This is a genomic window from Variovorax sp. PBS-H4, assembly GCF_901827205.1.
Taxonomy (GTDB): Bacteria; Pseudomonadota; Gammaproteobacteria; order Burkholderiales; family Burkholderiaceae_C; genus Variovorax.
Genome location: NZ_LR594675.1, coordinates 665125 through 777942 on the forward strand (window position 1 = coordinate 665125; position 112818 = coordinate 777942).

The following is a 112818-nucleotide window of genomic DNA, read 5'->3' on the forward strand; positions in this document are numbered from 1 at the left end:
CGCAGCCAGAAACCAGCCGTTTCCGCCGGCAGCAGTGCCAGCGGATCGTCACGCCGCCAGGCCCGCCGCGGGGTGCGCGCCGGCGCGCGCGTTGAACTCGCGTTGTTGATGGCCTCCAGGGCCGAGGGTCCCGTGGGTACGAAGCCGGGCAGGCGGCTTGCGCAGCCGATGCAGAACTTCGCGTTCTCCCGGTTGCTGCTCCCGCAAGCCGTACAGACGACGGGCATGGATGAATTCCTCCGTGACGTGAATACCGAACCCACCCACTGTCCACGTGAACTCGCGCCTGTCTGTCGGCCATCTCCTACGCCTTGCCCCAGCGGTCGGCGCTTGCCAAGGCGCTTGCCGTGGTCTCAGTCCGACAAAGTGAGCAGACGCACGCCGATCCGGCATTGCCTGCCGGGGCTTACCGTAAGGCGTTCGTACCGAAAGGACTTTCCATGATCAAACGCCAGCTTGAAGGCATGAAGGTCGCCATCCTTGTAACGGATGGCTTCGAGCAGTCGGAGATGACCGAGCCGCGCAAGGCGCTCGACGCCGCAGGTGCGGACACGAGCCTGGTGTCGCCAAGTCATGGCGGGGTGCGCGGCTGGAAGCATCACACGCCTGCTGACCGCTTCGATGTCGATGTGCCGCTTCAGCAGGCTGCCGCCCATGAATACGATGCCTTGGTGCTGCCGGGCGGCGTCATGAACCCCGACGCGCTGCGCATGGACGAACAGGCAGTGACTTTCGTGCGCGACTTCGTCAAGGCCGGCAAGCCGATCGCGGCGATCTGCCACGGCCCGTGGACCTTGATCGAGGCCGACGCGGTCAGGGGTCGCACGATGACCTCCTGGCCCTCCCTGCGCACGGACCTGAAGAATGCAGGGGCGAAGTGGGTCGATCTCGAGGTCGTGGCCGACGGCCCGCTGATCACGAGCCGCAAGCCTGCCGATCTGCCGGCCTTCAACCGGGTAATGCTCGAAGCCTTCGCTGGTGTGCACGCGCACGCTTGAGGACGCGGACCCGCCAGGCTGGGCTTCAGGGCGTCAGCCCACGGGATCGAATGGCCGACGCTACCGGTAGCTGCGCGCGTCCTCGATCACCTTGCCGTCGTTGGGCAGGCTGCCCGGCTCCATCAGCTCGACCTCGCCGCGCAGCTTGGTGACATCCCGCACCGCTTCGGCCACGCGCCCGGCCAGGCCCTCGGGCTCGGAGGCGCATTCGAGCCGCAGCGTCATGCGGTCCTCGCCCATTTCGCCCTCGACCACCAGCCGCGCGCGCTGCACCTCCGGGAAGCGCCGCGCGATCTCGGCGACCTGGCCCGGATGCACGAACATGCCGCGCACCTTGGTGGTCTGGTCGGCGCGGCCGAGCCAGCCCTTGATGCGGGTGTTGGTGCGCCCCGTCGGGCAGCGTCCCGGCAGCACGGCCGAAAGGTCGCCGGTGCCGAAGCGGATCAGCGGGTAGTCGGGGTTCAGCGTCGTGACGACGATCTCACCGACCTCGCCCTCGGGCACCGGGTCGCCGGTACCGGGACGCACGATCTCGACGATCACCGCTTCGTCGAGCACCAGTCCTTCGCGCGCGGCGGTCTCGTAGGCGATCAGGCCCAGGTCCGCGGTCGCGTAGCACTGCATGCCGGCCACGCCGCGCTCGGCGATCCAGTCGCGCAGGCTGAGCGGAAAGGCCTCGCCCGAGACGAGGGCCTTGGTGAGAGAGGGCAGGGTGATCGCCCGCTCGGACGCCTTTTCCAGCAGGATCTTCAGGAAGCTCGGCGTGCCGGCATAGCCCGCGGGCTTGAGCTCGGCAATCGCTTCCACCTGCTGCTCGGTCTGGCCGGTACCAGCCGCGAACACCGTGCAACCCAGGGCGCGCGCGCCGCTCTCCATGATCGCGCCGGCGGGCGTCATGTGGTAGCTGAAGGCGTTGTGCACCAGCTCGCCGCTCCGAAAGCCGGCGGCATGCAGGGCGCGGGCCGTGCGCCAATAGTCGCGCGCCTCGCCTTCGGGCTCGTAGATGGTTCCGGGGCTCGCAAACACGCGCAGCATGCGCGGCCCGAAGCGGATGGCAGAGAAGCCGCCGAAGGGATCCCGCGCGCGCTCGGCCTTCTGCCGCTCCAGCAGCTCGGACTTGCGCGTGACGGGCAGGCGCGCCAGCGCCTCGCGGCTCGCCACGTCGGCAGGCTTCACGCCGGCAAGGATCTCGGCAAACGCGGGCGCTGCAGTCTGTGCCTGGGCGATCTGCTTCGGCAACGCAGCGAGCAGGTCCTGCTCGCGCTGGGCCGGGTCGCGCACTTCGAGCGCGTCGTAGTAGTCAGTCATAGCCGTCCGGTTTCGGGCCTGGTGCAGGCCGTCAGGCCAACCACCTCTTGCGGCGCTTGTAGCTCTTCACATCGCGGAAGCTCTTGCGGTCCGCGCCGCCGACGCCCAGGTAGAACTCCTTGACGTCCTCGTTCTCCCTGAGGCTCTGCGCTTCGCCGTCCATCACGATGCGGCCGTTCTCCAGGATGTAGCCGTAGTCGGCATAGCGCAGCGCCATGTTGGTGTTCTGCTCGGCCAGCAGGAAGGTCACGCGTTCCTTCTGGTTCAGGTCCTTCACGATGCCGAAGACCTCGTCCACGATCTGCGGCGCCAGGCCCATCGAGGGCTCGTCGAGCAGCACCATGCTCGGGTTTGCCATCAGCGCGCGGCCGATGGCGCACATCTGCTGCTCGCCGCCCGAGGTGTAGGCGGCCTGCGAGTCGCGCCGCGTCTTCAGGCGCGGGAAGTAGGCATAGACCTTCTCCAGCGTTTGCGCGACCGCAGCCTTGCCGTCGGTGCGGGTGTAGGCGCCGGTCATCAGGTTGTCCTCGATGGTGAGGTGGGCGAAGCAGTGGCGGCCCTCCATGACCTGGATCAGGCCGCGCTTGACGAGCTCGGCCGGCGACAGCGCCTCGATGCGTTCGCCGCGCAGCTCGATCGTTCCCTTCGTCACCGCCCCGCGCTCGCCCGCCAGCAGGTTCGACACCGCGCGCAGCGTCGTGGTCTTGCCCGCGCCGTTGCCGCCGAGCAGCGCCACGATGCCGCCTTCCGGCACCTTGAGCGAGACGCCCTTGAGCACCAGGATCACGTGGTTGTAGATGACCTCGATGCCGTTGACGTCGAGGAGGGTGTTGGACGTACGCATGCTGCAAGAGTCGACGTTGGGAATCGAGATCGTGTCGCCAGGCCCCGGGGTTAGGCCGCGCAGTCCGACGCCTCGCGCTTGGGCAGCTTCTTTTCCGTCGCGTACTTGTCGCCCGCGGCCTTGACCATCGGCTTGATGATCTGCTCGTCGGCCTGGTACCAGTCGGACATGTTCCCCCACTTGCTGCCGTCCCAGGTGTGGACGCGCGCCCAGGTCGAGCCCATGTGGTCCTGGCAGGAGGTGCTGATCGGCCGCAGCACGCCCGAGAAGCCGAGCGCGTCGAGCTTCTTCTGGTCGAGCGCGAGGTTCTCCAGCCCCCAGCGCACCTGCTCGCCGGTCATCACCTTGCCCTTGCCGAAGCGCTCCTGCGCGCGGCGCACCGCCTCCACGCCGAGCATCTGGATGATCAGGCCGCGCGTGTAGAGCACCGAGCCGACCTCCTCGCGCGGTCCGGTGCCCTGGCCCTTGTCATGCACGACCTTCAGGATGTCCTGGATCACCTTCGGCTGCGTGCCCGAGGTGTTGAGCGCCAGCGCGTTGTAGCCCTTGGCTGCTGCGCCCACGTCCTTCACGTCCGGCTCGGCGCCGGCCCACCACACGCCGTACATCTTCTCGCGCGGATAGCCGGTGGCCACCGCTTCCTTGAGTGCGGTCGAGTTCATCACCCCCCAGCCCCACAGCAGCACGTAGTCGGGCCGCTGCTGGCGCACCTGCAGCCAGGCCGACTTCTGCTCGATTCCGGGTGCGGCCACGGGGATCAGCGTGAGCTCGAAGCCGTTCATCTTCGCGCGCTCCTGCAGCAACGGGATCGGCTCCTTGCCGAAGGGCGAGTCGTGGTAGACGAGCGTGATCTTCTTGCCCTTGAGCTTGTCGGGGCCGCCTTCCTTCTTCGCGATGTGCTGGATCAGGATGTCGGCCGCGGTCCAGTAGCTGCCCATCAGCGGAAAATTCCACTTGAACACGCTGCCGTCCTGAGAGGCCGAGAGGCCGTAGCCCAGCGTGATGAGCGGAATCTTGTCGACCGGCGCCTTGTCCGTGAGCGCGAAGGTGATGCCCGTCGCCTGCGGATCGATCAGCGTGGCGCCCTTGTCCTTGAGGCGCTCGTAGCACTCCACGCCCTTGTCGGTGGCGTAGCCGGTCTCGCATTCCTCGTAGCTGATCTTCACGCCATTGATGCCGCCGGTTGCGTTGATGAGCTTGATGTAGTCCTGCTTGCCGTTGGCCCAGGGCGTGCCGTTGGGCGCGTAGGGCCCGGTACGGTAGACCAGCAGCGGAAAGAACTGCTCCTTGGCTTGCGCAAAGGCGGGGGCCGCGCTTGCGAATGCCGTGACCGCTGCAATGGCGAGTGCGAGTGACTTCAGCTTCATGGTTTGTCTCCTTGGGAAGTTTCGTGGGTGCCGGTTGGAATCAATGGGGGAAGGGCCACAGCCGCAGCTTTTCCTTGGCCGTGGACCACAGCCGCGCGAGCCCGTGCGGCTCCACGATCAGGAAGAACACGATCAGCGCGCCGAAGATCATGAACTCGAGGTGCGACGCCAGCGCGGTCGACATCGACAGCCCGAACCAACCCGGAATCTGGTTGAGCACGATCGGCAGCAGCACGATGAAGGCCGCGCCGAAGAAGCTGCCCATGATCGAACCCAGCCCGCCGATGATCACCATGAAGAGCAGCTGGAACGAACGGTCGATGTTGAAGGCCGCCGGCTCCCACGTGCTCAGGTGCACGAAGCCCCACAGCGCACCCGCCACGCCGACGATGAAGGAGCTCACCGCGAAGGCCGTCAGCTTGGCGTACACAGGGCGGATGCCGATCACCGCCGCGGCCACATCCATGTCGCGGATGGCCATCCACTCGCGCCCGATGGCGCTGCGCACCAGGTTCTTGGCCAGCATCGCGAACAGCACCAGCAGCGTGAGGCACAGCAGGTACTTCTGCACCGCCGTCTCCACCGGCAGCCCGAACACGTTGAGCCCGGCGACGCTGACCGAGCCCGAAGCCGAGTTGTTGGTCAGCCAGTTGATGCGCAGGAAGGCCCAGTCGAGGAAGAACTGCGCCGCGAGCGTCGCGACCGCCAGGTAAAGCCCCTTGATGCGCAGGCTCGGAACGCCGAAGAGCACGCCCACGGCGGTGGCGCACAGGCCGCCCAGCAGCAGCGATGCAATGAGAGGCATGCCCTCGATGCGCACATGGAAGTTGTAGGCCGCGTAGGCGCCCACCGCCATGAAGGCGCCGGTGCCCAGCGAGATCTGCCCGCAATAGCCCACCAGGATGTTGAGGCCCAGCGCCGCCAGCGCGAGGATCAGGAAGGGGATCAGGATTGCGCGGAAGAAGTACTCCGACGCGACCAGCGGCACCACCGCGAACGCCACCGCCAGCAGCGCCAGCATGAAGACCCGGTCCTGCAGGATCGGGAAGACCTGCTGGTCGGCGCGGTAGGTCGACTTGAACTGGCCGTTTTCTCGATAAAGCATATGTCTTCAGACCCGATCGATGATCTTTTCGCCGAACAAGCCCTGCGGACGGACCAGCAGGAAGACCAGCGCCAGCACGTAGGCGAACCAGATCTCTATGCCTCCCCCCAGCATCGGGCCCAGGTAGATCTCCGACAACTTTTCTCCCACGCCGATCAGCAGGCCGCCGATGATCGCGCCCGGCACCGAGGTCAAGCCGCCGAGGATCACCACCGGCAGCGCCTTCAGCGCCACCAGCGAGAGCGAGAACTGAACGCCCAGCTTCGAGCCCCAGATGATCCCGGCCACCAGTGCCGCGAAACCGGCGACCGACCACACGATGACCCAGATGCGGTTGAGCGGGATGCCGATCGACTGCGCAGCCTGGTGGTCGTCTGCCACCGCGCGCAGGGCGCGGCCGGTGGCGGTCTTCTGGAAGAACAGCGCCAGCACGGCCACCAGCGCCGCGGCCACGCCGGCCGCGATCAGGTCTTCCTGGCTCAGCAGCAGGCCGCCCTGGAAGGTGCTCTCCAGCACCATCAGCGGCTCCTTCGGCATGCCGACATCGATCTTGTAGATGTCGTTGCCGAACAGCGTCTGGCCGAGACCGTCCAGGAAGTAGGCAATGCCCAGAGTGGCCATCAGCAGCGTGATGCCCTCCTGGTTGACCAGCCTGCTGAGCGCGAGCCGTTCGATCAGCCACGCCACCACGATCATCACCGCCATCGCGGCGACGAAGGCCAGCAGGTTCGCGAGTACCTGGCTTTCGAAGCCCAGCCAGCGCGGCAACCATTCGGCAAAGCGCGCCATCGCCAGCGCGGCGAACAGCACCATCGCACCCTGCGCGAAGTTGAAGACGCCGGAGGCCTTGTAGATCAGCACGAAGCCGATCGCGATCAGCGAATACAGCATGCCGACCATCAGGCCGCCGAACAGTGTTTCGAGGAAAAAGCCCATGCTCAATGCTCCGTCCCCAGGTAAGCCCGGATCACGTCCTCGTTGTTGCGCACGTCATCGGGCGTGCCGTCGCCGATCTTCTTGCCGTAGTCGAGCACCACCACGCGGTCCGAGATGTCCATCACCACGCCCATGTCGTGCTCGATCAGGACGATGGTGGTGCCGAACTCGTCGTTCACGTCGAGGATGAAGCGGCTCATGTCCTGCTTTTCTTCCACATTCATGCCGGCCATCGGCTCGTCCAGCAGCAGCACCTGCGGCTCCATGGCCAACGCGCGGCCGAGGTCGACGCGCTTCTGCAGCCCGTAGGGCAGGCGCCCCACCGGCGTCTTGCGGTGCAGCTGGATCTCGAGGAAGTCGATGATGCGTTCGACGAACTCGCGCTGCGCGAGCTCCTCCCGCTCGGCCGGGCCCCAGCGCAGTGCCTGCGCGAGGAGGCCGCTCTTCATCTTGAGGTTGCGCCCCGTCATGATGTTGTCGAGCACGCTCATGCCCTTGAACAGCGCCAGGTTCTGGAAGGTGCGCGCCACGCCCATCTCGGCGACCTGGCGCGAGTTCATGTGCCTGAACTGGCGGCCGCGGAAGGTGATGGAGCCCTGCTGCGGCTGGTAGACGCCGTTGATGCAGTTGAGCATGGAACTCTTGCCTGCACCGTTGGGGCCGATGATGGCGCGCACCTCGTGCTCGCGCACGTCGAAGCTGATGTCGGTCAGCGCCTTGACGCCCCCGAAGGACAGCGAGATGTTCTGCACGTCGAGGATGACTTCGCCAATCCGCCGGCCGCTGGCGGTGGCGGTGGCGGTGGCGGTGGCGGTGGCGCTCGCAAGCATGGCGGCTTCGGCGATGTTCTGCGCGTTCATGCGGCGGCCTTCAGCGGCGCGAAGCGCTTGGCTTCGACGATCTTCAGCGTGGCGTTCACCACGCCCGTGCGCCCGTCCTCGAACTTGACCTGCGTCTCGATGTACTGCTCGGCCTTGCCGCCGTAGAGCGCATCGACCAGCACGCGGTACTTGTCGGCGATGAAGCCGCGCCGCACCTTGCGGGTGCGGGTGAGCTCGTCGTCGTCGGGGTCCAGCTCCTTGTGCAGCACCAGGAAGCGCGCGATCTGCGTTTCGCCCATGCCTTCCTCGCTCGCCAGGTCGGCGTTCACCTTCTCGACGCATTCGGCGATCAGCTGCAGCACTTCGGCCTTGCCGGCGAGGTCTACGTAGCCGCCGTAGGGAAGGCCGCGGCGCTCGGCCCAGTTGCCCACCGCTTCGTAGTCGATGTTGATGGCGGCGCAGACCTCCTCGCGTCCGTTGCCGAAGCACACCGCTTCCTTGATCTGCGGAAAGAACTTGAGCTTGTTCTCGATGTAGTTGGGCGCAAAGATCGCGCCGCGCGAGAGTTTGCCCACGTCCTTGGCCCGGTCGATGATGCGCAGGTGGCCCTCGGCGTCGATCACGCCGGCATCGCCGGTGTGGAAGTAGCCGTCGGCATCGAGCACCTCGGCCGTCGCGTCGGGCCGCTTGTAGTATTCCTTGAGCACCGACACGCCGCGCACCAGCACCTCGCCGTCCGGCGCGATGCGCAGCTCGATGCCGGGCGCCGCGCTGCCCACGGTCTGCAGCTTCACCTTGCCGTCCTGCTGCAGGCACACGTAAGCGCAGGTCTCGGTCTGGCCATAGAACTGCTTGAGGTTCACGCCGATCGACCGGTAGAAGCGGAACAGGTCGGGCCCGATCGCGGCGCCCGCGGTGTAGGCGACGCGGATACGGCTCATGCCCAGCACGTTGCGCAGCGGTCCGTAGACCAGCAGGTCGCCCAGGCCATAGAGCAGCCGGTCGCCGAGGCCGACCTTCGCGCCGTTCAGGATGTCGGCGCCCACGCGTTGCGCCAGCGCCATGAACTTCGCGTAGAGCCAGCGCTTGGGCGCCGCAGCGTCCTCCATGCGGATCGACACAGCCGTCAGCAGTCCCTCGAAAGTGCGAGGCGGGCCGAAGTAGTAGCTGGGCCCGATCTCGCGCATGTCGTTCATCACCGTGGCGGAGGATTCGGGGCAGTTGAGCGTGAAGCCGCCCACCATCCACTGGGCCACCGAGAACAGGTGGTCGCCGACCCACGCCATCGGCAGGTAGCTCATGATGTTGTCGCCGGGGCCGAGCCGGTCGGTCTCGACGCCGCCGCGCCCCGCAGCGATGAAGCTCGCATGCGTCTGGCACACACCTTTGGGCCGGCCGGTCGTGCCTGAGGTGTAGAGGATCACCGCGACATCGCCGGGCTCGACGCCGTTGAGGCTCTGTTCGAAGAATGCGGGCTGCGCGCTGTCGAAGGCGCGGCCCAGCTCGCGCAGCCGCTCGTAGCCGAGCAGGCCCGGCTGCGCGTAGTGGCGCAGCCCGCGCGGGTCGTCGTAGACGATGTGCCGCAGCCCCTGCCTGCCCTGCGCTGCCATCAACTCGCGGCATTCGAGCAGCTTGTCGACCTGCTCCTGGTCCTCGGCGATCACGAAGTCGATGCTCGCGTCCTCGAGCATGAAGACCATCTCGCCCGCCACTGCGTCCTGGTACAGCGGCACCGGCACGCCGCGCAGGCTTTGCGCCGCCAGCACCGCCATGTACAGGTGCGGGCGATTGGCGCCGACGATGGCGAGGTTGTCGCCCGGCCTGAAGCCCAGGCTGGCGAGCCCGCAGGCGATCTCGCGCACTTCGCGGGCCACCGACGACCAGCTCCAGGTCTGCCAGATGCCGAGGTCCTTCTCGCGCACGGCCGGCGCGTCGGGCTGGCGCTGCGCGTGAGCCAGCAGCAGGCGGGGAAAGGTGTTGGCGGTGGTTTGCACGATGGGCGGACTGTAGAACTCAGCTTGTCGCCAGCTTGTCGTTTCAACGACAATCCTAGGGACACTACTCCCCGGAGTTTCCCGATGACCCGCGGCAGTTCGAACGGTGCCTCTTCGCTGCGCGAGCGCGTGCGGCCCGCCACGGCGGAAGAGCTGCAGAACATTCCCTGGCTTCACACCCTCACGCCTGCCGAGCGGCGCCGCGCCGAGGCCGCGGTGGTGGTGGGCGACGCCGAGTCGGGCGACCTGGTCTGCCGCATCGGGCGCCCGCCGACCTTCTGGTTCGGCGTCGTCGAAGGGCTGCTGAAGATGAGCAACGACAACGCCGACGGGACATCGATGACCTACAGCGGCCTGCCGCCGGGCGGCTGGTTCGGCGAGGGCACGGCGCTCAAGCGCGAGCCCTACCGCTACAACATCCAGGCGCTGCGCCGCAGCGTGGTGGCTGGCCTGCCGGTGGACGACTTCCACTGGCTGCTGGACCATTCGATCGGTTTCAACCGCTTCGTGATGAACCAGCTCAACGAGCGGCTCGGCCAGTTCATCGCCGCGCGGGAGGCCGACCGGCTCAACAACCCCGATGCGCGCGTCGCGCGCAACCTGGCGGCGCTGTTCAATCCGGTCCTTTTCCCCGGCGTCGGGGAACTGCTGCGCATCACGCAACAGGAGCTGGCCTACTTGATCGGGCTGTCGCGCCAGCGCGTCAACGAGGCGCTGCGGACGCTGCAGGCGAGGGGGGCGATCCGCGTCGAGTACGGAGGGGTGCGTGTGCTCGACCTCGCGGCCTTGCGTGCAGGTGAAGGGTAGTCACGAAGCCGCAGGCGCGCGCTCCGGCAGGGGAATGGCGGGGTCATTCATGATCGTGCGCCGCACCAGCTTGTCGAGCGCATAGGGCCGCAAGTAGGCGGCTGTTTCCTCCACGGGGCAATGCAGCCAGTCGTCGATCCAGGCGTCCCGCAGGAAGACCACCCGGCGCTGCGTCGCCTGCTCGACGGCCGGAAGCGTCAGCAGCGCGAAGCTCTCGACGCACTCGCCGTCGGGCGCACGCCAGCCGTTCCACAGGCCGGCCAGCGCCAGCGGCTGGCCGTCGGCCCGGGCGACGCGCACCACCGAGTCCTCGCTGTCGCCGCGGCGGTACAGCGCATCGGCCAGCACCACGCAGCGGTGACCGCGCTTCCATGGCTGGTAGAAATCGCGCTCGCTGGCGGCTGTTTCGCTGCGGGCCTCGAAGGTAAAGGGGTACTCGCGCTCCTTGGCGAACAGGGGGATCAGGCCCCAGCGGCCGGCGGCCGCCTCGAAGCGCACCGTGACTGCGCTGCCTTCGCGGTCGCCGCGCGGCCGGCGGATGAACACGCCCTGCCCGCCGGGTCGGATCACCGGCGGCTGTGCAGGGCTTGAAAGCCCAAATCCCTCGAGGAAGTGGCGCGCGCCGCGCGTAGGCTCGTATTGGATGGGCATCGGCTGACTTTAAGAAGAGGGGCCGTGCTTCGTCAATCCACCTATAGGATCGACGCCACACGGCGTCTTGCCGTCGTTGACGCATTTCACGAGATCATTCATGGATTCATCCCAACTCACGATCATCACCGGCGCATCGCGCGGCCTGGGCCGCGCGATGGCCGAACAGCTGCTGGCCGGGCCCGGCCAGCGCTTGCTGTGCATCTCCCGCGGCGCTGATGATGCGCTCGCCGCCCTCGCCAGCAAAGCCGGTGTCGAGCTCGAACAATGGCAGCAGGACCTGGCGGATCCGGTACAGGCCGCCGCCCGGCTTGCAGACTGGCTGCAGGGCCTGGACGGCCAGGCTTTCGACGGCGTCACGCTGATCAACAACGCCGGAACCGTGGGCCGCACGCGCCCGCTGTCGCAGGCGGTGGCTGCCGAGCTGTCGCAGGCGCTGCGCGTGGGCCTGGAAGCGCCACTGCTGCTGACCTCGGCCTTCCTCGCTGCCACCCGCGGCTGGCGCGGCGCGCGCAAGGTGCTCAACATCTCCTCCGGCCTGGGCCGCAACGCCATGGCCAGCCAGGCGCCCTACTGCGCGGCCAAGGCCGGCATGGACCATTTCTCGCGCGCGGTGGCGCTGGAGGAAGCGGCGCTGGGCGGCGGCGCCAGGATCGTCTCGCTCGCCCCTGGCGTGATCGACACCGACATGCAGGTGCAGCTGCGCGGCGCCGAGGCCGACATGTTCCCGGACCGCGCGCGCTTCGAGCGGCTGAAGGCGCAAGGCCAGCTCGATACGCCGGATCAGGCGGCCGCAAAGGTGCTGGCCTACCTGGCCCGCCCCGACTTCGGCAGCAACCCCGTAGCCGACGTCCGCGAAGCCTAAAGCAGCGCCCCTTCCAGGAACACCGCGGAACCGGCTTCGCCGGGCCGCTGGTGTTGCCCCCGGTAGGGGGTGGGCGGCTACACGAAGTGAGCCAACCTGGGGGCGAGCCTATTTACTCAATGACTGCGCCGGATGCTTTCACAATGTCGCGCCACTTCAGGTAGTCGGTCTTCAGCAGCGTGCCGAACTGCTCCGGTGTCATGCCCTGCGGCTCCGCGCCCTGGGCAATGATCGCGGCCTTCATCTCGGGCGTGGCCAGCAGCTTGTTCACCTCGGCGTTCAGCGTGGTGACGATCTCCCTGGGCGTGCCCGCCGGCGCGAAGAGGCCGTACCAGGTGCTCACGTCGAAGTCCTTGTAGCCCAGCTCGGCGACTGTCGGCACCTCGGGCAGCGAGCTGCTGCGCTTGGCCGAGGTCACGGCCAGCGCGCGCAGCTTGCCGGACTTGATCTGCCCCATCGCCGAGGGCAGGGACGACACCATCAGGTCCACGTTGCCGGCCAGCACGTCCATCATCGCGGGGTTGGAGCCCTTGTAGGGCACGTGGCGCATCTTGACGTTGGCCGCGCTCTTGAAGATCTCGCCGGCCAGGTGGATGGTGGTGCCGTTCCCGGGCGAGCCGTAGGTGATGGTGTCGGGCGCCGCGCGCGCGGCATCGACCACGTCCTTCAGGCTCTTGAACTTCGATTCGGTGCGCGTGACGATCACCACCGGCGTATAGGCTACGTGCGCCACGGCCGTCAGGTCTTTCGTCGGCTCGTAGCTGAGGTTCTTGTAGAGCCAGGGCGCGACGACCATGTTGTCCTTCTGGCCCATCACGATGTCGTAGCCGGTCGGCTGCGCGCGCACGGCCTCGGCGATGCCGATGGTGCCGCCTGCGCCGGCGCGGTTGTCGGGCACCACGGTCCACTTGCTGACTTCGGTGAGTTTGGTCGCCACCAGCCGTGACAGGATGTCGGTGCCGCCGCCGGGTGGGAAGGGCACGATCAGGCGTACGGGCTTGGCGGGATAGGGTTGGGCCTGCACGGCGGCGAACGCCAGTGCCAGGGCCGCGGAGGTCAGCAGCTTTCGGATCATGGGGTGTCTCTGGTTTCAAGCGCAGCCTGGATGCTGCGCGGGATGGGCGGGCAGTGTGCCGGATCGCGCATGAGGGAGGGTGCGCGATTCGAGACGGGCATCTTATCGAAGCGCGAATACCGGGTTCAGCGGCGCGGGGTGGGCGCTAGGCTCGGGGGGCTACGTGAGGCTCGGGCGGGCCGAGGGCGGCGGGTGGCCAACTCCGCTCATGTCCCCCGGCGGCCTGCGGCCGCCTCCTCCTTTACTTCGCTGCGTTGGCCACCCACCACCCTCGGCCTGGACACGCTGGGGAAGGGCGACCCGAAGACCAGCAGGCCAGCCCATGTACTCGTACCAGCACTCGCACTGGCGCCCTGCCGGCCTGATCCCGTCCCACCTGTGCCCGCCCGAGTGCCGAACCCTCTCCCGCAAAGGATCACTGCGCGATGCGCAAGCGCTTCAGTGCAGCGTCGACACGCCGCCCCGCGCATCCTGGCGCCGCTGCAGCGCCGCGATGCCGGCCATCATGGCCGCGCCGTACGTGGGCATCGGGCCCTCGGCAGCGTCGATGGGACGGCAGTCGCTGCCGTCCTGCTTCTGCAGCACCCAGTAGAAGTGGCCGGCAATCGGTTCGTCCACGATGAGTGCAATGCCTTCCGTTTCCATGTGAATCCTTGTCTTTCAGTTCCAGTGCCGGTTGTACGCAGCCCGACGGCGATCCGATAGCGAGGAATTCACAAAGCAGCGCCGGCAGCGCCACAAAAACCAGGCATGTGTGCAAATGCGCACGGCCTCCGGCCTTTACGCCTTTTTTACGGGCGGTCCCTGAGTCTGTTCCCCATCTTTACGCTTGCGTCGCGAGACTGTCCGCACGTGCTTCGCATGCAGGAGTTGACAGATGGATTTCGCATGGATCGCCGCCCTCGCGGTGTTGTGGGTCGTCATGGCGGAGGCGGTCATTGGCCTTGGCGGGCTCGACGCGCCCAAGGGAGAGGCCAAGTGATCAGCCTCGACGTGCTCTATGGATTCGCCGGCCTGCTGGCCGTCGTCCTTTTCGCCTACCTGGTGTTCGCGCTCATCTGCGCCGAGGAATTCTGATGAACCAAGCGCTCCCCCAGGCTGGCTCACTTCGTGTAGGCGCCCACCCCCTCCCCGGGGGCAACACCGGCGGCCCGGCAAAGCCGGTTCCGCGGTGTTCGCTGGCGAAGGCATTCCGCTGCGGAGGCCCGTTCCGTGAATAGCACTGCCTGGACGCTTCTGGGTCTTTACCTCGTGGTGCTGGGCCTGCTCGCCTGGCCGCTGGGCCGCTGGCTTGCGGCGCTGTGCGAAGGCCGGGTCCCCGCCTGGACGCAGCGCGCCGAAGCGCCGCTCTACAAGCTCGCCGGCGTCGACGCTGGCCACGCGATGCACTGGCGCGGCTATGCGCTGGCGCTGCTGGCCTTCAACGCCGTTGGCGCGCTGGCCCTTTATGGCCTGCAGCGCGTGCAGCACTTGCTGCCGCTGAACCCGGCCGGCATGGGCGCGGTGTCGCCAGACTCGGCGTTCAACACGGCCGTGAGCTTCGTCTCCAACACCAACTGGCAGGGCTATGCCGGGGAGTCGACGATGAGCTATCTCACGCAGATGCTGGGGCTCACGGTGCAGAACTTCTTGTCCGCCGCCACGGGCATCGCGGTCGCCTTCGCTCTGGCGCGCGGCTTCGCGGCGCGCAACACGGACGGCAAGGGCTTCGTCGGCAATTTCTGGGTCGACGTGACCCGCATCACCGCCTGGCTGCTGCTGCCGATCTCGTTCGTGATCGCCATGGTGTTCGTGGGCCAGGGCGTGATCCAGAATTTCGACACCTACAAGACGGTGACCACGCTGGAAGCCACGGCCTACCAGAACCCCAGGCTCGACGCCGCCGGGCAGCCGCTGAAGGATGCGGCCGGCAACGCGCTGACCGAGGACGCCAGCACCACCACCCAGACCCTCGCCATGGGCCCGGTCGCCTCGCAGGAGGCGATCAAGATGCTCGGCACCAACGGCGGCGGTTTCTTCAACGCCAACTCGGCGCACCCCTACGAGAACCCGACGGCGCTCGCCAACTTCGTGCAGATGATCGCGATCTTCCTGATCCCGGCCGCGCTGTGCTGCGCCTTCGGCCGCGTGGTCGGCGACCCGCGGCAGGGCTGGGCCCTCCTGGCTGCGATGACGGTGATGTTCGTGCTGGCCGTGGCCGCCGTGATCCCGGCCGAACACGCCGGCAATCCGCTGCTGGCGCCGCTGGGCGTCGACCAGGCCGCGAATGCGGTGCAGGCCGGCGGCAACATGGAAGGCAAGGACGTGCGATTCGGCATCGACGCCTCCGCGCTCTTCGCCGCCATCACCACGGCTGCATCCTGTGGCGCGGTGATCGCCATGCACGACTCCTTCACGCCGCTGGGCGGCATGGTGCCGCTGGTGCTGATGCAACTCGGCGAGGTGGTGTTCGGGGGCGTCGGTACCGGCCTGTACGGCATGCTGGTCTTCGCGGTGCTGGCGGTGTTCATCGCCGGCCTCATGATCGGCCGCACGCCCGAGTACCTGGGCAAGAAGATCGAGGTCCGCGAGATGAAGCTGACCTCGATCGCGATCCTGGTCACGCCGATCCTGGTGCTCGCCGGAACCGCCGTCGCGGTCATGGCCGATCCGGGGAAGGCGGGCATCGCTAACCCGGGCGCGCACGGCTTCTCCGAGGTGCTCTATGCCTTCACTTCGGCCGGCAACAACAACGGCAGCGCCTTTGCCGGCCTCTCGGCCAACACGCCCTTCTACAACGCGATGCTGGCAGTCGCGATGTGGTTCGGGCGCTTCGGCGTGATCGTGCCGGTGCTCGCCATCGCGGGCTCGCTGGCCGCCAAGAAGCGCCTGCCGGTCACGGCCGGCACCATGCCCACGCACGGCCCGCTGTTCGTCACGCTGCTGATCGGCACCGTGCTGCTGGTGGGCTTGCTCAATTACGTTCCGGCGCTGGCCCTGGGCCCTGTCGTCGAACACCTGATGCTGTGGAAGCCTTGACGCTCTCTCCCAGGTTGGCTCACTTCGTGTAGCCGCCCACCCCCTGGATTCGCCCGCAATCGAGATGCAAATGAAATCGTCCCTTCCTCTGTTGGATGCCTCCCTGGTGCGCCCCGCGCTGTGGGCCGCCGTCGCCAAGCTGGACCCGCGCGTCCAGTGGCGCAACCCCGTGATGTTCATCGTCTACATCGGCAGCATCCTCACGACGCTGCTGTGGGGGCATGCGCTGAGCTTTCCGGGCGACACCGGCATGGCGCCGGCCTTCGTGCTGGCGATCTCGATCTGGCTGTGGTTCACCGTGCTCTTCGCCAACTTCGCGGAGGCCCTGGCAGAAGGCCGCAGCAAGGCGCAGGCCGCCTCGCTGCGCGGCCTGCGCAAGGACACCTGGGCCAAGAAGATGGTCGAGCCGTACCACGGCGGCAAGTGGCTGCCGTTGCAGGCTCCGGAACTGCGCCGCGGTGACGTGGTGCTGGTCGAGGCGCATGACGTGATCCCGCTGGACGGCGAGGTGATCGAAGGCGTGGCCTCGGTGGACGAAAGCGCCATCACCGGCGAGTCGGCGCCGGTCGTGCGCGAATCCGGCGGCGACTTCTCGGCGGTGACCGGCGGCACGCGCGTGCTGTCCGACTGGCTGGTCGTGCGCATCACCGTCAACCCCGGCGAGTCCTTCCTCGACCGCATGATCGGCATGGTCGAGGCTGCCAAGCGCCAGAAGACGCCCAACGAGATCGCGCTGACCATCCTGCTCGTCGCGCTGACGCTGGTGTTCCTCATGGTCACGGTCACGCTGCTGCCGTACTCCATCTTCAGCGTGGGCGCGATGCACGCGGGCACGGTGGTGTCGCTGACGGCGCTGGTGGCGCTGCTGGTGTGCCTGATCCCGACCACCATCGGCGGCCTGCTGTCGGCCGTGGGCGTGGCCGGCATGAGCCGCATGATGCAGGCCAACGTGATCGCGACCTCGGGCCGCGCGGTGGAGGCGGCGGGCGACGTCGACGTGCTGCTGCTCGACAAGACCGGCACCATCACGCTCGGCAACCGCCAGGCCAGCGCCTTCCTGCCGGCGCCCGGCGTGGCGCAGCAGCGCCTGGCGCGCGCCGCGCTGCTGGCCTCGCTGGCCGATGAGACGCCCGAGGGCCGCAGCATCGTCGAGCTGGCCCGCCGCGGCGGCGTCGAGGAGCCGGCAGCCGAAGGCACGCGCTTCGTCCCCTTCACCGCGCAGACGCGCATGAGCGGCGTGGACCTGCCCGCCGCGCCCAACACCCTCGATACCGACCCCGTGCCGCTTCGCAAGGGCGCGGTCGATGCCGTGCGCCGCCACGTCGAGGCGCTCGGCGGCGCGATGCCGGCCGAACTGCTGCGCGCTGCCGACGAGGTCGCGCGCCGCGGCAGCACGCCGCTGGGAGTGGCGCAGGGCACGCAGGTGCTCGGCATCGTCGAGCTCAAGGACATCGTCAAGACCGACATCCGCGAGCGCTTCGCCGAGTTGCGCCGCATGGGTATCCGCACGGTGATGATCACCGGCGACAACAAGCTCACCGCCGCCGCCATCGCGGCCGAGGCCGGCGTGGACGACTTCCTGGCCGAGGCCACGCCCGAGGACAAGCTGGCGCTGATCCGCAAGTACCAGTCCGAAGGCCGGCTGGTCGCCATGACCGGCGACGGCACCAACGACGCGCCCGCGCTCGCCCAGGCCGACGTGGCGGTGGCCATGGGCACCGGCACGCAGGCCGCGAAGGAGGCCGGCAACATGGTGGACCTCGACTCCAACCCGACCAAGCTGCTGGAGGTGGTGGAGACCGGCAAGGCCCTGCTCATGACCCGCGGTTCGCTCACCACGTTCTCGATCGCCAACGACGTGGCGAAGTACTTCGCCATCATCCCGGCGATCTTCGTGTCGACCTACCCTCAGCTCGCGGCGCTCAATGTGATGCGGCTGGCGAGCCCTTCGTCGGCCATCCTGTCGGCGGTGATCTTCAACGCACTGATCATCGTGTTCCTGATCCCGCTCGCGCTGAAGGGCGTGCGCTTCCGGCCGGTGGGGGCCGCCGCGCTGCTGCGGCGCAACCTGGCCATCTACGGCCTGGGCGGCCTGGTCGTGCCCTTCGTCGGCATCAAGCTCATCGACTGGCTGCTGGTCGCGGTCGGCCTGGTCTGAAGAAAGCCAATCCCATGTTCAAGATCCTTCGTCCCACGCTCCTCATCTTCGTGCTGCTCAGCGCGCTGACCGGGCTGCTCTATCCGCTGGCCGTGACCGGCGCCGCCCGGGCGCTGTTCCCGGCGCAAGCCGAGGGCAGCCTGGTGCTGCGCGGCGGCAAGCCGGTGGGTTCTTCGCTGATCGGCCAGAACTTCACCGATCCGGCGCACTTCTGGGGCCGGCCCTCGGCCACCGCGCCCATGCCCTACAACGCCGGCGCATCCGGTGGCTCCAACCAGGGGCCGCTGAACCCCGCGCTCGCCGATGCGGTCAAGAGCCGGATCGACGCGTTGCGCGCGGCCGATCCCGGCAACACGCAGCCGGTGCCGGTGGACCTCGTCACCGCGTCGGCCAGCGGGCTCGACCCGCACATCAGCCCGGCCGCGGCCCGCTACCAGGCGGCACGCGTGGCGCGCTCGCGCAAGCTGCCGCTCGGCCGTGTCGAGCAACTCGTCGACGATCACATCGAAGGCCGCTGGCTCGGCCTCATCGGCGAGCCGCGCGTGAACGTGCTCGCGCTCAACCTGGCGCTGGATGGCGCGTCGCGGTGACGAGGGTGCGATAACCTGCGGCGTGCCCGCTTTCATGAATGACGCCGCCCGCCCCGACCCCGACGCGCTGCTGGCGGAGCTGCGCGCGCAGGAGGCGCTGGCCCGGCGCGGCAAGCTGCGCATCTACTTCGGCGCCAGTGCGGGTGTCGGCAAGACCTGGGCCATGCTGAGCGCCGCGCAGCGCGAGCGCGCAAGCGGCCGCGAGGTGGTGGTCGGGGTGGTGGAGACGCATGGTCGCAGCGAGACCGCGGCGCTGCTGGCCGGCCTGGAGACCTTGCCGCTGCGCGACGTGTCCTATCGCGGTCGCACCCTGGCCGAGTTCGACCTCGATTGTGCGCTGGCGCGCAAGCCCGCGGTGCTGCTGGTCGACGAACTCGCGCATTCCAACGCGCCCGGCTCGCGCCACGCCAAGCGCTGGCAGGATGTGCAGGAGCTGCAGGCCGCCGGCATCGAGGTCTGGTCGGCGCTCAACGTGCAGCACCTGGAAAGCCTCAACGGCACGGTGGGCGCGATCACCGGCGTGCGCGTGCACGAGACCGTGCCCGACACGGTGCTCGACGAGGCCGACGAGGTGGTGCTGGTTGACGTCACGCCCGACGAGCTCACGGCGCGACTCGCGGCCGGCAAGGTCTACCTGCCGCAGCAGGCCGAGCGGGCGGCGCAGAACTTCTTCCGCAAGGGCAACCTCATCGCGCTGCGCGAGATCGCGCTGCGGCGCACCGCCGAGCATGTGGAGGACGACGTGCGGGGCTGGCGCATCGAGCAGTCCGGGCGCGGGGGCGGGGCCGGGCCGCCGGCCTGGAACACCTCCGGCGCGATCCTCGCCTGCGTGGGCCCGCACGAGGGCGCGGGCCAGACGGTGCGTACCGCGGCGCGCCTGGCGGGGCAGCTCAACGTGCGATGGCATGCGGCCTACGTCGAGACGCCGCGCCTCCAGCGGCTGGATGCGCCGCGGCGCGACCGCATCCTGGCGGTGCTCCAGCTCGCGGAAGAACTGGGCGCGGAGACCGCGGTGCTGACCGGCGAGAACGTGGCCCGCGCGCTCTCCGCCCAGGCCCGGCGCCTCAACTGCGCCACGCTGGTGGTGGGGCGGCCGGAGCCGGAGCAGGGCTGGCGGCGTTGGTGGCCGCAGCGCATGCTGACGCGCGAGCTCGCACGCCACGCGCCGGGCATCGACATCGTCGAAGCGGCGCGCGCGGACAGTTCGCGCCGCCTCGCCCGGCCGCGCGCCGGCGGGCGCGGCGACCCGGGCGTGGAGGACGGCGACCGCCCGCAGGCGCGCTGGCCCGGCTATGCGTGGGCCGCGGCCAGCAGCGTCGCCGTCACCCTGCTGGCCACGCCGCTGGCGGGCGTGCTGGAGCTGGCCAACATCGTGATGCTGTTCCTGCTCGGCGTGGTCGGCGTCGCGATGCGCTTCGGCCGCGGGCCGGCCGCCTTCGCGGCGCTGCTCAACGTCGCGGCCTTCGATTTCTTCTTCGTCTCGCCGCGTCTCTCCTTCGCGGTCAGCGATGTGCAGTACCTCGTGACCTTCGCGGTCATGCTGGGCGTGGGCCTGCTGGTCGGCCAGCTGACCGCCGGCTTGCGCTTCGCGGCCGGCGTCTCGACCAGCCGCGCGCGGCGGGCGCAGTCGCTGTTCGAGCTGACGCGCGAGCTGTCGGCCGCCCTCGAGACCTCGCAGGTCGTGCAGCTGGGCGCGGCTGCGGTGCAAGGCCATTTCGGCGGCCGCGCGCTGGTGCTGGTGACCGATGCCGGCGATCGCCTGGTGATGCCTCCCGCGCTGCCGCCCGGCTTCGACCCCGGCGTCGCCGACTGGACCTTCCGCCACGGCCAGCCGGCCGGGCTCGCCACCGCCACGCTGGCGGCCCAGCCCTGGCACTACGTGCCCCTCAAGGCGCCGATGCGGGTGCGCGGCGTGCTGGCGCTGGAGCCGGCGCAGCCGCGCTGGCTGATGATCCCGGAGCAGGCGCAGCAGCTCGACACGCTGGCGCGGCAGATCGCGATCGCGCTGGAGCGGGTGCACTACGTCGACGTGGCCCAGCAGGCGGTGGTCGAGATGGAATCGGAGCGGCTGCGCAACGCCTTGCTCGGCGCGATCTCGCATGACGTGCGCACGCCGTTGACCGCGCTGATCGCGTTGGCCGAATCGCTGCAGGCACCGCCCGGCGCGGCCGGGGTCGACGGGCCCGCGGTAGCGCGGGCCATCGCCGCGCAGGCGCACCAGCTGCATGCGCTGGTCAACAACCTGTTGGACATGGCGCGGCTCGAAAGCGGCATCGCGGGCGGCGCGGTCCAGCTGCGGCGCGAATGGCAGTCGGTCGAAGAGGTGGTGGGCGCGGCCATCCGCGCCGCGCGGCCCGCGCTCGGCGAGATGGCGGTGCAGACCGATCTGCCGCCCCAGCTGCCCCTGGTCGAGGTCGATGCCGTGCTGATCGAACGCGTGCTGGTCAATCTGCTGGAGAACGCCGGCAAGTACGGCGCCGCGCCGGTGGTGATCAGCGCGCGCGCCACCGAGCGCTCGCTGGTGCTGAGCGTGCGCGACCACGGGCCGGGCCTGCCAGCGGCGCTCAAGGGGCGCGAACAGACGCTGTTCGACAAGTTCACTCGCGGCCAGACCGAGTCCGCCACGCCCGGCGTCGGGCTGGGGCTGGCCATCTGCAAGGCCGTGGTCAGCGCGCACGGCGGCGAGATCACGGCCGCCAGTGCGGTCGACGGCGGGGCAGAATTCACGGTCACCCTGCCCAGGCGCGATCCGCCCGAGCCAGCGGAACCTCTAGACGACTGAATCCCCATGTCAGCACCCACCGCCATCGTGATCGAGGACGAGCCCCAGATCCGGCGCTTCGTGCGTGGCGCGCTGGAAGCCGAGGGCTGGCAGGTGCACGAAGCAGGAACGCTGCGCGACGGCCTGGCGGCGGCCGGGACGCGGCAGCCCGACCTGGTGGTGCTGGATCTCGGCCTGCCCGACGGCGACGGCGTCGGCTTGATCCGCGACGTGCGGGGGTGGTCGGGCGTGCCGATCATCGTGCTTTCGGCGCGTACCGACGAGGCCGACAAGATCGCGGCGCTCGATGCCGGCGCCGACGACTACCTGACGAAGCCCTTCGGGACCGGCGAACTGCTGGCCCGCGTTCGTGCCAACCTGCGGCGGCCACGCACGGCCAACGGCAGCGAAGAGGCCGAGCCGGTGTTCCGGTTCGGCGAGGTCGAGGTCGACCGCACGGCACGCCTGGTGCGGCGCGCCGGTGCCGAAGTGCACCTGACGCCGACCGAGTACCGGCTGCTCTCGGTGCTGGTCGCCAATGCCGGCCGCGTGCTCACGCAGCGCCAGTTGCTGCGAGAGGTGTGGGGCCCCTCGCATGCCGGGCAGAGCCACTATCTGCGTATCTACATGGGGCATCTGAGGCAGAAGCTGGAGGCCGACCCGGCGCAGCCCCGGCACCTGCTGACCGAGACCGCCGTCGGCTATCGCCTGGTGCCTTGAGGCGCGTGGCAGTTTCCACGATGAAGGCTGTCCGTGAGACCTCGCTCGCCCTGCCGGGCGTCGGCTACCACCGAATGGCAGACAATGGCGCGCCGCGTCCAAGGCCTCCACGTTCCATGTCCGACACCCCCGATACGATCCGACTCAACAAGCGCATGGCGGAGCTCGGCCTGTGCTCGCGCCGCGAGGCCGACGACTGGATCGCGCAGGGGTGGGTCAAGGTCAACGGCCGGGTCGCGGAGATGGGCGTCAAGGTCGGGCCTGCCGACCGCATCGAGGTCGACCGCAAGGCGCAGAACCAGCAGCAACAACAGGTCACCATCCTGCTGCACAAACCCATGGGCTACGTCAGCGGCCAGGCCGAGGACGGCCACGAGCCGGCCGTGGTGCTGATCAACCCGCGCACGCATTGGCGAGAGGACCCGAGCCGCCTGCGCTTCTCGCCGCCCCAATTGCGCGGCCTGGCGCCGGCCGGCCGGCTCGACATCGATTCGGTGGGCCTGCTGGTACTGACGCAGGACGGCCGTGTGGCGCGCCAGCTGATCGGCGAAGACTCGCGCATGGAGAAGGAATACCTGGTGCGCGTGAGCTACGGCGAGGTGGCGCAGAACCCGCAGGCTGCCTTCCCGCGCGATCAGCTGCAGCGCCTGCGCCACGGCCTGAGCCTAGACGGCCAGCCGCTCAAGCCGGCGCTGGTCGACTGGCAGAACCCCGAGCAGCTGCGCTTCGTGCTGACCGAGGGGAAGAAGCGGCAGATACGGCGCATGTGCGAGCTGGTCGGGCTCAAGGTGGTGGGCCTGAAGCGAATCCGCATCGGCGGCGTGGTGCTGGGGCACTTGCCGGTGGGACAGTGGCGCTACCTCGGGGCGCAGGAACGGTTCTAAGTGCCCTCTCCCTGCCCCTCGCCCGGAGGGAGAGGGAACAAGACAGCGACAGGCAGCAGGCGCTTCACTTCGAATACGCGCTCCGACACCCCCGAAAAGCGCCTCATGACACGCTAAGAATCCCCGTGTAGCCTCCACTCCTTCGCCAAAAAGGAGGCTGAGTGCGCACGCTGCTGGTAGAAGACGACGAGATGATCGGGAGCAGCCTGCGGCATGCGCTCGAAGGCGCCGGCTGGTCGGTCGACTGGGTGCGCGATGGCGCGCTGGCGCAGAGCGCCTTCGCCGATGGCGGCTACACCTGCGTGCTGCTCGACCTCGGCTTGCCCAAACAGGACGGCACCCAGGTGCTGCGCAGGGCGCGCGAGCGGGGCGACACCACGCCGGTGCTGGTGCTCACCGCGCGCGACGGCCTGGAGGATCGCATCCAGGGCCTGGACCTCGGCGCCGACGACTACCTGCTCAAGCCCTTCGAATTCCGCGAGCTCCTGGCGCGCATGCGCGCCGTGATCCGCCGCCGCGACGGCGCCGCGCATTCGGTGATCGGCGGCAACCACCTGCAGCTGGACCTGACCACGCGCGAGGTGCTGCGCAACGGCGAGCGCGACGCCCTGACGGCGCGCGAGTTCGCGTTGCTGCATGCGCTCCTGGAGCGCCCAGGCGCCATCCTGTCGCGCGAGCAGCTCGAGAACCGTATCTACGGCTGGGGCGAGGAAGTCACCAGCAACGCGGTCGACGTGCTGATCCATGGCATGCGGCGCAAGCTCGGGCCCGACGCCATCCGCAACGTGCGAGGCCTCGGCTGGCGGGTGGCGGCGGCATGAAGAAAGAAATGCACTACCCGCGGCCGTGGTACATGCCCTGCTCACTTCGGGGCAAGCTGCTGCTGTGGCTGGTTTCCCTGCACCTGGTCGCGGCCGGCGTCGCGGCCTGGGCCTCCTACATGAGCTACGGGCGCATGGTCCACACCTTCATGGACGACCAGATGCAGCTGCTGGCCAACTCCTACGCGGCGAACGACAACGCGCCGGTCCTGCAGCCGCAGGCGGACGAAAGCGTCTTCAAGTGGGGAGCCTTCGTGGTCCAGATCTGGAGCCCCGACGGCCGCCTGCTCGCGAGCTCCTGGCCCCGGCTCGCGGTGCCGCTGCAGGCCGCGCCCGGACTGCGCAACGTGCGCACCGGCGCCGACCGCGACGACGACTGGCGTGTCTACACCGCGGAAGGCGGGGCGCGGCCCAGCCAGCCTCGCGTGCAGATCGCGCAGAGCGGCAGCTTCCTGCGCCACGAAGTCGCGCACCGGGCGCTTTTCGCGGCATTGCCCATCGCGCTGCTGCTGCCGGTTTCGCTGGCGGTGCTGTGGCTGGTGGTGTGGCTCAGCTCCTATTCACTGCACGCAGTGGCGCGCGAAGTGGCCGCCCAGGACGAGCGCAGCCTCTCGCAGCTCTCCCTGGCGCGCGTCCCCGACGAGATCGCGCCCCTGGTCAGCGCTTTCAACAGCCTGCTGGCGCGCCTGCGCGACGCCTTTGCCGCCCAGCGCCGCTTCGTGCAGGATGCGGCACACGAGTTGCGCACGCCGGTGGCTGCCATCGGCCTGCAGCTGGAAAACCTGCGCGCCCACGTGCCTGCGGGCGACGCTGCCGAGCGATTCGCGCAGCTGGAAGCCGGCGTCACCCGGGCGCAGCACCTGATCGAGCAACTGCTGCGGCTGTCGCGCCAGGAAAGCGCCGCAGGGGCTTCGAACGCGGCGCCGGTCGATGTCGACGCGCTGTTGCGCGAAAGCCTGGGTCAATTGATGGTGGTCGCGGACCGGCGCGGCATCGACGTCGGCTTCGACGGCAGCGTGAGGCCCGTGGTGAGGGCGCCGGCCGCCGAGCTGCGCAGCGTTTTCGACAACCTGATCGACAACGCGCTGCGCCACTCCCCAGAAGGCGGAGTGGTCGACGTGCGCCTGCACGAGGTGCAGGGCCGGCCGGTGGTGGACGTGGTGGACAACGGGCCCGGCATTCCGCCGGAGTTCATGCCCCGCGTGTTCGACCGCTTCTTCCGCGTGCCCGGGACCTCGGCCGGCGGCAGTGGGCTCGGCCTCGCGATCGCCCGCACGGCGGCACTGCGGCATGGGCTGCGCATCGCGCTGAGCAACCGCAGCGAGCACGAGGGAGGCAGCACCGGTTTGGTCGCGAGGGTCTATCTGCCTGCCTGAGCGATAACTGATGCAGGCGAAAGTAGTAAAAAATCGCTTGTTACTTTGTGTTTAACTAGGCACAATGTATTACATGCAAGTTAACACCAGCACCCGCACCCAGTGGTCGTCCAACGGCCTTCTTCGTCTGTTGCGCGCGACGCTTCCGCCGGCGGGTGGACGCCGGTTGCCGGCCGGATCCGAGCTCGACTCCCCACCCAAGCGTCTCAGCAGCGAGCAGCTTTCTGCGCTGGCGCAGAAGTGGCGCCGCCGCTCCGAGGACGGTGATGCAGGCGCCGAGTCCGTCGCGATGGCGCTCGAGCAGCTGGCCCAGCGTCGTGGCCGCGAAAAGACCACGAAGATGCAGGCCGTCAGCCGGCGACTGTCGGAATTGATGCAGCTCAGCTGAGCTGAAGCGTCGGCAATCCCCGCCGCGTGCGGAATTCGGCAAACTGAGACCATGAAGACCCAAACCGAAGCAATTTGCGAAGGCTACAACGTGGATCTGTCCGGCCCGGGCCGTCCGCTGGGCGCGCGCGGCCAGTACCCGCGATACGAGGTGATCCCGCTGCTCACGGACATGGAGGCCGAGCTCCTCAACACCCTCGGCCTGATCCGCAAGATGCTGACCGAAGGTACGCCCACTGTCGAGGCGCGGCAGGGCGTCGTCCATGCCATCGACGGTCTGCTGTCGGTGGCGCGCGCCTGAAGTGAGCGGCGCAGCCTGCTCGTTACAGCCCGTGCACCACATGGAGCGCTGACGGCGCCCAGGGCACTTTCAGCGCGCTTTCGCCCACCTGGTTGAAGCGATATTCCTGGCCGTTGAGCACCACGGAGCGTTGGTTGGTCCACACGCGGTACTCGAAGCCGCCCGCTGCGGGCGTCACCTTCAGGACCCGGAATACCGGCGGCACGATGACCGTGAAGCCCAGCCGGGCCGTCGCGCTGTCGGCGCCCACCCGCGTTTCCGCCACGCAGGCCAGCGGCAACAGGAGCAGGGCAATCAGGGCGCGGTTCATGCAAACCCCTTGGACAAAACGCTGGCGGACAGGGACGGCACCGAGGCGGCGAAGAAGGTGGGCGTCACAATCACGCCCGGTCTTCGCATATCGGCAGCGACACCTCCAACTTGAAGCCTCACGGCCGGCATGGCCGTGTACCTGGCCGGAGTAAATCCGACGGGAGAGTCCTGCGCAATCAGCCGAAAGTTCGCTTGCGCGGATTGGAGGCGCGCGGCCCGCCGCGTTACCGAGCGCTCAACGCTCTTTCTGCACCGGGTAGTCTGCCGTCGCGGTATCGCGCACACGCACCTCTATGCGACGCGAGGGAGCGCCGGCGCTGCTCCACGGCAGGGGCAGGTTGTCCTGAACCAGTTCGATCTCATGGGAGCCTGCCACCACTTGCGGAAAGCTGTAGAAGCCTTGTGCATCGGTGCGCGCCACGTAGCGGCGGTCCAGCACCACCGTCATGTTGGCGACGCCTCCCTCGCTGGCTTCGCGGCGGCCGTTGCCGTCCTGGTCGAAAAACACATGGCCTTCGACCCGGCCCGCGCCACTGCCCGGCGTGCCGCCGATCGGTGCACTGGCCAGCCCGCTGCGGCTCTCGTAGCGAAGCGCGACCATGAAGCTGCGGCTCGAAGGCGTGGTCAGAACCGGCGCCTGCGTCGCAGCGGAGAGCGCCGAGATCACGGCCGGATTGAGTGATTCCTGCCCATGCGCCGCGGTGTACTGGGCGATGAAAGACCACCCCAGTCCCAGTGGCCAGCTCACGCGCGCGTTGGCGCTCAGGAAGCGCGCGCTGATCTCGCCCGCGCCGTTGCTGCCGCGCAGGCTGAGGTCCAGGCGCGCACCGGCCGGCAGTGGCGTCGTGCCGAGCAGGCCCCAGTACGCCGTGCGCCGGTCGATTCCTTGTTCGCGCGAATGCTCCAGGGCCAGGGAGGTTGACAGCGACTGCGTTTCGCCCACGCTCCAGGCATGGTCGAAGCCGGTGCGCAGCACGCGCAGGTCGGTGCCGTGGGCGACATCGGTGCGCCACTGCGTGTAGCCCCAGTCGGACTTGTGCTCCCACGTGAGCTGCATCGACTGTGCGGCGAAGGTGCCGCTGCGCGCGGCCAAGGTGGCGGAGACCGCGTCGCGCGAATCGAAGCGCCAGCGGCCGAAGAGATTGCCGAAGACTGAGCTGCGCCGCTGGCCACTGACGCTGTCGCTGAACTCGACATTGCCACCCAGTTGCCATTGCCGCGTCGCGATGTCGCCGCGCCAGGAAGCGCCGCGCAGGTCGTTCGGCAGCGAGTCGCTGCCCCAGCGCAGCAAGGGCTCGAAATAGAAAACCGAGGCGCCCTGCTGCATCAGCTCGCTGCGCCAGGCCGCGTCGACCCAGGCGCCCGTGGCCGAATCCCGCGGCGCCAGCGAGCCGGCATCCGAAGGCCGGCCCTCGCTGCGCGCAAGGTTGGCCTGGATGCGCATGCCGCCCACCTTGTCGGCGATGCCGCCGAAGCCGCTGCCCAGGGCGTCGGCCCAGGGCGCCAGCCCCTGCCACGCCAAGGCGCTCCAGAGCGAACGCGTGTTCTGCGCGTAGCCGGGCACCCCGTTCTGGTTGACGTCGCGTGTCTCGACCATCTGCACCGCCGCATCGACCCGGCCGACCGCCATCGGGCCTGTGCCGTCGACCAGCGAGGTTTGCGCGCCCATTCCTGCAGCGCTGCCGCGCCCGGTGGTGAAGCCCTGGAAGTTCAGCCCGTCGAAGTACCCCAGTCGGCCGGCCGAGGCATTGAAGCTGGTGCGCCCCGGCTGCTCCAGCGTGGCGGCGGCGCCCTCGATCGGCAGGCTCGGGAGGTAGACCCGGCCGACGCCGCGCGCCAGCGGTGTGCTCCCCATGTTGATGTTGCCGACGCTGTTGTTGCCGAGCCAGCCCCCGTCGAAGGGCATGCCGCGCTGGTCGATGCGCCAGGTGCTGCCGGTGCGATAGCTGTAGGGCACGACCGTCGCAGGCGTGCCCGTGCTGCCGAAGAAGCCGAGGCCGGAGACCGGTGCGCTGTCGCGGTTCAGGTTGAAGTTGGCCGAGAGGGTGCCGTGATCGGGCGTGTCGAGGTGGCCGGAAAACAGCAGCGACTGGCTGCCCTGGTGCACCACGCCGCTCTGCCGGGTCGACTGCCCTTCCACGCTCCAGTCGCGCGGCCAGCCGGCTTCGCGGGGACTCGCCGCGTCGTCGCCGTTCACCGCCTGAGGACTGTCGTCGAGCACGCGGTCGACGTACTCGGCGGCGGCTGATGCCCCAGCCGGTGACGCCGATTGCGCCCATGCAGCCGCGCCGGCCAGGGCCGCGCCCGCCCAGCACAGTCGGAGGGCGTGGCGCGCGAGCATTCGTGTCACGGCGCGAATCGCTGCTCGATGGCCATCGAACCCTTGCGGCCCCATTCCAACTTGCCGCTGACGGCGAGCGGGTAGCGGATCGCGACGGCCGTCTCGGTGTCACCGGGCTTGGTCGCGACCAGTGTGACTTCGCGTGTCTCGCCCGCCATGACGGGTGTTGTGGCGGCCTGCAGCTCGAGCGCGGTGCCGTCGGCGTCCTTGCCGCCGAGGAAGCCCGCGAGGCGGCCGTGCGCGTTGCCGGTGTTGCGCACCTTGAGCACGGGCGTGGGGCGGCCGTCGACGGTCTTGACGGTGGTGCCTGCCAGTTCCAGCACTGGCGCCACCTCCCCTACGGCGACATACACGATGACCCCGATTCGCGCGCCCAGCGCAATCGGCATGCCTGGCGCCGCGGTGGGCTGCTGGCCTTCGATCATCACGGCGAAGCGGCACTCCATCGGCGGCGTGTCGGCCGGCGGCGTCACCTGGAAGCGGAAGCGGTAGGGCCGCCCGGGCGTGATGCTGAGCTCGCGACGTTCGATCGCAACCCAGGGGCGGCAGCTGCCGGGCAGCAGTTCGTCGCTGAAGTCGACCGAGCCATCGGGACGCAATGTCCAGTCAGCAGTCTTGAGCCTGTAGGCAGCGGCGCGCTCGTCGCGGTGCGTCAGCTCGAGCACTTCGCCTACCCGATCGCCAGGCTTGACGGACAGCTCGAAGCGCGGCGGCGAGACGGCCAGCGAAAACTGGGCCTGGGCAGGAAGGACGACCGCCACCCATGCGGCAAAGGCGGCGGCGATGCGGAAGGCGGTAAGGCGTGTCAAGGCGTGACCTCGATCTCGAAGAAGAACTGGAGCGATTGCGCGCGCTCGACCGCACGCCCGTCGGCCGTGAGGTCGAGCGCGATGCTTTCCTGCAGGAAGGGCTCGCGCACGACCCCCTCGAACACCAGGGTGCGGCCGCCGCCGCGCACGGTGCCGGGGAGCAGCCGGCCCTGCGTGCGCCAGGTGGCGGTCATCTTTTCGTCCAAGGTCGGTGCCAGGCCCATGTAGAGTCGTGCGGAGCGGTTCAACCAGGGCGAGAGGTTGAGCCGCAACGCAACCGTGACGCGCCCGTCGACCGTGTTGTCCCCGGCTCGCCCGGGCGCCAACTGGCGCCACCGCATCGGCGTCCTGGGCTGGCTCAGGTAGGTGCCGGTGTCGTCGACCCGGTAGGTGGCGGCGTGGGCTGTGGCGGGCAGCGCGGCGACCACGAGGGCGGCAAGCGGCCAGTGAAGATGGCCGAATTTCATGGTGCGCTCAGCGTGAAAGTTGCACGCCCGGTGAAGGTGCCCGCGGGCACGAGCGCGGTGTTCAGGTAACGGAAGGCCAGGCAGCTCTCGAACCACGTATTGCGCGTGACCGTGAGCAGGGTCTGCGCGCCACCCGTGAACGCGCCGCTCGGCAGGCTCGGCGTGGCGTCTCCATTGCCCGACGAGGTCCACGCGATGTTGTTGAAAGCGAGGGTGGCGCCGCTGGCGTTGATCAGGGCCGCAGGCGTGCTGACACTCAGGGTCGCGTCGCTGCCGCCGCTGCCGTTTCCCGGCCGCCGATAAAAGCCGCCGACGTACACCTGCCCGGTCGTGGCAGGCGAGGTGCAGAAGGCGCGGCCATCCCACGCACTTGCCGTGACCGTGTTGTCGGTCGTCATGTTCTGCGCGGCGCCGGAGCCGATCTGGCCGCTCGGCACTGTGACCGAGGCGGTGTTGACGGTCGTGTTGTTGCCGGGCGTGCCGCCGTTGTTGAAGTTGCCGCCCGTCATCGTTCCCGCGCCGACCTGCAGGAAGAGCGCTTGGGCGCCGGGGGTGATGTCGACCGTATAGCCGTGCGCCGCGGACAGGCCCGCAGCGCACAGTGCCGCGGCCACCCCCCGCAAGGGCAATCGTCCGGGACGTCGAAAGAAGGCTTGCGAGGTTTTCACGGTCGGCGCTGCCGCGCTGCAGTGGGCTCAGGACAATTCCGGCTCGGGGCGAAGTTGCCGCGAAGGCTCGTCGGTGCCTCCGAGGAGCCGCGCAGCGATCAGGGCATGGTGGCGGTGTAGGTCACCACGCCGTTGTTGCCGGCCGTGTTGCCGTAGGTCCCAGCCGGAAGCGTCGCGGTGTTGGCGTACGCGAAGGTCCATTTGCCTTCCTGACGCACGAGGCCACCGGTGGCCGTGAGCGTGGTGCCGGTGGTCGAAGCGCCGCCGCCTGCGGCAAGGTTGAAGGCCGGGTGGGCAATGCCCGTGTTGACGAATCCCGGGGTGGTGGACGCCAGAGCGCCAGACGCCACCGTGATGTCGCTCCAAGGCACGGTGGGATTGCCGGCGACGCCGGTGCTCAGAGGGCCGCTGACTCCGCTGACCAGCGTCACCGTGCCGTTGTTGCCCAGCACCCGCACAGTGACGGCGCCAGCCGTCAGGTCGCCGCCCGTGCCAGCCACTGCCGTGCCGTTGCCGACACCGCCGCCCGGCACTGCGAAGGAGATGTTGTCCACCGTCGCGTTGTTGGCATTGCTGGTCCCCGTGCCCACTTGCAGAAACAGCACTTTGGGAACAGTGATGCTGAAGTTCAGTTTCGCGCTGGCCGACAGGGCACCGGTGCCGTTCACGAGATTCGATTCGGCTTGGGCCGCAAGAGGTGCGACAGCACCGAGGACAGCAGCGATGACGAGGAGTTTTTTCATAGGAGTCCGAGAAAAGGTCAGGTTGTTGCGGTGACGCAATGTAGGTGAGTAATCGCCAAAAATGTGAACACTTAAGTTCTCATAAAAGTACCTTTGAGAGCTTTCGTTAAAAAGTGGCGGTGCTGCTTCGGTCCGCCGTGCAGGGTCGATCCGCAAGGGGGATGGAAGCGCATCGGGAGTCCCTGCATCAGGGCACGGTGGCGCTGTAAACCACGAGGCCGTTGTTGGCGATCGAGTCGCCGTACGTTCCGGCTGGCAGTGCTTTCGCATTGGCGTAGGTGTAGAACCAGAGACCTTCCCGGCGCACCCTGCCGCCCGTGGCCGCCACCGTGACAGGCGTGCCGGAGCCTCCGTTGCCGCTGGTGTTGAAAGCCGGGTGCGCGATGGCGGCATTGGTGAAACCGAAGGTGGCACTCGGCAAGGCGCTCGTCGTCACGAGGATGTCGCTCCACGGCACCGTCGGGTTGCCGGCGATGCCGCTGCTCAGCGCGCCGGTGGTGGCGTTGTTGAGCGAGATGTCGCCACTGTTGCCGACCAGGCGGACGGTGACGATGCTGGAGCCGAAGAGGTCGCCACCGGTGCCTGCCAACGGCGCGCCATTGCCGACGCTGCCTGCGGGTACGGCAAAGACGATGTGGTCCACCGTTGCATCGGTGGCGTAACTTGTGCCGGTCCCCACTTGCAGGAACAGAGTCTTGGGAACGGTGATGCCGAAGTTGAGCTTTGCGCTGGCCGACAAGGGATTCGCATTCGTGCCGGTCGACAAGTTCGATTCAGCCCGCGCTGCCATGGACGCGAAGGCGGCAAGCGCAGCCGCCAAAAGAAGTCTTCTCATCATGTTCCCAGGGGCAAAAGGTGGGCAATGTAGGCGACAAAATCCTGTTTTTCTTAAAACCTAAGTACTCACATGCCCCTGGGAGAGTTCTTTGGTTTGCGAGTGAAGACAGGTGTTTTCCCTAGGCAAGCACGACCACTTTTCAGGTGGCGGAGTCAAGCCTCGTCAGACCACCACCGCTTTGATTCGCGCGGGCGTGGTCTTGTAAAGTTCTCTGTTCGCCCCGAGTTCACCCACGTTTCCATTTCTCTCGAGCCAGTCATGACGCTTTCCAAGACCAAACTTCCTTTCCAGGCCGAAGTCGCCCAGCTGCTCCACCTGGTGACGCATTCGCTCTACTCGAACAAGGAAATCTTCCTGCGCGAGCTGATCTCGAATGCCTCCGATGCCTGCGACAAACTTCGCTTCGAAGCCATCGACCAGCCGGCGCTCTACGAGGACCAGCCCGCGCTGGAAGTGCGCGTGTCCTTCGACAAGGACGCCAAGACCCTCACCATCGTCGACAACGGCATCGGCCTGTCGCAGCAGGAAGCCATCGACAACCTGGGCACCATCGCCAAGAGCGGCACCAAGGAGTTCATGAGCAAGCTCTCGGGCGACCAGAAAGCCGACGCGCAACTGATCGGCCAGTTCGGCGTGGGCTTCTATTCAGGCTTCATCGTGGCCGACAAGATCACGGTGGAGTCGCGCCGCGCCGGCCTGCCCGCCGAAGAAGGCGTGCGCTGGGTCAGCGGCGGCGCCGGCGACTTCGAGGTCGACACCATCACCCGCCCGCAGCGGGGCACCAGCGTGACCTTGCACCTGCGCGACGATGCCGAGGAGTACCTGAACCTCTGGAAGCTCAAGTCCGTCATCTCCAAGTACTCCGACCACATCTCCCTGCCCATCCTGATGGAGAAGGAAGAGTGGAAGGAAGGAGAGGACAACAAGGGCGGCGAGATGGTCAAGACCGGCGAGTGGGAGCCGGTGAACCAGGCCAGCGCGCTGTGGAGCCGCCCCAAGAAGGACATCACGGACGAGCAGTACGTCGAGTTCTACAAGAACATCAGCCACGACTACGAGCCGCCGCTCGCCTGGAGCCACAACCGCGTCGAAGGCAACACCGAGTACACCCAGCTGCTCTACATCCCCTCCAAGGCGCCGATGGACCTCTGGAACCGCGAGAAGAGCGCGGGCGTCAAGCTCTACGTCAAGCGCGTCTTCATCATGGACGATGCCGAGGCGCTGCTGCCGAGCTATCTTCGCTTCGTCAAGGGTGTGATCGACTCCGCGGACCTGCCGCTCAACGTCAGCCGCGAGTTGCTGCAGGAAAGCCGTGACGTGAAGGCCATCCGCGAGGGCAGCACCAAGCGCGTGCTCGGCATGCTCGAAGACCTCGCGAAGAAGCAGCGCAAGACCACCACGAGCAGCGGCGATGACGGCAAGCTCGACATCGGCTCCGGCGAGTCGGTGCCCGCGCCCAACCCGGCCGACGGCGTGACCGATGTCGTCGACAAGAACGCCGACAACACCCTGGCCGCCGAGGCAGCGGCCGAGTACGGCGACGAATCGGGCAAGTACGCCAAGTTCTACGCCGAGTTCGGCGCCGTGCTGAAGGAAGGACTGGGCGAAGACTTCGCCAATCGGGAGCGCATTGCCAAGCTGCTTCGCTTCGCGTCCACCGGCAGCGATACGGTGAGTGTGAGCTTTGCCGACTACAAGTCACGCATGAAGGAAGGCCAGGAGGCGATCTACTACATCACGGCCGAGACGCTTGCCGCCGCCCGCAACAGCCCGCAACTCGAGATCTTCAAGAAGAAGGGCATCGAGGTGCTGCTGATGACCGACCGGGTCGATGAATGGGCGCTCAACTACCTCACCGAATTCGACGGCACGCCGTTGCAGAGCGTGGCCAAGGGTGCGGTCGATCTGGGCAAGCTGCAGGACGAGGCCGAGAAGAAGGCGGCCGAGGAAGCGGCCGAGGCCTTCAAGCCGCTGCTGCAGCGGCTCAAGGAGGCCCTCAAGGACAAGGCCGAGGACGTGCGCATCACCACCCGCCTGGTCGATTCGCCCGCCTGCCTGGTGGTGCAGGATGGCGGCATGAGCACCCAGCTCGCGCGCATGCTCAAGCAGGCCGGCCAGCCCGCGCCGGAACTCAAGCCGGTGCTGGAGGTGAATGCCGAGCATCCGCTGGTGAAGAAGCTCGAGGGCTCGACGCACTTCGAGGACTTGGCGAACATCCTGTTCGACCAGGCCTTGCTCGCCGAGGGCGGCCTGCCCGCCGACCCGGCGGCCTATGTGAGGCGAGTGAACGCGCTGCTGGTCTAGGCGGGAACCCGAGGCCGCGCCACCGCCCGGCCGAAATCCCGAAGGGGGCGATCCATGAACACCGGGCCTTGTGTCGTCGATCTCTCGGGCTTCGACCTGCGAAGTCCCGGCACGGCTTTCTACGAGAACCCCTACCCCTGGTATGCCGCCCTGCGCGACGCGACGCCCGTGCGCCGCATGCCCGACGGCTCGCTGCTGCTCACGCGCCATGCCGACTGTGTGGCGGTCTACAAGGACACGCACAGCTTCAGCTCCGACAAGCGCGCCGAATACGCGCCCAAGTACGGCGTCGGCAGCCCGCTCTACGAGCACCACACCACCAGCCTGGTGTTCAACGACCCGCCGCTGCACACGCGCGTACGCGGGCTGATCGCCGGGGCGCTCACGGCGCGCGCCATCGAGTCGATGGAGGACCGGCTCACGCACCTCGTCGCCGGCCTGCTCGATCGCATGGAAGAGCGGCAGCGCGCCGGTGGCGAGGTCGACCTGATCGAGGACTTCGCCGCTGCGATTCCCGTGGAGGTCATCGGCAACCTCCTGGGCGTGCCGCGCGAGGAGCGCGGCCCTTTGCGCCACTGGTCGCTTGCGATCCTCGGCGCGCTGGAGCCCCAGCCCAGCGCGGCCCAACTGGAAAGCGGCAACCGCGCCGTGACGGAAATGGTGGCCTACCTGCGCGGGCTGGTGCTCGACCGCCGCCGCCATCCGGGCGACTCCGCGCACGACGTGCTCACGCGCCTGATCGAGGGCGAGAAGGACGGCGGCGACCGGCTGACGGAGAACGAGCTCTACCAGAACTGCATCTTCATCCTCAACGCCGGGCACGAGACCACCACCAACCTGATCGGCAATGGCCTGGTCGCGCTGCTCGAATGGCCGCAGGAGAAGCAGCGGCTGCTCGACGACCCCTCCCTCATCAGAGGCGCGATCGAGGAGTTCCTTCGCTTCGAAAGCTCCAACCAACTCGGCAATCGCATCGCCACCGTCGCGACCAGCGTGGGCGGCGTCGAGGTGCAGCCGGGTACGCGGATCACGCTGTGCATCGGTGCGGCCAACCGCGACCCGGCGGCGTTCGCCGAGCCCGACCGGCTGGACATCATGCGTTCGCCCAATCGCCACCTGGCCTTCGGCTCCGGCACGCACCAATGCGTGGGCATGAACCTCGCGCGGCTGGAAGCGCGTGTCGCCATCTCGGCATTCCTTGCGCGCTTCCCGGATTACCAGCTTTGCGGGCCGGTGGTGCGCGGCGGGCGTGTGCGCTTTCGCGGCTACCTTCGGGCGCCGCTGAGCCTGGGGCTGCCGATCGAGTCTTAGGCGAACCGTCTATGGACGGCTGCTCATGGCGCACAGCGGCCCGGAGAACCCGTGGTGCAGAGCTTCGCCGACGCGCTCACGCGTACAGCGGCTCCTCCGCCATCGCCTCGCACTGGTCCTGCAGCATCTGGATCTGCTCCTTCCAGTAGTCGCTCGTGCCGAACCACGGAAAGTTGATCGGAAAGATCGGGTCTTGCCAGCGCCGTGCGAGCCAGGCGCTGTAGTGGATCTGGCGCAGGGTCCGCAGCGGCTCGATCAGCGCCAGCTCTCGCCGGTCGAAGGGGCGAAACTGTTCGTAGCCTTCGAGCAGGCCGCTGAGCTGGGCCGTGCGCTGGGCGCGGTCGCCCGACAGGAGCATCCACAGGTCCTGCACCGCGAAGCCGGCGCGGGCGTCGTCGAGGTCGACGAAGTGCGGGCCTCCGTCCGGGCGGTCGGTCGGGGTCCAGAGGATGTTGCCGGGGTGCACATCGCCGTGCACCCGCAGCTTCTGCAGCTCGGTGTAGGTGTCGGCACCGAGCGCGGTGAGGGCGATCATTTCGAAGGCCTCGGTGCACGCCTTCTCCCAGTCGCGCTGCACGTCCAGCGGGATCATCTCGTGCTCGAGCAGCCAGTCGCGCGAGGCCAGGCCGAAGGTCTGGAGGTCGAGCGCCGGCCGCTCGACGAAGGGCCGCGCCGCGCCCACCGTGTGGATGCGCGCGAGGAAGCGGCCCACCCATTCCAGCACCTCGAAGTCGTCCAGCTCCGGCTGGCGCCCGCCTCGGTAGGGGCTCACGCTGAAGGCAAAGCCGCCGTGGTGGTGCAGCGTGCCGCCATTGATCGCGAGGGGCGCGACCGCGGGGATCTCGGCGGCAGCCAGCTCGGCGGCGAAGCGGTGTTCCTCGGCGATCTGAGCATCGTTCCAGCGGCCCGGCCGGTAGAACTTGAGCACCACGGCGCGGCCATCTTCGAGGTGCGCCTGGTAGACGCGGTTCTCGTAGGAGTTCAGCGCCGTCAGGCGGCCGTCGCCGTAGAGGCCCAGCCCCGCGAGCGCGTCCAGCACCACCTCGGGCCTGAGCGATTCGTACGGATGGGTGCTGGCTGATTGCTGCTCTGCGGAAGTCATCCGCCCATTGTCGCTACCTGGAGAGCGACAGGATATGTCCCTTGCGCGGATCGCCGCGGCCGGACAGCACCTGGGCATAGGCGGCCTGCACCGCCTCCGCGCCTTCGTGATGCTCGGCCACCAGCCAGGGCGCCGTCGGCTGCGCCACGGTCGCGAGGAAACCCTGCCAGGCCTGCACCATGCGCTGGCCGAAGGCTTCGGGGCCCCATTCCTCGGTGCGCTTCTTGATCTGGGCCGGCGCGAAGAAGAACGCGGCGCGCGGGCCCGGCAGTTCCTTGGCGCTGCCGGCCGGCGCGAGCTGCTCCAGGTGCGTGCCGCCGATCACGCAGTCGTGGCGCAGCTGCGAGAAGCGCGTGTGGATGGCCCGCCGCAGCTCGCCGTTGCCCGAGAAATCCACGTACACGCAGGCGGCATCGGCCGCCACCTGATCGAGCTCCTCGTAGGCCAGCACGCGGTGGTAGCAGCCCAGGCTCTCGCAGAAGGCCTTGTTCGCCGCCGACGTGAGGCCGACCACCTCGATGCCCTCGCGCCCATGCATCTGCGAGGCCGTGCCGTAGGCCGTCTTGCTCGAGGCACTGGAAAGCAGGGCGATACCGGGCCGCGCGCCGAAGAAATCGTTGTCCTCGAAGAAGTCGTCGATGAGCCAGGAGGTGATGAAGAGCGGGCGCAGCAGGGCCTGCAAGTCTTCGGACTCCGAGGTATAGAGCGGATCGGCGGCGCAGCGCAAATACTGGTTGTAGACCGCCGGCAGGGCGGCCCGGTGCGGCGCACCGTCGGCGAAGCGCGCGGGAGAGAGCCGCCCGGGCGAAAGCACCAGGCTGGAGGCCATCGGCACATATCCGTAGAGCCGCTCGCCCACTGCAACGCCCGGGTGCAGCGACTGCACGACCGAACTGAATCCCCAGACCGGGATGCAGCCCCAGCCTTCCTCCCCGGTCGGAAAGAACTGCCAGTAGTTCATCGAGTCGCCAAAGGCGGCATAGGTGATGTTGTTGGATGTGAGCGCGAAGCGGTCGATGCGCAGCCGGACCTGCCCTTCGGCCAGTGCTGCGTCCTGAGACGTGTGCACGCGCGTGGAAGAAAGATCGTCCTTGCGGATCAGCAGCTGGGTGGTGGTGCTCATGAAAGGCACCATAGCGCGAAGCCGCGGCCGCTGCATGAAAAAAGCCCGGCGCCGCGTCACCTGGGTGACGTGGCGCCGGGCCGTGCCAGCGTGAGCCGCTGTCAGGCGATCGCGAGCTCGACCTCGATGTTGCCGCGCGTGGCGTTCGAGTACGGGCAGACCTGGTGGGCGGTCTCGACCAGCAGCTTCTTCTGAGCGTCGTCCAGGCCTGGCAGCGTGATCGCCAGCTTCACGGCGATGCCGTAGGCCTTGCCGCCATCCGTCGGGCCGAGCGAAACGCTGGCGTCGACGGCGACGTCTTCCGGCACCTTGACATTGACCTTGGGCGCCACCGCTTTCATCGCACCGATGAAGCACGCCGAATAGCCGATCGCGAACAGCTGCTCGGGGTTGGTGCCGGGCTTGCCGGAGCCGGGCGGATTGAGCTTGACCTCGAGCGCGTTGTCGCTGGACTGGCCGGCGCCGCCGTCACGGCCGCCGGTGGTGTGGGACTGGGCGGTGTACAGGACCTTGTCGAGCTGCTTGACCATGGTGATTCCTTCAGGTTGGTGGTGGAAAAGAATGCTTCGATGCCGAAGCGAGTGGGAAATCTACGCGGCCGCCTTCACGCGGTCGCGCAATTGCTGGAGCTGCTGCGTGAGCGCCACCAGCTCGTCGACGGAGCACTGGCTCGCGGCCATCAGGCAGGCCGGAACCGAAGCCGCGCGCGCCTTGAGCCTGCGCCCGGCCGTGGTGAGGCTGACGTGCACGCGGCGCTCGTCGGCCAGGTCGCGGATGCGTGCCACCAGACCGTTCGACTCGAGCCGCTTGAGCAGCGGCGTCAGCGTGCCCGAGTCGAGCGACAGGCGCTCGCCCAGTTCGGAGACCATGAGGCCGTCACGCTCCCACAACACCAGCATCACAAGGTACTGGGGGTAGGTGAGCTTGAGCTTGTCGAGCAGCGGCTTGTACAGCTTGGTCATCGCCAGCGAGGCGGAATAGACCGCGAAGCACAGCTGGTTGTCGAGCCGAAGCATCTCGTCGGCGGTGGGAGCTTTGGAAAGCATGGATTGAATTGTAGAGAACAATTAAATTGCGTGCAACTTAATCGCGAAAGAAGGTCCGGCATTGTCTTGCCTCCTCCTCGGCGAGGGGAGGAGGCAAGTCATCAGCGTCCGCTGAAGCGGGCCGGTCGGCGCTCGACGAAGGAGCGAACCCCTTCCGCTGCATCCTCGCTGTTGGCCAGCCGCTGCTGCACCCCGATGAAGTCTTCGACAGCCGCCAGCGGCCCCTGCTCGATGGCCTTGATGACATTGAGCCGCGTCGCCACCACCGCCAGCGGCGCTTGAGCTGCAATGCGCTGGGCGATGCGCAGCGCCTCGTCCAGCTCCTGCCCGGCCGGCACCACCTTCTGCACGAAATTCAGGCGAAACGCCTCGGCGCTGCCGAATTCATCCGCCGTGAGCAGGTGCAGCATGGCGTTGCCCAGCCCCGCGCGCTCGGCCATGCGCAGCGTGGCGCCGCCCGTGGCCATGATGCCGCGCTGCACCTCCATCTGCGAAAAGCGGCAGTTGTCCGCCGCCACCACGATGTCGGCGCCCAGCATGAGTTCGATGCCGACGGTAAAGCAGATGCCCTTGACCGCCACCACCATCGGTTTCGTGCGGCGACGATAGCCGGCGGTCCCGAAGTTGTGCGGCTCCACCAGCCCTTCGGGAATCGCCTTCTCGCCGCGCTTCATGTATTGCGCCACGGCCGGCAGGTCCAGCCCTGCCGTGAAATGATCGCCGAAGGCATGCAGCACGCCCACGCGCAGCGCCGGGTCGTCGTCCAGCCGCGTGTAGGCCTCGGCCAGCTCGCGGAACATGCGCGGCGTCCAGCCGTTGCGCTTGGCGGGGCGGTTGATGCCGATCAGCAGCACATGGTCGAGCACCTGGGTGTCGATGCAGCCTTCGAGCGGCGGTGTCGTGGGCACGGCTGTCATGGTGTCTCCGTCGTCAGTAGGTGTAGACCCCGCGCCCCGTCTTGCGCCCCAGCTGCCCCGCGGCAACCATCTCCTTGAGCAGCGGGCACGGCCGGTATTTGGAGTCGCCGAATTGCGCCAGGTACACCTCCATCACCGCCAGGCACACATCGAGCCCGATCATGTCCGCCAGTGCGAGCGGGCCGATCGGCTGGTTGCAGCCCAGCTTCATGCCGGCATCGATGTCCTCGGCCGTTGCGAGCCCTTCGGCGAGCACGAAGAAGGCCTCGTTGATCATCGGCACCAGGATGCGGTTGACCACGAAGCCCGGCGCATTCTTCACCGTGATCGGCGACTTGCCCAGGCGCACGGCCAGCGCCTTCACCGCGTCGTGCGCGGTGTCGCTGGTCAGGTAGCCGCGGATGATCTCCACCAGCGCCATCATCGGGACCGGGTTGAAGAAGTGCATGCCGATGAAGCGGTCCGGCCGCGAGGTGGCGGCGGCGAGCTGTGTGATGGAAATGGACGACGTGTTGGACGCGATGATGGCCTCGGGCGCCAGCAGCCCATCGATCTGCTTCAGGATCTTCAGCTTGAGCTCGTGGTTCTCGGTCGCAGCCTCGATCACGAGCTCGGCGGCCTTCAGGTCCTCGTAGTTCGTCGAACCCTTGATCAGCGCCAGCGCGGCGTCCTTCTGCGCGGCGCTCAACTTGTCCTTCTTGATCAGCCGGTCGAGGCTGCCGGCCACCGTGGCCAGCCCCTTGTCCACCGCGGGCTGCGCGATGTCGACCATGACGACGTTGACGCCCGCGACGGCGCAGGCCTGGGCAATGCCGTTGCCCATCGTGCCGGCGCCGATGATGCCGACGGTCTGGATAGCCATGTGAAATGCTCCTTGAACTGAAACCCGCGATTGTGGAACAGCGCGCGCCGGCTAGGTGTTGCCGCCGGTGACAGCGGCGTTGATTCAAAATGCCGCGATCTTCATTTGACCCACTCACCGCGACGGATCGCCCATGACCCCCCTTGGCACGCCCCTGACCTCCACCGCCACCCGCGTCATGCTGCTCGGCTCCGGCGAGCTCGGCAAGGAGGTGCTGATCGCGCTGCAGCGCCTCGGCGTCGAGACCATCGCGGTGGACCGCTACGAGAACGCCCCCGGCCAGCAGGTCGCCCACCATGCACGCACCATCGCGATGAGCGACCCGGCGCAGCTGAAGGCGCTGATCGAATCTGAGAAGCCGCAGCTGGTGGTGCCCGAGATCGAGGCCATCGCCACGCCCATGCTGCAGCAGCTGGAGGACGCCGGCACCGTGCAGGTGATCCCGACCGCGCGCGCCGCGCGCCTGACGATGGACCGCGAAGGCATCCGCCGCCTCGCGGCCGAGACGCTGAACCTGCCCACCAGCCCCTACGAGTTCTGCGACTCGCTGGCCGAGCTGCAGGCGGCCATCGACGCAGGCATCGGCTACCCGTGCATCGTCAAGCCCGTCATGAGCAGCTCCGGCAAGGGCCAGAGCCGCATCGACGGCCCGGCGGACGTGCAGAAGGCGTGGGACCACGCCATGGCCGGCGGGCGCGTGAGCCACGGCCGCGTGATCGTCGAGGGCTTCATCGATTTCGACTACGAGATCACGCTGCTGACCGTACGCGCACTGGCCGCTGATGGCACGGTGCACACGCAGTTCTGCGCGCCCATCGGCCATGTGCAGGTCAGCGGCGACTATGTCGAGAGCTGGCAGCCGCAGCCGATGGCACCGGCCGCGCTCGAGAAGGCCCGGCAGATCGCCCAGGCGGTCACGGCCGACCTGGGCGGGCAGGGCCTGTTCGGCGTCGAGCTCTTCGTCAAGGGCGAAGAGGTCTGGTTCAGCGAGGTCAGCCCGCGGCCGCACGACACCGGCATGGTCACCATGGCCACCCAATGGCAGAACGAGTTCGAGCTGCATGCCCGCGCCATCCTCGGCCTGCCGGTCGACACCACGCTCAAGAGCCCGGGCGCCAGCGCCGTCATCTACGGCGGCGTGGACGCGCAGGGCATCGTCTTCGAAGGCGTGGCCCATGCGCTGCAGGTGCCGGGCAGCGATGTGCGCCTGTTCGGCAAGCCAGAGAGCTTCGTCAAGCGGCGCATGGGCGTTGCGCTCGCGCATGCCGCCGACGTCGAGACGGCGCGGCGCAACGCCAAGGAAGCCGCTTCGCGCGTCAAGCCGCGCGTCGCCTGAATTTCCCCAAGCAGGAGTCTTTGCCATGCTGCATCCCCAGGCCCAGGCCTTCATCGATCTGCTCGTCGAGCGCAAGGTGCCGCCGACCCACACGCTCACGCCGGAGGACGCGCGCAAGTTCTACCGCGAGCGCCGCGCGGTGACGCAGCCCGAGCCCAGCCAGGTCGCGGAAGTGCGTGAGTTGAGTGCGCCGGGCCCGCAGGGCGCAATCCCGTTGCGGTACTACCGTCCGCTCGGCAGCGAGGCCGGGGCGGTGCTGCCGGTGCTGGTCTACTACCACGGGGGAGGCTGGACCATTGGCGACCTCGACACGCACGACACCCTTTGCCGGGAGCTCTGCAATCTCTCCGGCTGCGCGATGGTGGCGGTCGACTATCGCATGGGCCCGGAGCACCGCTTCCCTGCGGCGGTCGACGATGCGCTGGCCGCCACCTATTGGGTGCGCGAGCAGGCGGCGACGCTGGGCGTCGATGCGAGCCGTCTCGCGGTCGGCGGCGACAGCGCGGGCGGCAACCTCGCGGCCGTCGTCGCGATTGCGGCACGCGATGCCGGCGACCTGCCGATCGCCTTCCAGCTGCTGATCTATCCCGCCACCGACATGCGGCGCGTGCACCCCTCGCACACCAGCAACGGCCAGGGCTATGTGTTGACCAGCGACACCATCCGCTACTTCCACGACCACTACATCGACGACCCGCGGCACGACCTCGACTGGCGCGCCTCGCCGCTGCTGCACCCCGACCTGTCGCGGCTGCCGCCTGCCTTGGTCCTGACCGCCGGCTACGACCCGCTGCGCGACGAGGGCCTGGACTATGCGCGCGCCCTGACCGCGGCCGGCAACCGCGCGGTGCAGGTCTGCTTCGAGCGGCAGATCCACGGCTTCATCACCATGGGCCGGCTGATCGACGAGGCGAACGCGGCGGTGTCGATGTGCGCGGCCGAACTGCGGCGAGCGCTTGGAAGCAGGCCCGCGTATTGAGTATTGAATGAATGGGCGGGGTGCACGACGCCTCGCCCGCGAGCCGCATGCAGTCATTGCTGACGAGGGGCAATGGAACGATTTGCGCAACGGTGCCACCTATTAAGTTCTCGCGTGGCACGCGAAGCGCCTTTCCAAAACTACAGCCCTACAGGAACACAAATATGCGATTCTTCTCCGCCATTCAAAACATAGTCACGCGTCCGCAGCAATACACCGTGCTCAACAACGGACCGACAGAGCCCGACGACTGGAAGGCCAGGCTCGCCGCGCAATTGCCTCCTCTGCATGCCAGGTCTCCATTCGACCAACTGATCAGCGACTATCTCACCGAGGACGAGAAGCCGGACCTGAGTTCCCTGATCTGCGAATGCATGAAGCACGGGAACGTGGACGTGCTCGCCTGCGTCCTGGCGCACGAGGACATCAAGACCCTGTGCATAGAAGGTCCCATAGATGAGCGAGGATGGAAAACCTTTGCCAAGGCCATGCCGGACAGTCTCCTTGTCGAGGAACTGGAGCTGTCGGAAGTGACTCTCGACGAGTCCAAGTGCAAACTGTTGTTCAACAATGTGCTGATTCGAATGCCTGCACTGGAGAGCTTGTCCCTGACCAGAGTCATGGTCAAGCGCGATGGGTCGTTCGACAAATTAAAGTGCCCAGACTTGCCATTGCTCGCGAAACTGGAAGTCTGGGCCTATTCCAACCCGAACGTCAGCGTCTATCCGCTGTTGCGGGAAATTCTCAAGGCTTGCCAGCTTCGCCGCCTGAGCATCGACGCGTCAGAAGCGATCACCGGCCGCGAGCATTCAAAGCTGGCCAATCTTCTTCGTGACCAAAACCAGATGGCTTCCCTGAAACTGAAGATCGAGACACAGAAGGATTTCCAGTGCTATATGCCATTCCTTTGCGGCAAGACATCGCTCGTCGAACTGGACCTGCGAGGCTGCCGCATTCAGGGGCGCAACTTTAACCATCTGATCAAAGCGCTGTCTTTTAACCAGTCTGCGTTGGAGAGTCTCTTCGTTGGCAACTGCTCGCTCGATGGCGATCCGAGGGACAAGGAGATGGTCGTCATCGACCTCTTGCCGTTGGCCGAGTTGAAAGGCCTCAAGCATCTGGATCTCAGCGGCAATCATCTTCAGAGGCGCATAACGCTGCGGTTGCTCGTGGAGCTGAAGGCAGCGGCCACCCCTCTCGTGACCCTGAACCTGAGCGGAAACCTGATCGGACCGCCAGCCATTTCCGCGATAGCGGCCTTCCTGCGGGAGAGCAAGACGCTCCTTCGCCTTTCGTTCGAACCCTCCGTGACTCAAACCAATCTCAGGGACGTCGGTGTGATTCTGGACCTGGTTAAAGCCGTGAAGGACAACAAGTCCTTGCTGGAACTTCAGTTCCGTTGGGATCCGGTGCTTGATGAATTCCGCGCAAGCGTGGATGCCTATCTCCATCGCAACAGGTACGCTCCTCAGCAGGCCTTCATGGAGGCCGCCGTGCAAACCGCCGAGGCGTTCGTCATGCCCATGCTCGCCGGGGACCTGCAATACCCTCAGGACATGATTGGGCACATCATCAGCCAGGGGCTGACCGAACACGATGCCTTGACTCTCTCCTCGATCAACCACGCGACTCGCGCGTCGCACGAGGAGTTCTTGCGAAAAGCCGGCTCTTGAGCGACGCCTGCAGGACGCTCGCGCACCTGACGCGGCAATCCGCGCGCACCAGTCGTCCTGCGCGAGCGCAGCGGTGGTGCTGATCGCGTGGAACGATTGATCAAGCCGTGTCACCCACGAGGGTTTCCCACACTGCATGGGAAACGCTCATCAATTCCTCCGGAGTACAAATCGTGAATCCTGTCACCCGCACTCAGCGTGCGCAATTCATTTCCAGTACGGTCGGCATTCCAGCGACGAAGCCGGGCGGCTGGAAGGTCACGCTCAAGTCGAAGTTGCAGACGACTCTGCATGGAAGACCCCCAGCGTTCGAGCGTCTGATGGACCAATACGTCAGGAGCGAGCCCGCAGAAGGCAAGAGGTGCCTGAACCGTCTGATAGGGATGTGCATGAAACTTTCGGAGCCGGAGGTGTTGAAAGAAATCCTGGCAAATGAGACCGTGGAAAGCATGCAGCTGGAGGGACGGGTCGACGCGAAGGGATGGGAAACCTTGATTGCGGCAATGCCGGCCGGCTTCCCCGTCCAGGCGTTGACGCTCTCGATCATGCGCCTCGATGCTTCGGGGCTCGATCTGCTGCGCAAGGCGCTGCTCGGGATGCCGAATTTGAAGAAGCTTTTCCTCTATAAGGTGAGTGTCGAAGGTGCTTTCTCCTCCGAATGGTCGAACGGGGCCGCGTTCGAAGCACTCGAAACCGTGCATGTTGCCACCGGTTCCATACCCGAACTGGACGCCTGTGCGCTGCTATTGGGAGTCCTTGGTGCCAGCAAGGTCCGAAGTCTGAGCATTCGGATCTCCGGACTCATCACCTGCTGCCAGCATGCCAGCCTGGCCAAATCCCTTGCCCATCAAACCCGGTTGAATTCCCTGAAACTGGTTGTCGAGCAGCCATGCAACACGCCGAAGCAGCTCGGCTGCTATATGCCATTCCTTTGCGGTCAGGCATCACTCACGGCGTTGAATCTGGACGGTTGGGAGCTTGAAACAAGCGACTTCAACCGGCTGCTCGCAGCGCTGCGGAACAAGCCCGCCTTGACAAGTCTTTCGCTGCGCAATTTCACGTTTCTGAACGGGACGGAACCCGAGCCTGTTCAGATCTCTTCCTTGGCAGGCATGCGCAGTCTTCTGGATCTGGATCTCGGCGGAAACTCTTTTGAAGACGACGCGATGATCGAGTTGCTCCTTGCGCTCAAGGAGGAGCAGACGTGCCTCATGTTTCTGGGCCTGAACGGGAATTCGATCGGATCGGCAACCATTGCCGCGACGGCAGCGCTGCTGAATGCCAACACGACGTTCCTGGAGCTCTCGCTTCAGCCTGCGACCCAGCCGGATCGCGCAGGCTGGAGCCTCGACGCACTGGAGGCGTTGGTCAAGGCGTTCGAAGCGCACCCGTCGTTGCGGCGGTTTGGTGTCTTCTGGTCCGAGATTCCGGAGGCTTACCGCCGGCGCCTGGAGAGCTCTCTTGTGCGCAACTGGCATTCCTTTATGGTGAACGGGATGTGGGGGGCGTTGAACAGCGCGCGCCCTGGCTTCCCGAAAGATGTCGCCAGGCACATCTACAAACAGGGGGTGACTGAGCAAGACGCCTTGAGTATGTCCTCGGTCAACAAGGCCGCCTGGAACGAGCGCCGCGGAGGTCGTGGCGACGCCGGGTGAACCCGGTGGCATGGAACCGTTCACGCATCCGGCGTTACCCATTCAGGCTTTCGCGACCTACGCGAAAGCACTTCCATGACAGCAACCAACGAACCCGGGGATACGCAGCGTGAACTTTCTCGGCACTTCTCTCAATCGATTCGCACTTGCACGAGCGGTGCCCACGAACGTGGCCGATCCGGCCCGTACCTCATTGTCGAAGACCCGCGAGTTGAGGGACGCGTTCGACGAGCTAGTCCGCGATTACGACAGCAAAGGCCAACTGCCGGACCCGAGCCGCCTGGTCTGCGAATGCATGAGGCACCGCGAGCTGGGCGTGCTGCGCGACGCGCTGGCATTCTTCAAGGAGATGAGAGACCTGCACATACAGGGCCCGATGGATGATAAAGGGTGGGAGACTTTGGGTGATGCAATTCCCAATGGCTTCTCACTCGAGGTGCTGACGCTTTCGGATCTTGTTATTGACAGATTCACAGTCGAGCAGTGCTTCCATGCGCTGGGCAAGATGCCTGCGCTCGCCAACCTGAGCCTCCACAGGGTTGGAGCCGAGGCTGGAGTGATGAATGCTTCGGAGTGTCCAGCCTTGAACCAGCTCAAGGCCCTGAGCGTCATTGAAGCAGGCCTTTTTGAACCAAACTACACTCCAGAAAACAAAATCAGCGTCAGCGACTTGCTGATCAAGCTTCTAGGGAATTGCCAAGTCCAGAACCTGAGCATCGAAGGCCTGCGTTTCGAAAGTTTTGAAATGGAGGAGTGGTTGAAGGGCGGACCGGTTGTCACGTTTGACCAGCATGCAAGTCTGGGCGAGGTGCTCTGCCGGCAATCCGAATTGCAGGTATTGCGGATCAACCGGTGCTTCGCGTGGTCGAAGGACGAAAAAGACCTTGCGCAAAACGCGGCGCTTCATCTTGTCCGCAAAATTCCCGTGTACAAGATGCCCAGCCTTCGATTGCTGGATCTGAGCGGAAGCCGATTGCGTGACGGGACGTTGGCGTGGATCCTCAACGCGCTGGGACAAAGCGGAACTTGCCTGCGGCATCTGAACCTGCGCGGGAACTTCATCGGAGACAGCACTGTCGATGCGATGGCATTCCTGTTGATGAATAACAGGACTCTGCGGTCACTCTCATTTCAAGATGCCAAGGCCCCTGAATTGCATTGGAGCAGTCCTGAACACTTCATCAATCAGAAAAAACTGAAGAAGCTGACTGACGCGTTGGAGCACAACACGTCGTTGTGCCGTCTCGGATTCGAGGCTGCTCCCAATCTCGACCGCCGTGCCCTCCTTGCTTGTCTCGAGCGCAACAGAGAGGCCTTCAAGGTGTCTGCCCTGCGCGCGATGCTGACCAGTTCTGTGCATCGGCTCCCGAACGACCTGACCGATTACTTTGCCAATGAAGGGGCACGCTACCTGGCCGTGCGTGACGCCTTGACCCTGTCCTCGCTCAACCAGGGGGCATGGGACGCGAGCTGGGACGCGAGCCAGCGCTTCCTTCAAGGCGATGGCGCTTCAACGTGAAGCCAGCAAAGCGTGGCGCGCCCGAGCGAAAATCCCCGCACCGTGGGGCGAGGGGAGGCCGGCATGCGCCGCTACGATGACCTGGCGCGATACCGATCCGGCCCGCGTCCCAGCCCACCCCTGCATGCGGGACAACCCTCTGCCCCACGTGGACGGCCGGCCCTATAAACCGCCAATCCCACCGAGGCTTCGTTGCTTCAAATCCTCCAACTCCTGCTCTCAGGCATTGCGCAAGGCTGCATCTACGGCCTGATCGCGCTGGGATTCGTGCTGATCTACAAGGCCACCGAGACGGTGAGCTTCGCCCAGGGCGAGCTGATGATGCTGGGCGCCTTTTGCGCCTTTGCGGGGATGTCGCTGGTCGGGCTGCCCTTCTGGCTGGCGGCGCTGCTGGCCATCGCGGCGATGGCGGCCCTCGGCATGCTGCTCGAACTGGTGGTGATCCGACCCATCCTCGGCCAGCCGCAGTTCTCGATCGTGATGCTGACCATCGGCATCGCCTACGTGGCGCGCGGGCTGATCACGATGATCCCCGGCATCGGCACCGACACGCACGCGCTCGCGGTGCCCTACAAGGACGAGATCTGGAAGCTCGGCGCGCTGGTGGTCAACGTGGAGCAGGCGGCGATCATCGGCGCTACGGCCGTCCTGTGCGGGCTGCTCTACGCCATGTTCCGCTACAGCAAGCTGGGCATCGCGATGCAGGCGTCTTCGCAGAACCAGCTCGCGGCCTACTACATGGGCATCCCGGTCAAGCGGCTCAATGGGCTGGTGTGGGGGTTGGCGGCTGCGGTGGCAGCCATTGCGGGCATGCTGCTCGCGCCCATCACCTTCGTGCACGCGAACATGGGCTTCATCGGACTCAAGGCCTTCCCGGCGGCGGTGGTGGGCGGCTTCGGCAGCCTGCCTGGCGCGATCGTCGGCGGGCTGGTGATCGGCATCGTCGAGTCCTTTGCCGGGTTCTATCTGCCGGACGGGTTCAAGGACACGGCGCCGTACATCGTGGTGCTGGTCATGCTGATGGTGAAGCCGAACGGCTTGTTCGGCGAAAAGCTCAGGAAAAAAGTCTAGCGCCGGCCCGACATGCGCTTCATCTTCAAGACCAGCTACGCGCAGGACGTCGCCCTCGCCAGGCACGGCGGCCACGTGTTCTGGTACGGCCTGCTCGGTGCATCGTTGATCGCGGCACCCTGGGTCTTGCCCGAGTACTGGCTGGCGCAGCTGACCTTCGTGCTGATCTACGGCATCGTCGGCCTGGGCCTGATGCTGTTGGCCGGCTTCACCGGGCAGTTCTCGATCGGCCATGCGGCCTTCCTCGGTACCGGTGCCTACACGCAGGCGGTGCTGGCGAATGCGGGCGTGCCCTTCCCGCTGGCGCTGGCCGCGGCGGCGGCACTGTCTGCGGCGGTGGGCGTGGTAGTGGCGATGCCGGCACTGCGGGTCAAGGGCATCTACCTGGGCATCGCGACGCTGGCCTTCGGTTTCATCGTGGAGGAGGTGTTCGCGCGCTGGGAACGCGTGACCGGCGGCAACTCGGGGCTGCATGTGAAGTCGCCCCGGCTCTTCGGCCTGGACATCGGCTCCAGCGAGAGCTTCTACCTCGTGTGCCTGTTGATCGCGGTGCTGTGCACCTTGGCGATCTTGAACCTGCTGCGCTCCCCCACCGGGCGGGCGTTGGTGGCCATTCGCGACTCGGAGATCTCGGCCCAGAGCATGGGCATTCACCTGGCGCGCTACAAGACGATGTCCTTCGCCACCTCGGCGGCGCTGGCGGGGCTGGGCGGGGCGCTGTATGCGCACAAGCTCAGCTTCATCTCGCCGGACCAGTTCAACATCCTGCAATCCATCGACCTGCTGCTGATGGTGGTGATCGGCGGGCTGGGCTCGGTGCATGGCGCCTTCCTCGGCGCGATTTTCCTGATCGCGATGCCGCAGCTGATCGCATTGGGCAAGGACTGGCTGCCATCCGAAATCGGGCAGGCGCCGGGTCTGCAGGGACTGGTCTACGGGCTGGTCCTGATCGGCTTCGTGCTCTTCGAGCCGCTGGGGTTGTATGGGCGCTGGCTCAAGGTGCGCACCTACCTGCAGCTCTTCCCGTTCTACCGCAAGGGGTTGTTCAAGCGGCAGAAGGCCTTCACGAAGTCGGACCGCTTGAGATGATGACTGCCCCCCGGCTTGCGACTTCGTCTGCTGCGCCACCCCCCGAGGGGGAGGCCCGGCCGCCGTGGGGCGGCCCTGCGGTGGCCGGCGATGTCCTTCTCTCGGCCAAGGAACTGAGCGTGCGCTTCGGCGGCGTGCTGGCGGTCGACAAGGTGAGCTTCGAGGTGCGGCGCGGCGAGGTGTTCACGCTGATCGGGCCGAACGGCGCAGGCAAGACGACGGTGTTCAACCTCATCAGCCGCATCTACACGCCGACCGCGGGCGAGATCCTGTGGCATGGCCGGGAGGGCGCGCCGGTCGTGCTGACCTCGCATGCGCCGCACGAGATCGCTGCGCTGGGCATTGCGCGCACCTTCCAGAACATCGAGCTCTTCGAGCATGCGACCGTGCTGCAAAACCTGCTGATCGGCCGCCACACCCACCGGCGCTCGCGATTCTGGAGCGAGATCTTCTTTACCCCGGCTACGCGGCGCGCCGAGATCGAAGCGCGCGAGAAGGTGGAGCGGGTGATCGACCTGCTGGATCTGCAGCATCACCGCGATTCGATGGTGGCGGGGCTTCCCTACGGCGTGCGCAAGGTGGTGGAGCTGGCGCGCGCGCTGTGCACCGAGCCCAAGCTGCTGCTGCTCGACGAGCCGTCGTCGGGCCTCAACGTCGAAGAGACGGCCGACATGGCCTTCTGGATCCAGGACATCCAGAAAGAGCTGGGCATCTCGGTGCTGATGGTGGAGCACGACATGTCGCTGGTGTCCAAGGTGTCCGACCGGGTGCTGGCGATGAACATGGGGGAGGCGCTGGTTTCGGGGACGCCGCGCGAGGTGCAGGCGGACGCTCGGGTGATCGAAGCCTACCTGGGGGCGGTCGATGATCTGAGCAGCTTGAGGAGGGTGGCCTGATGGAGGCAGTCCCCCATGGACGCGCGCCCGGCATGTGGTGCGGGCCGAGCGACCCCACTGCGCCGAAGGCGGCCGGGCTGGCGCATGCCGCCCGCCTCCGCACCCCGAACCGGCAGCCGCAGCGACATAGGGCGGTCCCATGAGCAACGACGACACGGTCCTCCAACTCCTCAACGTCGAAAGCGCCTACGGCCCCATCAAGGCCATCCGCGGCGTCAGCCTCAAGGTGCGCCAAGGCGAAATCGCGACGGTGCTCGGCTCCAACGGCGCCGGCAAGACCACCATCCTCAAGACCATCTCCGGCATCATCGACCCGCGAAAAGGCAGCATCGAGTTCGCGGGCCGCGGCATCACCGCGCAGGACCCGGCCCGCATCGTCCAACAGGGTCTCAGCCACGTCCCCGAGGGCCGCGAAGTCTTCCCGCTGCTCTCGGTCCGCGACAACCTGCTGATGGGTGCCTACACCCGGAGCGACCGCGACGGCGTGGCGCGCGACATCGAGACCGTCTTTGGCTACTTCCCCATCCTGCGGGAGCGCGCCACGCAGCACGCCGGCCTGCTCTCCGGCGGCCAGCAGCAGATGCTCGCCATCTCGCGCGCCATCATGGCCGCGCCCAAGCTGATCCTGCTCGACGAGCCGAGCCTCGGCCTGTCGCCCAAGCTCACGCGCGAGATCTTCGAGATCGTGGTGCGCATCAACCGAGAGCGTGGCACCACCATCCTGCTGGTCGAGCAGAACGCCAACATGGCGCTCAATGCCTCCGACTACGGCTACGTGCTGGAGAACGGCCGCATCGTGATGCAAGACACTTGCGATCGCCTGCGCGAAAAGGAGGACATCAAGGAGTTCTACCTCGGCCTGAAGGACGAGGGCGTGCGCGGCGAGCGGCGCTGGAAAAAGAAGAAGACCTGGCGATGAAGGCCATGCAGGGACTCTGGGACACCGCCCGCATCCAGCCGCGCCACGACATCGTCGTGCCCGGCGAGACCCTTCCCGCCGTCTTCTGGAACGCGGTGCGCGAGCGCGGCGACCGCGTCTGGATGCGGCAGAAGCAATTCGGCATCTGGCGCAGCTGGACCTGGGGCGAGACCGCCGAGGCGGTGCGCGAGATCGCGGGAGGCCTGATGGCGCTGGGCTTCAGGCCCGGCGAGTGCGCCTCCATCCTCGCCAACACCGTGGTCGAATGGGTGCTGGCCGACCTGGCCGTGCTCAGCTGCGGCGGCGTGGCCAATGGCATCTACCCGACCGACGCCGCCTCGCAGGTGCACTATCTCTGCGAAGACTCGCGCACCAGCGTGCTCTTCGTCGAGGACGACGAGCAGCTCGACAAGGCACTGGAGGTGCGGCCCGGGTTGCCGCTGCTGCGCAAGGTCATCGTGATGGACATGACAGGGCTTCGCGATCTGCACGATCCGGGTGTCATGAGCCTGGTAAGCCTGCGCACCCTCGGCCGCGAGCACTTGCAGGCACAGCCCCAGGCGCTCGAGGAGCGCGTGGCCGCCTGCCGCCCCGAAGACCTCGCGATCCTCGTCTACACCTCGGGGACCACGGGCAAGCCCAAGGGCGCGATGCACTCCCACCGCGGCCTGGTCCACACCGTGCACGGCTACAACACCCTGGTCGCGCAGGACGAGCACGATGAGCGCATGTGCTTCCTGCCCCTGTGCCACATCGCCGAGCGCCTGGGCGGCGAGTACTTCTCGATGTACACCGGCGCCATCCTGAACTTCGTCGAGAACCCCGAGACCGTGCCCGAGAACGTGCGCGAGATCGCGCCCACCGTCTTCACCGCGGTACCGCGCGTGTGGGAGAAGTTCTATTCGGGCGTGATGATCGCGCTGCAGGAGGCGAGCCCCGTTCAGCAGGCGGCGTACCGCTGGAGCATCGGCGTGGGCAGCGCCATCGCCGAACGCGTGCTCGCGGGCCGCCCGGTGGGTGCTGCGTGGCGCTTCAAGTTCCGGCTGGCGCGATGGCTGGCGCTGGACAACGTGCGCAAGCTCATCGGCATCCACCGCGCGCGCTTCCTGGTCACCGGCGCGGCGCCGATCTCGCCGGAGCTGGTCAGGTGGTACCTGGCGCTGGGCGTGCCCATGATCGAAGTCTGGGGCATGACCGAGACCTGCGGCGCCGCGACCGGTGTGCCGGCGGGGCGCATCAAGCCCGGCTCCGTCGGTCCGGCGGCGCTCTACAACGAAGTGCGCGTCGATGCCGCCACCGGCGAGATCCTGGTGCGCGGCACCAACGTCTTCATGGGCTACCTCAATCTGCCCGAGAAGACTGCCGAGGCGATCGACGCCGATGGCTGGCTGCACACCGGCGACGTCGGCACCATCGACGAGGACGGGTATTTCCGCATTACCGATCGAATGAAGGACATCATCATCACGGCAGGCGGCAAGAACATCACGCCCAGCGAGTTGGAGAACGAGCTCAAGGTCAGCCCCTACATCACCGACGCCGTCGTGATCGGCGATGGGAGGCCCTATCTGACGGTGATCATCATGATCGACCAGGAAAACGTCGAGAAATTCGCCCAGGACCACGACGTGCCCTTCAGCAACTACCAGAGCCTCACCCGCGCGCACGAAGTGCAGGACCTGATCCAGGGCGAGCTCGACCGCGTCAACGCCAGGTTCGCCCGCGTCGAGCAGATCAAGAAGTTCTTCCTGCTCGAGACCCAGCTGAGTGCCGAGGACGAGGAGCTCACCCCCACCATGAAGCTCAAGCGCAAGCTCGTGCAGGCCAAGTACGCCGAGCGCATCGGCGCGATGTACACCTAGTTTTTTTGCAACCGAGGAAAGCACGCCATGAAGATCCAGGCTTTGATCCCGCTGGCCGCGACGGCCTGCATGGCACTGAGTTCCGGCCTGGCCGGCGCGCAGTCGCAAGGCGTCACCAAGGACGAGATCCGCATCGGCACCATCCAGGACCTGTCGGGCCCGCTGGCCGGTTTCGGCAAGCAGGCGCGCAACGGCATGCAGCTGCGGGTGGACGAGCTCAACGAGCAAGGCAACGTCAACGGCCGCAAGCTCAAGCTCTTCGTCGAGGACTCCGGCTACGACCCCAAGAAGGCGGTGCTGGCCGCGCAGAAGCTGGTCAACCAGGACAAGATCTTCATCATGGCCGGCCACATCGGCACCGCTCAGAACATGGCGGCGATGCCGGTGCAGTTCGAGAAGAACGTGGTCAATTTCATGCCCATCACGGCGGCGCGCGAAATGTACGAGCCGTACCACCGGCTCAAATATTCCTTCGCCGCCACCTACTACGACCAGATCCGGCTGGCACTCCCCAAGCTGATCAAGGACAAGGGCGCCAAGAAGGTCTGCACCATCTACCAGGACGACGAGTTCGGGCTCGAGGTGCAGCGCGGTGCCGAAGCCGGCGCCAAGGCCATGGGCATGGAGCTCGCCGAGAAGACCTCGTACAAGCGCGGCGCCACCGATTTCTCGTCGCAGGTCGCGAAGATGAAGGCCGCCAACTGCGACCTGGTGGTGCTGGGCACCATCATCCGCGAGACCATCGGCACCGTGGGCGAGGCGCGCAAGACCGGCTTCAACCCGGTTTTCCTCGGCTCCAGCGCGGCTTACACCGACCTGATCCACAAGCTGGGCGGCAAGGCCATGGACGGCCTCTACGCCACCCACACGGTGCAGCACCCCTACCTCGACGAGGCTTCGCAGCCGCTGCGTTTCTGGGCCAACAAGTACAAGACCAAGTTCAACGAGGACCCGACCGTGTTCTCGGTCTACGGCTACATGATCGTCGACTCCTTCATCAAGGCCGCGCAGAAGGCCGGGCCCAACCTCACCACCGACAGCTTCGTGAAGGCGATGGACACCATGACCTTCGAGCCTGACATGTTCGGAGCGCCGAAGAGCAGCTACACCGCCACCAAGCGATTGGGCAACGACCTGTCGCGGCTGTCGCAGATCGTGGATGGGAAGTGGAAGGTGGCGTCGGACTACGTTGCGCCTTGAGGTGGGCTGCGCCGCATCCTTGCCGAGTGCTTCGAACGGTTGGTGATGGCCTTGACGCGGCGCAGGGGGCCGGGGCTGTACCGGGTGCTCTGGTTCAGGCCGTTGGTCTCGGTGATGCGCTCGCCGTTGGCGTCGTAGCCGAAGGTGTCAGTCTGGTTGGGCCATCGGCCTTTGCGGCGAGGCGGTTGAGGTTGTTGATGGAGCGCGTAGCGGTCCAGCCGACGGCGCCGGTGCTGTCGGTGATTTGCTCGCCGACCATCGAAGTACTGCCCCGGCAAGCGCAGGTTGAACATGAACTCAGCAAAGCTCGTGACGCCAGGATTCGGGGTGACATCGAGGTTCGCAAACCTGTTGTGTGCCGTGGTCGGTTTCGTATCCCCAAAGGCACTGTACGCCCACTGCCAGACAGGCTGTCCTTGGCTGTCGGTCAGGCGCCGGGGCGTGTTGAGGTGGTCGCTGTGAACAGCGTGTAGCTGCCCATTGATGACCGCCGCAATCGGCATCGGCCCGTTCGCCGTGGGCAGGTAGATGTACTGCGTACTGCCTGCGCTGTTGGCCCCGCCCATGCCCGTCTCCGCGAGCAAGGTCCCATCCTCGTCGTACATGAATGCGTAGCCCAGCTTCTCCGCATCGCTCGTGCTCGGCCCCCACATCTTCGTGAAGAAGCCGATCAGGCTTTGCATGGAGCCCTGGTCGGTCTCGTCGCCCTCCGTCGGCGGATACAGCGGCTCTGTCTTGAACACCCGCTGCCCGAGGGCGTTGTGCGCGTAGCGGGTGGTCGGACTGGTGTCGGTCGCACCCGTCGTGACCGCACTCAACCGCCCCTCAGCGTTGTAGCTGTAGGTCCTCAGCCCATCGCTGGTCAGGTCCCCGTTCGCGTTGTACGCATAGGCCACGTTCGTGCTCGTGGTGCCGGTGGTCTGGCTGAACCCATCGAGCCGGTTGCTGCCTCCGTTGACCGTGTAGCTGCGGCTGGTGGTCTGCCCACCCAGCGTCTTCGTGCTCGCGTTCCGGTTTCCATTTGCGTCATAACCAAAGCTGGTCTGGCTCCCCGTCGCATTGAACCCGGTGATCCTCCCCACGGCGTCATAGCTCACGCTCCAGGTGGTGTTCGCGCTCGCGATGCTGCTGTGCATCGGATCGCTGTCCCCCGGCTGCAACAGGTTCTGCGTCAGGCTGGTGATGCGCCCGGCAGCGTCGTAGACGTAGCTGGCGAACTCGGTGGTGGTCATCCGCCCGGCGGTGTCGTACTTGCGGCTCGCGGCCAGCCCCGGTGCGAAGGCCCAGTTCCACGCGGTGGGCTGGCCCATCGGGTTCCAGGTGATGCCGGTGACGATCGGGCGGCCGTTCCAGCTCAGCTGAGTCAGGCGTCCGGCCGTGTCGTAGTCCAGGAGATGTTCGAGAAGCCCGCAAGCTCGCTTTAGCTATTTCGGCGCTTTGGCCGACTCCTCTGCGCCTAGTTTGAGAAAGCGCGTAACGCTGGGCATCTTCATCTGCGATACAAAGCCGAGATCCCTCACGGAGGGCAGCATGTCTACATTGGGTGGAAGGCCGTACACATCCAAAACGTCATACGGCGGATCCTGCGCAAACTCGTTGTGGTGTTGATCGAGCGAGTAGCTGATCCTCGCAAATACCTCTGTCGCACTTTCGCCCGACCTGATCGGAAACCAAGTGAGGGGCCAATTGCGGGACGAGGAGTTTTTCAGCGCTCCGCGATTAGCCTCGCTCTCGATGATCCAAAGAGGGCAAGGGTAGGGAAGAAGCTCCACCTTGCTGCCGAATCGCTGGTCAATAACCAATAGCACGCTGTTCATAATTCGCTCCTAGCTCGCCGGACAGGTTCGGTCGCGAGGCCACGGTGAAATCGGAACTGGAAAACTCCTCGGCGGCTTTTGAGACCAATCCCAATTGTGTCCGTGGGGAGTTCCTGCCGATGTACCGTCAGGGTTTGGATGGTCGTGATCCCAATCAATGTCGGCCGCCGGTTGACCATCTAGTCCATAGAGTCTCTCTTGCCCGCTGCCGGGGTTTGTGTGCCAAGAGCCCGGCTCTCCCGTGTTCGGGGTCTTGTCCTGCAGCATCGGCCCTGTCAGCCACCATCCAACCGCCGCGCCTACACCTGCACCGATGATGCCGCCAACGACAACGCCCGGAGGGCCAAGGGCAGCGCCAATTTCAGCACCACCTATCGCACCAGCAAGCGGGTTCAACCCATCCGGGTCCGTGTAATGCAGGGGATTGTTGAACGCATAGGGTCGCCTGTTCCAGCCAGCCGCAAGGCCCTTCGGATCGTTCTGCGTATAGCCAAGACCGGGCATGTAGCTGCGCCGACCGTTGTAGTGCAGCCCACTCTCCACGTCGAAGTACTGCCCCGGCAAGCGCAGGTTGAACATGAACTCAGCAAAGCTCGTGACGCCAGGATTCGGGGTGACATCGAGGTTCGCAAACCTGTTGTGTGCCGTGGTCGGTTTCGTATCCCCAAAGGCACTGTACGCCCACTGCCAGACAGGCTGTCCTTGGCTGTCGGTCAGGCGCCGGGGCGTGTTGAGGTGGTCGCTGTGAACAGCGTGTAGCTGCCCATTGATGACCGCCGCAATCGGCATCGGCCCGTTCGCCGTGGGCAGGTAGATGTACTGCGTACTGCCTGCGCTGTTGGCCCCGCCCATGCCCGTCTCCGCGAGCAAGGTCCCATCCTCGTCGTACATGAATGCGTAGCCCAGCTTCTCCGCATCGCTCGTGCTCGGCCCCCACATCTTCGTGAAGAAGCCGATCAGGCTTTGCATGAAGCCCTGGTCGGTCTCGTCGCCCTCCGTCGGCGGATACAGCGGCTCTGTCTTGAACACCCGCTGCCCGAGGGCGTTGTGCGCGTAGCGGGTGGTCGGACTGGTGTCGGTCGCACCCGTCGTGACCGCACTCAACCGCCCCTCAGCGTTGTAGCTGTAGGTCCTCAGCCCATCGCTGGTCAGGTCCCCGTTCGCGTTGTACGCATAGGCCACGTTCGTGCTCGTGGTGCCGGTGGTCTGGCTGAACCCATCGAGCCGGTTGCTGCCTCCGTTGACCGTGTAGCTGCGGCTGGTGGTCTGCCCACCCAGCGTCTTCGTGCTCGCGTTCCGGTTTCCATTTGCGTCATAACCAAAGCTGGTCTGGCTCCCCGTCGCATTGAACCCGGTGATCCTCCCCACGGCGTCATAGCTCACGCTCCAGGTGGTGTTCGCGCTCGCGATGCTGCTGTGCATCGGATCGCTGTCCCCCGGCTGCAACAGGTTCTGCGTCAGGCTGGTGATGCGCCCGGCAGCGTCGTAGACGTAGCTGGCGAACTCGGTGGTGGTCATCCGCCCGGCGGTGTCGTACTTGCGGCTCGCGGCCAGCCCCGGTGCGAAGGCCCAGTTCCACGCGGTGGGCTGGCCCATCGGGTTCCAGGCGATGCCGGTGACGATCGGGCGGCCGTTCCAGCTCAGTTGAGTGAGGCGTCCGGCCGTGTCGTAGTTCAGGAGAAGCGCGCTGCCTTCTGGGTAGTAGATGCCGGCGAGCTGGCCCGCAGCGGTGTAGCTGTACTGGATCTGCTGGCTCAGGCCACTGGCCAGGGCCTGAGTCTTGACGCGAACGCGCCCCATCAAGTCGCGGGTGTAAGTGGTCGTGCCGCTGCGGTCGGTCATCGAGCTCAGGTACCCCGTGGCGCTGAAATTTTCGTCGTAGCGCAGGGTGGTGGTCTTGCCGTCGGCGAAGGTGATGAGGGTTGGGCGGCCCAGGAGGTCGCGCTGGATCTGGGTGGCCTGGCCCAGGGCATCGGTGAGGGTGCTCGGCAGGCCCAGGGCGTCGTATCGGGTGGTGGTGCTGCCGATGTCGGCGCTGCTCTCGGCGGTGGCGTTGCCCTGGGCGTCGCGGGCGTAGGTGGTGGCCACGCCCTTGAAGTCCTTGGCCTGGGTGACGGCATCCAGGGCGTTGTAGCTCAAGGACGCCGTGGCGTTGGCGGCGTTGGTGATGGCCTTGACGCGGCGCAGCGGGTCCAGGCCGTACCGGGTGCTCTGGTTCAGGCCGTTGGTCTCGGAGACCAACTCACCGTTGGCGTCGTATGCGAAGCTGTTCGTCTGGTTGGGGCCGTCGGTCTTTGCCGAGACGCGGTTGAGGTTGTTGATGCTGCGTGCGGCCATCCAGGCAATGGCGCCGGTGCTGTCCTTGACCTGCTCGGCCGTGCGGTTGCCCATCGCATCGAGAATGAAGCTGCCCGACTCGCCGCGGTTGCTGCTCCAGCCGGTGAGGCGGTGCGCGGCGTCGTAGGTGTAATTGAAGTACTGGCCCGTGGGCAACTTGAGCCTCTCGACAAGGCCCGTGGCGGTGTAGGTCAGCGTGGTGAGCGGCTGCAGGCTCATCCCGTGCGTGATCAGGCGGTCACGGGAGTCCCAGGTGTAGGCGGTGGATTGGCCCAGGGGCGGGGTGCTTCTGATGATGCGGTTGGCGCTGTCGTAGGCGTACTGGGTGACGTGGCCCAGGGCATTGGTGGTCTTCGTCAAATTACCCCGAGCGTCGTACTCGAAAGTGGTGACGGCCCCATTGGGGGCGGTTTCGGTGGCGGCGAGGCCCTGCGCGTTCCAGCTCCAGTTCCAGGTGCGAGTGGTGCTGGGAGACGAACTGGTGTCGGTGATGGCCTGCGAAAGAACGTTGCCCTTGTCGTCGTAGGTGTAGGCGGTGGTGCGGCCGGATTCGGTGACGAGCACGGGCAGGGAGAAGGTGGGGTGCCACTGGGTGGTCACGGTCTGGGCCTCGGGAGTGCCCGCCGCTCGCGTGACCGAGAGGGGCAGGCGCCGGGCAACGTCCCACGTGGTGATCGTCGTCACGCCCTTGAAGTCGGTCTCGCTGGTGACCATGCCGTTGGCATCCTGGATGCGTTGGAGGGCGTCCCGGTTTCCCGTTCCTGACGGCAGTTGGCTCCCGGTGACTGCGAGCTTTCCGTTCGCGCTCCCATACGCATACTGGCGGGTCGTGCCCAAGGGATCGGTGACAGTGGCGGTCTTGTCGTAGGGATAACTGACTTGGTAGCGTTCCACCGATCCTGCCAGTTCCGTCGTGATGGCCCTGCCGGTGGCGTCGTAAGTAAAGGTGGCCCACCGCGAGCCGTTCTCATCCAAGATGCCCGTGAGCGCCTGCGCAAAGGCTGCGTTCTCATAAAGAAAGGTCCGGGTCTTGCCGTCGGGGTAGGCCACCGACGACAGGCGCCCGACACCGTCGTATTGATAGCGAAGCACGCGCGCATCGGGCAGGGTCACGGTGTCGAGCTGGCCGGCGCCGGTGTAGGCGAAGGTGAGCACGCGGCCGAAGGGGCTGGTCACCGCCGACAGGCGCCCCGCGCCGTCATATCGATAGGTGGCGGTCCAGCCGTTGCGCTCGTACTTGGCTTGCAGCTTGCCGGTGCTGTCGAAGACCCACGTCGTGTTGTCGTCGGCGCGCCGGTAGGTCCATGCATCGGGGCTCTGCTCCAGGCTGTCCGCATTGTCATTGGCCACCCAGAAGGAAGCGCCCGCGGGCTTGGCAAAGCTTCGGCGACTGCCGTCGGGCATGGCGATGGCGACGGCAGTCGGAGCAAGCGCCGGTGTTGCCATCAATCGAACGCCGTGGTTGTGGGCCCAGGCGGCGCCCAGGCCGATGTCGGGCTTGGCGCTGTAGCTGGCCCAGTTGCTGCGGTAGATGCGCTGCACGCTGAGTGGCGCGGGGCCGGAGTCGCTCCAGTCGGTTTCCGAGCGGTACTTCTCGGCGGTGGCGGGGAGGATGGGGTTGCCGGAGAACAGTCCGGCATCGCATTGTCGATCCGCCGGAATCTCGGGCGGGGAGTTCTCGAGGCATTGCCTGTTGGCCCATAGCCCATTCGTGTCAATGTACGCCTTGTCGTAACTCAGCTTGTAGCCGTCACCGCACGAGCACGTGGGCAGCATGCCCGATACGGGCTTGGGCCTGGCGTTCGGCATCTCGCAATCGACGATGCCCATGCTCAGGATACCCCCGCCGTCTTCGTTGTCCGGATTCGACGGACTGAAATAGTGGCATTCCCCCTCGTTGTAGGCCGTCCAGTCGTGAATTCGTGGAGTCCCCACGGTGTAGGTGAAGCTCATCCCGGACCAAGAGGAAGCCGCACAGTACTCCTCGGCGCTCTCATAGAACTTGTCGCGGTTGCTAAAGTTGTTGTTGTAGTACCAACTCTTTGCATTCGCATGGGCCGAAAAGCATGCGAACACGATGAGCACGACCTGCCATGGTCTTTGGGTGGTCAAGTTTCGGGGTCGCCCGAGGGGCGTGTTGCTGGACCGGCTTCGAGCGAGCGGGAATGAAAGTGCGGCGCGCGCGCGTGCGCGCCATTGACGGCTTGCCATGGGTTCTCCCTGGTGGATTGATCTTCTCGCTGCGTGCTCAGGCACGCAGTGGCGCGATTCAATGAAAGGGAGCGCGTGGGCAACGAGGTCCTGCCGCCGCATCCCCTTCATGGGTGGCGCGGATCATAGTGACGCAAGCGACAACACGACAGACAGGAGAAAGTTCAACCAGTGTCGGTTCGACGATGCACGAGTAGTGCTTACTGTGTCATCGAGAGACTACGAGAAAGCATCGGTCCAAGGACAAGATTGCCACCCCATTGCTCCCTCAAGTCGACCTGAACTCCTGCGCCTGCCTCACCACCGCCGCCTTGTCGAAGGCATTGACCTCGTCGATCAGCTCGTTGGTGAACACGTTGCCCAGGTCGCCCAGCTGCTGCGGCAGCTGCGGATTGGCGGTCGAGCGCGCGGTGATGGCGACGATCTGCTGCCATTCCTCCAGGCTCGACGCGCCCCAGCGCTGGTCGGGGTCGTCCGGCCGCCGGATCCAGTTGTCCTTGCGCCGTCCCAGGATGAGCTCGATTTCCTGGCGGCTTTCCGCGTCCGACTTGTTCTTCGACTTGGTCTCGGGGTAGAGCGCCCAGTGGATGTTGATCGCCTCGCCCAGGTTGGTGTGGGCGAACAGCGTCGACTTGGCGACCGCGCGGAAGAAGCCCACCACCGCTTTGCGGTCCTCCTTCAGGTCCTTGCGCCGGATGCCCATCCAGCCGGCGCCGAGGCGCGCATAGTTGGGCGGGAGGTCCAGGTAGCGCAGCGGCATGCCGACCGCCTCGATGCGCGCGGCGGCCGTGTCGTAGGTGACGATCGCATCGACATTGCCCTGCGTCAGCGCGGTGCCGGCCACGCCGGAATCGCCGACTGCAATGAAGTTGATGTCGGACGTCTTCACGCCGAGCTCGCCGTACATGGTCTGCAGCGCGAAGACGCCGCCGTCGCCCTGATTGCGGATGCCGATGCGCTTGCCGGCCAGGTCCTTGATCGTCTTGACGGGGCTGTCAGGCTTGACTACCACCACGTTGGCATTGCGCGGCAGCCAGTTGTAGACCGCGATGATGCCCAGCTGCGGCTCCTTGGCGATCGCCGGCAGGTACACGCCGGGCGCGAGGGACCCGAATTCGGCCTGCCCGCGCGCGATGCCGACCATCGCCTGGTTGGCGCTGCTCATGTTCACGAAGTCGAGCTCCACTCCCTCCTGCTCGAAATAGCGCAGCTTCGGATGGCGCCCGCAGGTGATGAAGCATTGCTGCGCGTCGACGATGCCCACGGAGTTCGCCCCGCGGAACACCTTGCGGCCCTGGGCCGAGACGCCCGCGGCCCAGACGGCCGCGAGGCCGCCGAGTCCCAGGTTGAAATGACGCCGATCGATCATGGGGTCCTCGCTTTCTGAAGAAGATGAGATTGCGGAGATTGGGAGTCAGGCACTCACGGTCTTGTGCGCGTCCTCGACCGGCATCCAGCCCAGGACGCGCCGGCGCACCAGCCGGAGCGCACCGGTCAGTGCGACGCCGATGAGGGACAGGATGACGAACACGGCGAAGCTGCCGCCGGTGTCCAGCCGCGCGTCCATCTGCAGGATCAGCACGCCCAGCCCGGCCTGTGCGCCGATGAACTCGCCCACCACCGCGCCGACCACGGAAAACGCCGCCGCCATGTCCAGGCCCGCGAAGATGTAGGGCAGCGCGCTCGGGAACTTGGCCTTGGCGAAGATCTGCCAGCGCGTCGCCGACAGCGAGCGCAGGAGGTCGATGCGGTCCAGGTCGATGGCCTTGAAGCCGGCGATGCTGGTGACCAGCACGGGAAAGAAGGTGAGCATGCTGACGATGGCCACCTTGGAGCCGATGCCGAAGCCCATCCACATCACGATGATCGGCGCCACGGCCACCTTGGGCAGGCTCTGCAGCGCGGCGATGTACGGCCGCAGAAGCACCTCGAGGAAGTCGAGTTCCGAGATCACGATGCCCAGCAGCAGCCCGATGGCGCTGCCGACGAAGAAGCCGAGCACGATCTCGACCAGCGTGATGGCCGAGTGGAACCAGAACCCATCGCGTGCCAGCGGCCCGGTGGCCAGGCCCTGGTACATCGCGACCGCCACGTCGCTGAAGGGCGGCAGCAGGAACTTCGGCACCTCGAAGAAGCGAACGCCGAACTCCCAGGCCGCCAGCAGCACGATCAGCAGCAGGAATGAGTTGAAGCCGGTCGAGCGCAGGAGCGAGGGCCGGCGTGCGTGCGTCCTCGGGGGCTGCGCTTCGCGCAGGGCAGACAGCGGGGTGATGTGGGATGACATGGTTCGTTCGCTCCTGTGCCGGGCTCAGTCCAGCGCGGCCTCGTGGTGGAAGATGCCGCGGATCTCGTGGGCGGCGGCGGTGAACGCGGGCGAGCCGGTCGCGTCGAGGTTGCGCGGCCGCGGCAGGTCCACCTGGATCACGCGCTCGAGCGAGCCCGGGCGCGGCGTCATCACGAACACCACGTCGCCCAGGAAGATCGCCTCGGGAATGGAGTGCGTGATGAGGATCACCGTCTTGCCGCTGGCGCTCCAGATGCGCTGCAGCTCGAGGTTCATCTGCTCGCGCGTCATGGCGTCGAGCGCGCCGAAGGGCTCGTCCATCAACAGGATCTTGGGGTCGTGCAGCAGGGCCCGCGCGATCGACGCGCGCTGCTGCATGCCGCCGCTGAGCTGGCGCGGCAGCTTGTCCTCGAAACCGTCGAGCCGCACCATGTGCAGCAGCTCCATGGCACGCTCCCGCGCCGCTTTCATGTCCAGGCCGAGCACCTCGGCAGGCAGCATCACGTTGTCCAGGATCGTGCGCCAGGGCAGCAGGATCGAGTTCTGGAACACGAAGCCCACGTCGCGCCGCGTGCCCTGGATCGGCTGGCCGTCCAGGCTCACGCTGCCGTCCGAGTAGTCGAGCAGGCCGGCGACGATGCGCAGCAGCGTGCTCTTGCCGCATCCGCTGGGGCCCACCACCGTGACGAAGCTGCCTTCGGTGATCGAGAAGTTGATGTCGCGCAGCGCCTGCACCGCACCGGTGCCGGGAGCGCCGAAGGTCTTGCTGAGCCGCTGGACGCGGATGAATTCGGCGGCCGGCGGGCGGTTCGCTTCGAGGACGGGCATGGTCATGACTCCTGGTTCGGCGATGCGAGGCAGAAACGGCGGATGTGGCCGGCAATCGCTTCCGGCGCCTGGATGCTTCCGGCATGTCCGACGCCGGGCAGCGACACCGCCTCGCAGCGCGGGATGGCCCTCGCCATGCCCAGGGTGACGGCGGGCGGCACCACACGATCGAGCTCGCCGGCGAGCAGCAGGGTGGGCATGGGGATCTGCTGCGGCGGCAGCGCAGGGCAGTCGGCCACTGCGGCAAAGCGGCGTTGCGAACGCGCGGACGCAGGCTGCGCGGTGCGGAAGATGTTCTTCCACTGCGGCTGCCCGGCCAGAAAGGCGGGCGTGAAGAAGAACTCGGCCAGCGCCTCGGCTGTTTCCGGCAGGCCGCTGCGGAGCTCGCCAATGCGGGCGACGGCTTGCGGGTTCAGCGCCTCCAACTGCTCGGGCAGCGGCCAGGTGCTGCCTAGCACCAGGCGCTGCACGCACTGCGGATGCCGGATCGCCAGCGCCTGCGCCACGCGGCCGCCGAAGGAGGTGCCGTAGACATGGGCGCGCTCATGGCCCAGCGCCTCCAGCAGCGCCTTGGCATCGTCCGCGAGCTGCAGCAGGGTCGCTGGCGTTTCGGGGCCCTGGGTCTCTCCGCAATCGCGCTGGTCGTAGGCCAGCACCGTGAAGTGGGCGGCCAGGTGCGGCGTGATTGCATCGAACATGTGGTGGCTGCCTTCGGCGCCGTGCATCAGCAGCAGCAGCGGGCCGGCGCCGCTGCGTGCGAACGCCGTGCGGGCGTCGCCCGTGCTGCGGGTCTCAAGCACGCTGCGCCTCCTCGCGCGTGTCGAAGGTCAGCTCTACCTTCAGGCCCTGCGGATCGTGCAGGAAGATCTGGTGCAGCGGCCAGCCTTCGACCGGTGCCTCCTGGAATTCGATGCCCTGCTGCGCGAGGAAATCGTGCGTCTGCCGGAGGCCGTGCGCCCGGAAGGAGATGTGGTCGAGCGGGCCCGTGTTCGATGCCGGCCGCTCCTCGGCGAAGGCGGCCAGGTGCACCAGCGGCTGCCCTTCGGCATAGAGCCAGTAGCCGTCGAAGGGCATGACGGGGCGCGCGCCCGGCGTCAGCTGCAGCAGCCGCGTGTAGAAGTCGAGCAGTGCAGGCAACTGCTCCTGCCGGCAGCGGATGGTGAAATGGTTGAGGCCGGAGACATGCATGGCGCTTTCCTTTCTTTCCTTGCTTGCTTTCAGAGCGAGAGGATCCGTTGCAGGCTGCCGCCCAGCTCGGCCACCGGATCGGGGGGCAGCCAGGCCATGCGCCAGGCGACATGCCCGTCGGGCCGCACCAGCACCGCGCCGCGCTGGCCCATGTGGAGGCCGTCGGCTTCGTGGGCGGTCTCCATCTGGCGGACCTGGATCGGCACGCCGGCCTTCTGGGCGACCGCGCGGGCGGCATCCATCCAGCCTTCGGCCCTGGGCCCTGCCACCAGCACGAAGTCCTTGTCGAACCAGTCGAGCGTGGAGCCCAGCCGTGCGAGGTCGGTCCACAGGTGCGGGAAGCGTCCGCCGGGCCGGTCCGAGGGCTGGTAGTAGCGCGGCTGGTGCGGCGTCTTGACGGTGCCGTCCGGCACCAGGGCGCCCGTGTCGTAGCTGAAGCCCAGGTCCTGGCCCGAGCTGTGCACGTGGTTGTCCGTGTCCTTGATCCAGAAATCCATCTGCTCGCGGTTGCGCGAGCGCAGGGCCCGGTCGGTCTGGTCGAAACGCGAGCGGTTGCCGAGGCTGAAGTCGGCGTTCGACTCGGCGACCGGCCGGCGCTCGGCGTCGTAGCTGTCGAGCAGCGCCGGCCCGGCGCGGCCGTCGAGCACCAGCCGCAGTTTCCACGCGAGGTTGTGCGCGTCCTGGATGCCGGAGTTCATGCCGAAGCCGCCGTTGGGCGGGAAGCGATGGGCCGCATCGCCGATCAGGAACACCCTGCCGCGGCTGAAGCGCGCCGCCACTTGCCGGCTCAGCCGCCACACGGAGCGGCTGATCACCTTGACCGCGAGGTCCGGAATGCCGGCGTGCGCACGCGCCAGCGCCACCACTTCCTCGTCGGTGCGCGGCAGCGGGCGCTCGTCCTTCTCGGTGCCGACCTGCACGACGCTGAGCCAACGGTCCCGGCCATTGGTGTTGAGAACGGTGCCGATCGCGCCATCGGGCGTCCCGGGCACGACGCGGTAGCCGGCCGTGGTGTCGATGCGAGGCAGATGGGAGAGATCGGCCATCCAGTAGTCGTTGGCCATCACGGCCAGCGTCGAAGGCCCGCGCATCTCGATGTCGGCCTGCCGGCGCACGCTGCTGCCGGCACCGTCTGCGCCGATCAGGTAGGCGGCCTGCCATTGCTGCGTCTCGCCCGTGGCGAGCGCGCGGGTGGTGACGACCAGCCCATCGTCCATCTGCGAGAAGCCGACGAACTCGGTCTGGTGGAGGATGCGGCCGTGCTCCGCGGATTGCAGCACACGGAACAGCTCCTCCTCGACCACGTCCTGCGAGACGATGCTCTTCCACGACGGCGACTGGCCGGTGTTCAGCTCGGGGTTGGTGCGTCCGTACTCGTGGCCGGAGAGCGAATCGACGATGGCGAACACGTCGGTGCCTGTCGGCAGGCCGCGCGCACGCACCCGGTCCTCGATGCCCCACTGGCGAAACAGCTCCATCGTGCGGGTGCTGCAGCCGCGCGCCTTGGGGTGGGTGGTAACGCCCTCGGCGCGCTCGACCAGCACGAAGTCGATGCCGAAACGCTCCAGCAGCAAGGCCATCGACAGGCCGACCGGGCCGCCGCCAACGATGAGGATGCGGGTGGTGTTCATGGGTTTCTCCTTGTTTCCAGTGCGGCGCCGCGGGCTGGCAGTCCCCTAGCGCCCGACGGCATAGCCCTGCATGCCGCGCGGGCTGGCGGCCGCGCGCAGCACCAGGCGGCCGCGCGCGTCGCGCATGCGGCTGCAGGCGGAGATGCGGCTCTCCGACCAGGGCTCGTTGATGTGCACGTCGTGGCCGAGCTCGCGCAGCTGCGCGATCGTCGCGTCCGGGAAGCGCGGCTCGATGCTCAGCCGGTTCAGGGTGAGCGAGCGGGGCCAGAAGGACGAGGGGTAGTGCTTGACGTGGAAGGCCGGCGCGTCGATCGCTTCCTGCAGGTTCATGCCGTACACCGCATGCCGCAGGAAGAAGGCGGTCGACCACTGGTCCTGCTGGTCGCCGCCCGGCGTGCCGAACACCATGCAGGGTTCGCCGTCGCGCATTGCCAGCGTGGGCGACAGCGTGGTGCAGGGCGCGACGCGCGGCGTCAGGCTGTTGGGCAGGCCTTCGTCGAGCCAGGCCATCTGCAGCCGCGTGCCGAGCGCGAAGCCGAGTGATGCAATCGTCGGGCTGGACGACAGCCAGCCGCCGGACGGCGTGGCCGCCACCATGTTGCCCTTGCCGTCGATGACGCTGATCTGGCAGGTGTCGCCCACGAAGAGCTCGCGATCCGCCCACTCGGCCACCGGCGGCAGCTTGAGGAAGGTGGGCTCGCCCAGGCCGTAACGGGTGTCGGCGGTGCGCAGGCTGCGTTCGCAAACGCCCAGGTCGGGCAGGCGAGGCGAACATCCGAGCGGGCTGCCGGGTTCGAGTGCACGCGCGGCCGCCTGCGGGTCGACGCGCGCCCAGCGTTGCCGTGCATAGACATCGTCGAGCAGCGCATGCTGGACCTTCGGGTCGGCTCCCGGTGCGCTGCCATACCAGGCCAGCCGATCGGCCAGGCCCAGCTTGGTGGCCTCCGCGATCGAATGAACGAAGCCGGCGCTCGTCGGCGCATGCTGCTCCAGCGAGCCATGGCGCAGCATCGCGAGGTTCTGCAGCATCAGCGGCCCCTGGCTCCAGAAGCCGCACTTGGCAACCTCGAAGGCGCCGAAGGCCAGGGTCAGCGGCGCCTCGGCGTCGGGGCGCCACGAAGCCATGTCGTCCAGGCGCAGCAGGCCGGCGTGGCGCTCGCCGCTGGTGTCGCGGACCTTCTGCGTGCGGCAGAAGGCATCGATCTCCTGCGCGACGAAGCCTTGCTGCCAGATGCGCATCGCGGCCTCGATCACCGCGCAGCGGCCGGGGCCGGCCTGCTGCGCTTCCTCGACCACGCGCGCCATCGTCGAAGCCCACGCGGGCAGGCACATCAGGCTGCCGGGCCGGGGTACGCGTCCCTGGTCCAGCCACACGTCGGCCGACGTGTGCCATTCCTCGAGAAACAGGGGCCGCACGCCGAGGATCGCTTCCGCCAGCCGGGTCGATACGGGGAAGCCTTCGCGGGCATAGCGGATGGCCGGCGCCAGCACCTCCTGCAGCGGACAGCTGCCCTGCTCGAGCAGCATCGTCATCCAGGTCGAGAAGGCCGCGGGGACCGTGGCCGCCAGCAGACCGATGCCCGGCACCTGTTCGAAGCCGAGGCGCCCGAAGGCCTGCGGCGTGGCCTCGCCCGGTGCGCAGCCCTGGCCCTTCAGCGAGACGGCGCGCCGCTCGCGCTCGCTCCAGTACAGGATCGGCACCTCGCCGCCGACGCCGTTGAGATGCGGCTCCACCACCTGCAGCACGAAGCCGGCGGCCACGGCCGCATCGAAGGCATTGCCGCCGCGCTCCAGCACGCCCATGGCCGTTTGCGCTGCCAGCCAGTGCGTGGAGGAGGCGACGCCGTGCGTACCGATGATTTCAGGGCGGGTGGTGAACATGCAGCAGCCGAAAAAAAGTGGAAGAACCGGGCGGCGTCTTCGAGGCTTCGCCCTAGAATTGCCGTTACCGATACGTAATGTGTCTATTACGGATCGGTAAGTCAAGCGCTTTTGAAGTCCGTGCTTTCCCTGAGGCGACCGCCGACGGCGCGGCACGAGAGAAGGAAGACATGCCGAGAAAAGCAGAAACCGAAGCGAAGCGGCCGGGCGTTGCCACGCGGGCCCGCAAACCGCCCGGGCCCGCCGTGGCGGCCAACGACGGCAAGGCCTGGCGCCGCGCCGGTGGCGACCAGACCATGATCCAGGAGCTGGGCCTGCGCATCCGTGCCGCTCGCGAGGCCAAGGCGCTGTCGCTGGCGCAGGTGAGCGAGCTGTCGGGCGTGCCCGGCGCCACGCTCTCGCGCATCGAGAACAGCAAGATGTCGCCCACCTTCAGCGTGCTGGCGCGCATCATGGTCGCGCTCGAGGTCGACTGGGTCGACCTGGTCGGACCGAAGAAGCCCGCACCGGGCGAGCCGGTCATGAGCTTCACCGAGGCCGGCGGCGGCATCGTGACGCAGGTGCGCGGCGAGCGTTGCGAAGTCCTGCACGGCGACGAGTCGGCCCAGTCGGCGCCGCTGCTGGTCGACGTGCACTCGCGCAAGCTCAGCGACACCGGCGGCCTCGTGGGCCACCAGGGCGAGGAGTTCTGCTACGTGCTCTCCGGCGCGCTCGCCCTGCACATCGAGGGCCGCGAACCCCGCATCATGCAGGTCGGCGACAGCGCGCTCTTCGACAGCACGACGCCGCATGCCTACCTGGCGGCGACCGCGGCCGGCGCGAAGATCCTGATCGTCGTGACGCGGCCCTACGGCTCGCACATGCAGCGAGACATTCCTGGCTTGACCTGATCCGAGGCCCCGCGCGCTATAGGAGAATGGGCGCCCCTCCAAATTCACTCGAGCCCCCGAGCCCACCGAGACATGACCGCCGCAAGCCTGGACGAGCTGTTTGCAGAAAGCCATTCGCTGCCCTCGGTCCCCAAGGTGGTTCGAGACCTGATCGAAGTCCTGAGCAACGACAACGCGACCTTGTCCCAGGTGGCGCGCAAGATCGATGTCGACCAGGTGCTCACCGCCAGGATGCTGCGGCTGGCGAACTCGCCCTTCTACGGCGTGCGCCGGAAGATCTCGACGATGGAGGAGGCGATCCGGATGCTCGGGCTCTCCTCGATCCGCACCCTGGTCATCAGCGCCAACCTCACGGGCACCTTCAAGAAGGTCCCCCATGTGGAACTGCCGAAATTCTGGCGCCACAGCCTGCGCGTCGCCTCCGCCGCCCGCCACCTGGCCGGTGCAAGCCGCGCCGCCGATCCGAACCTCGCCTTCACCGTGGGCAGCATGCACGCCATCGGGCACCTGATCATGTGCATCGTCATGCCCGATGAAATGGGCCCGCTCAACAAGAGCTGCCCGATCGATGCCATGGGCCGGCTGGATTCCGAGGAGCAGGCCTTCGGCTACCACTTCGGCGATGTCAGCGCAAGGCTGGCCTCGCGCTGGAATTTTTCCGACGAATTCGTCACTGCGCTGGGCGGGTTCGCGCGGCCGTTGCGCGTGCAGCCCTTCGATGCATTGGCCGGCATCGTGCACATGGCCGTGTGGCGCGTGGCGCTGGATAGCAACGGGCCGGCACTGTCCAGCGACTTCGAGGCGTGGCCATCGGAAATCGGGCGCGCGGCCGGCCTGTCGCGGGAAAGCGTCGAGGACATGCCGCCGCCCTCCGAACTTGCCGCCGACCTCGAACTCATGATCGCCTGAGCCACCGGCCCTGCTGCGAGCCCCCACCCCGCCCACGCACTAGAACTAATACCCGACGACTGAAATCACGTCGAGGCGACAAGTTGCAGCGTGAGCCGATTTTTGCGTCGTCCTTCACACCCGTCCGAGCAAGTCCGCATTTACCATGGCCGCACTCCCGAGATCGTCATCAATGGAAACCTGCCCGGACCCTGCTCGCACCGACCCCGCCCCCGCCCAGGAGGCCTGGGTGGAGCAGCTGCGCATCATCACCGCGGCCGGGCGCTTTCATGCCGGAGAGGTGTCGGTGCAGCGCGCCATCGGCGAATTGCTGGGCCTCGTGCGCGACCTGCTGAACCTCGAGGTGGTCTTCGTCAGCGAGGTCGTGAACGGGCATCGCGTCTTCCGCTACATCGAGTCGCAGGACGACGCCTCGCACATCCGGCCCGGCCATTCCGCGCCGCTCGAGCAGACCATCTGCCAGCGCATCCTCGACGGGCGCATGCCGAACCTGGTGCGCGACGTCAGCGCCGTCCGCGAAGCACAAGGCCTGCCGCGCGTCTTCGAGGGCATGGGCACGCACATCGGGGTCCCGGTCCGGATGGCGGACGGCAGGCTCTACGGCATGCTGTGCGGATTCAACATGAGCGGCGTGACCGAGCTGGACGAGCGTGACCTGCGGCGGCTCGAAGTCGCCGCCGGCGCGGCCGCCCGCCTGCTCGCGAGCGCGGACGGGCGCGAACACACGCCTTCCGACCCGGCGCTGACCTAGCGCGCCGTCCCGCAGACGCCATGGCGGCGTTGCAACGTGGGAATGGCTCCTTCTGGCGTGTTCAGGGCAGCAGGACCAATGCGCCGAGGGTGGCGCGCGATTCGAGCCGCGCGTGCGCCTGCGCAGCGGCCTCCAGTGAATGGCGCTCGATCGGCGGCAGCCGGATGCTGCCGTCGGCGAGCGCATCCCACACGCGCTGCGCACGTTCGGCCAGTTGTGCCTGGCTCGCCACGTAATCGAACACCACCGGGCGCGAGAAGCTCAGCGATTTTGCGACCAGCGCATCGGGCGGCAGCGGCGCCAGCGGGCCGCTGGCCTGGCCGAGGCTGATCCAGTGGCCGCGGCGGGCCAGCGCTGCCAGGTTCTCGTCGCGGGCCGCATCGCCCAGGCCGTCGACCAGCACGTCGGCGCCGCCGCAGGCACGCTGCACGGCATCGGCGAAGCGGTAGTCGCGCGTCACGATCGCATGCTCGCAGCCGTGCTCGCGTGCGACGCGCGCCTTCTCATCGCTGGACACCGTGCCCAGCACCGTCGCACCGAGCCGGCGCGCCCAGGCACAGACCAACAGGCCCACGCCGCCGGCCGCCGCGTGCACCAGCAGCCGCGTGCCGCGCTGCACCCGGCCCAGGTCGTGCAGCAGGTAGTCGGCGGTCAGGCCCTTGAGCAGCAGGGCGGCGGCGGCCTCGTCCTCGATCGACGCGGGCAGGCGCACCACCCAGTCCGCCGGCACGCAGCGCACGCCGCAGTAGGCGCCAGGCACCGGGCCGAGGTACGCCACGCGATCGCCCGGCAAGAACCCGCTCACCTGCGGCCCGACATCGATCACGCTGCCGGCGGCCTCCATGCCGGGCACCAGCGGCAAGGTTGACGGGATCCAACCGCGCCTCAGGTAGATGTCGATGAAGTTGACGCCGATCGCGCGCTGCCGGATGCGCACCTCGCCTGCGCGCGGCGCCGGAGCCTCGCCCTCCTGCGCGCGCAGCATCTCGGGTCCGCCATGGTGCTCGACCACCACGCGGCGCGTGGCGAGGGGCAGGGCGGCCGGCATCGCTTCCGTCGCGCCGGGCGCTCGCAGGTCGCCGCCCGCGTGCAGGTAGCGCCGCAGGTTTTCGAAGCCCGCTTCGTACACCCCCTTCGCCACCATGTCGCGCAGCTCGCGCTCCATGCCCGGCGGCGTGTCGAAGCGCGATTCCCAGTGCCAGAAGGTGCGGTTGCCGTCGGTCACGGGTTTCAGCGTGACCGTGGCCACGTAGCGTCGCAGCGGCACGGTCGCCTCGACGATGCAGTAGGTGCTCGTGTGCTCGCGGTCCGAAAGCGTCAGCAGCTGCTCGCGGATGCGGTTGCCGTCCCGCAGCGTAAAGCTGCGCACGCAGCCCACCTGGTCGCTGCGCTCGCCGCCCTCGATGCGGCTCGTCTCCACGGCCTCGTGCCACTGGTCGTGGCTGTTGAAGTCGCGCAGCACGGCCCAGACGCGCTCGATCGGCGCATCGATGAGGGTCGAGCGGACCACGCGCTGGCGCATCAGGCCGTCCGCCGGGCCGCCCCAAGGGCGGACTGCGTCCCCTTGGGGGGCAGCGAATACACGAAGTGATGAGCGTGGGGGCGCATATCTTCAGGCCGTCCGCCGGGCCGCCCCAAGGGCGGACTGCGTCCCCTTGGGGGGCAGCGAATACACGAAGTGATGAGCGTGGGGGCGCATATCTTCAGCGGCGCCCGAAATGGCGCTTCAGCGCTTCGAAGCCGGCCTGGAAGACGCCTTGCCCGATCGACTCCGCAAGTTCGCGCTCGCGGGTCTCATCGCACTCGAACTCCGCGCTCCACTCCGCGAAGCAGCGCCCGCCATCGGTCACCGGCGTGAGCTTGAGCGTGGCGATGTAGTTCGCCACCCCCATCGGGCTCTCGAGGATCTCGTAGCTGCAGCTGTATTCGTAGTCCGACAGCGCCAGCAGCCGCTCGCGAATCGCACCGCCGTCCTTCGTGTGGAAGTGCCGGATGCAGCCCACGCGGTCCGGCGGCTGCCCGTTCTCGATGCGGCTGTCCGCGATCGACGGGTGCCATTGCGGCATGCCGTTGAAGTCGCGGATGCGCGACCACACGTTGTCGGCACTGGCATCGATGACGCTCGAGACATAGACCTGCACCATCCGTCATTCCTTCTTTTTTCCGCCGCCGGAAAGCAGCGCCGCCTGCGTGCCCGCGGGGTCGCCCACCAGGCGCTGGATATCGCCGCCCTCGATGCCGATCTCGCGCAGCAGCTGGTCCACCAGCGGCGCCTGCGCGCGGAAGCGCAGCGCGGAATTCACCAGGCCATCGGCAAAGCCGCCGTTCGCATCGCCGTTGGGAACGCCCCCGTGCGAACCGCCTCCGCCCAGCCCCTCCACGTGCAGGATCTTGATGCCCTCGATACGCTCCATCGGCCGCACCGATTCGCGGATGATGGCTTCGGCCTTCTCCACCAGCTTCATCCGCAGGGCCGACATGCGGGCATCGGCCGACAGCATGTTGTGCGCCTCGTTCATCATGCGTTGCGCCTCGGCCTCGATCTCGGCACGCACGCGCATCGCCATCGACTTGATCTTGTCCGCATCGGCATCGGCCTCGGCCTGCGCGCGCAGCGCGGCGCCGCGGTCGGCGCTGGCGTCCTTCTCCGCCTGCGCGGCGGTCGTCAGGCGCAGCGCGTCGCGCTCGGCGGCCTGGGCCGCGCCGATCAGCTCGATCGCCTTCCTGCGCTCGGCCATCTCCACCTCGCGCGCGGTGAACACCTTCTCCTCGGCCGACACGGCCTGGGCGCGCGCGGATTCCGCCTCGGCCTGGGCCTCGCTCTGCGCCTTGCTCTCGCGTGCCACCGCGATCGCGCGCTGCTGCTCGGCCAGTTCCAGCGACAGCCGGCGCTCGATCTCGGCGCCCTGGATCGTGCGCTCCTTGGTGATGCGCTCCTGCTCGATGGTCTGTTCGGCCCGGATGCGGGCGGCGTCGATGCTCTGCTTGGCCGCGATCTGCGCGCCTTCCGCGTCCTGTTCGCGCCGCGCGCGCTCGGTCGCCAGCTCGGCGCGCTGGCGGGCGCGCGCGATCTCCACCTCGCGCTGTTGCGTGAGGCGCGCGTGCTCGCTCTCGCGGTCGATCTCCAGCGAGAGCTTCTCGGCCTCGAGGTTCTTGTTGCGGATCGCGATCAACGTGTCCTGCTCGACATCGTTGCGCTGCTTCTTGCGATGCTCGATCTGCTCGGTCAGGCGTGTCAGGCCCTCGGCGTCGAACGCATTGCTCGGGTTGAAGAACTCCATCCCGGTCTGGTCGAGCTGCGTCAGCGAGGCGGCCTCCAGCTCCAGCCCGTTCTTGGTCAGGTCCTCGGCCACGGATTCACGCACGCGCTTCACATAGGCGCCGCGCTTCTCGTGCAGTTCCTCCATCGTCATCTCGGCGGCGGCGGTGCGCAGCGCGTCGACGAACTTGCCCTCGACCAGCTCCTTCAGCTGCTCGGGCTCCATGGTGCGCAGGCCCAGGGTCTGGGCGGCCGCTGCCACGGCTTCCGCATGGGCGGCCACGCGCACGTAGAACTCGGCGATCACGTCCACCCGCATGCGGTCCTTGGTGATGAGCGCCTTGTCGCGCCCGCGGCTCACTTCGAGCCGCAGCGTGTTCATGTTGACCGGGATCACGTCGTGCACGATGGGCAGCACGAAGGCGCCGCCGTCGAGCACCACCTTCTGCCCGCCCAGGCCGGTACGCACGAAGGCCCGCTCCTTCGAACTGCGCAGGTAGAGCCAGTGGAGCAGCCAGACCGCGAGCGCGACCAGGATCGCGACCACGATCAGCCCCAGGATGAAGTTGCCGAATTGAGCGCCGGACATGGATGTCGTCTCCTCTTTATCTCGTGATCTGCAGGAAGCGCCGCGTCGTCTCGGTCAGCGCCGTTTCGGTGGGCAGCCGTTCCATCGAACTGGCGCCGTAGAAGCCGTGGCACGCGGGGCAGCGTGCGAGCACATGCCGCGCGTCCTCCGGCGTGGCGATGGGCCCGCCGTGGCACAGCACGATGGCGCCGGGATTCACTGCATGCGCGGCTGCCGCCCAGGCGTTGATGCGGCCGACGCAATCGTCCAGCGTGAGCGCCGTGCCGGCGCCGATGGCACCGCCGGTCGTGAGGCCCAGGTGGCACACGATGATGTCCGCGCCGGCGGCTGCCATGGCGCGCGCGTCGGCTTCGCTGAACACGTAGGGCGTGGTCAGCAGGTCCATCGCATGGGCGCGCGCGATCAGCTCGACCTCCAGCCCGTAGCCCATGCCGGTTTCCTCGAGGTTGGCGCGAAAGGTGCCGTCGATCAGCCCCACCGTGGGGAAGTTCTGCACGCCGGAGAAGCCGAGCGATACCAGTCGCCGCAGGAACTCCTCGGGGATCATGAAGGGATCGGTGCCGTTGACGCCGGCCAGCACCGGCGTGTGCTTGACCACCGGCAGCACCTCGTGCGCCATTTCGCAGACGATCTCGTTGGCGTTGCCGTAGGCGAGCAGGCCGGCCAGCGAGCCGCGGCCGGCCATGCGATAGCGGCCCGAGTTGTAGATCACGATCAGGTCGATGCCGCCGGCCTCTTCGCACTTGGCCGAGAGGCCGGTGCCGGCGCCGCCGCCGATGATCGGGCGGCCCTCGGCGATCTTGGCGCGGAAGCGGTCGAGCAGGATGGATCGGGCGATGCAAGGCATGGGCGTCAGGCGCGTCGCGCGTGGGGGGAAGACACGGAGATCTCCTGCCATGCCGCGACCAGCGCATCGGCGAAGGCCTCGTCGTTGATGTGCAGGGGCAGCCGCTGGAGCTTGCGATCGGGCCCGGCCCGGAACGACTGTTCGATGGCGGAGAACAGCGCGCGGTCGGCCTCGGGATCGTGGAAGGGCTCGCCGGGCCGGTCGATCGCCGACACGCCGCGCTCGGGGATCAGGAAGCGCAGCGGCCCGCGCATCGCGTTGAGCTTGGCGGCAATGAAGGCGCCGATCGCCTCGCACTCGGCGGGCGTGGTGCGCATCAGCGTGACGGTCGGGTTGTGGCGGTACAGCTTGCGCGCCCTGAAGCGCTCGGGCACCGTCTCCCAGGCGCCGAAGTTCACCATGTCCAGCGCGCCGCAGGAGCCCACGTAGGGCAGGGCGTGGCGCGCGAAGGCGTCCATGCGCGTGGGACCGGCGGAGAGCACGCCGCCCGCGATCTCGTCGGCGATCTCGGTGGTCGTCACGTCGATCACGCCCGCCAGCAGGCCCGAATCCACCAGCTTCTCCATCGACTGGCCGCCGACGCCGGTCGCATGGAAGACCAGGCAGTCGCAGGCCTCCTCCATGCGCTTGGCAACCCTCTGCACGCAGGGCGTGGTCACGCCGAACATGGTGAGGCCGAGCGCGGGCTTGCTGTCGGCCGACACGGCGGGCGGGTGCGCGATCATCCCTGCCAGTGCGTGCGCCGCATTGGCCAGCACGCGCTCGCTGATGCGGTGGATGCCCTGCACGTCGGTGACCGAATACATCATGCAGATGTCGCTCGGACCCACGTAGGGCCGCGTGTCGCCGCTGGCCATGGTCGAGACCATCACCTTGGGCACGCCGATCGGCAGCGCCCGCATGCCTTGCGTGGCCATCGAGGTATTGCCGGAACCGCCGGCGGCGATGATCCCGCCGAGGTCGCGCCGCGTGCCCACGAAGGCCTCGAAGGCCTGCGCCATGGCGGCCGTCGCGCTGCCGCGGTCGCCGCTGAAGACGGCCGCCTCGCCCTGCGGGTGGTGGCGCGCCACCTCGCGCGGATGCACGCTGGCCAGCGAGGTCTTGCCGGAGGTCGAGAGGTCCACCGTGACCACGCGCAGGCCGAGCCGCTCCAGGCATTGGCGCAAGAAGAAAAGCTCGCGGGCCTTGGTGTCGAAGGTGCCGGCGATATACGCTGCACGGGTGCTGCCGGTCGCGACAGGAAAGTCGAACAGCCGGCCGGCGCGGTCGGCGCCCGCATCCTCTGCGCCGATGCTCCCACTGCCTCTCCCGCTGGCGGAAGAGGGCTGGGCTGACGGCAAGCCCGATGGCGCCCTCGCAATGTCGACCACGGGTGCGGCCGCATCCCCCGCATTCCAGCGATTGAAGCCGCGCACCATGCGCGGCGCAGGCGCATCCATCGAAGGCGGGCCCTCGCCATGCGCGCGGCGCACGGTGAAGACTTGCACCGGTGCTGGTCCCTCTGGCTCGTCGCCGGCTTCGGGCCCCGCAAGCACCTCGTCGTGCCCGTTCGAGCGCACGCCCAGCAGGCGCTCCTGCAACTCGCGGTCGCCGGCCAGCTGCGCACTCGGCATCTGCTGCGTGATGCGCCCGTTGACCATCACGCCGATGCGGTCGGCCACCGCGATCGCGACGCCGAGGTTCTGCTCGATCAGCAGCACCGAGATGCGGCCCTCTGCCGCGAGCTCGCGCAGCGCCTGCGCCACCTGGTCGACGATCACCGGCGCGAGGCCCTCGGTGGGCTCGTCCATCACCAGCAGCGTCGGGTTCAGCAGCAGCGCGCGGCCGATCGCGAGCATCTGCTGCTCGCCGCCCGAGAGCTGTGCGCCGCCGTGGCCGCGCCGCTCGGCCAGGCGCGGGAACAGGGTGTAGACGCGATCCACCTCGCGCCGCTGCCTCGCGACCAGGCGCAAGGTCTCGTCCACGGAGAGCGAGGGCCAGACGCGCCGACCCTGCGGCACGTAGGCGATGCCGCGCCGCGTGATCTCGTGCGGCGCGAGGCCCAGGATCTGCTCGCCGGCCAGCCGGATGCTGCCGCGCGCCGGCACCAGGCCGGTGATCGCATTGCACAGCGTGGTCTTGCCCATGCCGTTGCGCCCCACGATGCCGAGCACGCCGCGCTCCAGCACCAGGCTGACGCCCTGCAACGCATGGGCGTGGCCGTAGAACACGTCGAGTGCGTCGATGGCCAGGACCGGCGCATTGCTGCCCGGCGGCTTGTCGGGGGTGCTGCCGAACCAGGCCATCAGTGCCGGCTCCCCATGTAGATCGCCTGCACCTCGGCATCGTTTTCGATGTCCCCGGGACTCCCGGTGCGCAGCGTGCGGCCGTTGTGCATCACCGTGACGCGGTCGACCACGCGCAGCGCGATGTCGAGATCGTGCTCGATCAGGACGAAGCTCATGTGCGCCGGCAGCGAGCGCAGCAGCGCCACCAGCTCGCGGCGCTCGGCCGGCGAGAGGCCGGCGGCCGGCTCGTCGAACAGGATCAGGCGCGGCGCTCCTGCCAGCGCCATGCCGATCTCGAGCTGGCGCTGCTGGCCGTGCGCCAGGTTGGCCACGCGCTCGTTGGCGAGATGCGCCAGGCGGGTGCGCTCCAGCAGGTCTTGCGTGGCCTGCGTCGAGGCGTGCCCCGGGCCGGCCCGCAGGAAGCTGAAGCGGCCGCTCGCGACGCCGCGCACCGCGAGGAAGAGGTTGTCGCGCACCGTCAGGTCGCGGAACAGCAAAGACGCCTGGTAGGTGCGGCGCAGCCCCTTGCGGATGCGCTCGCAGGGCGGCAGCGCGGTGATGTCCTCGCCGAAGAAATGAATGCGGCCGGCCGTGGGCGGGAAGTCCCCGGTGATGGCGTTGAAGAGCGTCGTCTTGCCGGCACCGTTGGAGCCGAGGATCGCGTACTTCTGCCCGGCCGCCACCGTGAGGGACACATCGTCGACCGCGCGCAGTGCGCCGAAGGCACGCGTCACTCCCGCCAGGCGCAGCGCGTCGCCCGACAGCAGCTGCGCGCCGCCGCCAGTGCTGCTGCTGCTGCTGGGACGCGGCGCGGGCTGCCGCAGGGGAGTGATCGTCGCCATCGCTAGAAGCCGGCCGGCGAAGCTTGGGCAGGCGTCATTTCCTGCAGTCCGGGACGTCGCGCGTGCCCAGGCCCATCTTCTTGAACTCGGCTTCGGGCAAGCCCAGCGTCTGCGAGATGTCGGGGACCGACTTCACCACCTTGTTGTAGAAGGAGCCGTCCGGCGCCTTCGTCACCTCGGTGATGTACGTGGTGCCGACCCCGTTGCGGTTGGCGTCGATCTTCACGGGGCCGGCGGGGCCGTTGAAATTGGTCTTCTGCAGTGCGTCGCGGTACGCCTTCTGGCCGCCCGACAGGTCGCCCTTGACCGCATCGAGCGCATCGAGCGCGGCCTTGGTGTTGATGTAGTAGAGGTACGCGAACAGCGAGGGGCTGGGGAAGCCGTCCTTGAAGTTGGCCTTGTAGTCCGCCACGAACTTCTTCCATTCGGGCGTGTCGATCGAATCGGCCATCGGGCCGGCGGAGGCCGTGCCCAGGAGCGACTCGCGGCGCTTGCCCTTGAAGTTGAGCACCGTCTGGTCGACCGTGATGGAGCCGCCGACCATCGGCTTGTCGCCGCCGGCTTGCTCGTACTGGGTGAGGAAGTTCACCGCGTCCGAACCGCCCAGCACCACCACGAGCGCGTCCACGTCCTTCGGGATCTTGGCGATCACCGACGCATAGTCCTTGGTGCCCAGCGGCACCCAGGCCTTGTCGACCACCTTGCCGCCCTTGGCGCAGTAGCTCGCCATGAAACCCTGCACCTGCGAATAGGGGAAGCCGTAGTCCTCCGCGATCAGGAAGGTCTTCTTGTAGCCCTTGGACAGCGCGTGCTCGCCCAGGCCCACCATCCACTGCGCGCCCTCGGTGTTGAAGCGGTAGAAGTTGGGCGCCGGATCGGTCAGCGTGGCTGCCTGCGCGCCGGAGGAGCCGTTGATGAAGGTGATGTTGGGCTGCGTCTTCGCGTAGTTCTTGACCGCGATGCCTTCGTCGCCCGACAACGGGCCGATCATGACCTGCACCTTGTCCTGCTCCACCGCCTTGCGCGTGGCATTGACCGCCTTGTCGGGCGTCGCGTCGGAGGACACCTTGACGAACTCGATCTTCTTGCCGCCGGCCATGCCGTTCTTCTGCTTGAGCGCGAGCTCCGCGCCGCGCATGCCGTCCTGCCCCGGTGCCGCGAACGGGCCTTCCAGCGAGGCCAGCAAGCCGACCTTGAGGGTCTCCTGCGCCTGCGCCAGACCGGCCGCCGCGACCAGCGCGGCGGCGCCCACGAGGCTGCGTCCGAACACTCTTCTGCTTGTCTTCATGTCTCGCTCCTGGTTGTCATTGATGAACGAATGCGGCCGAGGCCGCGCGCGGTGAACGGGCCGCCAAGGCGCGTGCGCAGGCTCTGCCACAAGCCCAGCAGCCCGTCGGGGGAAAAAAGGACGATGGCGAGGAACACGCCGCCGATGACGAGGTTGAAGCGCTCGCGGTCGACCAGGTCGATCGCGAAGTTCTGAAGCAGCACGAACACGATCGCGCCGACGAAGGCGCCGATCGGGTGCTTCATGCCGCCGAGCACGGCGATGATGAGGATGTTGATCATCGCGCCGGTGCCGACCGTGCCGGGCGAGATGCGGCCGTTGTACCAGACCATCAGCACCCCGCCCACCGCTGCGAGAAAGCCTGCCACGGCGTAGGCGGCGACCCGGTGCGCGGTCACGTTGTACCCCAGCGCGGACATGCGGCGCGGGTTGTCGCGAATGCCCTGCAGCGCCACGCCGAAGGGAGCGCGCACCAGGTACTTGACGAAGAAGTAGCCCCCGAGCGCGCACGCCAGGGTCAGGAAGTAGAAGGCCAGGGGTTCGCGCAGGTCGAGCTCGAAAACCATCGGCGCCGCAATGCGGCTGAAGCCCTGGAAGCCGTTGAAGAGGGTGTAGTTCTGCTGCGCCAGGTAGAAGAAGGCCACGCCCACTGCCAGCGTGATCATGATGGTGTAGATGCCCTCGGTGCGCACCGAAAGCCAGCCCACTGCCGCGGCGAACAGCGTGGCGAGCCCGACCGCGATCGGGAGCGCCAGCCACCAGGGCCACCCCAGGCTGATCGCCACGTTGCTGCTGGTGCCGAAGATGGCCAGCATGTAGGCGGCGAAACCGGCCACCGTCATCTGCGCGAGCGACACCATGCCGCCGTAGCCGCCGAGAAAGGTGAGCGAGAGCGCGATCAGTCCGAGGGCCAGCGACTGGGCGCCGATCTGGAAGGTGAAGAAAGGCGATGCGAAGAACGGGTACGCGAGGACGAAGGCCATGACGATGACGTGGCGGGGGCGGATCGCCCGCAGCTTGTCGCGCTGGCGCTGCCACCAGCCTGCGCCGGCCGGCACCGCGATACCGCCTGGTGCAGCGACAGGCCGCAGCGGCGGCGCCGTGCCCGACGGCCGCCGCGCCGCGGTCGCCGCGGCCGAAGAATTCATCGCCCGCCGCCACTGCGCCGCGCTCATGGGGCCCCCGCGCTCGTCACTTCGTGTACTGCGCGGCCCTCCGGGGGGGCTTTCGCGCCTATGGGCGGCCGGGCTGCGCTCATGACGCCTTCCCCATCAGCCCGCGCGGCTTGAAGGCCAGCGCGATCACCATGATCACGAAGGTGAAGACGACGCTGTAGGTCGGCGCGTAGGCCTGGCCGAACTGCTCGGCCAGGCCGATCAGCAACGCTCCGATGGCGGCGCCCACCACGCTGCCCATGCCGCCCACGATCACCACCACCAGGGAGGCGAGCAGGTAGCGCGTGTCTTCGCCCGGCGAGATCGACAGGGCCGTGCCGCCGACCACGCCTGCGAGACCGGCCAGGCCGGCGCCGATCGCGAAGGTCAGGGCGAACACGCGCTGCACGTTGACGCCCGAGGCCGCGAGCATCCCGCGGTCGTCCACGCCGGCGCGGATCATCATGCCGATGCGGGTGCGTGCCAGCAGCAGCCACAGGCCCACACCGATCACGATCGAGGCCAGCAGCACGAACAGCCGGTAGGTCGGGAACTTGTTGACCAGCGGCAGCGTGGTCGAGCCGTAGATCCAGGCCGGCGGATCGAAGGTGTAGATCTCGGCGCCCCAGATCCACAGCGCAACGTCGGCCAGCACGATCGACAGGCCGATGGTCACCAGCGTCTGCCGCAGGTCCTGTCCCTGCATGTGGCGGAACACCAGCAGCTGCATCAGCACGCCCAGCACGGCTGCCGACAGGAAGCCGGCGAACACGGCCAGCACCCACGAGCCGGTGCGCTCGCCTACCATCCAGCCGACGTAGGCGCCGATCAGGTAGAGGGAGCCGTGCGCCAGGTTGACGTTGCGCATCAGGCCGAAGACCAGGGTGAAGCCGCTGGCGACCAGGAAGTAGAGGGAGGCCAGCGTGAGGCCGTTGAGCAGGGTCTTGAAGAAGAGAGGCGAGTTGTCGGCGACCGCCCAGATGGCGAAGAATGCGATGGGGAGGGCGAACAGCAGCGACGGGATCCAGCGGGAGTTTTTCATGGAGTGCCTTCGGCTGCGGCTGCGGTGCGAGAGGGTAGAGGTACGCGGCCTGGCAATACGTGCGTTGCTGTTGGCTTGAGGCCGGAGCCGGGATGTCGTCCCGGCAGCCGAGTCACTTTCTTTTGCTTCGCCAAAAGAAAGTAACCAAAGAAAAGGCGACCCCACTGGCCGCGACCCTCCGCTTCGCTACGGGCAACCTGCGGTGCTCGCTTTTCGCGGGGTCCGCGCAAACTCGCTTCGCTCAAACACGCGCGGCCCTGATCCGCGAAAAGCTGCGCTCCTCGGCGCGGCCAGAGGGGATTGAACTTCAACGCGCCGCAGGCGCGTCCTTCTGTGGTTTGCAACTTGGCGTGAGACCTTGGTCCTCGCTCACGCTGACACTCGCGCACACGCACACGCACACGTACACGCTCAGGCACATGTCCATGCTCGTGCTCGTGCTCGTGCTCGTGCTCGTGCTCGTGCTCGTGCTCGTGCTCGTGCTCGTGCTCGTGCTCGTGCTCGTGCTCGTGCTCGTGCTCGTGCTCACGTGCGAGCGCACACGCAAGCACCTGTCCCAGGCCTCGCGCAGCGAGGCCGTTGGCGGCCGAGCGAAGCAATGGCTCGTCCCACTCCCCTCTGCGCGTGCCGAGGAGCGCAGCTTCAGGCGGAAAAAGGGCCGCGCGTGTTTGAGCGAAGCGAGTTTGCGCGGACCCCGCCTGAAGCGAGCACCGCAGGTTGCCCGTAGCGAAGCGCAGGGTCACGCGCAGTGGGGTCGCCTTTTCTTTGGTTACTTTCTTTTGGCGAAGCAAAAGAAAGTGACTCGGCTGCCGGGACGACATCCCGGCTCCAGCCTCACAACGACCACACCGCCAAAACAGGCGCCCAAGTCTCATGCAGCGTGCTCCCACGCCCGCTGAGAAGCGACTTCCGGCGCCTTGGCAAACTCCCCGTCCTTCATCACCGCCAGGATGCGCTTCGGGTCACGCAAGATCGAGAGGTTGGCCAGCGGGTCGCCGTCGACCAGCAGCAGGTCGGCCAGGTAGCCGTCCTGGATGGTGCCGAGCTCGTTGCCGCGCTTCATGATCTGGCCGCCGTAGAGCGTGGCGCAGCGGATCGCCTCCATCGGCGTGAAGCCAAGGTAGCGCACGAAGAACTCCAGGTCGCGCGCGTTCTGGCAATGCGGCGTGAAGGCGAAGCCGTAGTCCCCGCCGGGCAGGATGCGCACGCCGCGCCGGTGCATCGCCTTGAGCGATTCGAGCGCCGCGTCCCATTCGACCTGGTAGCCCATCGCCACCGCCTTGTCGTGCGTGATGCCGTAAGCCTCGGCCTCGTGCAGCATCGCATAGAGGATGGCGATGCCGGGCGCGACGAAGATGCGGTCCCTGGCCGCCTCGAGCATGTCGAGCGTCTCCTCGTCGGTGAAGCTGGCGTGGTAGATCACCTCGATGCCGTGGCGCAGCGCCTGCTTGATGGAGGCGGCCGAGCGCGCATGCGCTGTGCCGCGCTTGCCGCGCACTCGCACCTCCTCCATGGCGGCGGCCACTTCGGCGTCGCTCATCCAGGTGGTGTCGGCCGGCGAGTCGGGCGTGAAGTTGTCGCCCGAGAGGTTGAGCTTGATCGAATCGACACCGTACTTGAGGAACATGCGCACGACCTTGCGCATCTCGTCCGCACAATTGACGTTGACGCCGAAACTGAACTCGGGGAAGGGCAGGTGCGGCAGGGTCTCGTCGCCGAGGCCGCCAGGCACGGTGATCTCCTGGCTTGCCGCCAGGTAGCGCGGGCCGGGGATCTGGCCAGCGTTGATGGCGTTGCGGATCACCACGTCCAGCCGCGGCTTGGCGCAGGCGGCGCCGACGCAGGAGGTGAAGCCGGCCTCGAGGTAGCGCCTGGCGACCTTGGCGCACCACAGGACGTGCTCTTCCAAAGGCATGCGCTGGATTGCCGACAGCGTGGCCGCGTCGTTCCACGAGAAGTGCGTGTGGGCCTCGCACATGCCCGGCATCAGCGTGGCGCCGGCGCCGTCGACCACCATCGCGCCGCCCGGTGCAATGGGCGCGGTGCTGCGGCCCACCTGGCGGATGCGGTTGCCGCGCACCAGCACGCTGCCGTTGTAGGGGTTCTGGCCCGTACCGTCGAGGATGCGGACGTTGGTGAAGACGACATCGCTCATGTGTTTCTCCCTCAGGCTGCCCAGCGCGTCATGTGCGCACGCCGCACCGGCGGCGCACGGTGGAACTCGCCGTCCTTCATCACCGCGAGGATGCGCGCCTTGTCCTGCAGCACCGTGATGTCCGCCAGCGGATCGCCGTCGATCAGCAGCAGGTCGGCCAGGTAGCCTTCGCGCACATGGCCCAGCACCTTGCCCATGCGCATCATCGGCGCGCCCCACGCCGTGGCCGACAGCAGCGCCTCCATGGTGCTCATGCCCACGTACTTGACGAAGTACTCCAGGTCCTTGGCGTTGGTGCCGTGCGGTGTCCACGCGAAGCCGTAGTCGCCGCCCGGCAGGATGCGGATGCCGCGCCTGCGCATCGCGCGCATGCTCTCGACGGCGGCCTCGAGTTCGCGGTGGTAGCCCATGCGCCGCGTCACCTCGGGCGTCAGTCCCCATTCGCTGGCGTGGTGGCAGGTGTTGATCAGCCAGGCCAGGCCGGGCGCGATGAAGTGCTCGAACTTGTGCGCCTCCAGCATGTCCAGCGCCTCTTCGTCAGTGAAGCTGGCGTGGTAGATCACCTCGATGCCCTGCTTGACGCACTGCTTGATCGACCAGGTCGAGCGCGCATGCGCGGCCACCCGCTTGCCCCAGGCCTTGGCCTCCTGCACGCACACGGTAATCTCTTCCTCGGTGAACTGGCTCATCTCGCTGGCCATGCCGGTGATGGATTCGCCCGACAGGTTGATCTTCAGCGAGTCCACGCCGTACTTGGCGAACATGCGCACGCAGCGGCGCATCTCCTCGGCGCCGCTGACCACGGCACCGAAGGCGAACTCGGGCTGCGGCAGGTGGGGCTGGGTCGTGTCTCCGAGGCCGCCCGGCACGGTGATCTCCTGGCTCGCGGCCAAATAGCGCGGCCCGATGATGGTGCCGTCGGCAATGGCGTTGCGGATCACCACGTCCAGCCGCGGCTTGGCTGCAGCAGCGCCGACGCAACTGGTCCAGCCCATGTCGAGGTAGCGCTTCGCCACCTCGGCGCACCACAGGATGTGCTCCTCCGGCGGCATGCGCTGGATGGCATCCAGGCTGGGCTGGTCGTTCCACGAGAAATGCGTGTGCGCCTCCACCATGCCGGGCATCAGGAACGCGCCGGCGCCGTCGATCGTGTGCGCGCCCATCACCGGCGCCGCGCGCTGTCCGTAGCCCGTTTTCACGACCCGCGCGATGCGGTTGCCCTGGACCAGCACGTCGCCGGTGAAGGGTGCCTCGCCGCCGCCGTCGAACACGCGGACATTGGTGAACAGGACGTCGGCCATGGTTTCAGCTCCTCGCGTTCGCGGCCAGGAAGTCGCGCAGCTCGCGCTGGCATTCGTCGGGACGCTCGATCGGGGTCCAGTGGCCGCAGCGCGACAGCACCACCACGCGCTTGCGCGCCGCGCCGTGCAGCCGGTCGGCCATGGCGCGCACCGACTGGGGCGGCGCCACGCCGTCCTCGTCGCCGGTGACCAGCAGCACCGGCGCCTCGATGCGTTCCAGGGCCGCGGCCTGGGCGCCGGCCAGCGCCTCGCAACTGCGCGCGTAAGCCTCGCCTTCCTGCCGCATCAGGCTCTCGCGCACGAAGGCCACGGCGAGCGGCAGGCGCTGGCGGGTGTCGGCGGAGATGGCAGCCTGCAGCAGGCCTTGCGTGATCTCGTGCATGCCGCCGGCGCCTTCGCGGGCCTTGGCAGCGCGTGCCTTCATCGCCGTGCGCGCAGCGTCCGGCGGCGCGACCAGCGGGCCGAAGAGCGCGATGCTCGCCGCCAGCTTCGGGTGGGCGGCCGCGATGTGCTGGCAGACGATGGTGCCCATCGAATGCCCCACCCAGTGGGCGCGCGCGACGCCCAGGCGCTCGCAGATGCGCAGCAGCACGTCGACATAGCGCTCGATCGAAAGCTCGCCCTCGGCCCGCTGCGAACGCCCGCTGCCGGGCAGGTCCACCCGCAACACGCGGTGCCGCGCCAGCGCCGGCATCAACGGGGTGAAGCTGTTGGAGCTGCCGCCGAGGCCATGCACGCACACCACGGCCGGGCCTTCGCCTTCTTCTTCCACCGCGACACGGTCGATCACATGGAATGGCATCTTCACTCGGCTTATTCGAACTGGTTCTCGATGACGCCCACGCCATCGATCTCGATGCGCACCACGTCGCCGGACTTCAGCCACTGCGGCGGCGTCTGCCCCATGCCCACGCCGGCCGGGGTGCCGGTCGCGATCACGTCGCCCGGGTAGAGCGTGATGCCGCGCGAGCAGGTCTCGATCAGTGTGGGAATGTCGAAGATCATGTCCCGCGTCTGGCCGTCCTGGCGCAGCGCGCCGTTGACCCAGCCGCGCACGCGCGTGGCGCAGCCGTCGAGCTCCTCCGCGGTCACGATCCAGGGGCCCATCGGGCAGAAGCCGTCGAAGCTCTTGCCGAGATCCCATTGCTGGTGGCGCATCTGGACGTCGCGTGCGGTCACGTCGTTGACCACCGTGTAGCCGAACACGTGGTCCATCGCGCGCGAACGTGCAATGTCGCGCCCGCCGCGGCCGATGACCACCGCGAGCTCCGACTCGTAGTCGATCTGCACCGAGGTGGCAGGCGAGGGAAGGCGCACCACGTCGCGCGGGCCGATCACGCATTCGCCCAGCTTGCCGAAGACGATGGGCCAGGGGTCGCTCTGCGGCATGGACTCGCGGAACACGGTGCCGGCGAGCTCGCTCGCATGCGCGCGGTAGTTGCGGCCGACGCAGAACAGGCTGCGCAGCGGGCGCGGCAGCGGCGCGCGCAGCGTGAGGACTTCGACCGGCAGCCGGGCGCCGCTGGGGGAGGGCAAGGGTTCGTCGTGCGCCAGCGCCTGGATCAAGGGGAGCACGCCGAGCGATGCGTCGCGCACGCCCAGCGGCGTGGCCTCGCGGCCATCGGCCGAGACCATGCCCGCGTAGTCGCGGCCACCCCAACTCCAGCTTGCAAAGCGCATCGCCGTTGTCTCCGTCTTGTCTCGCGTGTCATGCGCCGCTCGCGCCGCGCCGCCTCGAGATCAGGGAACTGGGAACTGTCGTTTTTGAGACTTGCGTCTCAAATCGGGACCGGTGCATCATACGTGCCGAGCTCGGCACTCCACAAGCAAGACGAACCCCTTCCGCACTCCGTACAAACCCCATGACGCGACTGAAGCACAAGCTGAGCGAACCGCCATTGCCCCCCGAGCGCGGCGTCAAGGCGGCGACCTTCAAGCTGCTGCTCGACACCGCCATGGACATCATCCGGCAGAGCGGCCACATCCCTTCGGTGGCGGAGGCGGCAGCGCGCTCGAAGGTCTCGCGCGCCACGGCGTATCGCTACTTCCCGAGCCGCAGTGCGCTGGTCACGGCGGTCATCGACAGCTCGCTGGGACCGGTGCGCAAGCTGGCCTCCGACAACCCGAGCGGCCGCGAGCGGGTGCACGAGCTGTTCCAGCAGACCTTCCCGCGCTTCAAGGAATTCGAGGCCCAGCTGCGCGCCGCGGCGCAGCTGTCGCTCGAGCAGTGGGGACTGGAGCGCGCCGGGCTGCTCGAAGAAGAGCCGTACCGGCGCGGCCACCGCGTGCGCATCCTCGAGCATGCGATCGAGCCGCTGGTGCCGCAGCTGCGGCCGGCCGTGCGCAAGCGGCTGCACCATGCCCTGTCGGTGGTCTATGGCATCGAGCCCTACGTCATCCTGAAGGACATCTGGGGCCTGGGCGATCGCGAGGTCGAGCGCACCGCGCTGTGGATGGCCGATGCGCTGATCGACGCAGCACTGCGCGAGTCGGAGCAGAAGCCGGCGCCGCGCGGCCGGCCGAAGCCGAACGGCGCACGCGTGCCGGCGGCGAGAGCGGCCAGGCAGCGCTGAATGCGGCCGAAGTTCTGCCGGAGTTCCGCCTGAACATGGCCGAAGACATCCGATCCCCTGCGTGGTACGACGCCCAGTACAACAATCGCGCGCGCATTCCTGAACACCCCTCGATCCTGCAGCACTGGGCCGAGGCCTCGGCGCGTGCCTACGCGCGCCGCGGCTGGGTGCTCGATCTCGCCTACGGGGACGACGCCAGCGAGCGCCTCGATGTGCTGCCCGCCGCCCGGCCTGAGGCGCCCGTGCTGGTCTACATCCACGGCGGCTATTGGCGTGCGCTCGACAAGCGCGACCAGAGCTTCGTGGCGCCGCCCTTCGCCGACGCGGGCGCAATGGTCGTGCTGGCCAACTATGCGTTGTGCCCGGCGGTCACGATCGAGCACATCGTCCTGCAGCTGGTGCGGGCGGTCGCCTGGGTGTTCAGGAATGCGCGGGTGCATGGCGGCGATCCGGCCCGCATCGTGGTGGCAGGCCATTCCGCGGGCGGGCATCTCGCGACGATGCTGCTGGCCTGCGATTGGAAAGCCGTCGCGCCGGACTTGCCCGCGGACCTAGTGAAGGCGGTGCTCTCGATCTCGGGCCTGTACCAGCTCGAGCCGCTGCGGCATGCGCCCTTCCTTGGCGCCGACATCGGCTTGAGCGCGGCGTCCGCGCTGCGGCTGAGCCCCGCGGCCATGCCGGCGCCTCTGCAGGGTTTGCTGGCGACGGTGGTGGGCGGCGGCGAAAGCGAGGAGTTCCTCCGCCAAGCCGAGCTGATCGAACGCGCCTGGGGCCGGCACGTCATTGCAGCGGAACGCGTGCCCGGGCGCAACCACATGGACGTGTTGAACGAGCTCGCGAACCCAGGTTCGCGCACGCATGGACTGGCCCTGGAACTGCTGGGACTGGAGGGCCAGGAGCCGCCCAACAAAAAGGCCGCCCGAGGGCGGCCTTCCTGGGGTGCAGGCTCGGTCAGTCCTCCACGAAGGCTTCTTCCCGCTTCGCCTTGATCGAAGGCAGCAGCACGATACCCAGCAGCAGCAGCGCCGCCACCAGCAGCCCGGCCGACAGCGGCCGCGACACGAACACGCTCCAGGTCCCGCGCGACAGCAGCAGCGCGCGCCGCAGGTTCTCTTCCATCATCGGCCCCAGGATGAAGCCCAGGAGCAGCGGCGCCGGCTCGGTGCGCAGCTTGAGGAAGAGATAGCCGATGAAGCCGAAGATCGCGACCATCCAGACATCGAAGGTGTTGTTGTTGGTCGAGTACACGCCGATCGCGCAGAACAGCACGATGGCGGGGAACAGGAACTTGTAGGGCACCGTCAGCAGCTTGATCCACATGCCGATCAGCGGCAGGTTCAGGATGATCAGCATGGCGTTGCCCAGCCACATGGAGGCGATCAGGCCCCAGAAGAGCTCGGGGTTGCTGGTCATCACCTGCGGGCCGGGCTGGATGTTGTGGATGGTCATCGCACCCACCATCAGCGCCATCACAGCGTTGGGCGGGATGCCCAGCGTCAGCAGCGGGATGAAGGAGGTCTGCGCGCCGGCGTTGTTGGCCGACTCGGGCGAGGCCACGCCGCGGATGTTGCCCTTGCCGAAGGCGATCTCGCCAGGGCGCATCTTGATCTTCTTCTCGAGCGCATAGGCCGCGAAGGCCGCCAGCAGCGCGCCGCCGCCGGGCAGGATGCCCAGCGCCGAGCCCAGCGTGGTGCCGCGCAGCACCGCGGGCGCCATGTTCTTGAAGTCTTCCTTGGTCGGCCACAGGCCCTTGACCTTGGAGGTGAACACTTCGCGCTCGTCGTCGGGTTGCGAGAGGTTGCCGATGATTTCGCCGTAGCCGAACACGCCCATGGCGATCACCACGAAGCCGATGCCGTCGGTCAACTCGGGAATGTCGAAGCTGAATCGCGCCACGCCGGAGTTCACGTCGGTGCCGACAATACCCAGCAGCAGGCCCAGCACGATCATCGCCACGGCCTTGAGCAGCGAGCCGGATGCCAGCACCACGGCGCCGATCAGGCCCAGGATCATCAGCGAGAAGTACTCGGCCGGGCCGAACTTGAAGGCGAGTTCGGTCAGCGGCGGGGCAAAGGCCGCCAGGATCAGCGTGCCGACACAGCCTGCGAAGAAGGAACCCAGCCCGGCTGCGGCGAGCGCGGGCCCCGCGCGTCCCTGGCGCGCCATCTGGTAGCCGTCGATACAGGTCACCACCGAGGACGATTCGCCCGGCAGATTGACCAGGATGGCGGTGGTGGAGCCGCCGTATTGCGCCCCGTAGTAGATGCCCGCGAGCATGATCAGCGCCGACACGGGCGGCAACGCGTAGGTGGCCGGCAGCAGCATGGCGATGGTCGCCACCGGGCCGATGCCGGGCAGCACGCCGATCAGCGTGCCGAGCACGCACCCGATCAGGCAATACAGCAGGTTGGTGAGGGTGAAGGCGACGCCGAAGCCGGTCGCCAGGTTGTGGATCAGGTCCATGACGTTCTTGCCCTCAGCCCGAAATGAAAGTTGGCCAGACCTGGATCTGCAGCTTGAGCGCCCAGATGAAGGCCACGTAGCTGCCTGCCGCCAGGATGGTGGCGAGGACCAGCACGTCGCGCAGCTTGAATTGCGTCCCGGCCAGGCTGGAGATGATCGTCAGCGCGTAGATCGCGATGATCATGCCCATGGCCGGCAGGCCGATGGAGGGCAGGCCGCCGAGCAGCACGCCGAAGGCGAGGTTGGCGCCGAGCACGAAGGCGAGCGGCTTCCACGCCCACTTGCCGATCTTCTCGCCGTCGGCTGTTTCGATCACCAGGGCCTGGAACATGATGGCTGCGCCCAGGATGGCCAGCAGGATACCCAGCATGAGGGGGAAATAGCCGGGGCCCATGCGGGCGCCGTCTCCGATGGTGTAGCTGGTGGAGCCGATGGCGAAGCCCCCTCCAACCACCGTGAACATGACTCCCGAATAGAAGTCAGCCTGACTCTTGATACGCATTGTCTCGATCCTCGTTGTGAACCTTACGAGGGTCGTCGGGGGAGCCTGACTGCTGGCTGACCGGTACTGTACGGACTTCCACGTAGCGGGGTGGGTTTCCCTGTCAGCGCTGCGGCCGGATCCGATAGAGCCCGTTGTTGCGATCGGCCGAAAGGTAGATGGTGCCGTCGGCACCCACCGCCACGCCCGTCGGCACATAGGAGGGCGGCAGGCCCGGACCGCCGGGCAGGCCGATCGGCAGGTTCTCGGCAACCGTGCGGCGCGTGCCGTTCGCCGGGTCGATCTCCACCAGCCGCCGTGCCGCACTCTCCGCGACGATGAAGCTGCCCCAGGGCGTCTGGGCCAGGCCTTCGGGCAGCGCGAGGCTGTTGGCGACGACGCGCAGCGGCGCGCTGGCGTCCAGCGGAATGCGTGTGAGCTTGCCAGCGGCCTCCGTCAGGTAGAGCGCGCCGTCTCGGCCGAGCACCATTTGCACCGGCCCGCCGAGGCCACTGGCGATCACCTCCCGGGTCTCGAACTTCGGGCCGCTCGCGCGGGTCACGCTGCCGGTGGCGATCTCGGCATAGAGCAGGCTGCCGTCGGGCATGGGGATCGCATCCACCGGGGCCTTGAGGCCGTGCAGCACGGCCGTGGTCTCGAAGGTCTTGCGGTCCACCAGCTGCACCGAGCCGGTGAACCAGGACGACAGCGCGATCCGCGAGGCCGACAGTCCCACGCCGAAGGGGTACTCGAGCGCCGGATCGCGCTGCATGCGGAAGATGTCGCGGACCTCGCCGGTCTGCGCATCGACCTGGCGAAAGCCGAAGACGTCGGCCACGAAAAGCGCATCGCCATCGATCTTGAGGCCGGCCGGCACCGCGAGCTTGCCGCCGGTCAGCAGGCGCGAGGTGCCGGTCGCGGGCTCGAAAGCCTCGATCGAGTTGTCGGCCATGTTCGAGACGTAGATCGTTCCTTCGGGCGAGATCGCGAGGTTGTCGAGCGATGGCTTGAACCGCTTCGCGACCGTCTTGCGCCCGCTGGCGAGCTCGACGCGCACCAGCTCGCCGCTGCGGGCGTCGACCACCCAGAGATTGCCCTTGCCGTCCAGGTTGGCCGCAGCCGGGACCTGGAAGCCCTCGGCAATCACCGTGAGTCGGCCGTCGGCCGGATCGATCTTCACGACCTGGCCCTTGAACCACAACGGGCCGTAGAGCAGGCCGTCCGGCCCGACCTCGAAGCCGTTGAAGCCGCCCATGTCCTTGCTGATCAGCCGCGGGGGCTTCTGGCCGGCGGTATCGATCTCCCACAGCGCGTCGCCGAGGAAGACCTGCGAGGCATAGAGCTTGCCGTTGCGGCGGTCGAAATCGAGTGAGTTGATGCCCGGCAGGTCCTTGGCGAGCACGCGCATCGGCGCACCGTCGTGCTCGCGCAGGCGGATCCTGCCCGTCAGGTAGTTGGTCCAGGCGAGCTCGCCCCTGGGGCCGACCGCGATGTCGTCGGCCTGGCCCTCGGGCGCGTCGATCAAAACGCGCGCGGCGCCGGTTGCGCGGTCGACGACCCACAGCTGGCTGCCGACCACCGTGCCTGCCAGCAGGCGGCCCTGGCGGTCGATCGCCAGGCCGTGGACGCCGGAGAAGGAGGAGGGCGCCACCAGCACCTCGGGCGGGCCCCAGCTCGCCGGCCGGGTGGGCGGGGAGGTGGCGCTGCGCGGCGCCGGAACGGTGCAGGCGCCGAGGGCGAGCACCGAGGCAAGCAGCGCGGCAGCGAACAGGCGTGGCACTCGCGGCTCCAGGACAGTCAGGACGCCAGCAGGCGCTCCTGTGCGATCACCAGCAGCCCATCCATGATCAGGCTGTCCACCAGCTCGAAGTTCCCGTTCATGCTCGGCGCCATCTTCCATGCCGCGCCGCCGGTCATGTAGCAGGCCGGCTCGGCCCCGCAGTGCGCGCGGACATGCTGCACCATGCGCTCCACCGCCCCGGCGATGGCATAGGTGCCGCCGCTGGTCAGCGCGTCGCTGGTGTTGGTGGGGAACTCCCGCACGTCGCCGGTGGGCACGTGCAGGCCCGCCGTGCCCGACTCGAGGGCCCGCAGCATGATGCCGTGGCCCGGCAGGATCAGGCCGCCGAGGAACTTGCCGTGGACGTCCACCGCCTCCACCGTGACGGCAGTGCCGATCATCACCACCACCATCGGGCGCGCCGGGCCCTGGGTGAGCATGCGGTGGCGCGCGCCGATCATCGCGACCCAGCGGTCGGCCCCCAGGCGCGTGGGATGGTCGTAGCCGTTGACGATCCCGGCCTCCGCCGCGCTCGACACCACCCAGCGCGGCGAGCAGTCGAAGCGCTCGACCACCTGTTCTTCGGCGCGCCGCCGCACGGCGTCGCCGGCCACTGCGCAGCCCAGCATCGACGAGGGCCCGGGCAACTCGGCCCAGGGGCCGTCGGCCAGCCGTTCGATGTGATCGAGGAACTCGGCACCGTGCGACAGCAGCGATGCACCCGGCCTGGCTGCGTCGTAGAGCGACCACTTGAGCCGGGTGTTGCCGATGTCGATCGCGAGGAATGCCATGCGCGGCATTATTGCGGCTTGTCCTGACAGCTGCTTGCAATCGCGACGCCCGCCTACGTTTCGCCGTCGCAGGCAGCCGTTAGAGTGGGCCTCCCTCAACCAAGGCACACAGGAGAAACCCATGGGATTGCTCAGTTTCATCAAGGAGGCAGGAGAGAAGCTCTTCGGCGGCTCGTCCGCCCACGCCGCCGAGCCAGATGCCAACAAGACAGCGGGCGACGCCATCAAGACCTACATCGAGACGCAGAACCTCGGCCTCACCAACCTCGAGGTGGCATACGTCGCTGCCGAGGGCCTGGTCACGCTCAAGGGCAACGCACCCTCGCAGGAGGCGAGCGAGAAAGCCACGCTGGCCGCGGGCAACGTCGCCAACGTCACGAAGGTCGACAACCAGCTCGTCGCGCCCGCGGCCGACCCGGCGCAGTACCACGACGTGGTGAAGGGCGACACACTCTCGGCGATTTCCAAGAAGTACTACGGCGACGCCAACAAATACAACGCGATCTTCGAGGCCAACAAGCCGATGCTGAGCCATCCGGACAAGATCTATCCGGGCCAGAAGCTGCGGATTCCGCCCCTGAAGTGAACGCACGGCAGCCGGGCGGCTCCGCCGCCCACGGCGGCTGAAGGACGTTCGATCGGCTCACATGAAATTGCGCGTATGCAGGGCGGACAGTTCTTCCGCCTCGCGGGACGCGAAGCCGAGCCGCACCAGACGTGCCTTGCGGCCTGACGCCATTTCGCGTTTCAGTTCCTGCACCCGGGCGAAGCCGGACCGAACGGAGGTCGCGTCGGACCGCCCGGCCGCCAGCAGCACCAGTGCGTCGAACACCTCCTCGTTCAGACCCGCCGTCGCCGCCAGATCGTCGTGGCGCTGGCGAATTGCCGCTTGCAGCGCGGAATGAAAGCCTGGCTGCCGCGACAGCCGGTATTCGAGGTGACCCATGCCCAGCGCGACGTGCCGGGCTTCGTCTCGGGCCACCAGCCGCGCGATCTGCCGGGTGACCGGGTCCGGTGCGTTCTCGTGCAGGAAGTTCAGCAGGTTGACGAAGCTGCCTTCGCCGAGCACCGAAAGAAGAAAGACACTGATCGAGAAATCGCTGCTCTCGAAGAGGGTCTTCAAGGATGCCTGGCCGCCGGCACCCGACAGTGCCGGCTGGGCGCGATGCAGCGTCGCGCGGCGGGTGAACACTTCCACATGCCGCGCCTCGTCGGCGCATTGGATGGCCAGCAGCTGGACAATTTCCCTGAAGTACGGATGAACCTGCCCCAGGTGGCGCGCGGGAACCAGCAGAGCGGCGTTCTCGTTCTCGATCAGGTAGGTCATCACCTGGACCACCGCATCTTCGATCTCGGCGGGCAGCGCGCTCGCCGCGGCCCAGTCGATGGCGGTGTCTGGATTCCATTGCCCTGCCAGCGCCTGCTGGTAGAGGCTGGCCGCCGTGTCTGCCCAGATATCGGATTTTTCCGAGAGCCGGAACTCGAAGGCCGGGCTTCCGGCCTCCACGGTCGCGCCGCGCGCCGCGAGTCCCCATGACGGCGAGGCCCGGTCCGCGACGTCGTCGGGCGCGAGCGCGTCTGCTTCCCCTGCCACCACCGCGTTCTCCCACCGGCCCTGCTGAAAAGGCCCGCGGGTCACCAGCGCATGCCGGCCAGGCGTGTCGTGGAAAGTGACGTCGTGCCCGTGCTGGCGGCACCAGGCGAGCAGATGGACGTCCCAACCCGGCGAGGTGCCCTGCACGCGCAGGGTGGCGCCGATCGCGATCCGGTCGAGCGCCCGCTTGATGAGCAGTTGCGCGCCCTGGTCGAGCCCCAGCGATTCAATATCGATAGTCGCTTGCGGTGATGCGTCCGGCAGCGTCATAGAACCTGTCGTGATGAACGGCGCGCCGTAGCGCGGCATAGCCGGTGGTGCGGCCGGGCTTCCATTCGCGCAGCCCCTCGAGCTCGAGCAGCGGCCGCACCGCGGGGTCGCTCCACCGCATGCCCAGCAACAGCTCGGTGAATTGCTCGACCTCCGCTTGCGGCGCGTGCGGGCTGGCGGTGAAGTTGCAGTGGTCGAAGGGCTCGGTACGCGCGAGGATGCGGGTCTGCCCCTGCGGCAATGTGCCGTCGGACGAGAACGCGAGGTGATTGCTGTCGATCATCCATGCGGCATCGATGCTGCCCTGCACCAGCGCTTTCGCCGCATCGAGTTCGCCGCCGACGTGGTCGCCGTGCTTGCCGCCTGCCACATCGAAGATCCGCGCCGAGAAATCTTGCCCGGCGACCAGGCCCGCCCGGCGCAGATGATCGGACGGGATCAGTGTCGCCTGGGGCGAATCCACTGCGCCGAATCCGACGGCCTTGCCGCGCAGATCGTCGATGCGCTCGATGTCCTGCCCGGCGCGGACCACCAGCACGGAACTCAGGTCGCGATCGGTGTCTCGCATCGCCACGGCCGACACGCGCGCTCCCTTCGCCTCGGCGATGAGCTCTGCGCGCACCCACGCCAGCGGCGAGTTCCAGGCCACGTCGAGCACCCCGTTGAACTGATCCTCGACCTGCCTTTCGTAGTTCGAATACAGGACGAAGTCGAATGCGAGTCCACGCGCTGCGAAATATGCCTTGAAGCCTTCCCAGATGGCAACCACCTTCGGCGCATAGGCCACCGCGCCCATGACCAATGTGCGATCCGTCATGCCGATGGTCCCGGGAACAGCGGCTGGCCGGTGATGGCCTTGCCGATGAAGTCGTAGACCACGTCGCTCGTCGGACCCATGACGTGGGCCGCGCGCGCGTCGCGAAACAGGCGCTCGACCCCGACCTCCTTGCGGAACGCGGCGCCTCCGCAGACGCGCATCGCGATGTCGGTCACTTCCAGCGCGCTTTCGGCTGCGGCTGTCTTCACTTCCAGCACGCGCAGCATCGTGTCGGCGCGTCTTTCGCCAATGGCGGCGATGCTGTCCTGCAGCAGGCAGTCCGCCAAGTCTGCCTTGATCTGACCGCGGGCCAGGTACGAACGGATGGTGGGCAACTCGGCGAGCGAAGCACCCGAGTCCTGATGCCGGGTGCGGGTAACGTGCCCGCATGCGCGCGACATGCTGCCTTCCATGATTCCCAACGAGGCGGAGGCGTTCAGCACGCTGAACCAGGGCAGTACGGTGCCCATCATGATGTCGAAGCCCTTGCCATCCTCGCCGAGGCGATGGTCGGCCGGAACGCGTACGCCCTCGGCCGTGACGGGAGACGACCCGTTGCCGCGCATGCCCAGCCCATCGAAGGGCGCCGGCTGTGTCAGCCCCTTCGCCCTGGCATCCACCAGCCAGATGCTGCTGGCGCCGTCCGCGGCCAGGGGCTTGCTGGACCACACGTAGGAATTTGCTTCGAACGCGGACGTGATCCAGCTCTTGCGCGCATCGAGGACGACATCGCTGCCCTCCCGCCGGGCAGTGCCGGCAGGGGCCCAGAAATGACTGCGCGATTCGGCCTCGGAAAATGCCAGCGTCGTCAGATGCTCGCCGGCCGCGATGTTTCGGCGCACAGCTTCCGGGCCCCATTGCTCGAGCACGGCCACGGCACAGTAGTGCATGGCCACCACCATCGCGGTGGAAGGGCAGGTCGCGGCAAGTCGCTTGACGACCCCGCTGGCCTCCGCCATGCCGAGGCCCATGCCTCCGACTTCCTTGCTGCTGATGAGGCCCAGCAGGCCGGCCTGTGCCAGGGCATCGACGGCGGGCCGGGGAAACCGCGCCTCCTTGTCGGTGATGGGAGCCAGTGCCTCCAACTGCCGGGCAACGATGGGTTCGAGGCGGGAAAGATGGTTCATGCTGTCATTCATTGATGCGCGCACGTCCGCGGCGCGGGGTTCGCAGGGCCGCGAAACTCACGCAGACGTGCCCATGGAGGACGGCCGGTGCGCAGCTCGCGCAGCCGGTTCCGAGACGAGCAGACGGCCCGCGCCTGCTGCCTACGTGCAGGAGGGAGGATGAAGAGCTCGCCCGCCGCCGCTGGACGCAATGGCACTGCAGGCTTGACGAAACGAGGTCAGCATGAGGGTGGAAAGGCGACGGCCATCCGGGCATTCATTTGAAGCGGTGCCGGCCGGGCCAGAGCTTTTTGGGTTGTTCGGGATGGCAGCATGCTAGGAAGGACGGCGGGGCGCCGTCAACGCGCGAAACGCGAAAACATCCTTCGGGTTTGTCGACGTGCTCACGGCACCTCGGGCGTTCTCGCGTGCCGGTCGCGCGCTCTAGTTCTGCTTCCAGGGCAGGCCGCGCAGGCGCCAGCCGCCCTTGCGCCCACGGTGGCCCTCGGCGTCGGTGTCGCCCTCGAAGCCCTCCAGGATGTTGTACGCCTCGAAGCCCAACTCGGTGGCGCGGCGCGCCGCCGCGATCGAGCGCACACCGCTGCGGCACAGCAGCACGGCCTTCTTGCCGGGCGGCACGGCAGCGCGCAGGCCGTCGTCGAAGCCAGGGTTGAGGGCCATTCCCGGCCACTGCTTCCAGGCCAGGCCGACGGCGCCAGGGACATAGCCCACCCACTCGCGCTCCGCATCGCTGCGCACGTCGACCAGCACGGCGTCACCGTGGGTCACCCACGCGTGCGCCAGTTCGGGGGGCACGTCGCCGGCGTAGCCCTCGGCGGGCCGGACGGACTGCTGTTCACCGGCTGGTGCGCTGGCCGTGCCCTTCGGGCTTTGGACTGCTTGGGTCATGAGGGTTCTTTCCTTCCAACATCGCTGGGTTTCAGGGTTAGTGCCTAGGGGTGTGCACCGGTGCAATCAATGATTTTTCACCAGTTCGTGAAAACCCTCTTTGTCACGCTTGTTCACATGTCCAAAGATGGCAGTCTGGGGTTTTCCAGTCACACCTACGGAGACACACACAATGACCGACACCCAACCGAACCGCCGCCGCAGCCTGCTCAAGGGCGCAGCCGTGGCGGCCGGCGCGATGTCCGCGCCCATGGTCAGCATGGCTCAGACCACCTCGTTCCGCTTCCAGAGCACCTGGCCCGCGAAGGATATCTTCCACGAATACGCGCAGGACTTCGCCAAGAAGGTGAACGACATGGCGGGCAGCCGTCTCAAGATCGAGGTGCTGCCCGCCGGCTCGGTCGTACCGGCCTTCCAGCTGCTGGATGCCGTGGCCAAGGGCACGCTGGATGGTGGACACGGGGTGGTCGCCTACTGGTACGGGAAGAACTCGGCGCTCGCACTGTGGGGCTCGGGTCCAGGCTTCGGGATGGACGCCAACATGGTGCTCGCCTGGCACAACTACGGCGGCGGCAAGGCGCTTCTGGAAGAGATCTACAAGGGTTTGAACCTGGATGTCGCCTCCTATCTCTACGGTCCCATGCCGACCCAGCCGCTGGGCTGGTTCAAGAAGCCCGTCGCCAAGGTCGAAGACATGAAGGGCCTGAAGTTCCGCACGGTGGGCCTGGCGGTAGACGTCTTCACCGACATGGGCTCGGCGGTCAATCCGTTGCCGGGCGGTGAGATCGTGCCTGCACTCGACCGTGGCCTGATCGATGCTGCCGAGTTCAACAACGCCTCCAGCGACCGCGTGCTCGGCTTCCCGGACGTGGCCAAGAATTGCATGCTGCAGAGCTTCCACCAGTCGGGCGAGCAGTTCGAGATCCTGTTCAACCGGGCCAAGCTCAACGCGCTGCCGCCCGAGCTGAAGGCGATCATCGAATACGGCGTGCAGGCCGCCAGTGCCGACATGAGCTGGAAGGCGATCGAACGCAATTCGGCGGACTACATCGAGCTCAAGAAGTCGGGCATCAAGTTCTACAAGACACCCGATGCGATCCTGCGGGCGCAACTCGCCTCGTGGGACAAGACGGTGGCCAAGAAGTCGGCGGAGAACGCCTTGTTCAAGAAGGTGCTGGACTCGCAGCGAGCCTTCGCGGAGCGGGCAGGCCAGTGGTACAACGACTACACCGTCGACTTCAAGATGGCCTACAACCACTACTTCAGCCGGCAGCCCAAGAAATCCTGACTCTCACCGGCCACGGCAAGGGGCACTGCGGTGCCCCTCCTTTTTCCGCGCCCCGGGCGCCAGGGTTTCGCAATGCAATCTTTTCTGTTGGCGGTCGACCGTTTTTCAACCTGGATCGGCAAGACCTTCGCCTGGTGCGCGGTGCTGCTCACCTTGCTCATCAGCTGGGAGGTGTTCTCCCGCTACGCGCTCAACCGGCCCCACGCCTGGGTGCTCGATGCACAGATCATGTTGTACGGCGCGCTGTTCATGACCGCCGGTGCCTACACGCTCGCCAAGAACGGCCATGTGCGCGGCGACGTGCTGTACGGGTTCTTCCGGCCGCGCACGCAGGCGATCATCGACCTGACGCTGTACATCCTCTTTTTTCTGCCGGGCATCGTCGCGTTGACCTGGGCCGGCTGGATCTATGCCGGGGAGTCGCTGGCAATTCGCGAGCAGACCTTCTCCGCCGATCCGATCCCGCTGTATCCGTTCAAGTACATCATTCCGCTCGCCGGCGTCACGCTGCTTTTGCAGGGCTTCGTCGAGATCGTGCGCTGCGTGCAGTGCATACGCGACGGCGAATGGCCTTCGCGCGAGCAGGATGTCGAGGAGGTGGATGTCGAGAAGCTCAAGGAAATGGTGCACGTGGACGATGCGGACATCCGCGCGCTGGACGCGGTGGTCGTTGCCAAGGAGGGCAGGCCATGATCCGGCGCGAACTTTGGTTCGGCCTCTCGTTCATGGTGCTGATCGTCGCCGCGGCGGGCATCATGCTGCTGCGCGCGGACACGATCACCAACGGCCACCTCGGCCTGCTGATGCTGTCGCTGGTGGTAGTCGCAATCATGCTGGGCTTTCCCACGGCCTTCACGCTGATGGGCATGGGCATGATCTTCACCTGGTTTGCCTATGACCGGAACACCACGCACACGCTCGACCTGATGGTGCAGGCGGCCTACAAGACCATGTCGAACGACGTGCTGATCGCGGTGCCGCTGTTCGTCTTCATGGGGTACCTGGTCGAGCGCGCCAACCTCATCGAGACCTTGTTCAAGAGCCTGCACCTGGCACTCGCGCGCCTGCCGGGCGCGCTGGCGGTGGCCACGCTGGTGACCTGCACCATCTTCGCCACGGCCACCGGCATCGTCGGCGCCGTGGTGACACTGATGGGGCTGCTGGCGCTGCCGGCCATGCTGCGCGCCGGCTACAGCATCCCGCTGTCCGCGGGGGCGATCACGGCGGGCGGCTGCCTCGGCATCCTGATTCCACCTTCGGTGCTGCTGATCGTCTACGGGGCCACCGCCGGCGTGTCGGTGGTCCAGTTGTACGCGGGCGCCTTCTTCCCGGGTGTGCTGCTCGCCTCGCTCTACGTCCTCTACGTGGTCCTCGTGGCCAAGCTCAAGCCCGCCTGGGCGCCGCCGCTGTCGGCCGCCGATCGCGCGGTAGCGCTGCCGCCCTTGACGCAGCGGCTCACGCGCGACCCGTCTCGCCATGCCTTCGCGGGCTTGGTTGCCGGACTCAAGGGTCGCCGCAATGCCGAGGTTCCCGCGGGCTTCCTGCTGCGGCAGCTCGGCATCGTGCTGCTGCCCGGACTGCTCTTTGCGCTGCTGGCCGTCACCAGCTACCGCGCCGCGACCCTCGTGGAGGCGGCGGAGACGTACGAAATACAAGAGATCGGCGTCGGGCGCGGTTCGCCCGAGGCGGCCTCGGGCGGCTTGCAGGAGCCGCCGGCCGACACCGAAGGTGGCCTCCAGGAGCCGCCGAGCGAGGGTGGGGGCGGGCTCGCCGAGCCCCCCGGCGCTGACGCCGTGCAGGAGCCTCCGCCCGCGGGCGCCGGCGCCGCGCGAGTGCCGTCCGGCAGTACTGCGGCCTCGCCCACCACGGACCCGGGCGCGGTGGTCGCCGCGGAGGGTGCCACCACGCGGCAGGCACCCACCTGGTGGTGGGTCTGCTTCGCGGTGCTCGGCGCCATGGTTGCACTGTTCTACCTGTTCCTCAGCTTCGCGCGGCTCGAGATCTTCAAGATGCTGCTCGCATCCTTCTTCCCGCTGATGATCCTCATCGTGGCGGTACTCGGGTCCATCGTGCTGGGCCTTGCGACGCCGACGGAGGCGGCCGCCATGGGTGCGCTCGGGGGCTTCCTGCTGGCGGCCGCCTACCGGCGGCTGACGCTGGATGTGCTCAAGGAATCGGTTTTTCTCACGGCCAAGACGTCTGCCATGGTGTGCTGGCTGTTCGTCGGTTCGGCCATCTTTTCAGCCGCTTTCGCGCTGCTCGGCGGCCAGCAGCTGGTCGAGGAATGGGTTCTGGGCATGGACCTCTCGAAGGTGCAGTTCCTGGTGCTGAGCCAGGTGATCATCTTCATTCTCGGCTGGCCGCTGGAATGGACCGAGATCATCGTGATCTTCATGCCGATCTTCATACCGCTGCTGGACAACTTCGGCGTCGACCCGCTGTTCTTCGGGCTGCTGGTGGCAATGAACCTCCAAACCGCCTTCCTGTCACCGCCAGTCGCCATGGCGGCCTTCTATTTGAAGGGCGTGAGTCCGCCGCATGTGTCGCTGAACCAGATCTTCCTCGGCATGCTGCCCTTCATGGGTATCCAGGTGCTGGCAATCCTGCTGCTGTACATCTGGCCGCAGATCGGGTTGTGGCTGCCGCAGCTGCTGTACAAATAGGCAGGCGGCGGCAACGGGCGCCGACAATCGGCCTTTTTGCCCCCCTGCCGTGACATCCCTGCTCGAGCGATTCGCGCGCTGGAAGCGCGCCGTGCCATGCGCCCTGCGGCACATTGGCCTGCTTCCCCCCGTGGCGCCGGCGCAGTGGCTCGACGGCCGGTTCGAGCACCAGCACCGCAACGTCGACTACAAGCTCTTCATCCCCGGGCACGGTGCCGGCCGGCCGCGCCCTCTGTTGCTCATGCTGCACGGCTGCAGCCAGGACCCGGAGGACTTCGCCACCGGCACGCGGATGAACCATCTCGCCACCGAGCTCGGCTTCCTCGTGCTCTATCCGACCCAGACCCAGAAGGCCAACGCCGGCAAGTGCTGGAACTGGTTCCTGCCGCAGCACCAGCAGGCCGGGCGCGGCGAGCCCGCGCTCCTGGCGGCGCTCACGCAGGCGGTTGTGCGGGAGCACGGGGCCGATCCGGCACGCGTCTACGTGGCGGGCCTGTCCGCGGGCGGGTCGATGGCCGACATCCTGGCCCGGACGCATCCCGACCTCTTCGCCGCCGCTGGCGTGCACTCCGGCCTGCCAAGTGGCGTGGCGCGCGACCTCCTTTCGGCACTCGGCGCGATGAAGAACGGCCCCGGCCAGGCGAGCTCCGGCGGGCCCATGCGGCCGACCATCGTCTTCCACGGCGATGCCGACGAGACGGTGCACCCGCGCAATGGCGAGCAGGTGGCGGCCGATGCGGTGGCGCAACTGTTGGCCGGGAGCGGACATCCGCCGGCGCACGAGATGGAGGGACGCTCGGAGGGCGGCCGTGCCTTCACCCGCCTGACCTATGCCGATACACGCGGCGCCATCTTGGTCGAGCACTGGCGGGTGCACGGCGCCGGCCACGCCTGGTCAGGCGGCAGCCCGGACGGCTCCTTCACCGACCCCGCCGGGCCGGATGCGAGCGGCGAGATGCTGCGCTTCTTTCTCGCCCATCCGATGACGGCCTGACCAGGCCGAGATCAGTCCCTTGCTTACACACGGTTGCGCCGCGCGCGGGATAGTTCCAGAGCTTTGCAATCCAGTTGCCAGCGACGGCCCGTCCTCGCGCGTTGCAGGGGTCTGAAGCCAAGGACCGATCATGAAACACCGCATTTCCTTGCACGCCGCCCGCCGCGCCTTCGGCGGGCTGCTGGGCCTGGTGCTGCTGCTCGCCGCGGGCGCTGCGGCCTGGGCGCAGCAGGATCCACCCGGCCGCGTGGCCCGTCTGGACGAGCAGCAGGGCACCGTCAGCTTCTCGCCAGCGGGTGACGACACCTGGTACGACGCAGTGCCCAACCGGCCGATCACCACCGGCGACCGGCTCTGGACCGACCGCAACGCGCGGGCAGAGCTGCACGTGGATTCGACCGCGCTGCGCCTGGACGACCAGACGCTGCTGGTGGTGTCCGAGCTCGACGACGACAACGTCCGCTTCACCGCGGCCCGCGGCCGCCTGCAGTTGCGCGTGCGCGAGGCCATGGCCGGGCAGCGGCTGGAAATCGGCACAGCCAACCTGGCGGCAGTGGTCGAGACTCCAGGCGATTACCGCATCGAGGTGGACCCGGCCGCCGGCACCACGCGCGTGGCGGTCGCCGCCGGCGGGCTCACGCTCTACGGCGAGAACGGCGAATCGGTGGCGCTCGGCGCTCACCAGCAGCTCACCGTCTCGGGGCGCCAACTGGCCGCGGTGAGCGGCGAGGCGGTGCGCGCCGGCGACGCCTTCGACCGCTGGGTGGCCGAACGCGACCGGCTGGAGGATCAGTCGATTTCAGCCCGCTACGTCTCGCGCGATGTGCTGGGCTACCAGCAGCTCGACCGCTATGGCGACTGGCAGAGCGATCCGACTTATGGCAGCGTCTGGTACCCGCGCAGCGTCGATGCCGACTGGGCACCCTACCGCGATGGCCAGTGGGTCGACATCGCCCCCTGGGGCTGGACCTGGGTCGACGCCGCGCCCTGGGGCTTCGCGCCTTCGCACTATGGCCGCTGGGCCCGCATCGGCCCGCGCTGGGCCTGGGTGCCGGGGCGGGCGAACACGCGGCCCGTGTATGCGCCGGCGCTGGTCGGCTTCGTGGGTGGCGACGGGGCCCATGCCAACGTGGCGGCGGGTGGCCGCGCGGGTATCGGCTGGTTCCCGCTCGCGCCAGGCGAACCGTGGCGGCCGGGCTACCGTGCGAGCCAGCGCTACGTCGACGAGGCCAACCGCGCCATCGCCTACCAGCGCCAGCTGGCGCGCACGGACTACCTGCACCGCAACACGCCGGGTGCGCTGTCGCTGGTGCCGGTGGACATCTTCGGCCGCGGGCCGATCGCCCGCCGCGACTTCCTGCGCACGCCGGAGGGTGCCACGGCGCAGTTGCCGATCGTCGCTGCCGCGCCGGTTCCCGCGCGGGGTGACCGGCACCCCGGCGGCTTCGGGCGTTCGGCGAGCGCGCTGCCGCCGCCGGACCTGAGGGGACGTCAGCAGCAACAGTTCCAGCAGTCCCAGCAGTCGCAGCAGTTGCAGCAGTTGCAGCAAGCCCGACAGGTGCAGCAAGTCCAGCAAACGCAGGCTCAGCAAGCGCAGCAGGCCCAGCAGGCCCAGCAACTTCAGTTGCAGCAGCGCGCCGTCCAGGCCCAGCAGCAGCAGCTTCAAATGCAGCAGATGCAGCGCTTCCAGCAGATGCAGCAGGCGCAGCAGCCACAACCGGCCCAGCAGTTCCCGCAAATGCAGCAACGCGAGGCGCTTCGCCAGCAGCAGGAGCTTCAACAGCGCGCCGCGCAGGCCCAGGCGCAACAGCAATTTCAGCTGCAGCTGCAGCAGCAACAGCAACAGCAACAGCAACAGCAGCAGGCTCTGCGCGCCCAACAGGAGATGCAGCAGCGCGCCGCCCAAGCGCAGGCTCAACAGCTCCAGCTGGTTCAACAGCAGCAAGCCCTGCGCGCGCAGCAGCAGATGCAGGCGCAGCAACAGGCCCAACAGGTCCAGATGCAGCAGCAGAACACGCTGCGCCAGGCGCAGGAACACCAGCAACGGGCCTTGCAGCAATTGCAGCAACAGCAACAGCAGCAGCAACAACAACGTGCCGGCGGCGGCGATCCACGGCAGCGCTGGACCTCGCGGGACTCCGCGCAGCAGTTCGACCGGCCCTGAAGGGGGTGTGAGCACCCGCGGCGGCAGCCTCTGCTTCGTGCGGCTACAGTCGGCCGCAAGGAGCGGCTTTCATGCGCACATACGACTTCGACCTCTTCGTGATCGGCGGCGGCAGCGGCGGCGTGCGCGCGGCACGGATGGCGGCCCAGCGCGGCGCAAGCGTGGGACTGGCCGAATGCGCCGAGCTGGGCGGCACTTGCGTCAACGTGGGCTGTATTCCCAAGAAGCTCTACAGCTACGCCGCTGGCTATGCGGAATCGTTCGAAGAGGCAGCCGGCTTCGGCTGGACGCTCGACAGTCCCCCGCGCTTCGACTGGAACCGACTCAAGGCGAACCGCGCCAAGGAGATTGCGCGCCTCAACGGCATCTACCGCAACCTGCTCGAAGGTGCGGGCGTCAGGCTGATCCAGGGCTGGGCGTGCCTTGCGGATGCCCACACCGTGCAGATCGGCGAAAAGAAGCACACGGCGCGCCACATCCTCGTGGCCACCGGCGGCATGCCCTTCGTGCCGGAGCTCGCGGGGCGAGAGCACGTGGTGGTGTCCGATGCGATGTTCGACCTCGACCCTTTTCCCAAGCGCTTGCTGGTGGTGGGCGGCGGCTACATCGCCTGCGAGTTCGCCTCCATCTTCAACGGCTTGGGGGCGCAGGTCACGCAGCTGTACCGCGGGCCGCACCTGCTCAATGGCTTCGACGAGGACCTGCGCCACTTCCTGGCCAAGGAGATGGGCCGTGCCGGCATCGACATCCGCTTCAACAGCGAGATCGACATGGTCACGCGGGCCGACAGCGGCCTGTGTGCGCTGCTCTCGCGCGGCGTGCGCGTGGAGGCCGATGTCATCCTCTATGCCACCGGCCGCATGCCCAACACGGAGGGCCTGGGCCTGCAGATGGCCGGCGTCGAACTCGATGAACGCGGCAGCGTCGTGGTCGACGCGCACTACCGCAGTTCGGTGCCCTCCATCTACGCCGTGGGTGACGTGTCGACGAAGCAGCAGCTCACCCCGGTGGCGCTCGCCGAGGCCATGGTCGTGGTGGACACCCTGTTCGGCCAGGGGCCGCGCGAACTGGACTACGAGTTCACGCCCACGGCCGTCTTCACCCATCCCAACATCGGCACCTGCGGCTACACCGAGGCCGAGGCGCGTGCGAAGTTCGGCAAGGTCCGGGTGTTCTCGAGCGAGTTCAAGGCCCTGCGCCATACGCTCTCGCAGAGCGGCGAGCGCACCTTCATGAAGCTGGTGGTCGAGCGCGCCACCGACCGCGTGGTGGGTCTGCACATGGTGGGGCCTGACGCAGGCGAGGTGGTGCAGGGCTTCGCCGTCGCGATGCGCGCGGGCGCCACCAAGCGGGTGTTCGACAGCACCATCGGCATCCATCCGACGGTCGCGGAGGAGTTCGTCACCATGCGGGAACCGATGCCCGGATAAAGGGGCGGTCCGATGAATCCTTCCCGGCAAAACAGCAGCGCCGGCTCTGTCTGGCGGCGGTTCTGGTGGCCCACGGCCGCATTGGAGTCGACCCCGACGCATGCGAGCGCGCCCGAGCGGGCGGCGATCAGGACTCGAAACTACGTCTGGCTGAAGACGTACATGGACATCTACATCCTCCGCTGGGGTGCGCTGTGGGCGGTTTGCCTTTCCCTCGCGCTGCTGGCAACGGATGACGAGGTGCCGGGCGCGCTGTTCGCGCTCGCGCTCACCGCCACGATGTTGTCCTTCTTCGGCCTTTTTTCCATGATCCTGATCTACCGGCGGGCGGCCAGGGCGCTCAAGGACCGGGCGGTGTAGCTGACGCACGGACTTCTTGTTGCCTGACACCGCGCTGCCGCCGCGTTGGCGACGCTGTCGATGCGCCGACGATCCGCATCGATGCCTCGCTGCGGACAGGCCGGCCTTACCAAGGAGCTGCCATGAACACGAAGGAGACGAAGGACGGGTCGAAGACGACCGACCGCGAGAGCGTCAAGGACAACATGGAAAAGAGCACCGAGAAGCAACCCGGCGAGTTCCGCGACCAGGCCAACGAGGACAAGGTCGTCGAGATCGGGAAGGACGTGAAGAAGGATCCGATCAAGGGCATCGATCCCAAGCGCTGACACGCCGTCCGGCGCGGCATGGCCCCCGCTTCGCTCGATTGGCTCAAGTCCGGGTGGATGCTGCTGGTCCTGGCCGCGCTCGTCGTCGTGCTCGGGCTGGTCATCTGGTCCATCCGCAGGCATCGGGACCCCCGGCTGGTGGTCGAATGCGATGCCCCCATTGCCGAACTCCTGCCTTCGCTGGCCGGCTTGACGCAGGGCACGGTCTACGAGGGCAACTCGGTCGTGCTGATGGAGAACGGCTCCTTCTTCGACCCGATGTTCGAGGAAATCGGCCGAGCCAGGTCCACCATCCACTTCGAGACCTTTCTCTGGAAGGAAGGCAAACTTGGCGAGCGCCTGGCGAATGCGCTGGTCGAACGCCGCCGCGCAGGCGTGAAGGTGCGCGTGCTGGTCGATGCCGACGGCGGCAAGAAGATGGGCCGCGACGCCGAGCGCCTGCGGGCAGGAGGCTGCCGGCTCGAAATGCATCACCCGCGGCACATCCGCAACATCGGCGTCTTCAACGACCGTGATCATCGCAAGCTGCTCGTCGTCGATGGCCGTGTCGCGCTGGTGGGCGGCCATTGCATCGTCGACAGCTGGCTCGGCAACGGCGAGAGCCGCGAGCACGTGCGCGACCTGGGTGTTCTCCTGCGCGGGCCCATCGTTCATGCGGTGCAGGGGGCGTTCAGCGAGAACTGGGTGGAAGATACCGGGGAGCTCTTCGTCGGGGACGACGTGTTCCCTGCCCTCGAACGCGAGGGAGACGTTGCCATCCATGTCGCGAGCCTCAAGCCCGAAGGGTCCCCGCCTGCGGTGAAGATCCTGCACCACCTGGTGCCGTGCGTCGCACGCAAGCGGATCTGGGTCCAGAACCCTTATTTCCTGCCGGACAGCGAGGCGATCGAAGCCTTGTGCGAAGCGGCCAAACGCGGCGTCGACGTCCGGGTCATGGTGCCGTCTGCAGACGCCTCGGATATGCCCATGGTCCAGCACGCCGCGCATCGGAACTTCCACCTCCTGCTGGCGGGCGGCGTGCGAATCTTCGAATACTCGAAGTGTCTGCTGCACCAGAAGGTGATGGCCGTCGACAGTGCATGGTGTGCCATCGGATCGAGCAACTTCGACGACCGGTCCTTCGAGACCAATGACGAGATCACGCTGGGCGTGCGCGACGATGCCCTGGCCGCGCAGCTCGAGGCGATCTTCGAGCGCGACATGGGGGACTGCGTCGAGCTGCGAAGCGACACCTGGGCCCGGCGCGGGCTGCGGCACCGCTGCAAGGACAACCTGCTCTACACCTTCAACGAACTGCTGTGAGGCCGAGGCAGCGCCGGGCACAGGCGGCACAATCGTGTCATGCCCTACATGCCCACCTTCATCGCCCCGGCCCGCTTTTCAGATCCCGCCGCCGTGCTCGAACAGGTGCGGCTGATCTACGACGGCGGCCTCGCGCACCTGCGGGAGGCGATGCAGCGCTTCGTGGCCGGCGAGAGCATGCCCGGCCGGGTGCGCGCCTGCTACCCCTTCGTGCGGGTGCACACCCACACCGTGTCGCGCCGCACCCCGGCGGCCAACGCCTGGCTCAGCTATGGCTTCGTCGCCGGGCCCGGCCGCTACGAGACCACGCTGACGCGCCCCGATCTCTTCGAGCGCTACTACCGCGAGCAATTCCGGCTGCTGCTCGAGAACCACGAGGTCGAGCTCGAGGTCGGCACCAGCACCCAGCCGATTCCCATCCACTTCTCGTTTGCCGAGAACGAGCACATCGAAGGGACCATGAGCGAGGAACGGCGCTTGCTGATGCGCGATGTCTTCGACTTGCCGGAGCTGGCCGCCATGGACGACGGCATCGCCAACGGGACCTACGAGGCGCGGCCCGGCGAGGCGCAGCCGCTCGCGCTCTTCACCGCCGCGCGGGTGGACTACTCGCTGCACCGGCTGCGCCACTACACCGGCACCGCGCCCGAGTGGTTCCAGAACTTCGTGCTTTTCACCAACTACCAGTTCTACATCGACGAGTTCGTGCGCCTGGGCCGCGAGGCCATGGCCGACGAGAAGAGCGAGTACATCGCCTTCATCGAGCCCGGCAACGTGGTCACGCGCCGGCGCGGGCTGGCGGCTGGATCGAGCGCGTTCTACGGCGCGCTGCTCGATGGCAGCCAGGGCACGCCGCCCGGCCGCCTGCCGCAGATGCCGGCCTACCACCTCGTGCGCGAGGACTGCAGCGGCATCAGCATGGTCAACATCGGCGTCGGCCCGGCCAATGCCAAGACCATCACCGACCACGTCGCCGTGCTGCGCCCGCACGCCTGGATGATGCTGGGCCATTGCGCCGGCCTGCGCCAGGGACAGCAGCTGGGCGACTACGTGCTGGCCCACGCCTACGTGCGCGAGGACCATGTGCTCGACGAGGAGCTCCCGTTGTGGGTGCCGATCCCCGCGCTTTCGGAGATCCAGCTCGCACTGGAGAAGGCGGTGGCCGATGTCACCGGCATGCAGGGCACCCAGCTCAAGAAGATCATGCGCACGGGCACCGTGGCGAGCACGGACAACCGCAATTGGGAGCTCCTGCCCGGCAACCAGCCGCAGCGCCGCTTCAGCCAGAGCCGCGCGGTGGCGCTCGACATGGAAAGCGCCACCATTGCCGCCAACGGTTTTCGCTTCCGAGTGCCGTACGGCACCCTGCTGTGCGTCAGCGACAAGCCCCTGCATGGCGAGATCAAGCTGCCCGGAATGGCAAACCATTTCTACCGCGAGCGCGTCGAGCAGCATCTGCGCATCGGCATGGCTGCGATCGACGTGCTGCGGCGCGAGGGATCGAGCCGGCTGCACAGCCGCAAGCTGCGCAGTTTCGCCGAAGTGGCGTTCCAGTAGTTTGGTATGACGATTTCGAGATTTTGTTGGCAGGCGGCGCCTGATTCTTCCTGACGAACGCCGTCGCGGCCGTGCCGGCCGTGACTACGATTCCTTCATTGCAACAGGGAGGACTCGCATGGTCGATTCGACACGCCGCATCTTCAACACATGGCTCGCGGCAACGGCCGCCGCCATGGCGCCGGCCTCGGTGCTGGCGCAGGCCGCGAAGCCCGCGCCCTCGGCCCCTGCCGCTGCGATACCGCGGCTGCGCATCGTCATTCCCGCCAACGAGGGCGGCGGCTGGGACCAGACCGGCCGCGCGCTCGGCGCTGCCATGACGGCCGCCGGCGCCGTGGCGCAGGTCGAGTACGAGAACATCGGCGGCAAGGGCGGCACCATCGGGCTGGCACGCTACGCCGAGAAGTACGACGCCGACCCCAATGCCGTGTTGATGAGCGGCATGGTGATGGTCGGCGCCGTCGCGCTGCAGAAGCCCGCAGTGGACATGAGCCGCATCGCGCCGCTGGCGCGGCTGACCAGCGACTACGAGGTGGTGGCCGTGAAGGGCGACTCGCCCATCGTGACCGCCAAGGACCTGATCGCGAAGATGCGCACCGATCCGGCCAATACCGTCATCGCAGGCGGCTCGGCGGGCGGGGTCGACCACATGTTCGCCGGCATCCTGTCGCGTGCAGCCGGCAACACTTCCGCGCTGGTCTACCAGCCCTTTGCGGGCGGCGCGCAGGTCGTGTCTGCCGTGGAGTCGGGCAAGGCAGTTGCCGGCATCTCGGGCTACAGCGAATTCAGCGAGCAGATCGCCAGCGGCAAGCTGCGTGCGATCGGCGTGTCGTCGAAGAACGCCTTCATGGGCGTGCCCTCGGTGCGGCAACAGGGTGTCGACGCTGACCTTGCCAACTGGCGCGGCGTCTTCACCGGCAAGGCAGTGCCGGTGCAACGCCAGGCCGTGCTGCTCGACGCCGTGCGCCGCGCGGTCGCCACCGACACTTGGCAGAAAGGCCTCAAGCGCAGCAACTGGGACAGCTACTGGATGGAAGGCAAGGACTTCCAGGGCTTCCTGGAACTGGACCAGTCGATGGCCGGCATCTTGACTTACATCCTCAAGCTGAAAAGCTGAAAGGCGCCCCTCGCGCCTCCAGGAAATGCACGGCGTGCGCCTCTGATTTCCCGGAACCGATCATGCCCCGAAGAGTTCTGGAATCTCACGCTGCGCCTTGGGCGTGAGCGCGAGCGCGCGGCCGTCGAGCGCCTGGCGTACCCAGCCGCGTCGCAGTGACAGCTGCAGGCAGGCGGCGCCCAGCGCGCCGCCGAGATGCGGCCGCCGCTCGCTCCAGTCGAGACAGGCGCAGGCGAAGCGTCGGCGCGAACGGCGCGCGCCGTCGATGTCGATGCCCAGGCTTTCCAGCGCGACCGCGCCCTCGGCCGTGAGCTCGTAGTCGTCGCCTCCCGCCATGGCCTGCAGCCATCCCTGGGCATGCAGCCGGTCGTGCAGCGCGACGCCGGCAGTACCGGCCATGTGGTCGTAGCAGGTGCGTGCTGCGCGCAACCGGCTCGGCGTGCGCGGCGTGAACTCGCTGCGCGGTGCGCCGGCCACCACCAGCAACCCCTCGAGCACCGCGGCCACCTCGCTGCCGGCAAGACGGAAGTAGCGGTGCTTGCCCTGCGCCA

Annotated in this window: 101 protein-coding genes and 1 pseudogene (2 of these 102 cut by a window edge); 45 read left to right on the forward strand and 57 right to left on the reverse strand. The window is 67.5% G+C overall.

Annotated elements, in window-relative coordinates:
- A protein-coding gene (locus E5CHR_RS03210) for a zinc ribbon domain-containing protein (protein WP_162578342.1) crosses the window boundary here: on the reverse strand, positions 1 to 227 show its start. It extends 820 nt beyond the left edge of the window; 227 of the gene's 1047 nt are visible here — the first part of the coding sequence; its start codon is at positions 225 to 227; its stop codon lies beyond the left edge, outside the window.
- A gap of 213 nt (positions 228 to 440) precedes the next feature.
- On the opposite strand from E5CHR_RS03210, the gene E5CHR_RS03215 reads away from it, so the two are divergent.
- A complete protein-coding gene (locus E5CHR_RS03215; protein ID WP_162583540.1) occupies positions 441 to 998 on the forward strand; it encodes a type 1 glutamine amidotransferase domain-containing protein in 558 nt (185 codons plus the stop codon).
- Between the two features lie 60 nt (positions 999 to 1058).
- Here E5CHR_RS03215 and E5CHR_RS03220 read toward each other — a convergent pair whose 3' ends face one another.
- Genes E5CHR_RS03220 through E5CHR_RS03250 form a run of 7 tightly spaced genes read right to left on the reverse strand, consistent with a single transcriptional unit; the run spans position 1059 to position 9373 of the window.
- Complete coding sequence (locus tag E5CHR_RS03220; RefSeq protein WP_162578343.1) at positions 1059 to 2306, reverse strand: phenylacetate--CoA ligase family protein; 1248 nt, start codon at positions 2304 to 2306, stop codon at positions 1059 to 1061.
- Positions 2307 to 2337: 31 nt separating this feature from the next.
- Positions 2338 to 3150 carry an ABC transporter ATP-binding protein gene (locus E5CHR_RS03225; RefSeq protein WP_162578344.1) on the reverse strand — a complete coding sequence of 271 codons (813 nt, stop codon included), beginning with the start codon at positions 3148 to 3150 and terminating at the stop codon, positions 2338 to 2340.
- 50 nt (positions 3151 to 3200) lie between these two features.
- Positions 3201 to 4517 carry an ABC transporter substrate-binding protein gene (locus E5CHR_RS03230; RefSeq protein WP_162578345.1) on the reverse strand — a complete coding sequence of 439 codons (1317 nt, stop codon included), beginning with the start codon at positions 4515 to 4517 and terminating at the stop codon, positions 3201 to 3203.
- A gap of 40 nt (positions 4518 to 4557) precedes the next feature.
- Complete coding sequence (locus E5CHR_RS03235; protein ID WP_162578346.1) at positions 4558 to 5622, reverse strand: branched-chain amino acid ABC transporter permease; 1065 nt, start codon at positions 5620 to 5622, stop codon at positions 4558 to 4560.
- A 6-nt stretch (positions 5623 to 5628) separates the two neighbouring features.
- On the reverse strand, positions 5629 to 6558 hold the full coding sequence (locus tag E5CHR_RS03240) for a branched-chain amino acid ABC transporter permease (RefSeq protein ID WP_162578347.1): 930 nt from the start codon (positions 6556 to 6558) through the stop codon (positions 5629 to 5631).
- 2 nt (positions 6559 to 6560) lie between these two features.
- The gene (locus E5CHR_RS03245; protein ID WP_162583541.1) at positions 6561 to 7388 is read right to left on the reverse strand and encodes an ABC transporter ATP-binding protein; all 828 of its coding nucleotides are present in this window, start codon (positions 7386 to 7388) and stop codon (positions 6561 to 6563) included.
- A 26-nt stretch (positions 7389 to 7414) separates the two neighbouring features.
- On the reverse strand, positions 7415 to 9373 hold the full coding sequence (locus E5CHR_RS03250; protein WP_162578348.1) for an AMP-dependent synthetase/ligase: 1959 nt from the start codon (positions 9371 to 9373) through the stop codon (positions 7415 to 7417).
- Between the two features lie 84 nt (positions 9374 to 9457).
- Between E5CHR_RS03250 and E5CHR_RS03255 the strand changes: the two genes are divergently transcribed.
- The gene (locus E5CHR_RS03255; protein WP_162578349.1) at positions 9458 to 10180 is read left to right on the forward strand and encodes a Crp/Fnr family transcriptional regulator; all 723 of its coding nucleotides are present in this window, start codon (positions 9458 to 9460) and stop codon (positions 10178 to 10180) included.
- On the opposite strand, the gene E5CHR_RS03260 is transcribed toward E5CHR_RS03255, so the two are convergent.
- A complete protein-coding gene (locus E5CHR_RS03260; RefSeq protein ID WP_162578350.1) occupies positions 10181 to 10831 on the reverse strand; it encodes an SOS response-associated peptidase family protein in 651 nt (216 codons plus the stop codon).
- A gap of 100 nt (positions 10832 to 10931) precedes the next feature.
- Between E5CHR_RS03260 and E5CHR_RS03265 the strand changes: the two genes are divergently transcribed.
- Positions 10932 to 11696 carry an SDR family NAD(P)-dependent oxidoreductase gene (locus E5CHR_RS03265; RefSeq protein ID WP_162578351.1) on the forward strand — a complete coding sequence of 255 codons (765 nt, stop codon included), beginning with the start codon at positions 10932 to 10934 and terminating at the stop codon, positions 11694 to 11696.
- Between the two features lie 112 nt (positions 11697 to 11808).
- Here the strand turns inward: E5CHR_RS03265 and E5CHR_RS03270 are convergent, their stop codons facing one another.
- Both E5CHR_RS03270 and E5CHR_RS03275 read right to left on the reverse strand, forming a co-directional pair.
- Positions 11809 to 12771, reverse strand: coding sequence for a Bug family tripartite tricarboxylate transporter substrate binding protein (locus E5CHR_RS03270; RefSeq protein ID WP_162578352.1), 963 nt, complete (start codon positions 12769 to 12771; stop codon positions 11809 to 11811).
- 438 nt (positions 12772 to 13209) lie between these two features.
- Positions 13210 to 13416, reverse strand: coding sequence for a hypothetical protein (locus tag E5CHR_RS03275; RefSeq protein WP_162578353.1), 207 nt, complete (start codon positions 13414 to 13416; stop codon positions 13210 to 13212).
- A 333-nt stretch (positions 13417 to 13749) separates the two neighbouring features.
- Between E5CHR_RS03275 and E5CHR_RS03280 the strand changes: the two genes are divergently transcribed.
- From E5CHR_RS03280 to E5CHR_RS03330, 11 genes are all read left to right on the forward strand, one after another.
- Complete coding sequence (locus E5CHR_RS03280; protein WP_162578354.1) at positions 13750 to 13848, forward strand: potassium-transporting ATPase subunit F; 99 nt, start codon at positions 13750 to 13752, stop codon at positions 13846 to 13848.
- Between the two features lie 135 nt (positions 13849 to 13983).
- A complete protein-coding gene (gene kdpA / locus E5CHR_RS03285) occupies positions 13984 to 15789 on the forward strand; it encodes a potassium-transporting ATPase subunit KdpA (protein WP_162578355.1) in 1806 nt (601 codons plus the stop codon).
- Positions 15790 to 15853: 64 nt separating this feature from the next.
- Positions 15854 to 17947, forward strand: coding sequence for a potassium-transporting ATPase subunit KdpB (kdpB, locus tag E5CHR_RS03290; RefSeq protein WP_162578356.1), 2094 nt, complete (start codon positions 15854 to 15856; stop codon positions 17945 to 17947).
- A 14-nt stretch (positions 17948 to 17961) separates the two neighbouring features.
- On the forward strand, positions 17962 to 18537 hold the full coding sequence (kdpC, locus tag E5CHR_RS03295; protein ID WP_162578357.1) for a potassium-transporting ATPase subunit KdpC: 576 nt from the start codon (positions 17962 to 17964) through the stop codon (positions 18535 to 18537).
- Positions 18538 to 18571: 34 nt separating this feature from the next.
- A complete protein-coding gene (locus E5CHR_RS03300) occupies positions 18572 to 21319 on the forward strand; it encodes a DUF4118 domain-containing protein (RefSeq protein ID WP_162578358.1) in 2748 nt (915 codons plus the stop codon).
- Between the two features lie 6 nt (positions 21320 to 21325).
- Positions 21326 to 22018, forward strand: a complete 693-nt coding sequence (kdpE, locus tag E5CHR_RS03305; protein WP_162578359.1) for a two-component system response regulator KdpE — start codon at positions 21326 to 21328, stop codon at positions 22016 to 22018.
- A 116-nt stretch (positions 22019 to 22134) separates the two neighbouring features.
- Complete coding sequence (locus E5CHR_RS03310; protein ID WP_162578360.1) at positions 22135 to 22902, forward strand: pseudouridine synthase; 768 nt, start codon at positions 22135 to 22137, stop codon at positions 22900 to 22902.
- Positions 22903 to 23063: 161 nt separating this feature from the next.
- On the forward strand, positions 23064 to 23723 hold the full coding sequence (locus tag E5CHR_RS03315) for a response regulator (RefSeq protein ID WP_162578361.1): 660 nt from the start codon (positions 23064 to 23066) through the stop codon (positions 23721 to 23723).
- Positions 23720 to 25099: a sensor histidine kinase gene (locus E5CHR_RS03320; RefSeq protein WP_232061937.1), complete on the forward strand. Its 1380-nt coding sequence runs from the start codon at positions 23720 to 23722 to the stop codon at positions 25097 to 25099. The genes E5CHR_RS03315 and E5CHR_RS03320 overlap by 4 nt, the downstream gene beginning before the upstream one ends.
- A gap of 73 nt (positions 25100 to 25172) precedes the next feature.
- On the forward strand, positions 25173 to 25487 hold the full coding sequence (locus E5CHR_RS03325; RefSeq protein WP_162578362.1) for a hypothetical protein: 315 nt from the start codon (positions 25173 to 25175) through the stop codon (positions 25485 to 25487).
- A 51-nt stretch (positions 25488 to 25538) separates the two neighbouring features.
- Positions 25539 to 25787 carry a hypothetical protein gene (locus E5CHR_RS03330; RefSeq protein WP_162578363.1) on the forward strand — a complete coding sequence of 83 codons (249 nt, stop codon included), beginning with the start codon at positions 25539 to 25541 and terminating at the stop codon, positions 25785 to 25787.
- A 22-nt stretch (positions 25788 to 25809) separates the two neighbouring features.
- Here the strand turns inward: E5CHR_RS03330 and E5CHR_RS03335 are convergent, their stop codons facing one another.
- The 7 genes from E5CHR_RS03335 to E5CHR_RS03365 all read right to left on the reverse strand — a co-directional run bounded on the left by E5CHR_RS03335 (position 25810) and on the right by E5CHR_RS03365 (position 31866).
- The gene (locus tag E5CHR_RS03335) at positions 25810 to 26097 is read right to left on the reverse strand and encodes a hypothetical protein (RefSeq protein ID WP_162578364.1); all 288 of its coding nucleotides are present in this window, start codon (positions 26095 to 26097) and stop codon (positions 25810 to 25812) included.
- Between the two features lie 237 nt (positions 26098 to 26334).
- Positions 26335 to 28449, reverse strand: coding sequence for a hypothetical protein (locus E5CHR_RS03340; RefSeq protein ID WP_162578365.1), 2115 nt, complete (start codon positions 28447 to 28449; stop codon positions 26335 to 26337).
- On the reverse strand, positions 28446 to 29249 hold the full coding sequence (locus E5CHR_RS03345) for a hypothetical protein (protein ID WP_162578366.1): 804 nt from the start codon (positions 29247 to 29249) through the stop codon (positions 28446 to 28448). Before E5CHR_RS03345 ends, E5CHR_RS03340 begins: the two co-directional genes overlap by 4 nt.
- Complete coding sequence (locus E5CHR_RS03350; RefSeq protein ID WP_162578367.1) at positions 29246 to 29716, reverse strand: hypothetical protein; 471 nt, start codon at positions 29714 to 29716, stop codon at positions 29246 to 29248. Before E5CHR_RS03350 ends, E5CHR_RS03345 begins: the two co-directional genes overlap by 4 nt.
- The gene (locus tag E5CHR_RS03355; protein ID WP_162578368.1) at positions 29713 to 30384 is read right to left on the reverse strand and encodes a hypothetical protein; all 672 of its coding nucleotides are present in this window, start codon (positions 30382 to 30384) and stop codon (positions 29713 to 29715) included. Before E5CHR_RS03355 ends, E5CHR_RS03350 begins: the two co-directional genes overlap by 4 nt.
- 98 nt (positions 30385 to 30482) lie before the next feature.
- Positions 30483 to 31127, reverse strand: coding sequence for a hypothetical protein (locus E5CHR_RS03360; protein ID WP_162578369.1), 645 nt, complete (start codon positions 31125 to 31127; stop codon positions 30483 to 30485).
- Between the two features lie 187 nt (positions 31128 to 31314).
- Positions 31315 to 31866, reverse strand: coding sequence for a hypothetical protein (locus E5CHR_RS03365; RefSeq protein WP_232061938.1), 552 nt, complete (start codon positions 31864 to 31866; stop codon positions 31315 to 31317).
- A 357-nt stretch (positions 31867 to 32223) separates the two neighbouring features.
- Between E5CHR_RS03365 and htpG the strand changes: the two genes are divergently transcribed.
- Both htpG and E5CHR_RS03375 read left to right on the forward strand, forming a co-directional pair.
- Positions 32224 to 34269: a molecular chaperone HtpG gene (gene htpG, locus E5CHR_RS03370; protein ID WP_162578371.1), complete on the forward strand. Its 2046-nt coding sequence runs from the start codon at positions 32224 to 32226 to the stop codon at positions 34267 to 34269.
- A gap of 54 nt (positions 34270 to 34323) precedes the next feature.
- Complete coding sequence (locus tag E5CHR_RS03375) at positions 34324 to 35580, forward strand: cytochrome P450 (protein ID WP_162578372.1); 1257 nt, start codon at positions 34324 to 34326, stop codon at positions 35578 to 35580.
- A gap of 76 nt (positions 35581 to 35656) precedes the next feature.
- On the opposite strand, the gene E5CHR_RS03380 is transcribed toward E5CHR_RS03375, so the two are convergent.
- The 6 genes from E5CHR_RS03380 to E5CHR_RS03405 all read right to left on the reverse strand — a co-directional run bounded on the left by E5CHR_RS03380 (position 35657) and on the right by E5CHR_RS03405 (position 40630).
- Positions 35657 to 36682, reverse strand: a complete 1026-nt coding sequence (locus E5CHR_RS03380; RefSeq protein WP_162578373.1) for a serine/threonine protein kinase — start codon at positions 36680 to 36682, stop codon at positions 35657 to 35659.
- Positions 36683 to 36695: 13 nt separating this feature from the next.
- The gene (locus tag E5CHR_RS03385) at positions 36696 to 37805 is read right to left on the reverse strand and encodes a DUF2855 family protein (protein ID WP_162578374.1); all 1110 of its coding nucleotides are present in this window, start codon (positions 37803 to 37805) and stop codon (positions 36696 to 36698) included.
- A 101-nt stretch (positions 37806 to 37906) separates the two neighbouring features.
- Positions 37907 to 38335 carry an organic hydroperoxide resistance protein gene (locus tag E5CHR_RS03390; RefSeq protein ID WP_162578375.1) on the reverse strand — a complete coding sequence of 143 codons (429 nt, stop codon included), beginning with the start codon at positions 38333 to 38335 and terminating at the stop codon, positions 37907 to 37909.
- A gap of 60 nt (positions 38336 to 38395) precedes the next feature.
- Positions 38396 to 38851 carry a MarR family winged helix-turn-helix transcriptional regulator gene (locus tag E5CHR_RS03395; protein WP_162578376.1) on the reverse strand — a complete coding sequence of 152 codons (456 nt, stop codon included), beginning with the start codon at positions 38849 to 38851 and terminating at the stop codon, positions 38396 to 38398.
- 101 nt (positions 38852 to 38952) lie between these two features.
- Positions 38953 to 39768, reverse strand: coding sequence for a crotonase/enoyl-CoA hydratase family protein (locus E5CHR_RS03400; protein WP_162578377.1), 816 nt, complete (start codon positions 39766 to 39768; stop codon positions 38953 to 38955).
- 13 nt (positions 39769 to 39781) lie between these two features.
- Complete coding sequence (locus E5CHR_RS03405) at positions 39782 to 40630, reverse strand: 3-hydroxybutyryl-CoA dehydrogenase (RefSeq protein WP_162578378.1); 849 nt, start codon at positions 40628 to 40630, stop codon at positions 39782 to 39784.
- A 133-nt stretch (positions 40631 to 40763) separates the two neighbouring features.
- On the opposite strand from E5CHR_RS03405, the gene purT reads away from it, so the two are divergent.
- The 11 genes from purT (at position 40764) to E5CHR_RS03460 (ending at position 54829) form a co-directional block, all read left to right on the forward strand.
- Complete coding sequence (purT, locus tag E5CHR_RS03410) at positions 40764 to 41966, forward strand: formate-dependent phosphoribosylglycinamide formyltransferase (protein WP_162578379.1); 1203 nt, start codon at positions 40764 to 40766, stop codon at positions 41964 to 41966.
- A 25-nt stretch (positions 41967 to 41991) separates the two neighbouring features.
- Positions 41992 to 42945: an alpha/beta hydrolase gene (locus E5CHR_RS03415; protein WP_162578380.1), complete on the forward strand. Its 954-nt coding sequence runs from the start codon at positions 41992 to 41994 to the stop codon at positions 42943 to 42945.
- Between the two features lie 164 nt (positions 42946 to 43109).
- Positions 43110 to 44618, forward strand: a complete 1509-nt coding sequence (locus E5CHR_RS03420) for a hypothetical protein (protein WP_162578381.1) — start codon at positions 43110 to 43112, stop codon at positions 44616 to 44618.
- Positions 44619 to 44791: 173 nt separating this feature from the next.
- Entirely contained in the window at positions 44792 to 46273 is a 1482-nt protein-coding gene (locus E5CHR_RS03425) for a hypothetical protein (protein ID WP_162578382.1), read from the forward strand.
- 109 nt (positions 46274 to 46382) lie between these two features.
- Positions 46383 to 47792 carry a hypothetical protein gene (locus E5CHR_RS03430; protein ID WP_162578383.1) on the forward strand — a complete coding sequence of 470 codons (1410 nt, stop codon included), beginning with the start codon at positions 46383 to 46385 and terminating at the stop codon, positions 47790 to 47792.
- A gap of 192 nt (positions 47793 to 47984) precedes the next feature.
- Positions 47985 to 48863 (forward strand): branched-chain amino acid ABC transporter permease, encoded by an 879-nt coding sequence (locus E5CHR_RS03435; RefSeq protein WP_162578384.1) that lies wholly within the window; start codon positions 47985 to 47987, stop codon positions 48861 to 48863.
- A gap of 12 nt (positions 48864 to 48875) precedes the next feature.
- Complete coding sequence (locus E5CHR_RS03440) at positions 48876 to 49952, forward strand: branched-chain amino acid ABC transporter permease (RefSeq protein WP_162578385.1); 1077 nt, start codon at positions 48876 to 48878, stop codon at positions 49950 to 49952.
- An 80-nt stretch (positions 49953 to 50032) separates the two neighbouring features.
- Positions 50033 to 50848 (forward strand): ABC transporter ATP-binding protein, encoded by an 816-nt coding sequence (locus E5CHR_RS03445; RefSeq protein WP_174255773.1) that lies wholly within the window; start codon positions 50033 to 50035, stop codon positions 50846 to 50848.
- Positions 50849 to 50987: 139 nt separating this feature from the next.
- Positions 50988 to 51767: an ABC transporter ATP-binding protein gene (locus tag E5CHR_RS03450; RefSeq protein WP_162578386.1), complete on the forward strand. Its 780-nt coding sequence runs from the start codon at positions 50988 to 50990 to the stop codon at positions 51765 to 51767.
- Between the two features lie 5 nt (positions 51768 to 51772).
- The gene (locus E5CHR_RS03455) at positions 51773 to 53629 is read left to right on the forward strand and encodes an AMP-dependent synthetase/ligase (RefSeq protein WP_162583544.1); all 1857 of its coding nucleotides are present in this window, start codon (positions 51773 to 51775) and stop codon (positions 53627 to 53629) included.
- A gap of 27 nt (positions 53630 to 53656) precedes the next feature.
- On the forward strand, positions 53657 to 54829 hold the full coding sequence (locus E5CHR_RS03460) for an ABC transporter substrate-binding protein (protein WP_162578387.1): 1173 nt from the start codon (positions 53657 to 53659) through the stop codon (positions 54827 to 54829).
- Here the strand turns inward: E5CHR_RS03460 and E5CHR_RS03465 are convergent.
- The 10 genes from E5CHR_RS03465 to E5CHR_RS03510 all read right to left on the reverse strand — a co-directional run bounded on the left by E5CHR_RS03465 (position 54814) and on the right by E5CHR_RS03510 (position 69006).
- A complete protein-coding gene (locus tag E5CHR_RS03465; RefSeq protein WP_162578388.1) occupies positions 54814 to 56139 on the reverse strand; it encodes an RHS domain-containing protein in 1326 nt (441 codons plus the stop codon). The two genes, E5CHR_RS03460 and E5CHR_RS03465, sit on opposite strands and share 16 nt — an antisense overlap.
- Before the next feature lie 114 nt (positions 56140 to 56253).
- On the reverse strand, positions 56254 to 56646 hold the full coding sequence (locus E5CHR_RS03470; protein ID WP_162578389.1) for a hypothetical protein: 393 nt from the start codon (positions 56644 to 56646) through the stop codon (positions 56254 to 56256).
- A 9-nt stretch (positions 56647 to 56655) separates the two neighbouring features.
- Positions 56656 to 61095, reverse strand: a complete 4440-nt coding sequence (locus E5CHR_RS03475) for an RHS repeat-associated core domain-containing protein (RefSeq protein WP_162578390.1) — start codon at positions 61093 to 61095, stop codon at positions 56656 to 56658.
- Between the two features lie 367 nt (positions 61096 to 61462).
- Positions 61463 to 62563, reverse strand: a complete 1101-nt coding sequence (locus E5CHR_RS03480) for an ABC transporter substrate-binding protein (protein ID WP_162578391.1) — start codon at positions 62561 to 62563, stop codon at positions 61463 to 61465.
- A gap of 45 nt (positions 62564 to 62608) precedes the next feature.
- The gene (locus E5CHR_RS03485) at positions 62609 to 63478 is read right to left on the reverse strand and encodes an ABC transporter permease (RefSeq protein WP_162578392.1); all 870 of its coding nucleotides are present in this window, start codon (positions 63476 to 63478) and stop codon (positions 62609 to 62611) included.
- A gap of 24 nt (positions 63479 to 63502) precedes the next feature.
- Complete coding sequence (locus tag E5CHR_RS03490; RefSeq protein WP_162583545.1) at positions 63503 to 64306, reverse strand: ABC transporter ATP-binding protein; 804 nt, start codon at positions 64304 to 64306, stop codon at positions 63503 to 63505.
- Positions 64307 to 64308: 2 nt separating this feature from the next.
- On the reverse strand, positions 64309 to 65106 hold the full coding sequence (locus tag E5CHR_RS03495) for an alpha/beta fold hydrolase (RefSeq protein WP_162578393.1): 798 nt from the start codon (positions 65104 to 65106) through the stop codon (positions 64309 to 64311).
- Positions 65099 to 65494, reverse strand: a complete 396-nt coding sequence (locus tag E5CHR_RS03500; protein WP_162578394.1) for a VOC family protein — start codon at positions 65492 to 65494, stop codon at positions 65099 to 65101. Before E5CHR_RS03500 ends, E5CHR_RS03495 begins: the two co-directional genes overlap by 8 nt.
- A 29-nt stretch (positions 65495 to 65523) precedes the next feature.
- Positions 65524 to 67125, reverse strand: a complete 1602-nt coding sequence (locus tag E5CHR_RS03505) for an FAD-dependent monooxygenase (protein ID WP_162578395.1) — start codon at positions 67123 to 67125, stop codon at positions 65524 to 65526.
- 45 nt (positions 67126 to 67170) lie between these two features.
- Positions 67171 to 69006 (reverse strand): gamma-glutamyltransferase family protein, encoded by a 1836-nt coding sequence (locus tag E5CHR_RS03510; protein WP_162578396.1) that lies wholly within the window; start codon positions 69004 to 69006, stop codon positions 67171 to 67173.
- A 170-nt stretch (positions 69007 to 69176) separates the two neighbouring features.
- Between E5CHR_RS03510 and E5CHR_RS03515 the strand changes: the two genes are divergently transcribed.
- From E5CHR_RS03515 to E5CHR_RS03525, 3 genes are all read left to right on the forward strand, one after another.
- The gene (locus E5CHR_RS03515; RefSeq protein ID WP_162578397.1) at positions 69177 to 69896 is read left to right on the forward strand and encodes a helix-turn-helix domain-containing protein; all 720 of its coding nucleotides are present in this window, start codon (positions 69177 to 69179) and stop codon (positions 69894 to 69896) included.
- Positions 69897 to 69968: 72 nt separating this feature from the next.
- A complete protein-coding gene (locus tag E5CHR_RS03520; protein ID WP_162578398.1) occupies positions 69969 to 70805 on the forward strand; it encodes an HDOD domain-containing protein in 837 nt (278 codons plus the stop codon).
- Positions 70806 to 70977: 172 nt separating this feature from the next.
- A complete protein-coding gene (locus E5CHR_RS03525) occupies positions 70978 to 71556 on the forward strand; it encodes a GAF domain-containing protein (protein ID WP_162578399.1) in 579 nt (192 codons plus the stop codon).
- 61 nt (positions 71557 to 71617) lie between these two features.
- On the opposite strand, the gene E5CHR_RS03530 is transcribed toward E5CHR_RS03525, so the two are convergent.
- From E5CHR_RS03530 to E5CHR_RS03575, 10 genes and pseudogenes are all read right to left on the reverse strand, one after another.
- Positions 71618 to 73078: an SRPBCC family protein gene (locus tag E5CHR_RS03530; RefSeq protein WP_162578400.1), complete on the reverse strand. Its 1461-nt coding sequence runs from the start codon at positions 73076 to 73078 to the stop codon at positions 71618 to 71620.
- A 181-nt stretch (positions 73079 to 73259) separates the two neighbouring features.
- Positions 73260 to 73700 carry an SRPBCC family protein gene (locus tag E5CHR_RS03535; RefSeq protein ID WP_162578401.1) on the reverse strand — a complete coding sequence of 147 codons (441 nt, stop codon included), beginning with the start codon at positions 73698 to 73700 and terminating at the stop codon, positions 73260 to 73262.
- Positions 73701 to 73703: 3 nt separating this feature from the next.
- Entirely contained in the window at positions 73704 to 75404 is a 1701-nt protein-coding gene (locus E5CHR_RS03540) for a flotillin family protein (protein WP_162578402.1), read from the reverse strand.
- Between the two features lie 16 nt (positions 75405 to 75420).
- Positions 75421 to 76251, reverse strand: a complete 831-nt coding sequence (locus tag E5CHR_RS03545) for a phosphoenolpyruvate hydrolase family protein (protein ID WP_162578403.1) — start codon at positions 76249 to 76251, stop codon at positions 75421 to 75423.
- Between the two features lie 5 nt (positions 76252 to 76256).
- Complete coding sequence (locus E5CHR_RS32040) at positions 76257 to 77504, reverse strand: Tm-1-like ATP-binding domain-containing protein (RefSeq protein ID WP_332061342.1); 1248 nt, start codon at positions 77502 to 77504, stop codon at positions 76257 to 76259.
- Positions 77505 to 78038: 534 nt separating this feature from the next.
- A pseudogene (locus E5CHR_RS32045) lies at positions 78039 to 78536 on the reverse strand (ABC transporter ATP-binding protein); the annotation flags it as partial.
- Positions 78536 to 79360: an ABC transporter ATP-binding protein gene (locus E5CHR_RS03560; protein ID WP_162578405.1), complete on the reverse strand. Its 825-nt coding sequence runs from the start codon at positions 79358 to 79360 to the stop codon at positions 78536 to 78538. The gene E5CHR_RS03560 and the pseudogene E5CHR_RS32045, both read right to left, overlap by 1 nt.
- A 34-nt stretch (positions 79361 to 79394) precedes the next feature.
- Positions 79395 to 80648: an ABC transporter substrate-binding protein gene (locus E5CHR_RS03565; protein ID WP_162578406.1), complete on the reverse strand. Its 1254-nt coding sequence runs from the start codon at positions 80646 to 80648 to the stop codon at positions 79395 to 79397.
- Positions 80645 to 81796 (reverse strand): branched-chain amino acid ABC transporter permease, encoded by a 1152-nt coding sequence (locus E5CHR_RS03570; protein WP_197893837.1) that lies wholly within the window; start codon positions 81794 to 81796, stop codon positions 80645 to 80647. The genes E5CHR_RS03565 and E5CHR_RS03570 overlap by 4 nt, the downstream gene beginning before the upstream one ends.
- A 106-nt stretch (positions 81797 to 81902) precedes the next feature.
- Complete coding sequence (locus E5CHR_RS03575; RefSeq protein WP_162578407.1) at positions 81903 to 82844, reverse strand: branched-chain amino acid ABC transporter permease; 942 nt, start codon at positions 82842 to 82844, stop codon at positions 81903 to 81905.
- 419 nt (positions 82845 to 83263) lie between these two features.
- Between E5CHR_RS03575 and E5CHR_RS03580 the strand changes: the two genes are divergently transcribed.
- Complete coding sequence (locus tag E5CHR_RS03580) at positions 83264 to 83743, forward strand: hypothetical protein (RefSeq protein WP_174255686.1); 480 nt, start codon at positions 83264 to 83266, stop codon at positions 83741 to 83743.
- Here the strand turns inward: E5CHR_RS03580 and E5CHR_RS03585 are convergent.
- From E5CHR_RS03585 to E5CHR_RS03600, 4 genes are read right to left on the reverse strand one after another with little or no spacing between them, the layout of a single operon-like run.
- A complete protein-coding gene (locus E5CHR_RS03585) occupies positions 83716 to 84999 on the reverse strand; it encodes a metal-dependent hydrolase family protein (protein ID WP_162578408.1) in 1284 nt (427 codons plus the stop codon). The genes E5CHR_RS03580 and E5CHR_RS03585 overlap by 28 nt on opposite strands.
- 11 nt (positions 85000 to 85010) lie before the next feature.
- Complete coding sequence (locus tag E5CHR_RS03590) at positions 85011 to 86300, reverse strand: metal-dependent hydrolase family protein (RefSeq protein ID WP_162578409.1); 1290 nt, start codon at positions 86298 to 86300, stop codon at positions 85011 to 85013.
- Positions 86301 to 86304: 4 nt separating this feature from the next.
- Positions 86305 to 87102: an alpha/beta fold hydrolase gene (locus E5CHR_RS03595; protein ID WP_162583547.1), complete on the reverse strand. Its 798-nt coding sequence runs from the start codon at positions 87100 to 87102 to the stop codon at positions 86305 to 86307.
- Positions 87103 to 87113: 11 nt separating this feature from the next.
- The gene (locus tag E5CHR_RS03600) at positions 87114 to 87980 is read right to left on the reverse strand and encodes a fumarylacetoacetate hydrolase family protein (RefSeq protein WP_162578410.1); all 867 of its coding nucleotides are present in this window, start codon (positions 87978 to 87980) and stop codon (positions 87114 to 87116) included.
- Positions 87981 to 88162: 182 nt separating this feature from the next.
- Between E5CHR_RS03600 and E5CHR_RS03605 the strand changes: the two genes are divergently transcribed.
- Together E5CHR_RS03605 and E5CHR_RS03610 are read left to right on the forward strand one after the other, a co-directional pair.
- On the forward strand, positions 88163 to 88873 hold the full coding sequence (locus tag E5CHR_RS03605; protein WP_162578411.1) for a TetR/AcrR family transcriptional regulator: 711 nt from the start codon (positions 88163 to 88165) through the stop codon (positions 88871 to 88873).
- Between the two features lie 35 nt (positions 88874 to 88908).
- Complete coding sequence (locus tag E5CHR_RS03610) at positions 88909 to 89862, forward strand: alpha/beta hydrolase (protein WP_162578412.1); 954 nt, start codon at positions 88909 to 88911, stop codon at positions 89860 to 89862.
- On the opposite strand, the gene E5CHR_RS03615 is transcribed toward E5CHR_RS03610, so the two are convergent.
- From E5CHR_RS03615 to E5CHR_RS03630, 4 genes are all read right to left on the reverse strand, one after another.
- Positions 89825 to 91336 carry a tripartite tricarboxylate transporter permease gene (locus E5CHR_RS03615; RefSeq protein ID WP_162578413.1) on the reverse strand — a complete coding sequence of 504 codons (1512 nt, stop codon included), beginning with the start codon at positions 91334 to 91336 and terminating at the stop codon, positions 89825 to 89827. The two genes, E5CHR_RS03610 and E5CHR_RS03615, sit on opposite strands and share 38 nt — an antisense overlap.
- Positions 91337 to 91349: 13 nt before the next feature.
- The gene (locus E5CHR_RS03620; RefSeq protein ID WP_162578414.1) at positions 91350 to 91838 is read right to left on the reverse strand and encodes a tripartite tricarboxylate transporter TctB family protein; all 489 of its coding nucleotides are present in this window, start codon (positions 91836 to 91838) and stop codon (positions 91350 to 91352) included.
- Positions 91839 to 91941: 103 nt separating this feature from the next.
- On the reverse strand, positions 91942 to 93597 hold the full coding sequence (locus tag E5CHR_RS03625; RefSeq protein ID WP_162578415.1) for a Vgb family protein: 1656 nt from the start codon (positions 93595 to 93597) through the stop codon (positions 91942 to 91944).
- Between the two features lie 17 nt (positions 93598 to 93614).
- Positions 93615 to 94388: a type III pantothenate kinase gene (locus E5CHR_RS03630; RefSeq protein ID WP_162578416.1), complete on the reverse strand. Its 774-nt coding sequence runs from the start codon at positions 94386 to 94388 to the stop codon at positions 93615 to 93617.
- Between the two features lie 121 nt (positions 94389 to 94509).
- Between E5CHR_RS03630 and lysM the strand changes: the two genes are divergently transcribed.
- Positions 94510 to 94974, forward strand: coding sequence for a peptidoglycan-binding protein LysM (gene lysM / locus E5CHR_RS03635; protein ID WP_162578417.1), 465 nt, complete (start codon positions 94510 to 94512; stop codon positions 94972 to 94974).
- A gap of 57 nt (positions 94975 to 95031) precedes the next feature.
- On the opposite strand, the gene E5CHR_RS03640 is transcribed toward lysM, so the two are convergent.
- From E5CHR_RS03640 to E5CHR_RS03655, 4 genes are all read right to left on the reverse strand, one after another.
- Positions 95032 to 96252, reverse strand: a complete 1221-nt coding sequence (locus tag E5CHR_RS03640; protein ID WP_162578418.1) for a ferritin-like domain-containing protein — start codon at positions 96250 to 96252, stop codon at positions 95032 to 95034.
- Positions 96209 to 97069 (reverse strand): phosphate/phosphite/phosphonate ABC transporter substrate-binding protein, encoded by an 861-nt coding sequence (locus E5CHR_RS03645; RefSeq protein ID WP_174255687.1) that lies wholly within the window; start codon positions 97067 to 97069, stop codon positions 96209 to 96211. The genes E5CHR_RS03640 and E5CHR_RS03645 overlap by 44 nt, the downstream gene beginning before the upstream one ends.
- A complete protein-coding gene (locus tag E5CHR_RS03650; RefSeq protein ID WP_162578419.1) occupies positions 97066 to 98196 on the reverse strand; it encodes an acyl-CoA dehydrogenase family protein in 1131 nt (376 codons plus the stop codon). The genes E5CHR_RS03645 and E5CHR_RS03650 overlap by 4 nt, the downstream gene beginning before the upstream one ends.
- Before the next feature lie 423 nt (positions 98197 to 98619).
- Positions 98620 to 99084: a rhodanese-like domain-containing protein gene (locus tag E5CHR_RS03655; RefSeq protein WP_162578420.1), complete on the reverse strand. Its 465-nt coding sequence runs from the start codon at positions 99082 to 99084 to the stop codon at positions 98620 to 98622.
- 172 nt (positions 99085 to 99256) lie between these two features.
- Between E5CHR_RS03655 and E5CHR_RS03660 the strand changes: the two genes are divergently transcribed.
- From E5CHR_RS03660 to E5CHR_RS03710, 11 genes are all read left to right on the forward strand, one after another.
- A complete protein-coding gene (locus E5CHR_RS03660; RefSeq protein ID WP_162578421.1) occupies positions 99257 to 100372 on the forward strand; it encodes a TRAP transporter substrate-binding protein in 1116 nt (371 codons plus the stop codon).
- A gap of 72 nt (positions 100373 to 100444) precedes the next feature.
- Positions 100445 to 101065, forward strand: coding sequence for a TRAP transporter small permease subunit (locus E5CHR_RS03665; RefSeq protein ID WP_162578422.1), 621 nt, complete (start codon positions 100445 to 100447; stop codon positions 101063 to 101065).
- Positions 101062 to 103035 (forward strand): TRAP transporter large permease, encoded by a 1974-nt coding sequence (locus E5CHR_RS03670; RefSeq protein ID WP_162578423.1) that lies wholly within the window; start codon positions 101062 to 101064, stop codon positions 103033 to 103035. Before E5CHR_RS03665 ends, E5CHR_RS03670 begins: the two co-directional genes overlap by 4 nt.
- A gap of 49 nt (positions 103036 to 103084) precedes the next feature.
- Positions 103085 to 104029, forward strand: coding sequence for an extracellular catalytic domain type 1 short-chain-length polyhydroxyalkanoate depolymerase (locus E5CHR_RS03675; protein WP_162578424.1), 945 nt, complete (start codon positions 103085 to 103087; stop codon positions 104027 to 104029).
- A gap of 130 nt (positions 104030 to 104159) precedes the next feature.
- Positions 104160 to 106193, forward strand: coding sequence for a DUF6600 domain-containing protein (locus E5CHR_RS03680; RefSeq protein WP_162578425.1), 2034 nt, complete (start codon positions 104160 to 104162; stop codon positions 106191 to 106193).
- 71 nt (positions 106194 to 106264) lie between these two features.
- A complete protein-coding gene (gene gorA / locus E5CHR_RS03685; RefSeq protein ID WP_162578426.1) occupies positions 106265 to 107623 on the forward strand; it encodes a glutathione-disulfide reductase in 1359 nt (452 codons plus the stop codon).
- 162 nt (positions 107624 to 107785) lie between these two features.
- Positions 107786 to 107983 (forward strand): hypothetical protein, encoded by a 198-nt coding sequence (locus E5CHR_RS03690; protein WP_162578427.1) that lies wholly within the window; start codon positions 107786 to 107788, stop codon positions 107981 to 107983.
- A 122-nt stretch (positions 107984 to 108105) separates the two neighbouring features.
- A complete protein-coding gene (locus E5CHR_RS03695; protein ID WP_162578428.1) occupies positions 108106 to 108291 on the forward strand; it encodes a hypothetical protein in 186 nt (61 codons plus the stop codon).
- Between the two features lie 18 nt (positions 108292 to 108309).
- Entirely contained in the window at positions 108310 to 109593 is a 1284-nt protein-coding gene (locus tag E5CHR_RS03700) for a phospholipase D-like domain-containing protein (RefSeq protein WP_162578429.1), read from the forward strand.
- A gap of 39 nt (positions 109594 to 109632) precedes the next feature.
- Positions 109633 to 111150, forward strand: a complete 1518-nt coding sequence (locus tag E5CHR_RS03705; RefSeq protein WP_162578430.1) for an AMP nucleosidase — start codon at positions 109633 to 109635, stop codon at positions 111148 to 111150.
- 118 nt (positions 111151 to 111268) lie between these two features.
- The gene (locus E5CHR_RS03710) at positions 111269 to 112267 is read left to right on the forward strand and encodes a Bug family tripartite tricarboxylate transporter substrate binding protein (RefSeq protein ID WP_174255688.1); all 999 of its coding nucleotides are present in this window, start codon (positions 111269 to 111271) and stop codon (positions 112265 to 112267) included.
- 60 nt (positions 112268 to 112327) lie between these two features.
- Here the strand turns inward: E5CHR_RS03710 and E5CHR_RS03715 are convergent, their stop codons facing one another.
- Positions 112328 to 112818: the 3' portion of an ArsR/SmtB family transcription factor gene (locus E5CHR_RS03715; RefSeq protein WP_162578431.1), read on the reverse strand. The gene runs 199 nt beyond the window's last position; only the last 491 of its 690 coding nucleotides appear in the window; the start codon falls outside the window, past its right edge — the gene reads right to left on this strand; the stop codon is at positions 112328 to 112330.

Excerpts from the sequence above, each read along its gene's own strand:
- E5CHR_RS03215 (WP_162583540.1), top strand. The coding sequence starts at position 441 with ATGATCAAACGCCAGCTTGAAGGCATGAAGGTCGCCATCCTTGTAACG.
- E5CHR_RS03220 (WP_162578343.1), bottom strand. The coding sequence starts at position 2,306 with ATGACTGACTACTACGACGCGCTCGAAGTGCGCGACCCGGCCCAGCGC.
- E5CHR_RS03225 (WP_162578344.1), bottom strand. The coding sequence starts at position 3,150 with ATGCGTACGTCCAACACCCTCCTCGACGTCAACGGCATCGAGGTCATC.
- E5CHR_RS03230 (WP_162578345.1), bottom strand. The coding sequence starts at position 4,517 with ATGAAGCTGAAGTCACTCGCACTCGCCATTGCAGCGGTCACGGCATTC.
- E5CHR_RS03235 (WP_162578346.1), bottom strand. The coding sequence starts at position 5,622 with ATGCTTTATCGAGAAAACGGCCAGTTCAAGTCGACCTACCGCGCCGAC.
- E5CHR_RS03240 (WP_162578347.1), bottom strand. The coding sequence starts at position 6,558 with ATGGGCTTTTTCCTCGAAACACTGTTCGGCGGCCTGATGGTCGGCATG.
- E5CHR_RS03245 (WP_162583541.1), bottom strand. The coding sequence starts at position 7,388 with ATGCTTGCGAGCGCCACCGCCACCGCCACCGCCACCGCCACCGCCAGC.
- E5CHR_RS03255 (WP_162578349.1), top strand. The coding sequence starts at position 9,458 with ATGACCCGCGGCAGTTCGAACGGTGCCTCTTCGCTGCGCGAGCGCGTG.
- E5CHR_RS03260 (WP_162578350.1), bottom strand. The coding sequence starts at position 10,831 with ATGCCCATCCAATACGAGCCTACGCGCGGCGCGCGCCACTTCCTCGAG.
- E5CHR_RS03265 (WP_162578351.1), top strand. The coding sequence starts at position 10,932 with ATGGATTCATCCCAACTCACGATCATCACCGGCGCATCGCGCGGCCTG.
- E5CHR_RS03270 (WP_162578352.1), bottom strand. The coding sequence starts at position 12,771 with ATGATCCGAAAGCTGCTGACCTCCGCGGCCCTGGCACTGGCGTTCGCC.
- E5CHR_RS03275 (WP_162578353.1), bottom strand. The coding sequence starts at position 13,416 with ATGGAAACGGAAGGCATTGCACTCATCGTGGACGAACCGATTGCCGGC.
- kdpB (WP_162578356.1), top strand. The coding sequence starts at position 15,854 with ATGCAAATGAAATCGTCCCTTCCTCTGTTGGATGCCTCCCTGGTGCGC.
- kdpC (WP_162578357.1), top strand. The coding sequence starts at position 17,962 with ATGTTCAAGATCCTTCGTCCCACGCTCCTCATCTTCGTGCTGCTCAGC.
- E5CHR_RS03300 (WP_162578358.1), top strand. The coding sequence starts at position 18,572 with ATGAATGACGCCGCCCGCCCCGACCCCGACGCGCTGCTGGCGGAGCTG.
- kdpE (WP_162578359.1), top strand. The coding sequence starts at position 21,326 with ATGTCAGCACCCACCGCCATCGTGATCGAGGACGAGCCCCAGATCCGG.
- E5CHR_RS03310 (WP_162578360.1), top strand. The coding sequence starts at position 22,135 with ATGTCCGACACCCCCGATACGATCCGACTCAACAAGCGCATGGCGGAG.
- E5CHR_RS03320 (WP_232061937.1), top strand. The coding sequence starts at position 23,720 with ATGAAGAAAGAAATGCACTACCCGCGGCCGTGGTACATGCCCTGCTCA.
- E5CHR_RS03325 (WP_162578362.1), top strand. The coding sequence starts at position 25,173 with ATGCAAGTTAACACCAGCACCCGCACCCAGTGGTCGTCCAACGGCCTT.
- E5CHR_RS03330 (WP_162578363.1), top strand. The coding sequence starts at position 25,539 with ATGAAGACCCAAACCGAAGCAATTTGCGAAGGCTACAACGTGGATCTG.
- E5CHR_RS03335 (WP_162578364.1), bottom strand. The coding sequence starts at position 26,097 with ATGAACCGCGCCCTGATTGCCCTGCTCCTGTTGCCGCTGGCCTGCGTG.
- E5CHR_RS03350 (WP_162578367.1), bottom strand. The coding sequence starts at position 29,716 with ATGAAATTCGGCCATCTTCACTGGCCGCTTGCCGCCCTCGTGGTCGCC.
- E5CHR_RS03360 (WP_162578369.1), bottom strand. The coding sequence starts at position 31,127 with ATGAAAAAACTCCTCGTCATCGCTGCTGTCCTCGGTGCTGTCGCACCT.
- htpG (WP_162578371.1), top strand. The coding sequence starts at position 32,224 with ATGACGCTTTCCAAGACCAAACTTCCTTTCCAGGCCGAAGTCGCCCAG.
- E5CHR_RS03375 (WP_162578372.1), top strand. The coding sequence starts at position 34,324 with ATGAACACCGGGCCTTGTGTCGTCGATCTCTCGGGCTTCGACCTGCGA.
- E5CHR_RS03380 (WP_162578373.1), bottom strand. The coding sequence starts at position 36,682 with ATGACTTCCGCAGAGCAGCAATCAGCCAGCACCCATCCGTACGAATCG.
- E5CHR_RS03385 (WP_162578374.1), bottom strand. The coding sequence starts at position 37,805 with ATGAGCACCACCACCCAGCTGCTGATCCGCAAGGACGATCTTTCTTCC.
- E5CHR_RS03390 (WP_162578375.1), bottom strand. The coding sequence starts at position 38,335 with ATGGTCAAGCAGCTCGACAAGGTCCTGTACACCGCCCAGTCCCACACC.
- E5CHR_RS03395 (WP_162578376.1), bottom strand. The coding sequence starts at position 38,851 with ATGCTTTCCAAAGCTCCCACCGCCGACGAGATGCTTCGGCTCGACAAC.
- E5CHR_RS03400 (WP_162578377.1), bottom strand. The coding sequence starts at position 39,768 with ATGACAGCCGTGCCCACGACACCGCCGCTCGAAGGCTGCATCGACACC.
- E5CHR_RS03405 (WP_162578378.1), bottom strand. The coding sequence starts at position 40,630 with ATGGCTATCCAGACCGTCGGCATCATCGGCGCCGGCACGATGGGCAAC.
- purT (WP_162578379.1), top strand. The coding sequence starts at position 40,764 with ATGACCCCCCTTGGCACGCCCCTGACCTCCACCGCCACCCGCGTCATG.
- E5CHR_RS03415 (WP_162578380.1), top strand. The coding sequence starts at position 41,992 with ATGCTGCATCCCCAGGCCCAGGCCTTCATCGATCTGCTCGTCGAGCGC.
- E5CHR_RS03420 (WP_162578381.1), top strand. The coding sequence starts at position 43,110 with ATGCGATTCTTCTCCGCCATTCAAAACATAGTCACGCGTCCGCAGCAA.
- E5CHR_RS03440 (WP_162578385.1), top strand. The coding sequence starts at position 48,876 with ATGCGCTTCATCTTCAAGACCAGCTACGCGCAGGACGTCGCCCTCGCC.
- E5CHR_RS03450 (WP_162578386.1), top strand. The coding sequence starts at position 50,988 with ATGAGCAACGACGACACGGTCCTCCAACTCCTCAACGTCGAAAGCGCC.
- E5CHR_RS03455 (WP_162583544.1), top strand. The coding sequence starts at position 51,773 with ATGCAGGGACTCTGGGACACCGCCCGCATCCAGCCGCGCCACGACATC.
- E5CHR_RS03460 (WP_162578387.1), top strand. The coding sequence starts at position 53,657 with ATGAAGATCCAGGCTTTGATCCCGCTGGCCGCGACGGCCTGCATGGCA.
- E5CHR_RS03465 (WP_162578388.1), bottom strand. The coding sequence starts at position 56,139 with ATGGGCCAGCCCACCGCGTGGAACTGGGCCTTCGCACCGGGGCTGGCC.
- E5CHR_RS03470 (WP_162578389.1), bottom strand. The coding sequence starts at position 56,646 with ATGAACAGCGTGCTATTGGTTATTGACCAGCGATTCGGCAGCAAGGTG.
- E5CHR_RS03480 (WP_162578391.1), bottom strand. The coding sequence starts at position 62,563 with ATGATCGATCGGCGTCATTTCAACCTGGGACTCGGCGGCCTCGCGGCC.
- E5CHR_RS03485 (WP_162578392.1), bottom strand. The coding sequence starts at position 63,478 with ATGTCATCCCACATCACCCCGCTGTCTGCCCTGCGCGAAGCGCAGCCC.
- E5CHR_RS03490 (WP_162583545.1), bottom strand. The coding sequence starts at position 64,306 with ATGCCCGTCCTCGAAGCGAACCGCCCGCCGGCCGCCGAATTCATCCGC.
- E5CHR_RS03500 (WP_162578394.1), bottom strand. The coding sequence starts at position 65,494 with ATGCATGTCTCCGGCCTCAACCATTTCACCATCCGCTGCCGGCAGGAG.
- E5CHR_RS03505 (WP_162578395.1), bottom strand. The coding sequence starts at position 67,125 with ATGAACACCACCCGCATCCTCATCGTTGGCGGCGGCCCGGTCGGCCTG.
- E5CHR_RS03510 (WP_162578396.1), bottom strand. The coding sequence starts at position 69,006 with ATGTTCACCACCCGCCCTGAAATCATCGGTACGCACGGCGTCGCCTCC.
- E5CHR_RS03515 (WP_162578397.1), top strand. The coding sequence starts at position 69,177 with ATGCCGAGAAAAGCAGAAACCGAAGCGAAGCGGCCGGGCGTTGCCACG.
- E5CHR_RS03520 (WP_162578398.1), top strand. The coding sequence starts at position 69,969 with ATGACCGCCGCAAGCCTGGACGAGCTGTTTGCAGAAAGCCATTCGCTG.
- E5CHR_RS03525 (WP_162578399.1), top strand. The coding sequence starts at position 70,978 with ATGGAAACCTGCCCGGACCCTGCTCGCACCGACCCCGCCCCCGCCCAG.
- E5CHR_RS03530 (WP_162578400.1), bottom strand. The coding sequence starts at position 73,078 with ATGCGCCAGCGCGTGGTCCGCTCGACCCTCATCGATGCGCCGATCGAG.
- E5CHR_RS03535 (WP_162578401.1), bottom strand. The coding sequence starts at position 73,700 with ATGGTGCAGGTCTATGTCTCGAGCGTCATCGATGCCAGTGCCGACAAC.
- E5CHR_RS03540 (WP_162578402.1), bottom strand. The coding sequence starts at position 75,404 with ATGTCCGGCGCTCAATTCGGCAACTTCATCCTGGGGCTGATCGTGGTC.
- E5CHR_RS03545 (WP_162578403.1), bottom strand. The coding sequence starts at position 76,251 with ATGCCTTGCATCGCCCGATCCATCCTGCTCGACCGCTTCCGCGCCAAG.
- E5CHR_RS03560 (WP_162578405.1), bottom strand. The coding sequence starts at position 79,360 with ATGGCGACGATCACTCCCCTGCGGCAGCCCGCGCCGCGTCCCAGCAGC.
- E5CHR_RS03565 (WP_162578406.1), bottom strand. The coding sequence starts at position 80,648 with ATGAAGACAAGCAGAAGAGTGTTCGGACGCAGCCTCGTGGGCGCCGCC.
- E5CHR_RS03570 (WP_197893837.1), bottom strand. The coding sequence starts at position 81,796 with ATGAATTCTTCGGCCGCGGCGACCGCGGCGCGGCGGCCGTCGGGCACG.
- E5CHR_RS03575 (WP_162578407.1), bottom strand. The coding sequence starts at position 82,844 with ATGAAAAACTCCCGCTGGATCCCGTCGCTGCTGTTCGCCCTCCCCATC.
- E5CHR_RS03580 (WP_174255686.1), top strand. The coding sequence starts at position 83,264 with ATGTCCATGCTCGTGCTCGTGCTCGTGCTCGTGCTCGTGCTCGTGCTC.
- E5CHR_RS03585 (WP_162578408.1), bottom strand. The coding sequence starts at position 84,999 with ATGAGCGATGTCGTCTTCACCAACGTCCGCATCCTCGACGGTACGGGC.
- E5CHR_RS03590 (WP_162578409.1), bottom strand. The coding sequence starts at position 86,300 with ATGGCCGACGTCCTGTTCACCAATGTCCGCGTGTTCGACGGCGGCGGC.
- E5CHR_RS03595 (WP_162583547.1), bottom strand. The coding sequence starts at position 87,102 with ATGCCATTCCATGTGATCGACCGTGTCGCGGTGGAAGAAGAAGGCGAA.
- E5CHR_RS03600 (WP_162578410.1), bottom strand. The coding sequence starts at position 87,980 with ATGCGCTTTGCAAGCTGGAGTTGGGGTGGCCGCGACTACGCGGGCATG.
- E5CHR_RS03605 (WP_162578411.1), top strand. The coding sequence starts at position 88,163 with ATGACGCGACTGAAGCACAAGCTGAGCGAACCGCCATTGCCCCCCGAG.
- E5CHR_RS03610 (WP_162578412.1), top strand. The coding sequence starts at position 88,909 with ATGGCCGAAGACATCCGATCCCCTGCGTGGTACGACGCCCAGTACAAC.
- E5CHR_RS03615 (WP_162578413.1), bottom strand. The coding sequence starts at position 91,336 with ATGGACCTGATCCACAACCTGGCGACCGGCTTCGGCGTCGCCTTCACC.
- E5CHR_RS03620 (WP_162578414.1), bottom strand. The coding sequence starts at position 91,838 with ATGCGTATCAAGAGTCAGGCTGACTTCTATTCGGGAGTCATGTTCACG.
- E5CHR_RS03630 (WP_162578416.1), bottom strand. The coding sequence starts at position 94,388 with ATGGCATTCCTCGCGATCGACATCGGCAACACCCGGCTCAAGTGGTCG.
- lysM (WP_162578417.1), top strand. The coding sequence starts at position 94,510 with ATGGGATTGCTCAGTTTCATCAAGGAGGCAGGAGAGAAGCTCTTCGGC.
- E5CHR_RS03640 (WP_162578418.1), bottom strand. The coding sequence starts at position 96,252 with ATGACGCTGCCGGACGCATCACCGCAAGCGACTATCGATATTGAATCG.
- E5CHR_RS03645 (WP_174255687.1), bottom strand. The coding sequence starts at position 97,069 with ATGACGGATCGCACATTGGTCATGGGCGCGGTGGCCTATGCGCCGAAG.
- E5CHR_RS03650 (WP_162578419.1), bottom strand. The coding sequence starts at position 98,196 with ATGAACCATCTTTCCCGCCTCGAACCCATCGTTGCCCGGCAGTTGGAG.
- E5CHR_RS03655 (WP_162578420.1), bottom strand. The coding sequence starts at position 99,084 with ATGACCCAAGCAGTCCAAAGCCCGAAGGGCACGGCCAGCGCACCAGCC.
- E5CHR_RS03660 (WP_162578421.1), top strand. The coding sequence starts at position 99,257 with ATGACCGACACCCAACCGAACCGCCGCCGCAGCCTGCTCAAGGGCGCA.
- E5CHR_RS03665 (WP_162578422.1), top strand. The coding sequence starts at position 100,445 with ATGCAATCTTTTCTGTTGGCGGTCGACCGTTTTTCAACCTGGATCGGC.
- E5CHR_RS03670 (WP_162578423.1), top strand. The coding sequence starts at position 101,062 with ATGATCCGGCGCGAACTTTGGTTCGGCCTCTCGTTCATGGTGCTGATC.
- E5CHR_RS03680 (WP_162578425.1), top strand. The coding sequence starts at position 104,160 with ATGAAACACCGCATTTCCTTGCACGCCGCCCGCCGCGCCTTCGGCGGG.
- gorA (WP_162578426.1), top strand. The coding sequence starts at position 106,265 with ATGCGCACATACGACTTCGACCTCTTCGTGATCGGCGGCGGCAGCGGC.
- E5CHR_RS03690 (WP_162578427.1), top strand. The coding sequence starts at position 107,786 with ATGGACATCTACATCCTCCGCTGGGGTGCGCTGTGGGCGGTTTGCCTT.
- E5CHR_RS03695 (WP_162578428.1), top strand. The coding sequence starts at position 108,106 with ATGAACACGAAGGAGACGAAGGACGGGTCGAAGACGACCGACCGCGAG.
- E5CHR_RS03700 (WP_162578429.1), top strand. The coding sequence starts at position 108,310 with ATGGCCCCCGCTTCGCTCGATTGGCTCAAGTCCGGGTGGATGCTGCTG.
- E5CHR_RS03705 (WP_162578430.1), top strand. The coding sequence starts at position 109,633 with ATGCCCTACATGCCCACCTTCATCGCCCCGGCCCGCTTTTCAGATCCC.
- E5CHR_RS03710 (WP_174255688.1), top strand. The coding sequence starts at position 111,269 with ATGGTCGATTCGACACGCCGCATCTTCAACACATGGCTCGCGGCAACG.